The organism is Pseudoxanthomonas sp. F37, from assembly GCF_022965755.1.
Lineage (GTDB): Bacteria > Pseudomonadota > Gammaproteobacteria > Xanthomonadales > Xanthomonadaceae > Pseudoxanthomonas_A.
In genome coordinates this window covers 967,216-1,078,890 of the sequence record NZ_CP095187.1, presented here as the reverse complement: position 1 = coordinate 1,078,890, position 111,675 = coordinate 967,216, and the positions used below count along the sequence as shown (strand labels likewise).

Annotated in this window: 110 protein-coding genes, 3 pseudogenes and 1 riboswitch (2 of these 114 cut by a window edge); of the genes and pseudogenes, 67 read left to right on the top strand and 46 right to left on the bottom strand. The window is 68.3% G+C overall.

Features of this window, described 5'->3' with window-relative positions; translation table 11 throughout:
- Positions 1-503 carry the end of a sulfite reductase subunit alpha gene (locus MUU77_RS04975; RefSeq protein WP_245092244.1) on the top strand. It extends 1,144 nt beyond the left edge of the window, so 503 of the gene's 1,647 nt are visible here — the last part of the coding sequence; its start codon lies beyond the left edge, outside the window; the stop codon is at positions 501-503.
- Between the two features lie 10 nt (positions 504-513).
- Here MUU77_RS04975 and MUU77_RS04970 read toward each other — a convergent pair whose 3' ends face one another.
- On the bottom strand, positions 514-1,104 hold the full coding sequence (locus tag MUU77_RS04970; RefSeq protein WP_245092242.1) for a HutD family protein: 591 nt from the start codon (positions 1,102-1,104) through the stop codon (positions 514-516).
- A gap of 290 nt (positions 1,105-1,394) precedes the next feature.
- Positions 1,395-1,733, bottom strand: coding sequence for a helix-hairpin-helix domain-containing protein (locus MUU77_RS04965; RefSeq protein ID WP_245092240.1), 339 nt, complete (start codon positions 1,731-1,733; stop codon positions 1,395-1,397).
- A gap of 242 nt (positions 1,734-1,975) precedes the next feature.
- Between MUU77_RS04965 and MUU77_RS04960 the strand changes: the two genes are divergently transcribed.
- Complete coding sequence (locus MUU77_RS04960; protein WP_245092238.1) at positions 1,976-3,466, top strand: M20 family metallopeptidase; 1,491 nt, start codon at positions 1,976-1,978, stop codon at positions 3,464-3,466.
- A 169-nt stretch (positions 3,467-3,635) separates the two neighbouring features.
- Here MUU77_RS04960 and MUU77_RS04955 read toward each other — a convergent pair whose 3' ends face one another.
- Complete coding sequence (locus MUU77_RS04955; protein WP_245092236.1) at positions 3,636-3,908, bottom strand: hypothetical protein; 273 nt, start codon at positions 3,906-3,908, stop codon at positions 3,636-3,638.
- On the opposite strand from MUU77_RS04955, the gene MUU77_RS04950 reads away from it, so the two are divergent.
- Positions 3,907-5,049 (top strand): serine hydrolase, encoded by a 1,143-nt coding sequence (locus MUU77_RS04950; protein WP_245092234.1) that lies wholly within the window; start codon positions 3,907-3,909, stop codon positions 5,047-5,049. The genes MUU77_RS04955 and MUU77_RS04950 overlap by 2 nt on opposite strands.
- Here the strand turns inward: MUU77_RS04950 and MUU77_RS04945 are convergent.
- Both MUU77_RS04945 and MUU77_RS04940 read right to left on the bottom strand, forming a co-directional pair.
- A complete protein-coding gene (locus tag MUU77_RS04945) occupies positions 5,033-6,613 on the bottom strand; it encodes a winged helix-turn-helix domain-containing protein (RefSeq protein ID WP_245092232.1) in 1,581 nt (526 codons plus the stop codon). The two genes, MUU77_RS04950 and MUU77_RS04945, sit on opposite strands and share 17 nt — an antisense overlap.
- 13 nt (positions 6,614-6,626) lie before the next feature.
- Positions 6,627-8,033, bottom strand: coding sequence for a mannose-1-phosphate guanylyltransferase/mannose-6-phosphate isomerase (locus MUU77_RS04940; protein ID WP_245092229.1), 1,407 nt, complete (start codon positions 8,031-8,033; stop codon positions 6,627-6,629).
- Between the two features lie 72 nt (positions 8,034-8,105).
- On the opposite strand from MUU77_RS04940, the gene MUU77_RS04935 reads away from it, so the two are divergent.
- The 5 genes from MUU77_RS04935 to MUU77_RS04915 are packed head-to-tail and all read left to right on the top strand — an operon-like array spanning position 8,106 to position 11,697.
- Positions 8,106-9,122, top strand: a complete 1,017-nt coding sequence (locus MUU77_RS04935) for a phosphotransferase (protein WP_245092226.1) — start codon at positions 8,106-8,108, stop codon at positions 9,120-9,122.
- Positions 9,119-9,823, top strand: coding sequence for an N-acetylmuramate alpha-1-phosphate uridylyltransferase MurU (murU, locus tag MUU77_RS04930; protein ID WP_245092222.1), 705 nt, complete (start codon positions 9,119-9,121; stop codon positions 9,821-9,823). The genes MUU77_RS04935 and murU overlap by 4 nt, the downstream gene beginning before the upstream one ends.
- Before the next feature lie 48 nt (positions 9,824-9,871).
- Positions 9,872-10,432 (top strand): sigma-70 family RNA polymerase sigma factor, encoded by a 561-nt coding sequence (locus tag MUU77_RS04925; RefSeq protein ID WP_245092220.1) that lies wholly within the window; start codon positions 9,872-9,874, stop codon positions 10,430-10,432.
- The gene (locus tag MUU77_RS04920) at positions 10,422-10,811 is read left to right on the top strand and encodes a hypothetical protein (protein ID WP_245092218.1); all 390 of its coding nucleotides are present in this window, start codon (positions 10,422-10,424) and stop codon (positions 10,809-10,811) included. The genes MUU77_RS04925 and MUU77_RS04920 overlap by 11 nt, the downstream gene beginning before the upstream one ends.
- Positions 10,812-10,821: 10 nt before the next feature.
- Positions 10,822-11,697 (top strand): PDZ domain-containing protein, encoded by an 876-nt coding sequence (locus tag MUU77_RS04915; protein ID WP_245092216.1) that lies wholly within the window; start codon positions 10,822-10,824, stop codon positions 11,695-11,697.
- 12 nt (positions 11,698-11,709) lie between these two features.
- Here the strand turns inward: MUU77_RS04915 and hda are convergent, their stop codons facing one another.
- The 3 genes from hda to MUU77_RS04900 are packed head-to-tail and all read right to left on the bottom strand — an operon-like array spanning position 11,710 to position 14,689.
- Positions 11,710-12,405, bottom strand: coding sequence for a DnaA regulatory inactivator Hda (gene hda, locus MUU77_RS04910; RefSeq protein WP_245094244.1), 696 nt, complete (start codon positions 12,403-12,405; stop codon positions 11,710-11,712).
- Between the two features lie 23 nt (positions 12,406-12,428).
- Positions 12,429-13,592, bottom strand: a complete 1,164-nt coding sequence (locus tag MUU77_RS04905; protein WP_245092214.1) for an AI-2E family transporter — start codon at positions 13,590-13,592, stop codon at positions 12,429-12,431.
- 14 nt (positions 13,593-13,606) lie between these two features.
- The gene (locus MUU77_RS04900; protein WP_345779063.1) at positions 13,607-14,689 is read right to left on the bottom strand and encodes a DUF2066 domain-containing protein; all 1,083 of its coding nucleotides are present in this window, start codon (positions 14,687-14,689) and stop codon (positions 13,607-13,609) included.
- A 136-nt stretch (positions 14,690-14,825) separates the two neighbouring features.
- Here MUU77_RS04900 and purM point away from each other — a divergent pair, with 136 nt between their 5' ends.
- The 5 genes from purM to MUU77_RS04875 are packed head-to-tail and all read left to right on the top strand — an operon-like array spanning position 14,826 to position 18,570.
- A complete protein-coding gene (gene purM, locus MUU77_RS04895; protein WP_345779062.1) occupies positions 14,826-15,875 on the top strand; it encodes a phosphoribosylformylglycinamidine cyclo-ligase in 1,050 nt (349 codons plus the stop codon).
- 7 nt (positions 15,876-15,882) lie between these two features.
- The gene (locus MUU77_RS04890) at positions 15,883-16,503 is read left to right on the top strand and encodes a DUF2238 domain-containing protein (protein ID WP_245092212.1); all 621 of its coding nucleotides are present in this window, start codon (positions 15,883-15,885) and stop codon (positions 16,501-16,503) included.
- Entirely contained in the window at positions 16,500-17,153 is a 654-nt protein-coding gene (purN, locus tag MUU77_RS04885; protein ID WP_245092210.1) for a phosphoribosylglycinamide formyltransferase, read from the top strand. The genes MUU77_RS04890 and purN overlap by 4 nt, the downstream gene beginning before the upstream one ends.
- A gap of 8 nt (positions 17,154-17,161) precedes the next feature.
- Entirely contained in the window at positions 17,162-17,878 is a 717-nt protein-coding gene (locus tag MUU77_RS04880) for a DUF3108 domain-containing protein (RefSeq protein ID WP_245092208.1), read from the top strand.
- A 2-nt stretch (positions 17,879-17,880) separates the two neighbouring features.
- Entirely contained in the window at positions 17,881-18,570 is a 690-nt protein-coding gene (locus tag MUU77_RS04875) for a DUF3108 domain-containing protein (protein WP_245092206.1), read from the top strand.
- 48 nt (positions 18,571-18,618) lie between these two features.
- On the opposite strand, the gene MUU77_RS04870 is transcribed toward MUU77_RS04875, so the two are convergent.
- The 3 genes from MUU77_RS04870 to MUU77_RS04860 all read right to left on the bottom strand — a co-directional run bounded on the left by MUU77_RS04870 (position 18,619) and on the right by MUU77_RS04860 (position 20,617).
- Entirely contained in the window at positions 18,619-18,960 is a 342-nt protein-coding gene (locus MUU77_RS04870) for an EF-hand domain-containing protein (protein WP_245092204.1), read from the bottom strand.
- On the bottom strand, positions 18,957-20,228 hold the full coding sequence (gene murA, locus MUU77_RS04865; protein WP_245092202.1) for a UDP-N-acetylglucosamine 1-carboxyvinyltransferase: 1,272 nt from the start codon (positions 20,226-20,228) through the stop codon (positions 18,957-18,959). Before murA ends, MUU77_RS04870 begins: the two co-directional genes overlap by 4 nt.
- Positions 20,229-20,377: 149 nt before the next feature.
- Positions 20,378-20,617: a BolA family protein gene (locus MUU77_RS04860; protein WP_245092199.1), complete on the bottom strand. Its 240-nt coding sequence runs from the start codon at positions 20,615-20,617 to the stop codon at positions 20,378-20,380.
- A gap of 53 nt (positions 20,618-20,670) precedes the next feature.
- Here MUU77_RS04860 and MUU77_RS04855 point away from each other — a divergent pair, with 53 nt between their 5' ends.
- The 18 genes from MUU77_RS04855 (at position 20,671) to MUU77_RS04770 (ending at position 35,836) form a co-directional block, all read left to right on the top strand.
- The gene (locus MUU77_RS04855; RefSeq protein ID WP_245092197.1) at positions 20,671-21,675 is read left to right on the top strand and encodes a KpsF/GutQ family sugar-phosphate isomerase; all 1,005 of its coding nucleotides are present in this window, start codon (positions 20,671-20,673) and stop codon (positions 21,673-21,675) included.
- A gap of 60 nt (positions 21,676-21,735) precedes the next feature.
- Positions 21,736-22,281, top strand: a complete 546-nt coding sequence (locus tag MUU77_RS04850) for an HAD hydrolase family protein (protein ID WP_245092188.1) — start codon at positions 21,736-21,738, stop codon at positions 22,279-22,281.
- Positions 22,278-22,841: an LPS export ABC transporter periplasmic protein LptC gene (lptC, locus tag MUU77_RS04845; RefSeq protein ID WP_245092186.1), complete on the top strand. Its 564-nt coding sequence runs from the start codon at positions 22,278-22,280 to the stop codon at positions 22,839-22,841. The genes MUU77_RS04850 and lptC overlap by 4 nt, the downstream gene beginning before the upstream one ends.
- Positions 22,819-23,331 (top strand): lipopolysaccharide transport periplasmic protein LptA, encoded by a 513-nt coding sequence (gene lptA / locus MUU77_RS04840; RefSeq protein ID WP_245092184.1) that lies wholly within the window; start codon positions 22,819-22,821, stop codon positions 23,329-23,331. Before lptC ends, lptA begins: the two co-directional genes overlap by 23 nt.
- Positions 23,331-24,050, top strand: a complete 720-nt coding sequence (gene lptB / locus MUU77_RS04835) for an LPS export ABC transporter ATP-binding protein (RefSeq protein WP_245092182.1) — start codon at positions 23,331-23,333, stop codon at positions 24,048-24,050. The genes lptA and lptB overlap by 1 nt, the downstream gene beginning before the upstream one ends.
- Before the next feature lie 45 nt (positions 24,051-24,095).
- Entirely contained in the window at positions 24,096-25,562 is a 1,467-nt protein-coding gene (locus MUU77_RS04830; RefSeq protein ID WP_245092180.1) for an RNA polymerase factor sigma-54, read from the top strand.
- 273 nt (positions 25,563-25,835) lie between these two features.
- Positions 25,836-26,156 carry a ribosome-associated translation inhibitor RaiA gene (raiA, locus tag MUU77_RS04825; RefSeq protein ID WP_245092178.1) on the top strand — a complete coding sequence of 107 codons (321 nt, stop codon included), beginning with the start codon at positions 25,836-25,838 and terminating at the stop codon, positions 26,154-26,156.
- 150 nt (positions 26,157-26,306) lie between these two features.
- On the top strand, positions 26,307-27,257 hold the full coding sequence (hprK, locus tag MUU77_RS04820; RefSeq protein ID WP_245092176.1) for an HPr(Ser) kinase/phosphatase: 951 nt from the start codon (positions 26,307-26,309) through the stop codon (positions 27,255-27,257).
- Positions 27,254-28,174: an RNase adapter RapZ gene (gene rapZ / locus MUU77_RS04815; RefSeq protein WP_245092174.1), complete on the top strand. Its 921-nt coding sequence runs from the start codon at positions 27,254-27,256 to the stop codon at positions 28,172-28,174. Before hprK ends, rapZ begins: the two co-directional genes overlap by 4 nt.
- A 167-nt stretch (positions 28,175-28,341) precedes the next feature.
- The gene (locus MUU77_RS04810; protein ID WP_245092172.1) at positions 28,342-28,734 is read left to right on the top strand and encodes a PTS fructose IIA subunit family protein; all 393 of its coding nucleotides are present in this window, start codon (positions 28,342-28,344) and stop codon (positions 28,732-28,734) included.
- Positions 28,727-28,996, top strand: coding sequence for an HPr family phosphocarrier protein (locus MUU77_RS04805; RefSeq protein WP_245092170.1), 270 nt, complete (start codon positions 28,727-28,729; stop codon positions 28,994-28,996). The genes MUU77_RS04810 and MUU77_RS04805 overlap by 8 nt, the downstream gene beginning before the upstream one ends.
- Entirely contained in the window at positions 28,996-30,717 is a 1,722-nt protein-coding gene (gene ptsP / locus MUU77_RS04800) for a phosphoenolpyruvate--protein phosphotransferase (protein WP_245092168.1), read from the top strand. The genes MUU77_RS04805 and ptsP overlap by 1 nt, the downstream gene beginning before the upstream one ends.
- A gap of 216 nt (positions 30,718-30,933) precedes the next feature.
- The gene (mgtE, locus tag MUU77_RS04795) at positions 30,934-32,295 is read left to right on the top strand and encodes a magnesium transporter (RefSeq protein ID WP_245092166.1); all 1,362 of its coding nucleotides are present in this window, start codon (positions 30,934-30,936) and stop codon (positions 32,293-32,295) included.
- Between the two features lie 48 nt (positions 32,296-32,343).
- Positions 32,344-32,622: a hypothetical protein gene (locus tag MUU77_RS04790; RefSeq protein WP_245092164.1), complete on the top strand. Its 279-nt coding sequence runs from the start codon at positions 32,344-32,346 to the stop codon at positions 32,620-32,622.
- A 50-nt stretch (positions 32,623-32,672) separates the two neighbouring features.
- On the top strand, positions 32,673-32,993 hold the full coding sequence (locus MUU77_RS04785) for a DUF1294 domain-containing protein (protein WP_245092162.1): 321 nt from the start codon (positions 32,673-32,675) through the stop codon (positions 32,991-32,993).
- A 49-nt stretch (positions 32,994-33,042) separates the two neighbouring features.
- Positions 33,043-33,849, top strand: a complete 807-nt coding sequence (locus tag MUU77_RS04780; RefSeq protein WP_245092160.1) for a prolyl oligopeptidase family serine peptidase — start codon at positions 33,043-33,045, stop codon at positions 33,847-33,849.
- Position 33,850: 1 nt separating this feature from the next.
- Complete coding sequence (locus MUU77_RS04775; RefSeq protein ID WP_245092158.1) at positions 33,851-34,129, top strand: hypothetical protein; 279 nt, start codon at positions 33,851-33,853, stop codon at positions 34,127-34,129.
- 156 nt (positions 34,130-34,285) lie between these two features.
- The gene (locus MUU77_RS04770; protein ID WP_245094239.1) at positions 34,286-35,836 is read left to right on the top strand and encodes a GGDEF domain-containing protein; all 1,551 of its coding nucleotides are present in this window, start codon (positions 34,286-34,288) and stop codon (positions 35,834-35,836) included.
- Positions 35,837-35,974: 138 nt separating this feature from the next.
- Here the strand turns inward: MUU77_RS04770 and MUU77_RS04765 are convergent, their stop codons facing one another.
- The 3 genes from MUU77_RS04765 to MUU77_RS04755 form a co-directional block, all read right to left on the bottom strand.
- Positions 35,975-36,919 carry an aspartate carbamoyltransferase catalytic subunit gene (locus MUU77_RS04765; RefSeq protein ID WP_245092156.1) on the bottom strand — a complete coding sequence of 315 codons (945 nt, stop codon included), beginning with the start codon at positions 36,917-36,919 and terminating at the stop codon, positions 35,975-35,977.
- A 20-nt stretch (positions 36,920-36,939) separates the two neighbouring features.
- Entirely contained in the window at positions 36,940-37,389 is a 450-nt protein-coding gene (gene ruvX, locus MUU77_RS04760; RefSeq protein WP_245092154.1) for a Holliday junction resolvase RuvX, read from the bottom strand.
- 82 nt (positions 37,390-37,471) lie between these two features.
- Positions 37,472-38,038, bottom strand: a complete 567-nt coding sequence (locus MUU77_RS04755) for a YqgE/AlgH family protein (protein WP_245092152.1) — start codon at positions 38,036-38,038, stop codon at positions 37,472-37,474.
- A gap of 99 nt (positions 38,039-38,137) precedes the next feature.
- Between MUU77_RS04755 and MUU77_RS04750 the strand changes: the two genes are divergently transcribed.
- The gene (locus MUU77_RS04750; RefSeq protein ID WP_245092150.1) at positions 38,138-38,683 is read left to right on the top strand and encodes a DNA-3-methyladenine glycosylase I; all 546 of its coding nucleotides are present in this window, start codon (positions 38,138-38,140) and stop codon (positions 38,681-38,683) included.
- 93 nt (positions 38,684-38,776) lie between these two features.
- The gene (locus MUU77_RS04745; RefSeq protein WP_245092148.1) at positions 38,777-40,291 is read left to right on the top strand and encodes an acetyl-CoA hydrolase/transferase family protein; all 1,515 of its coding nucleotides are present in this window, start codon (positions 38,777-38,779) and stop codon (positions 40,289-40,291) included.
- A 115-nt stretch (positions 40,292-40,406) separates the two neighbouring features.
- Here MUU77_RS04745 and MUU77_RS04740 read toward each other — a convergent pair whose 3' ends face one another.
- From MUU77_RS04740 to MUU77_RS04730, 3 genes are all read right to left on the bottom strand, one after another.
- A complete protein-coding gene (locus MUU77_RS04740; protein WP_245092146.1) occupies positions 40,407-40,928 on the bottom strand; it encodes a hypothetical protein in 522 nt (173 codons plus the stop codon).
- 2 nt (positions 40,929-40,930) lie between these two features.
- Positions 40,931-41,374 (bottom strand): hypothetical protein, encoded by a 444-nt coding sequence (locus MUU77_RS04735; RefSeq protein ID WP_245092144.1) that lies wholly within the window; start codon positions 41,372-41,374, stop codon positions 40,931-40,933.
- Between the two features lie 628 nt (positions 41,375-42,002).
- Positions 42,003-42,146 (bottom strand): hypothetical protein, encoded by a 144-nt coding sequence (locus tag MUU77_RS04730; protein ID WP_245092142.1) that lies wholly within the window; start codon positions 42,144-42,146, stop codon positions 42,003-42,005.
- Between MUU77_RS04730 and MUU77_RS04725 the strand changes: the two genes are divergently transcribed.
- Positions 42,145-45,267, top strand: a complete 3,123-nt coding sequence (locus MUU77_RS04725; protein ID WP_245092140.1) for a TonB-dependent receptor — start codon at positions 42,145-42,147, stop codon at positions 45,265-45,267. The two genes, MUU77_RS04730 and MUU77_RS04725, sit on opposite strands and share 2 nt — an antisense overlap.
- Before the next feature lie 343 nt (positions 45,268-45,610).
- Here the strand turns inward: MUU77_RS04725 and MUU77_RS04720 are convergent, their stop codons facing one another.
- The gene (locus MUU77_RS04720) at positions 45,611-46,741 is read right to left on the bottom strand and encodes a PilT/PilU family type 4a pilus ATPase (protein ID WP_245092139.1); all 1,131 of its coding nucleotides are present in this window, start codon (positions 46,739-46,741) and stop codon (positions 45,611-45,613) included.
- A 131-nt stretch (positions 46,742-46,872) separates the two neighbouring features.
- Positions 46,873-47,910, bottom strand: a complete 1,038-nt coding sequence (locus MUU77_RS04715) for a type IV pilus twitching motility protein PilT (RefSeq protein ID WP_093490243.1) — start codon at positions 47,908-47,910, stop codon at positions 46,873-46,875.
- Between the two features lie 93 nt (positions 47,911-48,003).
- Between MUU77_RS04715 and MUU77_RS04710 the strand changes: the two genes are divergently transcribed.
- The 3 genes from MUU77_RS04710 to MUU77_RS04700 are packed head-to-tail and all read left to right on the top strand — an operon-like array spanning position 48,004 to position 50,082.
- The gene (locus MUU77_RS04710) at positions 48,004-48,687 is read left to right on the top strand and encodes a YggS family pyridoxal phosphate-dependent enzyme (RefSeq protein ID WP_245094236.1); all 684 of its coding nucleotides are present in this window, start codon (positions 48,004-48,006) and stop codon (positions 48,685-48,687) included.
- Positions 48,688-48,717: 30 nt separating this feature from the next.
- On the top strand, positions 48,718-49,560 hold the full coding sequence (gene proC / locus MUU77_RS04705) for a pyrroline-5-carboxylate reductase (RefSeq protein WP_245092137.1): 843 nt from the start codon (positions 48,718-48,720) through the stop codon (positions 49,558-49,560).
- A gap of 60 nt (positions 49,561-49,620) precedes the next feature.
- Positions 49,621-50,082, top strand: a complete 462-nt coding sequence (locus MUU77_RS04700) for a DUF4426 domain-containing protein (protein WP_245092125.1) — start codon at positions 49,621-49,623, stop codon at positions 50,080-50,082.
- 33 nt (positions 50,083-50,115) lie between these two features.
- On the opposite strand, the gene MUU77_RS04695 is transcribed toward MUU77_RS04700, so the two are convergent.
- The 4 genes from MUU77_RS04695 to pdxH form a co-directional block, all read right to left on the bottom strand.
- Positions 50,116-51,039 carry a transposase gene (locus MUU77_RS04695; protein ID WP_245087217.1) on the bottom strand — a complete coding sequence of 308 codons (924 nt, stop codon included), beginning with the start codon at positions 51,037-51,039 and terminating at the stop codon, positions 50,116-50,118.
- A 348-nt stretch (positions 51,040-51,387) separates the two neighbouring features.
- The gene (locus MUU77_RS04690; protein WP_245092123.1) at positions 51,388-52,182 is read right to left on the bottom strand and encodes a cobalamin-binding protein; all 795 of its coding nucleotides are present in this window, start codon (positions 52,180-52,182) and stop codon (positions 51,388-51,390) included.
- A 3-nt stretch (positions 52,183-52,185) separates the two neighbouring features.
- Positions 52,186-52,659, bottom strand: coding sequence for an aminoglycoside 6'-N-acetyltransferase (gene aac(6') / locus MUU77_RS04685; RefSeq protein ID WP_245092121.1), 474 nt, complete (start codon positions 52,657-52,659; stop codon positions 52,186-52,188).
- Positions 52,632-53,234, bottom strand: coding sequence for a pyridoxamine 5'-phosphate oxidase (gene pdxH / locus MUU77_RS04680; RefSeq protein ID WP_245094233.1), 603 nt, complete (start codon positions 53,232-53,234; stop codon positions 52,632-52,634). The genes aac(6') and pdxH overlap by 28 nt, the downstream gene beginning before the upstream one ends.
- Before the next feature lie 31 nt (positions 53,235-53,265).
- On the opposite strand from pdxH, the gene MUU77_RS04675 reads away from it, so the two are divergent.
- Complete coding sequence (locus MUU77_RS04675; RefSeq protein ID WP_245092118.1) at positions 53,266-54,102, top strand: kinase; 837 nt, start codon at positions 53,266-53,268, stop codon at positions 54,100-54,102.
- 14 nt (positions 54,103-54,116) lie between these two features.
- Here MUU77_RS04675 and MUU77_RS04670 read toward each other — a convergent pair whose 3' ends face one another.
- Positions 54,117-54,320, bottom strand: a complete 204-nt coding sequence (locus tag MUU77_RS04670; protein ID WP_162110435.1) for a dodecin family protein — start codon at positions 54,318-54,320, stop codon at positions 54,117-54,119.
- 108 nt (positions 54,321-54,428) lie between these two features.
- On the opposite strand from MUU77_RS04670, the gene MUU77_RS04665 reads away from it, so the two are divergent.
- From MUU77_RS04665 to MUU77_RS04645, 5 genes are all read left to right on the top strand, one after another.
- Positions 54,429-54,971, top strand: coding sequence for a shikimate kinase (locus tag MUU77_RS04665; protein ID WP_245092116.1), 543 nt, complete (start codon positions 54,429-54,431; stop codon positions 54,969-54,971).
- Positions 54,968-56,071, top strand: coding sequence for a 3-dehydroquinate synthase (gene aroB, locus MUU77_RS04660; protein WP_245092114.1), 1,104 nt, complete (start codon positions 54,968-54,970; stop codon positions 56,069-56,071). Before MUU77_RS04665 ends, aroB begins: the two co-directional genes overlap by 4 nt.
- Positions 56,072-56,080: 9 nt before the next feature.
- A complete protein-coding gene (locus tag MUU77_RS04655; RefSeq protein ID WP_093300856.1) occupies positions 56,081-56,335 on the top strand; it encodes a WGR domain-containing protein in 255 nt (84 codons plus the stop codon).
- Between the two features lie 19 nt (positions 56,336-56,354).
- On the top strand, positions 56,355-57,425 hold the full coding sequence (gene hemE, locus MUU77_RS04650; protein WP_245092112.1) for a uroporphyrinogen decarboxylase: 1,071 nt from the start codon (positions 56,355-56,357) through the stop codon (positions 57,423-57,425).
- A 234-nt stretch (positions 57,426-57,659) separates the two neighbouring features.
- Positions 57,660-58,142, top strand: a complete 483-nt coding sequence (locus MUU77_RS04645; RefSeq protein WP_245092110.1) for a hypothetical protein — start codon at positions 57,660-57,662, stop codon at positions 58,140-58,142.
- Between the two features lie 8 nt (positions 58,143-58,150).
- On the opposite strand, the gene MUU77_RS04640 is transcribed toward MUU77_RS04645, so the two are convergent.
- Both MUU77_RS04640 and MUU77_RS04635 read right to left on the bottom strand, forming a co-directional pair.
- On the bottom strand, positions 58,151-59,131 hold the full coding sequence (locus MUU77_RS04640; RefSeq protein ID WP_245092108.1) for a hypothetical protein: 981 nt from the start codon (positions 59,129-59,131) through the stop codon (positions 58,151-58,153).
- Positions 59,132-59,134: 3 nt separating this feature from the next.
- Positions 59,135-62,701: a hybrid sensor histidine kinase/response regulator gene (locus tag MUU77_RS04635; protein ID WP_245092106.1), complete on the bottom strand. Its 3,567-nt coding sequence runs from the start codon at positions 62,699-62,701 to the stop codon at positions 59,135-59,137.
- 108 nt (positions 62,702-62,809) lie between these two features.
- Here MUU77_RS04635 and MUU77_RS04630 point away from each other — a divergent pair.
- From MUU77_RS04630 to MUU77_RS04620, 3 genes and pseudogenes are all read left to right on the top strand, one after another.
- Positions 62,810-63,421 (top strand): annotated as a pseudogene (locus MUU77_RS04630) (YceI family protein); the annotation flags it as partial.
- A gap of 56 nt (positions 63,422-63,477) precedes the next feature.
- Positions 63,478-64,092 (top strand): cytochrome b, encoded by a 615-nt coding sequence (locus MUU77_RS04625; RefSeq protein ID WP_245092099.1) that lies wholly within the window; start codon positions 63,478-63,480, stop codon positions 64,090-64,092.
- A gap of 4 nt (positions 64,093-64,096) precedes the next feature.
- Positions 64,097-64,642 (top strand): YceI family protein, encoded by a 546-nt coding sequence (locus MUU77_RS04620; RefSeq protein ID WP_245094227.1) that lies wholly within the window; start codon positions 64,097-64,099, stop codon positions 64,640-64,642.
- Positions 64,643-64,654: 12 nt separating this feature from the next.
- Here MUU77_RS04620 and MUU77_RS04615 read toward each other — a convergent pair whose 3' ends face one another.
- Positions 64,655-65,131, bottom strand: a complete 477-nt coding sequence (locus tag MUU77_RS04615; RefSeq protein WP_245092097.1) for a hypothetical protein — start codon at positions 65,129-65,131, stop codon at positions 64,655-64,657.
- Positions 65,128-65,352 carry a glutaredoxin family protein gene (locus MUU77_RS04610; RefSeq protein ID WP_245092095.1) on the bottom strand — a complete coding sequence of 75 codons (225 nt, stop codon included), beginning with the start codon at positions 65,350-65,352 and terminating at the stop codon, positions 65,128-65,130. Before MUU77_RS04610 ends, MUU77_RS04615 begins: the two co-directional genes overlap by 4 nt.
- Before the next feature lie 72 nt (positions 65,353-65,424).
- Between MUU77_RS04610 and MUU77_RS04605 the strand changes: the two genes are divergently transcribed.
- Positions 65,425-66,807 carry an L-serine ammonia-lyase gene (locus tag MUU77_RS04605; RefSeq protein ID WP_245092093.1) on the top strand — a complete coding sequence of 461 codons (1,383 nt, stop codon included), beginning with the start codon at positions 65,425-65,427 and terminating at the stop codon, positions 66,805-66,807.
- A 10-nt stretch (positions 66,808-66,817) separates the two neighbouring features.
- Positions 66,818-67,159 carry a nucleotide pyrophosphohydrolase gene (locus tag MUU77_RS04600; protein WP_245092091.1) on the top strand — a complete coding sequence of 114 codons (342 nt, stop codon included), beginning with the start codon at positions 66,818-66,820 and terminating at the stop codon, positions 67,157-67,159.
- 266 nt (positions 67,160-67,425) lie between these two features.
- Here the strand turns inward: MUU77_RS04600 and MUU77_RS04595 are convergent, their stop codons facing one another.
- Positions 67,426-67,836, bottom strand: a complete 411-nt coding sequence (locus MUU77_RS04595; RefSeq protein ID WP_245092089.1) for a helix-turn-helix transcriptional regulator — start codon at positions 67,834-67,836, stop codon at positions 67,426-67,428.
- 276 nt (positions 67,837-68,112) lie between these two features.
- Between MUU77_RS04595 and MUU77_RS04590 the strand changes: the two genes are divergently transcribed.
- On the top strand, positions 68,113-71,148 hold the full coding sequence (locus tag MUU77_RS04590; RefSeq protein WP_245092081.1) for a ligand-binding sensor domain-containing diguanylate cyclase: 3,036 nt from the start codon (positions 68,113-68,115) through the stop codon (positions 71,146-71,148).
- 89 nt (positions 71,149-71,237) lie between these two features.
- Positions 71,238-72,207: pseudogene (locus tag MUU77_RS04585) on the top strand (alpha/beta hydrolase).
- A gap of 12 nt (positions 72,208-72,219) precedes the next feature.
- On the opposite strand, the gene MUU77_RS04580 reads toward MUU77_RS04585, so the two are convergent.
- The 3 genes from MUU77_RS04580 to MUU77_RS04570 are packed head-to-tail and all read right to left on the bottom strand — an operon-like array spanning position 72,220 to position 75,499.
- The gene (locus MUU77_RS04580) at positions 72,220-73,296 is read right to left on the bottom strand and encodes a homoserine dehydrogenase (RefSeq protein WP_245092079.1); all 1,077 of its coding nucleotides are present in this window, start codon (positions 73,294-73,296) and stop codon (positions 72,220-72,222) included.
- Positions 73,293-74,516, bottom strand: a complete 1,224-nt coding sequence (locus tag MUU77_RS04575; RefSeq protein WP_245092077.1) for an O-succinylhomoserine (thiol)-lyase — start codon at positions 74,514-74,516, stop codon at positions 73,293-73,295. Before MUU77_RS04575 ends, MUU77_RS04580 begins: the two co-directional genes overlap by 4 nt.
- Positions 74,513-75,499 carry a homoserine O-succinyltransferase gene (locus MUU77_RS04570; RefSeq protein WP_245094225.1) on the bottom strand — a complete coding sequence of 329 codons (987 nt, stop codon included), beginning with the start codon at positions 75,497-75,499 and terminating at the stop codon, positions 74,513-74,515. Before MUU77_RS04570 ends, MUU77_RS04575 begins: the two co-directional genes overlap by 4 nt.
- A gap of 150 nt (positions 75,500-75,649) precedes the next feature.
- Positions 75,650-75,765: riboswitch (SAM riboswitch) on the bottom strand.
- Between the two features lie 114 nt (positions 75,766-75,879).
- On the opposite strand from MUU77_RS04570, the gene MUU77_RS04565 reads away from it, so the two are divergent.
- The 6 genes from MUU77_RS04565 (at position 75,880) to MUU77_RS04540 (ending at position 82,801) form a co-directional block, all read left to right on the top strand.
- Entirely contained in the window at positions 75,880-76,971 is a 1,092-nt protein-coding gene (locus tag MUU77_RS04565) for a phytase (protein WP_245092075.1), read from the top strand.
- Positions 76,968-77,894, top strand: a complete 927-nt coding sequence (locus MUU77_RS04560; protein ID WP_245094222.1) for a M23 family metallopeptidase — start codon at positions 76,968-76,970, stop codon at positions 77,892-77,894. The genes MUU77_RS04565 and MUU77_RS04560 overlap by 4 nt, the downstream gene beginning before the upstream one ends.
- Before the next feature lie 73 nt (positions 77,895-77,967).
- A complete protein-coding gene (locus MUU77_RS04555) occupies positions 77,968-79,584 on the top strand; it encodes a peptide chain release factor 3 (RefSeq protein WP_245092073.1) in 1,617 nt (538 codons plus the stop codon).
- A gap of 141 nt (positions 79,585-79,725) precedes the next feature.
- On the top strand, positions 79,726-79,968 hold the full coding sequence (locus tag MUU77_RS04550; protein WP_245092071.1) for a hypothetical protein: 243 nt from the start codon (positions 79,726-79,728) through the stop codon (positions 79,966-79,968).
- 106 nt (positions 79,969-80,074) lie between these two features.
- Positions 80,075-80,770 (top strand): hemolysin III family protein, encoded by a 696-nt coding sequence (locus MUU77_RS04545; RefSeq protein ID WP_245092068.1) that lies wholly within the window; start codon positions 80,075-80,077, stop codon positions 80,768-80,770.
- Positions 80,771-80,857: 87 nt separating this feature from the next.
- Positions 80,858-82,801, top strand: coding sequence for an AsmA family protein (locus tag MUU77_RS04540; protein WP_245092066.1), 1,944 nt, complete (start codon positions 80,858-80,860; stop codon positions 82,799-82,801).
- A gap of 9 nt (positions 82,802-82,810) precedes the next feature.
- Here MUU77_RS04540 and MUU77_RS04535 read toward each other — a convergent pair whose 3' ends face one another.
- Genes MUU77_RS04535 through mtgA form a run of 3 tightly spaced genes read right to left on the bottom strand, consistent with a single transcriptional unit; the run spans position 82,811 to position 85,015 of the window.
- On the bottom strand, positions 82,811-83,239 hold the full coding sequence (locus tag MUU77_RS04535) for a CBS domain-containing protein (protein ID WP_245092064.1): 429 nt from the start codon (positions 83,237-83,239) through the stop codon (positions 82,811-82,813).
- The gene (locus MUU77_RS04530) at positions 83,199-84,239 is read right to left on the bottom strand and encodes a glycosyltransferase family 2 protein (protein ID WP_245092062.1); all 1,041 of its coding nucleotides are present in this window, start codon (positions 84,237-84,239) and stop codon (positions 83,199-83,201) included. The genes MUU77_RS04535 and MUU77_RS04530 overlap by 41 nt, the downstream gene beginning before the upstream one ends.
- Entirely contained in the window at positions 84,236-85,015 is a 780-nt protein-coding gene (mtgA, locus tag MUU77_RS04525; RefSeq protein ID WP_245092060.1) for a monofunctional biosynthetic peptidoglycan transglycosylase, read from the bottom strand. Before mtgA ends, MUU77_RS04530 begins: the two co-directional genes overlap by 4 nt.
- Before the next feature lie 84 nt (positions 85,016-85,099).
- On the opposite strand from mtgA, the gene MUU77_RS04520 reads away from it, so the two are divergent.
- The 4 genes and pseudogenes from MUU77_RS04520 (at position 85,100) to MUU77_RS04505 (ending at position 90,223) form a co-directional block, all read left to right on the top strand.
- Positions 85,100-86,389 carry an aspartyl/asparaginyl beta-hydroxylase domain-containing protein gene (locus MUU77_RS04520; protein ID WP_245092058.1) on the top strand — a complete coding sequence of 430 codons (1,290 nt, stop codon included), beginning with the start codon at positions 85,100-85,102 and terminating at the stop codon, positions 86,387-86,389.
- Positions 86,386-87,278: pseudogene (locus MUU77_RS04515) on the top strand (Hsp33 family molecular chaperone HslO). Before MUU77_RS04520 ends, MUU77_RS04515 begins: the two are co-directional and overlap by 4 nt.
- Positions 87,279-87,396: 118 nt before the next feature.
- Positions 87,397-88,260, top strand: a complete 864-nt coding sequence (locus MUU77_RS04510) for a hypothetical protein (protein WP_245094219.1) — start codon at positions 87,397-87,399, stop codon at positions 88,258-88,260.
- Positions 88,261-88,369: 109 nt separating this feature from the next.
- Positions 88,370-90,223, top strand: coding sequence for a tetratricopeptide repeat-containing sulfotransferase family protein (locus MUU77_RS04505; RefSeq protein ID WP_245092055.1), 1,854 nt, complete (start codon positions 88,370-88,372; stop codon positions 90,221-90,223).
- On the opposite strand, the gene MUU77_RS04500 is transcribed toward MUU77_RS04505, so the two are convergent.
- The 7 genes from MUU77_RS04500 to sucC form a co-directional block, all read right to left on the bottom strand.
- Positions 90,154-91,134, bottom strand: a complete 981-nt coding sequence (locus MUU77_RS04500) for a class I SAM-dependent methyltransferase (RefSeq protein WP_245092053.1) — start codon at positions 91,132-91,134, stop codon at positions 90,154-90,156. The genes MUU77_RS04505 and MUU77_RS04500 overlap by 70 nt on opposite strands.
- Positions 91,135-91,257: 123 nt before the next feature.
- Positions 91,258-93,858 (bottom strand): TonB-dependent receptor, encoded by a 2,601-nt coding sequence (locus MUU77_RS04495; protein WP_245092051.1) that lies wholly within the window; start codon positions 93,856-93,858, stop codon positions 91,258-91,260.
- 316 nt (positions 93,859-94,174) lie between these two features.
- The gene (locus MUU77_RS04490; RefSeq protein ID WP_245092049.1) at positions 94,175-95,068 is read right to left on the bottom strand and encodes a DUF4097 family beta strand repeat-containing protein; all 894 of its coding nucleotides are present in this window, start codon (positions 95,066-95,068) and stop codon (positions 94,175-94,177) included.
- Positions 95,069-95,078: 10 nt separating this feature from the next.
- Entirely contained in the window at positions 95,079-95,561 is a 483-nt protein-coding gene (locus MUU77_RS04485) for a hypothetical protein (protein WP_245092047.1), read from the bottom strand.
- Positions 95,558-96,133: a sigma-70 family RNA polymerase sigma factor gene (locus MUU77_RS04480; protein ID WP_245092045.1), complete on the bottom strand. Its 576-nt coding sequence runs from the start codon at positions 96,131-96,133 to the stop codon at positions 95,558-95,560. The genes MUU77_RS04485 and MUU77_RS04480 overlap by 4 nt, the downstream gene beginning before the upstream one ends.
- Positions 96,134-96,255: 122 nt before the next feature.
- Positions 96,256-97,134: a succinate--CoA ligase subunit alpha gene (sucD, locus tag MUU77_RS04475; RefSeq protein ID WP_245092043.1), complete on the bottom strand. Its 879-nt coding sequence runs from the start codon at positions 97,132-97,134 to the stop codon at positions 96,256-96,258.
- Positions 97,135-97,314: 180 nt separating this feature from the next.
- Positions 97,315-98,484: an ADP-forming succinate--CoA ligase subunit beta gene (gene sucC / locus MUU77_RS04470; protein ID WP_245092041.1), complete on the bottom strand. Its 1,170-nt coding sequence runs from the start codon at positions 98,482-98,484 to the stop codon at positions 97,315-97,317.
- A gap of 200 nt (positions 98,485-98,684) precedes the next feature.
- Here sucC and MUU77_RS04465 point away from each other — a divergent pair, with 200 nt between their 5' ends.
- The 4 genes from MUU77_RS04465 to MUU77_RS04450 all read left to right on the top strand — a co-directional run bounded on the left by MUU77_RS04465 (position 98,685) and on the right by MUU77_RS04450 (position 104,861).
- On the top strand, positions 98,685-100,304 hold the full coding sequence (locus tag MUU77_RS04465; protein WP_245092039.1) for an ATP-binding protein: 1,620 nt from the start codon (positions 98,685-98,687) through the stop codon (positions 100,302-100,304).
- Between the two features lie 231 nt (positions 100,305-100,535).
- Positions 100,536-101,936 (top strand): sigma-54 dependent transcriptional regulator, encoded by a 1,401-nt coding sequence (locus MUU77_RS04460; RefSeq protein WP_245092037.1) that lies wholly within the window; start codon positions 100,536-100,538, stop codon positions 101,934-101,936.
- Positions 101,937-102,393: 457 nt separating this feature from the next.
- Positions 102,394-102,807: a pilin gene (locus tag MUU77_RS04455; protein WP_280640360.1), complete on the top strand. Its 414-nt coding sequence runs from the start codon at positions 102,394-102,396 to the stop codon at positions 102,805-102,807.
- Positions 102,808-102,926: 119 nt separating this feature from the next.
- Positions 102,927-104,861: a hypothetical protein gene (locus MUU77_RS04450; protein WP_245092035.1), complete on the top strand. Its 1,935-nt coding sequence runs from the start codon at positions 102,927-102,929 to the stop codon at positions 104,859-104,861.
- Positions 104,862-104,917: 56 nt separating this feature from the next.
- Here MUU77_RS04450 and MUU77_RS04445 read toward each other — a convergent pair whose 3' ends face one another.
- On the bottom strand, positions 104,918-106,012 hold the full coding sequence (locus MUU77_RS04445) for a glycosyltransferase family 4 protein (protein ID WP_245092033.1): 1,095 nt from the start codon (positions 106,010-106,012) through the stop codon (positions 104,918-104,920).
- Positions 106,013-106,114: 102 nt separating this feature from the next.
- Between MUU77_RS04445 and MUU77_RS04440 the strand changes: the two genes are divergently transcribed.
- The 3 genes from MUU77_RS04440 to MUU77_RS04430 are packed head-to-tail and all read left to right on the top strand — an operon-like array spanning position 106,115 to position 108,903.
- Positions 106,115-106,900 carry a class I SAM-dependent methyltransferase gene (locus MUU77_RS04440; RefSeq protein ID WP_245092031.1) on the top strand — a complete coding sequence of 262 codons (786 nt, stop codon included), beginning with the start codon at positions 106,115-106,117 and terminating at the stop codon, positions 106,898-106,900.
- Positions 106,897-107,766, top strand: a complete 870-nt coding sequence (locus MUU77_RS04435) for an FkbM family methyltransferase (protein ID WP_245092029.1) — start codon at positions 106,897-106,899, stop codon at positions 107,764-107,766. The genes MUU77_RS04440 and MUU77_RS04435 overlap by 4 nt, the downstream gene beginning before the upstream one ends.
- Before the next feature lie 6 nt (positions 107,767-107,772).
- A complete protein-coding gene (locus tag MUU77_RS04430) occupies positions 107,773-108,903 on the top strand; it encodes a glycosyltransferase (protein ID WP_245092027.1) in 1,131 nt (376 codons plus the stop codon).
- Here MUU77_RS04430 and MUU77_RS04425 read toward each other — a convergent pair.
- The 3 genes in view from MUU77_RS04425 to MUU77_RS04415 are tightly spaced (at most 39 nt apart) and all read right to left on the bottom strand, a layout consistent with a single transcriptional unit that may run on beyond the window.
- On the bottom strand, positions 108,884-110,074 hold the full coding sequence (locus MUU77_RS04425; RefSeq protein WP_245092025.1) for an oligosaccharide flippase family protein: 1,191 nt from the start codon (positions 110,072-110,074) through the stop codon (positions 108,884-108,886). The two genes, MUU77_RS04430 and MUU77_RS04425, sit on opposite strands and share 20 nt — an antisense overlap.
- Before the next feature lie 39 nt (positions 110,075-110,113).
- Positions 110,114-111,343, bottom strand: a complete 1,230-nt coding sequence (locus MUU77_RS04420; protein ID WP_245092023.1) for a glycosyltransferase family 4 protein — start codon at positions 111,341-111,343, stop codon at positions 110,114-110,116.
- A 14-nt stretch (positions 111,344-111,357) separates the two neighbouring features.
- On the bottom strand, positions 111,358-111,675 hold the final stretch of the coding sequence (locus MUU77_RS04415; RefSeq protein WP_245092019.1) for a glycosyltransferase family 2 protein. 531 nt of this gene lie beyond the right edge of the window; only the last 318 of its 849 coding nucleotides appear in the window; its start codon lies off the right edge, out of view; its stop codon occupies positions 111,358-111,360.

Below are 111,675 nucleotides of genomic sequence, written 5' to 3'. Positions count from 1 at the left end.
GCAGTGGTTGGCTGTGCCGGCATGCGCAACCGGGGGACGCCATCGCCCTGCGCATCCGCCGCAATCCGAATTTCCATCCGCCCGCTAACGACGTGCCGATGATCCTGATCGGCAACGGCACGGGCCTGGCGGGCCTGCGCGCCCACCTGAAGGCGCGGGCGCTGGCCGGCGCAACACGCAACTGGCTGCTGTTCGGCGAGCGCCAGCGCGCGCACGACGTCTTCTTCGCCGACGAGCTGGCGGCATGGCAGGCGCGAGGCGTACTGCCACATCTCGACCTGACCTTCTCGCGCGATGGCAGCGCCCAGCGCTACGTCCAGCATGCCCTGCAGGCGCATGCGGACCGGCTGCGGCAGTGGGTCGAAGAAGGCGCCGCGGTCTACGTCTGCGGGAGCCTGGCCGGCATGGCGCCCGACGTGGACGCCACGCTGCGGCGCATCCTGGGCCAGGACAAGGTCGAGGATCTGCGGATTGCCGGGCGCTATCGCCGCGACGTGTACTGACCCGCCGTCCTCAACGGTCTTCGGCCTGGATGCGGATGGCCAGCAGCTCGCCACCGCCGTGCAAGGCATGCCGCGCGCGCGCATTGCCGCCCACCAGGACGGCGGTATCGCCGGTGCACAGATCGCCCAGGCCGTTGGCCGCGTCGAACGCCGCCTGTCCGGCAATCAGGTGGACCACCCAGTGCACGCCCGGCTCGGTGAAGAACAGCATCGGACCCACCAGCGGACGATGCAGCAGTTCGGTGCGGACCCGACCCCGCCGCCACATCAGGTTGAAATCGTGCGTCGTGCCATCGACCAGTTCGCCGGTCACCACGTCCTCGCCCGCGAACCGGCACCGGTCGTGCGGCGGCATCAGATCGACCGTGCGCCCGTCTTCGAACCTCAGGCGCACGCCATTCCCGCGCAACAGCACCAGTTCGCGATCGATGCCGGGGAACGATGAGAACGCCGCATCGCGTTCGATCTCGGCGATCGACAGCCGCCAGTCCCAGTCGTCGTCGTCCGGGACCCGCACGATTTCACGGGTCCAGCCCAATCCGTTCTTCCAACGTACCCGCCGGTACTCGTTGGCGGGAATGACGCGCGATGATTCCGGCATGAGGTTCCCCGGCAGTCCGTGGCGTGATTCTAGCCGGCACCCGGCCCCTCCTACGCACCCACCACCTCTCTCCAGCAAACGGCAACGCCCGGACGTGCGTCCTGCGCGTCCGGGCGTTGCCGACGTCCCTGTGGCCTGTCGCCGGCGAATCAGGCTTCAGCCTGCTGCCGGCATGCGCTTCGTGCGCGGTATGGATACGTCCCTGTCGGCATCCAGCCTGTTTCCCCCTGGCTTCCTGCCCCTGTGCCCGGCGCCCCACATCCTGTGGAGCCGCCCGGCCTGGGAATCGATCAGCGTCGCGCGACCGGCTTGGCGGGCGCCGCTGTCGCGGCAGCCGGCTTGCGCGCCGGGGTGGCGCCCGTGCGCAGCTCGATGCGGTCGCGGTTCTGCTCGACGGTGCTCAGGCCGATGCCCTTCACCATGGCGAGCTCCTCGGCGCTCTTGAACGGCCCGTTGGCCTTGCGGTACTCGACGATCGCGGCCGCCTTCGACGGGCCGACCCCGACCAGCACGCGATCCAGCGCGGCCGCATCGGCGGTGTTGATGTTGACTTTCTCGGTCGCCAGCGCCTGCGCGGCGATCAGCAGCGACAGGACGGTGGCGAACACGGTGTGGACGAACGACTTCATGGCGACTCTCCTTGTGGCATTGGACTGTCCGTGCATGCCGGATGCGTCAGGGCATCCGGCATGTTTCCGCCGGTGGCCCGAGGCCTGCGGCGGTAGGGAAAGCGTCCAATTCCGACAGTTGCCACGGTATCGCCCTTGCACGGGCGAATCTGCCCGTAAATGCCGCAGCCAGTCGTAGGAAAAGTCCTACCCCGGGTCAGGGCGTAGAATGGCGGCCTGCCTTTCAGTACCCCGGAGTTGCCATGGACACCGCCAAAGTCGACCGCTACGTAGCCGAGAAATGGGACGACGACATCGTCCCGCAGCTGGTCGAATACATCCGCATCCCCAACAAGTCGCCGATGTTCGATAAGGACTGGGTGGCCAACGGGTACATGGAGCAGGCGGTCCAGCTGATGGAGCGCTGGGCGAAGGCGCAACCGGTGCCCGGCATGCAGGTGGACGTGGTGCGCCTTGAAGGCCGCACGCCGCTGATCTTCATCGAGATTCCCGCCAGCGGTCCCGAAACCGGCGCCGACACCGTGCTGCTGTACGGCCACCTGGACAAGCAGCCGGAGATGACCGGCTGGGACGACGACCTGGGCCCGTGGGTGCCGGTGATCAAGGGCGACAAACTGTACGGCCGCGGCGGCGCCGACGACGGCTACGCGATCTTCGGCTCGCTGGCCGCCATCCAGGCCTTGCAGCAGCAGGGCGTGCCGCATGCGCGCTGCGTGGTGCTGATCGAAGCCTGCGAGGAGTCGGGCAGCTACGACCTGCCGGCCTACGTCGACCACCTCGCCGACCGCATCGGCAAGCCGTCGCTGGTGGTCTGCCTGGACTCCGGATGCGGCAACTACGAGCAACTCTGGTGCACCACCTCGCTGCGCGGCCTGGCCGGCGGCAACTTCACCGTCAAGGTGCTGGAAGAAGGCGTGCATTCCGGCGATGCATCGGGCGTGGTGCCCTCCAGCTTCCGCCTGCTGCGCCAACTGCTGTCGCGACTGGAAGACGAACGGACCGGCCGCATCCTGCCGCAGGGCCTGCAGGTCGAGATTCCGGCGGACCGGCTCGCGCAGGCGCAGGAGGCCGCGCGCGTGCTGGACACGGCGTTGTTCGACAAGTTCCCCTTCCTGCCCGGCATGACCCCGATGGCCGAAGACCTGGCCGAACTGGTGCTCAACCGCACCTGGCGCCCGGCGTTGTCGGTCACCGGTGTCGACGGCATGCCGCCGCTCTCGTCCGCCGGCAACGTGCTGCGCCCCCATACCTCGGTGAAGCTGTCGCTGCGCCTGCCGCCCACGCTGGACGGCAAGCAGGCCGGCCAGTTGCTGAAGGACCTGCTGGAGAAGGATGCGCCCAACGGTGCGCAGGTCAGCCTGGAGCTGGAGAAGGCCAGCACCGGCTGGAATGCGCCCGCGATGTCGCCCTGGCTGGAACAGGCGATCGACGCTTCCAGCCGCGAGTTCTTCGGCAAGCCGGCGATGTACATGGGCGAAGGCGGCACGATTCCCTTCATGGGCATGCTGGGCGAGAAATTCCCCGGCGCGCAGTTCATGATCACCGGCGTACTGGGCCCGCATTCCAATGCGCATGGGCCGAACGAGTTCCTGCACATCCCGATGGGCAAGAAAGTCACCGCGTGCGTGGCGCGCGTGATCGCCGGACACCACGCGGCCAGCGTCCGCGGCGAGACCACCGGCGTGGCGGCGGTGGCCGGCGGCGAACAGCACGGCGACCACGGCTGCTGCTGATCCCGTCCGCACATGCAGCACGAGCGGGCCGGGGCAACCCGGCCTGCTCGTTTTCCGAGCTTGCGGCTTGTGGGAGCGGGGTGAGTCGCGATGGACCTTCCCGGGACGGCCAAGCCGGGCCTGTTCATGACCATGCAGCTGGGCATCGCCGGTGCGTTGCCGGCATGCTTCAGCGGGGGGCGCTGGGCGGGTGCAGCCCCGCCGGACCGACAGGCTTCATCGCCTCCGTCATCGGTGCCAGCGTGCTGCTGTCCATCTGGGCCATGGTGACGAAGGAGGCCTGAGCCGCCGGGGCTACAGGACCGTGCGAGAGCCCCGCCATGCGGGGCTTCTTCTTGCCCGCGCGCCGCGGGCGAGCGCTTTCATAAATCTTCATCCCGCTGTCAGGCGCTTCATTGAGGCCCGCGCTGGAATGCTGCTCCCTTCCAAGGAGTCCTGCCATGCGTCGTTTCCTGCTGTTGCTGTCCCTCGTCATGTCGCCCGTGGCCCACGCAACGGAACCCACCGGCGCCCCCAGCATCCCGTCCGAAGCTTATCGCCCGCCCGTGCCGATGCAGGATGGCTGGCAGGTCGCCGACGCCCGTCGCGGCGGCTGGCAGATCGATCGCCTGCATGCGCTGGAGGCGGCCATCGCCCAGGGGGAGTACCCGGGGGTCACCAGCATCATCATCGCCCACCAGGGCAGACTGGTGTACGAGCGCTACTTCAACGGCGGCGGCGCGGACGTGCTCAACGACACGCGTTCGGCCACCAAGAGTGTCACCGCCCTGCTGCTGGGGGCGGCGATCGACCGGGGACTCATCCCGGGCGCGCAGGCGCCGGTGTATGCCTATTTCGCCGACAGGCAACCCTGGAAGAACCCCAGTCCGCGCAAGCAGCGGATGACGCTGGAGGACCTGCTGACGATGAGCTCGGCCTGGGAATGCGACGACGAAAACCCGTTCTCCACCGGCAATGAGGAACGCATGTACCTGAGCGAGGACTGGACCCGGTTCGCCCTGGACCTGCCGATGCGCGGCTTCGCGCCATGGGTGACGCGCCCCGAAGACAGCCCCCATGGCCGGGCCTTTTCGTACTGCACGGCGGGCAGTTTCCTGCTGGGTGCGGTGATCGAACGGGCAACCGGCAAGCCGCTGGCCAGCTTCGCTGCCGAGGCACTGGAACACCCGTTGGGTATCCGGCAGGTGCAGTGGAACAGGTCGTCGGAGGGGGTGGGCATGGGCGGCGGTGGCACGCGCTACCGCAGTCGCGACCTGGCCAAACTCGGGCAACTGGTGGCCGATGGCGGCCGCTGGCGGGGCCGGCAGATCATCTCCACGCCCTGGATCAACACGGCGCTGACGGTGCATGCGCAGGCGCGCGAGGACGCGGACTACGGCTACCAGTTCTGGCGGTTCCGGTTTCCGGGCCGGCAAGGAGAGCAGGCGGCGTGGGCGATGTCGGGCAATGGCGGCAACTACGTCTTCATCGTGCCCGAACGGCAGCTGGTGGCGGTGATCACGCGGACCTCGTTCAACCAGCGCAACGTACACCCGCAGTCGCAACAGATGTTCGGCGACTACGTGCTCAAGGCGATGCCGTAAGGCGTTCCAGCAACGCGCCGGGCACCTTGCGGTGCTCGAGCGCGACGCGACGGTTCAGCGCATCCACACTACGGGCGAAGGCCGGCTCGGCCGCCAATGTCCTGAACAGCGGCGACACCCGCAGGTAGGCCGCATCGCTGTAACCCGCGTCCACTGCGCGCTGCAGCGATGCGAGCGCCGCCGCACGATCGCCGGCAGCCTCGCGCAGCACCACGACTTCAAGCCAGTCGGAGGGGTAGCCCGCACCGCTTTCCAGGTCGCGGACGAGGCGATCGGCGCGCGCATCGGCCCATGCCGGATCTACCGCGCCAGCATGAAGCCGGGCCAGCGTCGCGGGCAGGCTGGCCTGCGGGCGCAACGCCTCGGCCTGCCGGTAGGCCTTCAGGGCAGCTGCGGCATCGCCCCGCAGCTGCGCCAACTCGGCCGCCAGCAGAAACAGGTCGGCATGCTCGGTGCCCCGGCGCAGGGCCTGGTCCAGCGCGGCCTGCGCTTCGGTCGTGCGCCCATGCCGGAACAGGAAACGCGGCCACGCGATGTTGGAGAAGACGTTGTCGGGATACAGGGCGAAGCTGCGGCGATAGCGCGCTTCCGCTGCCTGTGGGTAGCCCAGCAGGTCCAGGATGCCTGCGATCTGCACCTGCAGGTAGCGCACGCGCGACGGATCGCCGCGCAGCGACGTGTTCGCGAGCAGCGCTCGGGCAAGCCGTCCTTTGCGGTCGTAGAGGTAGGCCGCGGACGCGCGGCTACTGTCCGCGGCGGGGTCCAGGGCGAGCGCGCGTTCGTACCCGGCAAGCGCATCGTCGATACGGCCGCGACAGTCGTGCGAATACCCCAGCGCGGCGTGGGCGGTCGCACGCGCGGGCTGCGCACGGATGCCCTGCTCGGCCAGCGCCTGCGCGCGTGCGGCCCACACAGGGGGGAAATTGAACAGGCAGACGCGGGCGCTGTACGCGCGGCTCAATCCGACCAGCGCATCCACATTGCCGGGCTGCTCCCGCAGCACCTGCCCGAACAGTTCGATGGCGCGTTCGTTGTCATCCCGCTGGCCGATGCCCGCGTAGTAGGCGGCACGCTGCAGCAACGAAGGTTGCTCCAGCGCGGGGGCTGACGCGGGCGCATCCATGCGGTCGGCGTGCCGCTTCCACGCCCACAGACCCATGCACGCCGCGACCGCCACTAAACCTGCCACGGCCGCCATCACCACGCGCGACCGTTGCGGACCCGGTGTCGGCGGCGTCGCAGCCCCAGTGGCGGGCAGGAGCTGCGGACGAACGCACAACTGGTAACCCTGTCCACGCACCGAACGCAGGTAGCGCGGGCTGCGTCCGTCGTCTCCCAGGGCCTGGCGCAGCAGTTTGACGCGTTGGGTGACGGTCTCCTCGCCGACCACCGCCGGCGCCCACACGCGCTGGATGAGCTCGTCGAAACCGACGACGCGATCGCCCTGCTCCACCAGGTGCCGCAGCAGCTGGAAGCTGAGCCCCGCCACGGCAAGCGGCTCGCCGTCGCGTTCGACGCGCTGGCGCTCCAGGTCGATCACCAGATCATCCAGACGGTAACGCACGACGCTCAAACCCTCACTGGCTGCGGCCGTAGACATCCTCGAAACGCACGATGTCGTCCTCGCCCAGGTAGCTGCCGGACTGCACTTCGATCAGTTCCAGCGGCACCTTGCCCGGATTCTCCAGGCGATGCTTCACGCCCAGCGGGATATAGGTGCTTTCGTTTTCCGACAGCAGCAGGGTTTCGTCGCCGCGCGTCACCTTCGCGGTGCCGCTGACCACGATCCAGTGCTCGGCGCGGTGATGGTGCATCTGCAGGCTGAGCGCCGCGCCCGGCTTGACCTTGATGCGCTTGACCTGGTGGCGGCCTCCGTTGTCGACCGAGTCGTAGCTGCCCCACGGGCGGTGCACTTCACGGTGCAGCACGGCCTGGCTGCGCTGCTCCTGCTTGAGCCGCGCGACCACCTGCTTGACCTCCTGCACCTTGTCCTTGCGCGCGACCAGCACGGCGTCGTCCGTCTCCACCACCACGATGTCGTCCACGCCCACCAGCGCCACCAGGCGCTGCGCGTAGGCGTAGCTATTGCGGCTGTCGACGGCGATGACGTCACCATGATGCGCGTTGCCGTGCGCGTCGCGTTCGGCCACGTCCCACAGCGCGGACCAGCTGCCGACATCGTTCCAGCCGATGTCCACCGGCAGCACCATCGCGTCGGCGGTCTTCTCCATCACCGCGTAGTCGATCGAGTCCGACGGACAGGCGCTGAAGGCGTCCTTGTCCAGGCGCACGAAATCGCCGTCGTGCCGGGCCGCCGCATGCGCCGCGCGCACGGCGTCGACGATGTCGGGACGGAAACGCGCGAGTTCCTCCAGATAGCGGCTGGCGCGGAACAGGAACATGCCGCTGTTCCAGTAGTAGCTTCCGGCGTCGAGGTAGGACTGGGCCGTGGCGGCATCGGGCTTCTCGACGAAGCGCGACACTTTGCGCAGGCCGTCGCCGGCCTGCGCCTGGATGTAGCCGAACCCGGTCTCCGGCGCATCGGGCACGATGCCGAAGGTCACCAGCGCGCCCGCTTCCGCGGCAGCCGACGCCGCGCGCACGGCGCGCTGGAAGCCGGCGACGTCGCGGACCACATGGTCCGACGGCAGCACCAGCAGCAGCGGGTCGGCACCGCCCGCCATCGCCTGCAGGGCCGCGGCGGCAATCGCAGGTGCGGTATTGCGGCCCGCCGGCTCCAGCAGGATCGCCGGGGCCGGCGCCCCGATCTGCCGCAACTGTTCGGCGACCAGGAAGCGATGCTCCTCGTTCGCCACCACGATCGGTGCCAGATCGGCCAGCGCCTCCACGCGGCGCCACGTGGCCTGCACCATGGTGTCGTCGCCGGCCAGCGGCAGGAACTGCTTGGGATAGGCCTCGCGCGAGAGCGGCCACAGACGCGTGCCGGAGCCGCCGGACAGCAGCACGGGTTGGAGTTGGGCCATGCAAGCCTCGCAAGTCGGTAGGGCGCCAGTTTACCCTGTAGCCCTTTGACGCCTGTGCCCGCACCCGACCGCATGAACCCTACGATTCAGGACCCTTCCGGGCGTGGCGCCCAACGCCTGGAGTGGGCGCGCGGCGCGCTGGGCGACCCCTACGCACAACTGGAACGCGCGTCGATGGACGCCGGCTTCCGCAGCTACTGGCGCAGCCTGGGCGACGGTCCCGGGCGCATCGTGATGGACTCGCCTCCCGGGCTGGAGGATGTCCGTCCCTGGCTGGCCATGCGCGAACTGCTGGTGGCCGGCGATGTGCGCGTGCCGGAGGTGCTGGCCATCGACATCGAACACGGCTTCCTGCTGCTGGAGGACCTGGGCGGCCCGACGCTGGCGCACGTGATCAGCGAGGACAATGCCGACACCTGGTTCGACGCCGCGCTTGAACAGCTGCTGCGGCTGCAGGCGATCGCCCCGCCCGGGGACATGGGGGAATTCGGCGAGGCGCTGCTGCAGCGCGATGCCGGCCTGTTCGACGAATGGTTCCTGCGTCGCCATCTGGGACTGGTGCTGGACTGCGGCGAGAGCGAGGGCCTGCAGCTGGCCCAACGCCGGCTGATGGACAACGCGCTGAACCAGGCGCGCGTGCTGACCCACCGGGATTTCATGCCGCGCAACCTCATGCCGGTGACGCCGGGACCGGCGGTGCTGGATTTCCAGGACTGCGTGCGCGGTCCGATCGCCTACGACGCGATGAGCCTGTTCAAGGATGCGTTCCTGAGCTGGCCGCTGGAACGCGTGGACGGCTGGCTGGCCCGCTATCACGCCCGTGCGACGCGCGCCGGGCTGCCGGTGCCGGAACTGAAGGTGTTCCTGCGCGACGCCGACTGGATGGGCATCCAGCGCCACCTGAAGATCCTCGGCATCTTCTCGCGTCTGCACTACCGCGACGGCAAGACGCGCTACCTGCCCGACGTGCCGCGCTTCATCCGCTACCTGGACGAGGTGCTGCCGCGCTATCCGGAACTGGACGGCCTGCGGACGCTGCTCGATGCGCGCATCAAGCCGGTGCTGCAGGCGCGGGGCGAGATCGCATGAAGGCGCTCATCTTCGCCGCCGGCCTGGGTGAGCGCATGCGCCCCCTGACCGACCACACGCCCAAACCGCTGATCGAAGCCGGCGGCAAGCCGCTGATCGTCTGGCACCTGGAGAAGCTGGCCGCCATGGGTGTGCAGGAGGTGGTGATCAACACCAGCTGGCTGGCCGATCGCTTCCCGGCGGCGCTGGGCGATGGCGCGCGCTGGGGCCTGCGCATCCATTATCTCTACGAAGGCGGCACGCCCCTGGAAACCGGCGGCGGCATGCTCAATGCCCTGGCACTGCTGGGCGAAGCACCGTTCCTGCTGGTCAATGGCGACATCTGGAGCGATTTCGATTTCAACCGGCTGCCGCGCGAGCCGCGGGGTCTCGCGCATCTTGTGATGATCGATCCGCCCGGCTACGCCACCCATGGCGATTTCGCTCTGGACCCTGCCGGGCATGTCCGCGGCGACGGCGAGCGCCGCCTCACCTACGCCGGTATCGGCGTCTACCGCCCGGCCTTGCTGGACGGTTGGGCTCAGCACGTGGACGACCACGCCAGCATCGCCGGGAACGGAAAGCCGCGCTTCCGCCTGGCACCGATCCTGCGCGCGCACATGCCTGCGGGTCGGATCCATGGCGAACATCACGCTGGCCGCTGGACCGATGTCGGCACGCCGGAGCGCCTGGCCGACCTGAACCGCGCGCTGTCGCGCTGACGTTGCGGCCTGCGACGGAAGACCACGGCGGCGCGTACTGTGGGGGCCATGGATGCTCCCGCCCACGCCCCTGACCCCGACGCGGAAGCCGAACGGCTGCGCCGCGCGCGCCGGGGCGATGCGGTCGCGTTCGAAGCGCTGTACCGCGACCATGCGCGTGCGGTGCATGCGCTGGCGTTCCGGCTGACGGGCAACGCGGCAGAAGCCGAGGACATCGTGCAGGAAACCTTCCTGCGCATGTTCGGCTTCCTGTCCGGCTTGCGCGAAGACACGCCACTGCGGCCGTGGCTGAAGCGCGTGGCCGCCAACCTGGCCATCGATCGCCTGCGCCGCCAGCAGCGCCCCGGCACCGAGAGGGCGCTCGCCGCCCTGGCCGATCCTGCCTCCGCATCGGCGGCCGACGCCGCCGACGCCGACATCCTGCTGCGACGCTTGCCGCCCCTCGCCCGTACTGTCGTATGGCTGCACGAGATGGAAGGCTGGTCGCATGAAGACCTGGGCCGCCGCTTCGGACGCACGGCCAGCTGGTCCAAGTCGCTGATGTCGCGCGCGCTGGCGCGCTTGCGCCAGGACCTCGATTCCGATGGAGACGCTTCCCATGACGCCTGAAACCCTCCATGCGCGCCTGGCCGCACTTCCCGAACCGGAGCTGCCGCCCACGTTGTGGCCGCGCGTCCAGCGCGCACGCACGCGACAACGCGAACGCCGCAGGCGCCTGGCCGTCGGCGCGGTCGCGGTGCTGGCGCTGGCGGCCCTGCCGCTGGTCTACACCCACCTCCCGCCGCCCGCGGCACCCGTCTCCGAGCGCCTGGCGGTCGTTCCGCGCGCGCCGCTGCACGAGGAGCCGCTGCGCGCCGTCGACCGCGAGCTGCAGCAGGCCTACGCGCGCGGCGCCAGCGAGCAGGAACTGCAGTGGCTGTGGCAGCGGCGCCAGGCACTGGCGCGCAGCAGCGCCGCCCCTTCCCTTCCCCAACCGCTCGAAATCTGAGGACGCTGCCGTGAATACCCTCCGCTTCCTTACCCAGGCCCTTATCGCCGCGGCATGGGCGACCGGCCTTGCGACAAGTGCGCAGGCGCAGTCGACGCGGGAGCTGGACGCCGCCCTGCTGCAGATGTCCGAACGCGGCGATCTCAAGGACACCGGCGCTCCGCAGGTGATCCAGAAGCCCGCCCAGGTCCGCTACGAACTGGGCGCGGTCGTCGACGCGCGCGCGGCGCAGCGCACCGGCCTTCCCGTACTGGCGCTGACACCCGACGGACCCGCCACGCGCCTGGGACTGAAGGTGGGCGACCGGCTGGTGGCGCTGAACGGGATACGCCTGGACGGCACCGCCCCGCCGGCCCCCCTGCTGGAGCAGGCGATGCAGCGCGGCGGCGGCCGGGTGCGGGCCGAGATCCTGCGCGGCAGCACGCCGCTGAAGCTCGAGGGGGCGGCCGGCGTGGTGGCCGTGCCCGCCTACCGCATCGAGATAGGCCCGGAACAACGGGGCGCCTGTGGATTCGTCACTGCGCATGCCGGCACCGTCCCCAAGAGCCAGGGCATCTTCCGCGCCGACATCACCACCATCGACGGACGCAGCACGCCGCTGCAACCGGTGAACCGGCATCGGCTGCCCGTCGGCCGCCACGTCCTGGTGGTGCGCGAACTCATCGACCGGCACCGCCTGAATTCAGCGCAACTGCTGCAGATCGACAAGATGAAGCGCTTCGCGATGGCCAAGGCCTACAAGCCGCTGGTGGTCGAGGTGAAGCCCGACACCAGCTACCGCATCGGCGCGCGCCTGCTGCGGGACAGGCTGGACACCCAGAGCCTGCGCGACAACGCCTACTGGGAGCCGGTGGTGTGGGAAGAAGTCCCGGAAACCTGCCCCTGATGCCGCCAGGCCTCAGCCCGCGGCGCCAAGCGTCTGCCGCAGGAAGGGCACGGTGATCCGGCGCTGCGCCGCCAGCGAGGCGCGGTCCAGCCGGTCCAGCAGTGCCACCAACGCGCCCAGGTCGCGGTCGGTGCGCGTGAGCAGCCAGTCCAGCGCGGCCTCTTCCAGTATCAACCCGCGCCGCTGAGCGCGGTCGCGCAGCACGTCGCGACGCCCTGCGTCGTCGAGCGGATGCAGCATGAAACGCAGGCATTGCTGCAGGCGCGAACGCAGGTCCGGCAGCACCAGGCCGATGTCGTCGGGGATGCTGCGCGCGGTGTAGAGCACGTTCAGTCCCGATCCGCGCGCCCGGTTGTGGAAGTCGAACAGCGCGACTTCGTCTTCCCGCACGCCGGCGATCGCGTCCAGGCCGTCCAGCGCCACCACGTCATGGCCCTCCAGGGCATCCAGCGCGTCGCGCAGTCGCCCTGCCGCCGCCATGGCCGGCAGGTAGGCCGCCCGCCGGCCCTGCTGCTCGGCGGCCGCGCACACGGCCAGCGCCAGGTGGGTCTTGCCGGTCCGCGACGCGCCGGCCAGGTACACCCAGTCCGCGCCCGTCCCCGCGGCCAGCAGCGACAGGGCCGCCAACGCGCCGTCCGGCGGCGCGATGAAGCTTTCCAAGCGCTGGTCCGGCGGATACCGCAGCGCGAGCGGCAGTTGCGGCCCCAGCCCGGCGCCCGGCGTGTCGCGGCTCACGGCGTTTGGTTGTCCCGCGGTGCGGCCTGCTCCACGCTGCCCGTGTCGATGTACGAATCCAGCACGATGGACGGCCGGTCGCCGGCATACAGGCGGCTCTGCGTATAGCGTTCGTGCGCAAAGCGCAGCAGCACGTTGGCGATCGCGGCTACCGGCAGCGCCAGCAACATGCCCAGGAAGCCGAACAGCTGGCCGCCGGCCATGATGGCGAAGATCACCGCTACCGGGTGCAGGCCGATGCGGTCGCCGACGATGCGCGGGGTCAGCACGTAGCCTTCCAGCATCTGGCCCACCACGAACACGCCCAGCACCATCGCCACCAGCGACCAGTCGCCGCCGGACTGCACCATCGCGGCGATCACACCCAGCACGATGCCGGTGGCGGTGCCCAGATAGGGCACGAAACTGATCAGGCCGGCGATGATGCCCACCAGCAGCCCCACCTTCAGGCCCACCACCGACAGGCCGATGGCATAGATCGCGCCCAGGGCCAGCATCACCAGGAACTGGCCGCGCAGGAAGGCGCCCAGCACCTCGTTGGATTCCAGTGCCAGCCGGGTGACCGTGGCGATATGGTCGCGCGGCACCAGCGCGGCGATGCGTTCGACCAGCAGGTCCCAGTCGCGCAGGAAGTAGAAGGTCAGGATGGGCAGCAGCACCAGGTTGGCGATCCATGCCATCACCGCGAAGCCCGAACGCGAGAAGTAGCCGAACAGCGTGGCCGCCACGCCACCGGCCTGCTGCCAGTGGCCGCGCACCCATTCGGTCAGGCGGTCCACGTCCAGCCAGGCGACCAGTTCCAGCCCGGTGCGCTGCTCCACCCACGGCAGCGCCGTCTGCATGAACCAGTCCCGGTATGCCGGAAGCGATTCGATCACCGTGACCACCTGCCGCTCGATCATCGGCACCAGGATCAACAACGCCAGCACCAGCAACAGCAGCATCAGGGTGAAGACCAGCACCACGGCGGTGGTGCGCGAACGCCCCGAGCGTTCCAGCCGGTCCACCCACGGATCGCCCAGCCAGCCCAGCAGCGCCGCGCAGACGAAGGGCGTCAGCACCGGCGCCAGCAACCAGATCAGCCAGCCCACGATCAGGGCGATCAACAGCCATTGCCAGCGACGGGCCAGCGTGCCTGCCGGCGTGGAAGAGAGATCCATGCAGCGTCCCTGTGTCAGCGCATCTGATAGGCGGGCGGCTCGCCTTCGCCGCCGGTGAACGGAGCCTCGTCGCCCATCGTGCGGCGGAAGCCTGCCAGGCCGGAAACGAGTTCGAGATCGAGTTCCAGGGTGTCGCCGCTGGCGCGCACCGGCGTGATGCGGCGGACCACGGCCATCTTCTGCAGGTGGCCGGTCAGGCGCAGGTAGTCGTCGGTGCTGCGGATGCCGGTGAACAGCACGCGGTAGGTGCCGGCGGGCCCGGCGCTGCCCCGCTTGCCATAGCGCTTCACCAGTGCGTCGGCCGTGCCGTCGGCGCCGGACGCCATCGCGCGGCGCGCGTCGGCATCGCTGACCGACCATTTCGCCAGCACCTTGCCGGCGTCGACGAACACCCAGTCGGCGGTCCAGCCGCCCTTGTCGCGGTACAGCTTGCCCACCAGTTGCATGGGCGGGCTGTAGCGCGCCGATGCGCGCGCCACCGCCGCCGTGTCCTGGCGCCAGATGGCGCCGACCAGCGCCTGCTCGGCGGCGCCGCCTGCCGGCAGGCCCAGGCTGTAGCCGCGCTCGATGGCGCGATTGAGCAGCGGCCGGGCGGCGTTGGCGTGCTGCAGTCCCATCAGGCGCGGCCCGCTGCCGTCGTTGATGGCCAGCCAGACCACCGGCTTGGGGCGGGGCTGCGGCCAGACCGGCAGGCCCAGTGCACCGGCCAGGCCGTTGACCTGCTCTTCGTCGAAGCGCACCACCAGCGTGGTGCGGAAGGTCGGCGCGCCGGTGGGCGACGTGCCCTGGTCCTGGCGGTAGTCGTAACCCTCCACGTAGTCCCGGGCATTGCGCAGCTCGGCGCCCACGCCCGGGCGCGACATCGCCGAACGGTCGCCGCTGAGCTTGGCCAGCACGCTGCCGAGTGCGCGCGCGAAGCCGCCCTGGCGCTCCTCTTCGCCCTGTCCGTTGACGGGGACCTCCGCCTGGTACAGACCGCGCGCGGAGACCGCATCGCCCTCCGTGCGCAGCCCGGACTGCGCCAGCGCGGCGGCGCTCAAGGTCATGGCCGCCAGCAGCAGGGCGGCGGCGAGGGCGATAGCGGAGGTGCGGCGCATCGAGCGTCCTTGGGCTCTACAGACCCCTCGAATTGTTGCGCGAATGGGCCTTGCCCGCCAACGTCACCCGTTCAGGACGGCCGCGCGACCACCCGATTCCTTTAAAATCCCACCTCTCGCCCACCGACGACCGCCCGTGACCCAGCCCACGCCCCCTGCCTCCACCCCGATGACCTATCGCGACGCGGGTGTCGACATCGACGCCGGCAACGAGCTGGTCGAGCGCATCAAGCCGCTGGTCAAGCGCAGCTTCCGCCCGGAGGTGATGGGCGGCCTGGGCGGCTTCGGCGCGCTGTTCGACCTGTCCGGCAAGTACCGCGAGCCGGTGCTGGTTTCGGGCACCGACGGGGTGGGCACCAAGCTGAAGCTGGCGCAGCAGCTGGGCCGTCACGACACCATCGGCATCGACCTGGTCGCCATGTGCGTGAACGACGTGCTGGTGCAGGGCGCCGAGCCGCTGTTCTTCCTCGACTACTTCGCCACCGGCAAGCTCGATGTGGATACCACGGTCGCCGTGGTCGGCGGCATCGCGCGCGGCTGCGAACTGTCCGGCTGCGCGCTGATCGGCGGCGAGACCGCCGAGATGCCCGACATGTACGGCCCGGGCGAATACGACCTGGCCGGCTTCTGCGTGGCGGCGGTGGAGAAGTCGCGCCTGCTGGACGGCGCCAAGGTGCGTGCCGGCGACGTGCTCATCGGCATCGCCTCCAGCGGTCCGCATTCCAACGGCTATTCGCTGGTACGGCGCATCTACGACCGCGCCGGACGACCCGCCGACCTCGATGTGGGCGGCGTGAAACTGGCCGATGCGCTGATGGCGCCGACCACCCTGTACGTGAAGCCGATCCTGGAGCTGCTGCAGGCGCACGACCTGCATGGCATGGCGCACATCACCGGCGGCGGACTGACCGAGAACATCATCCGCGTCATCCCCGATGGCCTGGGCCTGGACATCGACGCCAGCGCCTGGACGCTGCCGCCGGTGTTCGACTGGCTGCAGCGCGAAGGCGCGGTGGAAAACACCGAGATGTGGCGCACCTTCAACTGCGGCATCGGCTTCGTGCTGGTGGTGGCGCCGGACCAGCTGGCCGCGGTGCAGGCCGATCTGGCGCGCCTGCAGCTGGCGCACTGGCAGATCGGCGAAGTCGTCACCGCCCCGGGCGGCGAACGCGTCCGCATCGGCTGATCGCGGCATGCCGCGCAGCAAGGCGATCGCCTTCGGGCTGACGCTGGCGGTGTTCGCCGCCAGTTGGATCGCGCCGCGCTGGCCGCTGGAACAGGGCATGCACAGCAGCCTGACGGTCCTGGGCCTGGGCTGGCTGTGGTGGCACGACCGCCGCTGGCCGCTGCGTCCGGCGCACTTCGCGCTGATCTGCGCCTTCATCGTGGCGCATTGCATCGGCGCGCGCTGGCTGTATTCCTACGTGCCCTACGACGCCTGGCTGCAGGCGGCCACCGGCTGGTCGCCGGCGCAGGCCTTCGGCTGGCACCGCAACCACTTCGACCGGTTCATCCACCTGATCTACGGGCTGTGCTTCACGCCCGCGGTCTGGCACTGGCTGCGCCAGCGCTGGCCGTCGCTGGCGGTGGGACATGCCTTCGCGGTGACGGTGATGCTGATCATGTGCACGAGCCTGCTGTACGAATGGCTGGAATGGGGCATCGCGCTGACGATGTCGCCGGAAGCCGCGGAGTCCTACAACGGCCAGCAGGGCGATGTATGGGACGCGCATGCGGACATGCTGCTGGCCACCCTCGGCGCCCTGCTGGTGTGGCCCCTGGCGCGCGCAGAGCGCCGCGGGAGCACGGCATGACCGCGCGCCTGGCCGTGCTGGCCTCGGGCAGGGGCAGCAACCTGCAGGCGATCCTGCGCGCCATCGGGGCCGGCGCGCTGCAGGCGGACGTGGTGGGGGTGTTCTCGGACAGGCCGGCCGCGCCCGCCCTGCAACAAGTCCCGCCCGAAAAGCGCTGGAGCGCCCGGCCTGCCGCCTTTTCCGAGCGCGCCGCCTATGAAGCCGCACTGGCGGACGCGGTGGCCGCCACCCGGCCCGACTGGGTGGTGTGCGCGGGCTACATGCGCATCCTGGGGGACGCGTTCATCGCGCGGTTCCGCGGCCGCCTGCTGAATATCCACCCGTCGCTGCTGCCGAAATACCGCGGCCTGCACACCCACGCACGCGCCCTGGAGGCCGGCGACCGTGAGCACGGCGCCAGCGTCCACTTCGTCATTCCTGAACTGGATGCGGGCACCGTGGTGGCCCAGGTCCGGGTGCCCGTCCTGGCCGGCGACACGCCCGAGACACTGGCGGCACGGCTGCTTCCACGCGAGCACGCCCTGCTGGTCGCCGTCCTGGGGCTGGCGGCGTCGGGCGCGCTGGCTGAACAGGGCGACATCACGCTTTGTCACGGTCAGCCGCTATTAAATCCCCTGTCCCTAGATTCGGCCGACCGATTGGTTTCCTGACCCCCCGGATGTTCTTCCCTCTCCGTTCCCTGCTGCTCGGCCTCGCTCTGGCCGGTTCCGCCGCGCCCACCCGGGCGCTGGAGCCGTTCGTGGCCAGCTATCAGGCCTACAACGAGGGCAAGCTGGCCGGCAACGCCAGCATGAAGGTGACTCCGCGCGCGGGCGACCAATGGCAGATCGACCTCAACGTCAAGGGCACGCGCGGCTTCGCGCGCCTGGCGGGACTGAACATCGAGCAGAGCACGGTGTTCGACACCCGCGACGGGCAGTTCCGCCCGCTCAGCCAGGCCACCGTCCGTCACGCCCTGCTGATGGGCAGGAAGATGGTCGGCACCTACGACTGGAGGAGCGGCACCGCCCGGTGGCAGGGCGACATCAAGAAGGACCGGCGGGCGCCGTTGCCCTTGCAGGCCGGCGACATGAGCGCCCTGCTGATGAACCTGGCGGTGATCCGCGACGCCGCCCCCGGCAGGCAACTGGCCTACCGCGTGGTCGACAACGGCCGCGTGCGCGACTACCAGTACGTGGTCTCGCCCGAGCCCGAAAACATCACGATCGAGGACCTGAGTTACAGTGCCCTGCGTGTGAGCCGGTCCAACGGCGGCAACGACGAGACCATCTTCTGGGTCGCCGATGGCGTACCCACCCCCGTGCGCATCCTGCAGCGGGAAGACGGCCAGGACGGCGTGGATCTGCGCCTGGTCGAATATCAGGGAGTACCGTGAACATGCTGAAGAACACCCTTGCCATGCCCCGCACGCTGCTGGCCGCCGCCCTGCTGGCCGCCACCAGCGCACCCGCGCTGGCCGTCGAAGCCTTCACCGCCCAGTACAACGCCAGTGCGCTGGGCATGGTGGGCGAAGGCCAGATGTCCGTCTCGCCGCAGCCCGGCGATCGCTGGCAGTACACGCTGAGCGTGCGCAACCAGGCCGTGGACCTCAGCCAGAAGACCGTGTTCGACGTGCAGGATGGACGCATGCGGCCGCTCAGCAGCAGCGACACCTCGCGCCTGCTGATCAAGAAGAAGAACGTCAACACGGTCTACGACTGGTCCAAGGCCCAGGCCACGTGGAGCGGCGACGTGAAGCCCGACCGCGCCGGCCCGGTGAAGCTGGCCGCCGGCGACATGGATGCGCTGCTGGTCAACCTGGCCATCGTGCGCGACGTGGCCGCCGGCAGGCCGCTGACTTATCGCATGGTGGAGAACGGCCGCGCCAAGCCCATGACCTATCAGGTGGCCGGAAAAGAGCGCATCACGGTCGCAGGCAAGCCACAGGAGGCCACCAAGGTCGTGCGCACCGATGGCGACAAGCAGACCATCGTCTGGGTGGTGGCCGATGCCCCGGTGCCCGCGCGCATCCTGCAGCGCGAAAACGGCCAGGACACCATCGACCTGACGCTGAAATCCTGGCGCTGAGTCATCCCGGCGCCGCCGTAAAAAAAGCCCGGCGATGCCGGGCTTTTCTTATTCCTTGCCCGGCGTGGCCTCGGCCTGGAACACGGTCTTGCAGTCCATCCTGATGGTGCCCGCGCCGCTTCGCCATGCAAAGGTGTTGCACTGGCGCCGGCCGTCCTGCTTCTGTTCGACCACCACCGAGAAGACCGCCTGCGCGATCTCGCCCTGGGTCACCGTACCATCGCCGTTCCAGTCCATGTCCTGGGTGGTGATGCCGTGCGTGGCGGCGGCGCCGGTGTAGTGCAGCCAGGCGACCAGCGCCAGCAGCGCGAGGACGATGCCCAGCAGGATCTTGCGCCGCAACGGAAACCGCGGCCGGAGGCCTGACAGCTTCGGGTCGTGCCGGCTCACGACACGCGCCTGATCTGCGCGCCCAGGCCGCCCAGCTTCTCTTCGATGTTCTCGTAGCCGCGGTCCAGGTGGTAGATGCGATCGATGGTGGTTTCGCCCTCGGCCACCAGGCCGGCCAGGATCAGCGAGGCGGAGGCGCGCAGATCGGTCGCCATCACCGGTGCGCCACCCAGCTTCTCCACGCCACGCACGATGGCGGTGTGGCCTTCGACGCGGATGTCCGCGCCCAGGCGCAGCAGTTCGTTGACGTGCATGAAGCGGTTTTCGAAGATCGTCTCGTTGATCACGCCCACTCCGTCGGCCACGCAGTTCAACGCCATGAACTGGGCCTGCATGTCGGTGGGGAACGCCGGGTACGGCGCGGTGGTCAGGCCGACCGCCTTCGGGCGCTTGCCCTGCATGTCCAGGGTGATGCTGTCGGCCGTGGTCTCGATCCTGGCGCCTGCTTCGGTGAGCTTGTCGAGCACGGCTTCCAGCGTGTCGGGGCGCGCATTGCGCGCGGTGACCTTGCCGCCTGTCATCGCCGCGGCGACCAGGAAGGTGCCCGTCTCGATGCGATCCGGCACCACCGAATGGCGTCCGCCGCCCAGGCGCTCGACGCCGTGGATGACGATGCGCGACGTACCGGCGCCTTCGATCTTCGCGCCCAGTGCGTTGAGGCATTCGGCCAGGTCGGTGACTTCAGGCTCCATCGCGGCGTTTTCCAGCACCGTGGTGCCTTCGGCCAGCGTGGCGGCGGCCATCACGTTCTCGGTACCGGTCACGGTGACCATGTCGAACACGAAGCGCGCGCCCTTCAGGCGCGCCGCACGCGCCTTGATGTAGCCGTTCTCGACGGTGATCTCGGCACCCAGCGCCTGCAGGCCCTTGATGTGCTGGTCGACAGGGCGCGAACCGATCGCGCAGCCGCCGGGCAGCGACACCACCGCGGCGCCGTGGCGGGCAACCAGCGGGCCCAGCACCAGGATGGAGGCGCGCATGGTCTTGACCAGTTCGTACGGCGCGACGAAGCGGCTGACGGTGGTCGGGTCGACGGTGATGCCGCGTCCCTTCGCCAGCGTGCCCTCATCGATGGTGATGCCGGCGCCCAGTTCGCCCAGCAGCTTCACGGTGGTCACCACGTCGTGCAGGTGCGGCACGTTGGTGATCTCCACCGGCGCATCCGCCAGCAGGGTCGCGCACAGGATGGGCAGCACGGCGTTCTTGGCGCCGGAGATGGTGACTTCGCCGTTGAGCGTGTTGCCACCGGTGACGATGATTTTCTGCATGAGGGCCGGGAATGGGGATACGGGAATGGGGATACGGGAATGGGGATACGGGAATGGGGATACGGGAATGGGGATTCGAAGGAGCGGATTCCGGGACAGGGCGAGGATCGGGGAAAGCGCCGTTGCCGCCGCGCCCCGAACCCGATTCCCTAGCCCCGTCCCCCGGCTTCATCGGGGGTGACGGTCTTGAGCTGCAGCGCATGGATCGCGCCGCCCATCAGGTCGCCCAGCGTGGCGTAGACCATGCGGTGGCGGGCCAGCGGCAGCTTGCCGCGGAAGGCCTCGGCCACCACCGTGGCCTCGAAGTGCACCCCGTCGTCGCCCTGCACGTCCGCGCGGGCGCCCGGCAGGCCGGATTCGATCAGTTTACGGATGGTTTCGGCGTCCAACGGGCTTTCCTAATAAAATACCCGGCCATTCTACCCGTCGGCGTCCCGCCCGCATGCCCCAGCCCTCCTCCCTGACCCTGCCCGTCTCGCCCGCCAGCCTGGCGGCCAGCGGCCGTCGGGTCATCGAGATCGAGGCGCGTGCGCTGGAGGCGCTGGCTGCCCGCCTCGACGGTTCGTTCTCGGCCGCCTGCCAGGCCATCCTCGCCGGCCAGGGCCGCGTGGTCTGCACCGGCATGGGCAAGTCCGGCCATGTCGCCCGCAAGATCGCGGCGACACTGGCATCGACGGGAACACCCGCCTTCTACGTCCATCCGGGCGAGGCCGGCCACGGCGACCTGGGCATGATCACCGATGCGGACGTGGTGCTGGCGCTCTCGTACTCCGGCGAATCGGACGAAGTGCTGATGCTGCTGCCGGTGCTCAAGCGCCAGGGCAACACCGTCATCGCCATGACCGGCCGACCGCAGTCGACGCTGGCGCGCGAAAGCGACTTCCACCTGGATGTCAGCGTGCCGGCCGAGGCCTGCCCGCTCGACCTGGCGCCCACCAGCAGCACCACCGCCTCACTGGCGATGGGCGATGCGCTGGCCGTGGCCTTGCTGGACGCGCGCGGCTTCACTGCCGACGATTTCGCCCGCTCGCACCCCGCCGGCAGCCTCGGCCGCCGCCTGCTGCTGCACATCACCGACGTGATGCATGCCGGCGACGACGTGCCGCGCGTGGACGCGGGCGCGACCCTCAGCCAGGCCCTGGTGGAGATGAGCCGCAAACGCCTGGGCATGACCGCCGTCGTCGATGCCGAAGGTCGCCTGGCCGGTCTTTTCACCGACGGCGACCTGCGCCGCACGCTCGACAATCCGGCGCTGGACGTGCGCACGGCGCGCATCGCCGACGTGATGACGCGTCAGCCCAGGACCATCGGCGCCGACCAGCTGGCCGTGGAGGCCGCGCGCCTGATGGAAACCCACAAGATCAGCGGCCTGATCGTGGTGGACGATGAACAGCGCCCGGTCGGCGCCCTCAACATTCACGACCTGTTGCGTGCCCGCGTGGTGTAACCGCCGGGCTCGCCGCCCCGCATCCTTGCCGTTCCTCCTTCCGCCGCCCATCCTGTCCCCATGCCCCTGAGCCACCTCCACGACCTGACCGACGACGTGCTGGCCCGTGCCGCGTGCATCCGGCTGGCGTGCTTCGACGTGGACGGCACGCTGACCGACGGGCGCCTCTACCTGGACAGCGAAGGACGCGAACAGAAGACCTTCCACGTGCAGGACGGCCAGGGCCTGGTGCTGCTGAAGCGCGCCGGCATCGAGGTGGCCTTCATCACCGCGCGTGGCGGCACCGTGGCGGTGGCGCGCGGCCGCGAACTGGGCGTCCAGGTGTTCACCGGCGTCAAGGACAAGCTGGGCAAGGTGCGCGAGCTGTGCGCGACGCTGGCGATCGGGCTGGACGAGGTGGCCTTCATGGGCGACGACCTGCCGGACGTGCCGCCGTTCGATGCGGTGGGACTGGCCATCGCGCCGGCGGATGCGCATCCCTGGACCGCCCGGCGCGCGCACTGGCGGACCCGCCGGCCCGCCGGCCTGGGCGCCGCCCGCGAGGCCTGCGACCTGCTGCTGGGCGCACAGGGCCACGCACCGGTCTTCGAAGGGGGCGTGGCATGAGCTGGCGCGCCATCCTCGGTCTGGTCCTCCTGCTGGCCGCGATCGTCAGCGGCTGGTCGGCCTGGAAGAACCGCGACATCCCGTCGCCGGACCGCGTGCTGGTGGACCGCTCCGACTACGTGATGCGCGACTTCGAGATGATCGCGCTCAACAGCCAGGGCAAGGAGGCGGTGGCGGTACGCGCCCCGCTGATGGAACGCAATCCCCAGGACCAGACCTACACCATCACCACCCCGCTGTTCCTGCTGCCGGAAGAGCAGGGCCGCTCGTGGGAACTGCGCTCCAAGACCGGCTGGCTGAGCGCCAAGGGCGAGGAAATGCGCCTGCGTGGCGATGTCCATGGCATACCGCCCCAGGGCGGCGCACAGCAGATCCACTTCAGGACCCAGTCGCTGAACGTCTATCCCGACCGCGACCTCGCCACCAGCGACGAGCGGGTGACCCTCACCCAGCCAGGCTCTAGACTGAGCGGCATTGGTTTCGAGACGAACCTCAAGACCAAGGACTACATTTTCAAATCCCAGGTGAAATCGACCTATGAACCGCGCACTGCTCGTTAGCATCGCCCTGCTGCTGGCCCTGGCGCCCGCCACGGTCGCCTTTGCCAAGTCCAGCGACCGCAACCAGGCCACCACCATCGATGCCGGCCACTCCAACGGCAACCTGCAGGGCAATGGCAAGACGGTGCTCTCCCAAGGCGTGGTCATCACCCAGGGCAGCCTGCAGATCCAGTCCGCTGCCGCCGATGTCTACATGGCGGACGGCGAGATCGCGCGGGCGGTGTTCACGGGCAAGCAGGTCAAGTTGCGGCAGCAGCTGGATGACGGCACCTGGATGGACGCCACCGCCGATACGGTCGACTACGACCTGCGCAAGGAAACGCTGACCATGACCGGCAACTACACCGTCAAGACAGCGCGCGGCTCCAACAGCGGTCAGCGCATGACCTACAACCTGAAGTCCGGCAACGTGGAAAGCGGCGGCGACGGATCGCGCGTGCGCACCGTCATTCCGCCCAAGTCCGCGCAGCCGGCACAGGGCAAGAACTGATGCTGACCGCGAAGGGACTGCGCAAGCGCTACAAGCAGCGCGAGGTCGTCGCCGACTTCGGCCTGAGCCTGCAGCCGGGCGAAGTGGTCGGCCTGCTGGGCCCCAACGGCGCCGGCAAGACCACCTGCTTCTACATGATCGTCGGCCTGGTGGCCGCCGACGCGGGCACGATCGAGCTGGACGGCCAGGACATCACCGCCCAGCCGATGTACCAGCGCGCCAAGCTCGGCGTGGGTTACCTGCCGCAGGAGCCCTCGGTGTTCCGCAAGCTCAGCGTGGCCGACAACATCCGCCTGGTGCTGGAACTGCGCGAGGACCTGGACAGCGCCGGCATCGAGCGCGAGCTGGCCTCGCTGCTGGACGAACTGCAGGTCACCCACGTGGCCGACCAACTGGGCGCCAGCCTGTCCGGCGGCGAGCGCCGGCGCGTGGAGATCGCCCGCGCCCTCGCCGCCCGCCCGCGCCTGATGCTGCTGGACGAACCCTTCGCCGGCGTCGATCCGATCTCGGTCGGCGAGATCCAGCGCATCGTGAAACACCTCAAGGATCGCGGCATCGGCGTGCTGATCACCGACCACAACGTGCGCGAAACCTTGGGAATCTGCGACCGGGCGTATATCCTCAATGCCGGTAGCGTTCTGGCGCAGGGGGCCCCGGACGCGTTGCTGGCCAATCCGGACGTACGCCGGGTGTATCTGGGCGAAACCTTCCGCCTGTGATCCCCGTCGGCGGCATTGGCCGCCTACGGGTTTCCAAGGTCGGGAATGAAGCCACGCCTGCAGACATCGCTGGGACAGCATCTGGTCATGACGCCGCAGCTGCGTCAGGCCATCCGGCTGCTGCAGATGTCCACCGCCGAACTCGAGATCGAGCTGACCGAGGCGGTGGAAACCAATCCCCTGCTGGACTGGAGCGAACCCGGCCAGGATGCGGGCCCGCAGCGCGGTGCCGACGACGAGCGCCCTCCGGGAGACGAACCGCGTGAGGAACGGACGCAGGCCCAGGACGAACGGGACCACGAACGGGTCGCCGCCGGCGAACCCGACGACTGGTCGCCGGACGACGGCCCGTGGACATCCTCCGGCAGTGGAGGATCGTTCGACGACGAAGACGGCGGCAGCCCCGCCGAGCGCGTCGCCGAAGCCGATACGCTGCACGGCCACCTGCTGTGGCAGCTGCACCTGTCGCACCTGTCGGCGCGCGACCGCCGCATAGGCGCCGCGCTGATCGACGCGCTGGAAGACGACGGCTACCTGCGCGAACCGCTGTCCGGGATAGCCCAGGCCCTGCGGCCGGAGATCGAAGCCGCGGAAGAGGACATCCTGGTCGTGCTGCACCAGGTACAGCGCTTCGATCCGGTCGGCGTGGCCGCACGTTCGCTGGGCGAATGCCTGCAGCTGCAATTGTCCGTACTCGGCGAGGACACGCCGGGCAGGTCGCTGGCGCTGAAGATCGCCGGGACGGCGCTGGAGCGTCTTCCCCGCAGCGGCGTGGACGGCATCGCCCAGGAACTGAAACGGCCCGTCGCCGAAGTGGAAGAAGCCGTGCACCTGCTGCGCACGCTCGACCCCAAGCCCGGCGCACAGGTCGGCGATCTCTCGCACGACACCTACGTGGTGCCCGACTGCGTGGTCTGGCGCCAGCGCGGCGTGTGGCGCGCGGCGCTGGCCGGCAACACCCTGCCCCGCATCACCATCCATCGCGGCTACGAGCAGATGATCCGCCAGTGCGGCGACAGCGATGCCGGCTACCTCAGGGCCCAGTTGCAGGAAGCCCGCTGGCTGCTCAAGAGCGTCGAGGCGCGCGGCGAGACGCTGCTCAAGGTGATGCGCTGCCTGCTGCACCAGCAGGCCGGGTTCCTCGAGTTCGGCGAACAGGCGCTGCGTCCGCTCACGCTGCGGGATGTCGCCGAGGAGGTCGGCCTGCACGAATCGACGGTCTCGCGCGCCATCGCGCGCAAGTACGTCAGGACACCGCGGGGCACCCTGCCCATGCGCGCCTTCTTCGCCTCGGGCATCGACACCGAAGGCGGCGGCGAAGCCTCCAGTACCGCCATCCAGGCCATGATCCGGCGGCTGGTGGAAAACGAGAACCCGCGCAAGCCGTTGTCCGACGCGAAACTGGCCGACCTGCTGAAGGCCTCCGGCATCCCGGTGGCACGGCGCACCGTGGCCAAGTACCGCGAGGCGCTGAACATCCTGTCTTCGCACGAACGCGTACGGATCGCCTGAACGCCCGGCCTGCACAGCAACGCGACGGGACGCGAAGCGTGACCACGTTCCATGTGCGCAGAACGCTTTCCTAACACCTCCGCGCCACCGCGTTAAAAAGACGCGTGCGCCGGTTGATAGTTGCCGCGCCCGGGTCCATCTTTGTCATGCAGCACCCGTCTGCCATCGCCACCGGCACAAGGAGCACTCCGGAACCCAGACCCCTGCCGCGTTGTCATTACTGGCACGCTTTCCGCGCGAATGCGCGGTTCTACCGACCCGAAGGAGGCACACATGCGTATCGAGACTTACGGCCACGAAATCGAAGTCACCCCCGCCCTGCGCGAATACGTCGAAACCAAGCTGAAGCGGCTGGAACGCCACTTCGACCAACCCTTCGAGGTCCGTACGCAGCTGGGTACCCGCAAGCCCGACTACCTGGCCGAAGCCACGATCAATGTCGCCGGCCGCACCCTTCATGCCGATGCTGGCGCGCCCACCATGTATGCCGCCATCGACGTCCTGGCCGACAAGCTCGACCGCCTGCTGGTCAAGCACAAGGAAAAGCGCACCGACGTGCAGCGCACAGGCGCGCGCGGAGAACTCATCGGCTGATACCGCCGGGCGTACCCGCCAGGCCGCTCCGCACCGCGGGGCGGCCCCACGGCCGGGATGCATGCCTCGCGCGGCCGCGAACGGGCCATTACACTGGCCTGTGCCGCCTTCCGGGCCGGCATCTCCCTTCCCGCCGGCCGCTTCCGCATGATGAACACCAGCATCACCGCCCGTGAACTGTTCGACCAGCAGAAGGACAAGCTGGCCCTGCGCTGGCTGGCGGGACAGAAGGGCGAGAGGCGCGTGCTGGAATCCGGCGATACCGTGTCGCGGCGTCCGTCCCTGGCCGGCTACCTCAATGCCGTCTATCCCAACAAGGTGCAGATCCTCGGGACCGAGGAACTGACCTGGCTGGACTCGCTGGACTCGCGCCAGCGCTGGGAAACCATCGAGAAGATCGTGCAGGCCAAGCCGCTGGCGCTGGTGATCAGCAAGAACCAGTCGTGCCCCGAAGACCTGCGCGAAGCCGCCAACGAGAACGATACCCCGCTGTGGGCATCACCCAAGCGCGGCCACGAACTGCTCAACCACCTCTCCTACCACCTCGCGCGCACGCTGGCGCCGCGGGTGACGCTGCACGGCGTCTTCATGGAGATCTACTCGATCGGCGTGCTGATCACCGGCGAGGCCGGGTCCGGCAAGAGCGAACTGGCGCTGGAGCTGCTGAGCCGCGGCCACCGCCTGGTCGCCGACGACGCGCCCGAGTTCACCCAGATCGCGCCCGACGTGCTGGACGGCACCTGTCCCGAACTGCTGCAGGACCTGCTGGAAGTGCGCGGGCTGGGCGTATTGAATGTGCGCGAGATGTTCGGCGACACCGCGGTGAAGAAGAACAAGTACCTGCGCCTGATCGTGCACCTGACCCGGCCGATGACCGAACCCAATCCGCACGGCTACGAGCGGCTGACCGGCGATTCGGGCACCCGCCACGTGCTGGACCTGGATGTGCCGCTGATCACCCTGCCGGTGATGCCCGGCCGCAACCTGGCCGTGCTGACCGAGGCCGCCACCCGCCTGCACATCCTGCGCACCAAGGGCATCGATCCGGCCGCGATGTTCATCGCACGCCACAGCAACCTGCTCGAGCGCAGCGCGCCATGATCGGTCCGACCGCCCCGCAGGTCACAGACGAGGACAACGGCACGCCGGCCCCGCCCGCACCCACGGTCGTCATCGTCAGCGGCCTGTCCGGCTCGGGCAAGTCGGTGGCCCTGAAGACCTTCGAGGACCTGGACTATTACTGCGTCGACAACCTGCCGGTGGATCTGCTGCCCTCGTTCGTGCGCAGCCTGATGCGCGAGGACGAACTGCCGCCCAAGATCGCCGTGGGCATCGACGTGCGCAGCCGCCACAGCGACCTGTCCAAGCTGGCGCAGTGGCGCGCGGCGCTGGCCCAGCTCGGGCTGGAAGGCCGGCTGATCTTCTTCGATGCCAGCGACGAGGTATTGCTGCGGCGCTATTCCGACACCCGCCGGCGCCACCCGCTGGGCCATGGCGGACTGTCGCTGCAGGAGGCCATCCGGCAGGAACGCGCCATCATCGCGCCGCTGCGCGCGGAAGCCGACGTCGTCATCGACACCAGCCAGCTCAACGTGCACCAGCTGCGGCGCCGGATCATCGCCGAGTTCGCCTTCAACAAGGGCACCCAGCTGTCGCTGCTGTTCGAATCCTTCGCCTACAAGCGCGGTGTGCCGGCGGATGCCGACTTCGTGTTCGACGCCCGGGTGCTGCCCAACCCGCACTGGAACCCGGAGTTGCGTCCCTACGCCGGCCGCGACCCGAAGGTGCGTGCCTTCCTCGACGCCCAGCCGGAGGTCGCCGAGTACGTCGGCCAGGTCAGCGGCTTCCTGGACACCTGGCTGCCGCGGCTGCGCGGCGAGACCCGCAGTTACGTGACCATCGCCTTCGGCTGCACCGGCGGCAAGCACCGCTCCGTGTACCTGGCGGAAACCCTGGCCCGGCACGCGCGCGAACAGGGCTGGGAAGAAGTCGCCACCTTCCATCGGGAATTGGACTGACCCCGGCTTCGTCGAGCCGGGCCTGCCCGGCTGATGCTGTCCGGAGCCCCGGCAGACAAGCAGCGCAGCACGCTCCGCTCCCCGGGGCCGGGCAGGGCCGCCGGCCACCCTGACCGTTCCACTCACGCCGCTTCCAGCGCGTCATGCCGGTCTGTTAACGTTCCGGCATGGCCTGTGGCATTCTTCTTGTGACTCATCCCGGCGTGGGTGCGGCGATCCTCGCCGTCGCCACGGCACTGCTGCGGCAACTGCCCCTGAAGGCGGAGGCCTTCGAGGTGCCGTTCGACGCCGACCTGGAGGCGCTGCTGCCGCAGGCTTCGGCCGCGCTGCGGCGCGTGGATGGCGGCGATGGCGTGCTGGTGCTGACCGACCTGTACGGCGCCAGCCCCAGCAATCTGGCGGGCAGGCTGGCCCGTCTGGGCACGCCGGTGCGGCGCGTGTCGGCGCTGAGCCTGCCGATGCTGCTGCGGGTGATGAACTATTCGGAACAGGGACTGGACGAACTGCCGGCGACCGCCGCCGCCGGCGCACGCAATGGAGTCATTCACGACGATGCTTGAGCGCGAACTCACCATTTCCAACCGCCTGGGCCTGCATGCGCGCGCCACCGCCAAGCTGGTGCAGACGCTGTCCGGTTTCCGCTGCAACGCCACGCTGGCGGCCAAGGGCCGCGAGGTGAACGCCAAGAGCATCATGGGCGTCATGCTGCTGGCGGCCGGACAGGGCACGCCGGTGATCGTCCGCATCGAGGGCGAGGACGAAGCCGCGGCGATGCAGGAAGTCGCCTCGCTGTTCGAGCGACGATTCGACGAGGACGCCTGATGCGGGCGCTGCTGCCGGGCCACGGGGCATCGCGCGGCAGCGCGCTGGGACGTGCCCGGGTGCGGCTGCCGCATGTCCTGGATGTTGCCGAACAGCGCATCCGCCAGGACCAGATCGACGACGAACTGGCCCGGCTGCACGACGCCGTCGACGCCACCCGCCGCGAGATGCACAGCCTGCGCGCCCGCCTGCATGGCGCGTTGGCCAAGGAAGTCGGTGAATTCCTCGACCTGCATGCCCTGCTGCTGGACGACCCCGAACTGCTGCACGGCCTGGATGAGCTGATCCGCGCCGGCCGCTACACCGCCGACTACGCCCTCAGGCTGCAGCGCGATCGTCTGGCCGCGGTGTTCGACGGCATGGACGATGCCTACCTCAAGAGCCGCATGGACGACCTGGACCATGTGATCGGGCGGATCCATGCGCACCTGCACCAGCGTGCGGAAGGCACCCCGGGCGTGGCCGGCGAGATCCTGGTCAGCGACAACGTGGCGCCCTCCGAACTGGCGGAACTCCAGCAACAGGGCGTCGTCGCCGTGGTCACCGCCGCCGGCAGCGCCCTCTCGCACAGCGCCATCCTGGCGCGCAGCCTGCACCTGCCGCTGGTGGTGGGCAACGCGCAGGCCCTGCAGCGCGTCAACGACGGCGACGTGTTGCTGGTGGACGGCAGCACCGGCGAGGTCGTGGTCAACCCCGATCCGGCCGATCTTCGCCGCTACCGCGAGCGCCTGCGCGATGCCGCGCGCGAGGCGCGCGAACTGGGCCGCCTGCGCTCCAAACCCAGCCGCACCCGCGACGGGGTCGACGTGGCGCTGTGGGCCAATGCCGAGTCGCTGGAGGATGTGGCCAAGGCCCATGCCCTGGGCGCGGCGGGCGTGGGCCTGTACCGCACGGAATTCCTGTTCCTGCAGCGGCGCGAGCTGCCGGGCGAGGACGAGCAGTTCCAGGTCTACCGCGACCTGGCGCTGGGCATGAGCGGGCGGCCGGTGACGATCCGCACGCTGGACCTGGGCGCGGACAAGGCCGACCGCACCGGCCTGGCCATCGGTGACGAGGACAATCCTGCGCTGGGCGTGCGCGGCGTGCGCCTGTCGCTGGCGCATGCCGACGTCTTCGACACCCAGCTGCGCGCCATCCTGCGGGCCTCGGCCTACGGCCCCGTGCGCATCCTGGTGCCGATGGTCAGCGGCCGCGAGGAACTGCTGGAAGTGCGCCGCCGCCTGCGCCGTGCGGGGCTGCAGCTGCGCAAGCAGGGCCACGAGATCGCCGGGCATGTCCAACTGGGCGCGATGATCGAAGTGCCCGCGGCCGCGATCGCCTTCCACGGCTTCGTGGACGTGGTGGACTTCGTGTCCATCGGCACCAACGACCTGGTGCAGTACCTGCTGGCGGCGGACCGCAACAACGAGGCGCTGGGCGAACTCTATTCGCCGTTGCACCCCGGCGTGCTGCGCCTGCTCCGCCATGTCATCGGCATCGGCGCCGAGCACAAGGTGCCGGTGGCGATGTGCGGCGAGATGGCCGGCGATGCCACCCTCGCGCCGATGCTGCTGGCGCTGGGCCTGCGCGAGTTCAGCCTGCACCCGGCGACCCTGCTGGAACTGCGCAGGGCGATCCGCGACAGCGACCTGTCGGACCTGCAGGCCCGTGCGGCGAAACTGCTGCAGGCGCGCGACCGTGCAGGCATCGAGCGCTGGCTCAAGGCCGCCACACCCATCTGACCCTCTCTGCAGGAGCGCCCCATGGGCGCGATGCTGTTGCTTCGGATTTTTTGCGAAAAGCATCGCGCCCATGGGGCGCTCCTACAAACGCGCGGGATCTCGTACGGCGGCGGTACGGGGTGTCCATAAATCGCAGCCCGGGCGATAATGGCGGCATGAACGCCTGATGCCCCGGTCGCATCCGCCTGACGGATCGGCCCCATTCCGGAGTACCGAATGGTCGAGACCATCCGCCACGACAAGACCGCACGCCAGCTGCGCCTGCTCTCCGACGCGCTCGACAGCGGTCGGCTGGGGCCCGTGCGCCGGCTGGTCAACACCTTGTCGCCCGCGGAGATCGGCAACCTGCTGGAATCGCTGCCGCCGGGCAAGCGCGAAGTCGTCTGGGGCCTGGTCGATCCCGAGGACGACGGCGAAGTGCTGGTGCACGTCGGCGACGAGGTGCGCGAAAGCCTGCTGGCGGACATGGACACCGACGAGATCGTCGCCGCCGTCGAAGACCTGGACATCGACGACCTGGCCGACCTGGTGGAGGACCTGCCCGACACCGTCATCGACGAAGTCCTCAAGTCGATGGACCGCGAGAACCGCGAGCGCCTGGAGCAGGTGCTCTCGTACCCGGAGGACACCGCCGGCCGCCTGATGAATCCGGACGTGGTCACCGTGCGCGCCGACGTCAACGTCGACGTGGTGCTGCGCTACCTGCGCCTGCGCGGCGAACTGCCGGACCACACCGACCACCTGTACGTGGTCAGCCGCCGCCACCAGTACCTGGGCCGCGTGCCGCTGGCCGCGCTGGTCACGCACGAGGACACCACGCCCATCAACCGGCTGATCGACGACGAGCAGCCGGCCATCGACGTGGGCGAGAGCGCGCAGGAAGTGGCGCGCCAGTTCTCCGACCACGACTGGGTCTCCGCGCCCGTGGTGGACGACAACAACATCCTGCTAGGCCGCATCACCATCGACGACGTGGTGGACATCATCCGCGAGCAGGCCGAGCACCAGGCGCTGGGCGCCGCCGGCCTGGACGAGGACGAGGACCTGTTCTCGCCGGTCAAGCGCGCCGTGCGCGGCCGCGTGGTGTGGCTGGGCATCAACCTGTTCACCGCGTTCATGGCGGCCAGCGTGATCGGCCAGTTCGAAGTGACGCTGGAGAAGATCGTCGCCCTGGCCGTGCTGATGCCCATCGTGGCCGGCATCGGCGGCAACGCGGCGGTGCAGGTGCTGACGCTGATGGTGCGCGGCCTGGCCCTGGGCCAGGTGGGGTCGAGTAACGCCGGCATCCTGTGGTGGAAGGAACTGCGCGTGGCGCTGATCAACGGCGTGCTGATCGGCGGCATCGTCGGCGTGATCGCGTTCGTCTGGTTCCGCAGTCCCATGCTGTCGCTGGTCATCGCGATGGCGCTGGTGCTGAACTTCTGCGCCGCCGCCACCGCCGGCGTGCTGCTGCCGCTGCTGCTCAAGCGCATGAACATCGACCCCGCCGTCGCCGGCACCGTCGTGGTCACCGCGGTGACCGACGTGATGGGCTTCTTCTGCTTCCTGGGTCTGGCCACGCTGATCCTGCTGCACTGACCGCTGCGCTTCACCTCTGCCCACCACGATTCAAGGAAGGCTTCGCCCATGCAACTGAACCTGCACCTGATCCTGATCTGCAGCGCCATCTTCCTGCTGCTCACCGGCTGGGTCTGGCTGCTGCGCAACGCATTCCGTACCCATGTGTTGTGGGGCTTCGCCGGACTTTTCATGCCGCCCACCCTGATCCTGTTCGGAGTGCTCCATCTGCGGGGAAGCAGGACCGCCCTGCTGACCTATGTGGCCGGGATGATCGTGTTGGGGTTCGGATTGGCGCGACCGATCACGGTCAACCTCCCGACCGAGCCCTACCCGCTTCCGTCTTGAAACACGGGCGCGCGCACAATTCCGCATCTCCAGTGGCGGGCGCGGCGGCGATGATCGCCTATGGGCTGCTCCTCTCCTGGGCCGTCCGCACCGAGCGGCTCCCGCTGCAAGCGGCATTCGTGCCGCTGGTCCTGTCGGTGATCACCTTCGTCGCCTATGCGCTGGACAAGCATGCGGCGCAGACCGGTCGCCGGCGCACGCGCGAATCCACCCTGCACCTGCTGGAACTTGCGGGCGGCTGGCCCGGCGCCTGGATCGCGCAGCAGCGGCTCCGTCACAAGTCGCGCAAGCCGGCCTACCGCAGGGCGTTCCGGGCGATGGCGATGCTGCACTGCACGGCGCTGGCGGCGTGGTGGTGGACACGCGGGTGAGCGCAAGGCGGTATCCTGCCCGCGTCGTCGTCACCGGATGCCTGTCGCCATGCGCTTTCCCCTTCGCCTCGCTTTCGTGTCCCTGCTGCTGATCCTGATGACCGCCTGCACCACGACACCCACGATGAACCCGACCGGCGAATTCGTCCCGCGCGAGGTCGTGCTGGAAGGCAAGACCTACCGTTACCAGGTATTCGTTCCCGCCGCGCGCTTCCGCCGCGGCAGACCGCCGGTGGTGCTGTTCCTCAACGGTTCCGGCGAGCGCGGCAGCGATGGCGTGAAGCAGACGATGGCGGGCCTGGGCCCGTACCTGCGCCGGCACGCCGACACATTCCCGGGGCTGGTGGTGTTTCCACAGGCGCCGGAAGACACCGAATGGACGCAGACCGCCGGCCCCATCGCCTTCGCCACGCTGGATGCCGCGCTGCGCGAATTCGATGGCGATCCGGACCGCGTGTCGCTGACCGGCATGTCGATGGGCGGCTATGGCACGTGGGAACTGGCGCTGCAGCAGCCCAGCCGCTTCGCCGCGCTGGTGCCGGTGTGCGGGGGCATCACCGTGGACTGGGGGCGCGAGCGTTCCAGCATGAACGTGCACAGCGTCGCCGGTGCCGCCGATCCCTTCGCCGCGGCCGCGCAGCGCCTGAAGGACGTGCCGGTGTGGATCTTCCATGGCGGCAAGGACGATGTGGTGCCGCCATCCCAGTCGCGCCGCATGGACGCCGCGCTGAAGGCGGCCGGCGCACGCGACGCGCGCTACACCGAGTTCCCCGACGCCAACCACAACAGCTGGGACGCCACCTACGCCTACGCCCCGATGTGGGACTGGCTGTTCGCCCAGCGCCGGGACCGCTGACGTGGCGGAACTGGTCGCCGACTACTTCGCCGCGGACTGGCGCGAGCGGACGCTGTCGTGCCCCTGCGGCTGGCAGGGCGACAGCCGCACCATGGCCATGGAGCTGCACGACGCGGTCACCGACTACGCCTGCAGCCAGTGCGGCAACCTGCTGCTGATCGTGTCCCATCCGACGCTGGAACAGGTCCGCGCCGCCGCCGGGGCCGGCCACCAGGAGGCCCAAGCCCACCTGGCCATCCTCGAGGAAGCCCGGGTCCGCTTTCCTCCCGCGACGGACTGATCCGGCGCCGGCACGTGCTGCGCTGCGCATCCGGCATTGTCCGGCCTGCGCACGCCAATGCCCCTCAACCCGCGCCTCCTGCGGCCGATAACCCGGCATCCCCTGGTGGCCGGTGGGCACCCGCCCATGGCCGTGCGAGCGACTGGTATGGCTGACGTGGCCGACGACAACTCCGGTATTCCTGGCGGCCTGCGCCGGTTCTGGTCGCGTCGGCGCGAGGCCGCCGCGTCCACCTCGCGCGACCTGGCCACGACCAGCGGCGCCCGCTCGCGGCCGGCGATCAGCGGCGCGCAGCTGCAGGCCCTGTTCGCGCACGCGGAGGAACCCGGCCCCCTGCTGTCCGCGTTCGCGGACGGCATAGCAGGCCTGCCCGGCGAGCTGCAGGGCATGGGCGAGCGCCTGCAATCGGCCCATGCCGACGGCGACTGGCCGCGCTATGGCCGTGCCCTGCGGCAACTGATCGACAAGTACATCCGCACGATCCAGGACGAACCGCTGTCCGGCGAGGCCGAGCAGCTGCGCGACCTGCTGCACCACGTGCTGGCCGGCGGCATCGAACACCTGCTGCGCGACGACGCCATCCTGCTGCCGCAGGCCCATGCGCTGGCCGACCGCGTGCGCCAGTGGCAGCCGGCGCAGCCGCTGGACGGGCTGGGTGGCGACCTCAAGGAGCTCTGCCGCCTCGTCGGCCTGCGCACGCACGAGGTGAACGATGCGCAGGAACTGATGCGCAGCCTGTTCGACCTGCTGCTGGAGAACGTGGGTGAGCTGATCGAGGATGGCAGCTGGCTGCAGGACCAGATCGGCGCGGTGCGGCAGCTGCTGGCCGGCCCCTTGGACCGCACGGCGCTGGAACAGACCCGCGCCGGACTGCGCGAGGTGATCTACAAGCAGGGCCTGCTGAAGCAGGGCCTGGCCGAATCCAAGGCCTCGATGAAGGAGATGATGGTGACCTTCGTGGAGCGGCTGGACGGCATGGCCAGCAGCACCGGCCAATACCACGACCGCATCAGCTTCCATGCCCAGGCCGTGCGTGAAAGCCGCAGCATCGCCGAGCTGGGCAAGCGGATGGAGGACATCCTGGACGACACCGCGCGGGTGCAGGCGCAGGCCCTGCGCGCGCGCGACAGCCTGCTGGAGGCCCGGCGCGAGGTGGAAGCCGCCGAGCGGCGCGTCGCCAACCTCGAGGAAGAACTGCAGTCGGTCTCGGCACTGGTGCGCGTGGACCAGCTGACCGAAGCGCTGAACCGGCGCGGCTTCGACGATCTGTTCAAGCGCGAATCGGTCCGCGCGCTGCGCAGCGGCCAGACCCTGAGCCTGGCGCTGCTGGACCTGGACGACTTCCGCCACATCAACGCCGCGCACGGCCACCTGGGCGGCGATGCCGCGCTGTGCCACGTGGTGGCCATGGCGCGCGCCACCCTGCGCGCCAGCGATGCCGTCGCGCGCTTCGGCGGCGAGGAATTCGTGCTGCTGCTGCCGGACACCAGCTTCCTGGAGGCGACCGGCACGCTGGAACGCCTGCGCGCGCGCCTGGCCCATTCGCCGCTGCTGCACGAGGGCCGGGGCATCCTGGTGACCTTCAGTGCGGGCGTGGCGCGCTGGTTGCCGGGCGAATCGCAGGACGAGCTGCTGGCGCGCGCCGACCGGGCCATGTACCAGGCCAAGCAGGCCGGCAAGAACCGGGTGGTGGCGGCGCCGGAGTGAGCATCAGGCGGGGATGCGCACAGGCAGGCGTGGGTTGCCGCTTCGCCCTCGGCCCCGGCACCGTCATTCCGGGGTTTCCCTGGCACGGGTGCGGGAGTGCGCGGCCGGATCGCGAAAAGCCGCCGCGAACACCCGGGCTCAGCCCAGCAGCATCTCCAGCACCGCCATGCGGATGGCGACGCCGTTGCTGACCTGGCGCAGCACCAGCGACTGCGGACCGTCGGCCACCTCGTCGGTGATCTCCACGCCGCGGTTGATCGGACCCGGGTGCAGCACCACCGCATCCTTCGCCGCGCGCGCCAGGCGCGCCGTGGTCAGCCCGTAGCCGCGGTGGTATTCCTCCAGCGACGCGATCAGACCTTCTTCCATGCGCTCGCGCTGCAGGCGCAGCATCATCACCACGTCGACACCGTCGAGCATCGCGTCGAAGTCCTGTCCAAGCTCGCACCCCGACAGCGTGCCGTCGTCGGGCAGCAGCGACTGCGGCCCGCACACGCGGATCACGCCCGCGCCCAGGGTGCGCAGCGCATGCAGGTCCGAGCGCGCCACGCGCGAGTGCTTCACGTCGCCGACCATCAGGATCTTCAGCCGCGAGAAATCCGCGCCCTTGGCCTGGCGGATGGTCATCATGTCCAGCAGGCCCTGCGTCGGGTGCGCACTGCGGCCATCGCCGGCATTGACCAGCGCGGTGCCCTCGCCCGCTTCGGCCGCCAGCGCGGCGACGGCGCCGTCCTCGGCGTGGCGGACGATGAAGCCGCGCACGCCCATCGCCTCCAGGTTGCGCAGCGTGTCGCGCGCCGTCTCGCCCTTGCGCGTGGACGAGGTGGACGCGTCGAAGTTCAGCACGTCCGCCCCCAGCCGCTGCGCGGCGATGTGGAACGAGCTGCGGGTGCGCGTGGACGGCTCGAAGAACAGCGTGCACACGGTGGTGCCGTCCAGCGCCTGCCGCCGTGGCGTGCGGCCCAGTGCGGCGTCGCGGATCTGGCCGGCGCGGTCGATCAGGCGGCACAGGGTCTCGCGCGGCAGCCCGTCGAGGGTCAGCAGGTGGCGCAGGCGTCCATCGGAATCGAGTTGTGGGGTCATGGAGTGAGGTCAGGGAGGAGTCAGGTCAGCTGGGTCGCGTCCTGCGGTGCGGCCAGCCAGCGTTCGATGATGACGGCGGCCGCCACGGCATCCAGTGCGGCCGCATCGCGGCGGCGCTTGCGCCCTTCCGCGCGATCCAGGGCGAAGCGTTGCGCCGCCTCGACCGAGCTGGTGCGTTCGTCCACCAGCACCACCGGCAGGTGGTAGCGCGCGCGCAGTTCGCGGGCGAAGGCGTGGGCGCGCTTGCGGATCGGCTGGTCGCCGCCCTCGAGCGTCATCGGGTCGCCCACCACCAGGCCGTCGGGCTTCCATTCGGCGTGCAGCCTGTCGATGGCGGGCCAGTCCGGCCCATGGCCATGCACGTCGACGACGGCCAGCGCGCGTGCGCCGGTGCCGAACGCGCTGCCCACGGCCACGCCGATGCGGCGGGCGCCCACGTCGAATCCCAGTACGGTGCCGTCCAGCTTCATGCCTGCTGCCTCCGTTCGATCCCGTGCACGCCATGTTCCGCCGACGGCCGTGGAAACCACGTCTGCGGGCGGCGGGGCGCGCTCATGCGTGGCCGCTGTAATCCGTCAGGCGGGTCATGTCCACGCCGATCCGCTGGCCGGCGGCCTGCCAGCGCTGTTCCAGCGGCACCGCGAACAGCAGTTCGGCATCGGCCGGCGCGGTCAGCCAGCTGTTTTCGCCCAGTTCGTATTCCAGCTGGCCGGCGCCCCAGCCGGCGCAACCCAGGGCCACCACGGCATGCGCGGGGCCTTCGCCTGCGGCCATCGCCTCCAGGATGTCGCGCGAGGTGGTCAGGAACAGGCCCTCGGCGACTTCCAGCGTGGACTCCCACGCATGCGCGCTGTCGTGCAGCACGAAACCGCGCTCCGGATGCACCGGACCGCCGGCCAGCACCACCTGCTCCTGCAGGCGCGGGTCGTGCGAAGCCAGGTTCATCTGCCGCAGCACTTCGCCCAGCGTGTATTCCGACGCGCGATTGACGACCACGCCCATGGCGCCGTCGTCGTCGTGCTGGCAGATCAGGGTGACGCTGCGCGAGAAATTGGGATCGGACAGCGCCGGCGAGGCGATCAGCAGCTGGTTGGCCAGGGGGGTGGCGGCGTCTTGCATGCCGCCATTCTAGCCCGTGCCCGCGCGGCCCGCGCCGGTGAGGGCACACGCTGTCCGCAACCGGCCCTAGAATCGCGCGACCTCCCCTCGGCACGCCCCATGTCTGGCTATTGCGACATCGCCCCCGGCCATCCGCTGCATGGCCCCTACCACGACCACGAGTACGGCTTCCCCCAGCGCGAGGAGGCGGCCCTGTTCGAGCGCCTGCTGCTGGAAATCAACCAGGCCGGCCTGAGCTGGGAAACCATGCTGCGCAAGCGCGAAGGGTTCCGCGCCGCCTACAGCGGCTTCGACGTGGACCGCGTGGCCCGCTACGGCGAGCGGGACCGCGCCCGCCTGCTGGCCGACCCCGGCATCATCCGCAACCGCCTGAAGGTGGAGGCGGCCATCCACAACGCCGGGGTCATCCGGCAGCTGCGCGCGAGCCACGGCGGCTTCTCGGCCTGGCTGGACGCGCACCACCCCTTGCCGAAGACGGAGTGGGTGAAGCTGTTCAAGAAGACCTTCCGCTTCACCGGTGGCGAGATCACCGGCGAGTTCCTGATGAGCCTGGGCTATCTGCCCGGCGCGCACCGCCAGGACTGCCCGGCCTACCGCCGCGCCGCGCGGCAGCGTCCGCCGTGGATGGCCGCCGCCGGGCATTGATCCGGCGCAATCGCCGGGTGCCACGATGGTCGTATCCTGCGACACCGTCGCCGCGCGCGATAATTGCCGTTTCGTTTGCCGGAAGCCCCTGCCATGCAAGAAGACCGAATCCGCCACGCCGGCCTGCGCGACCGCGTGGTCGATGCCGACCACGCCGCCGCCCTGATCCAGCCCGGCGAGACGGTGGCCATGAGCGGCTTCACCGGTTCCGGTTACCCCAAGGCGGTGCCGCTGGCCCTGGCCGCGCGCATCGAGCAGGCGCATGGCGCGGGCCAGCCGTTCCAGATCAAGCTGATGACCGGCGCCTCCACCGCGCCGGAGCTGGATGGCGCCCTGGCCAAGGCCGACGCCATCGCCCTGCGCATGCCGTTCCAGAGCGATCCGGACGCACGCAAGCGCATCAACGACGGCACGCTGGACTACATCGACATCCACCTGAGCCACGTGGCACAACACGTGTGGTTCGGCTTCTACGGCCCCATCGACACCGCGGTGGTGGAAGTCTCCGCCATCCGCGAGGACGGCACGCTGGTGCCCTCCACTTCGATCGGCAACAACAAGACCTGGCTGGACCTGGCGAGCAAGGTCATCGTGGAGGTCAACGACTGGCAGCCCGCCGGCATGGAGGGCATGCACGACATCTACTACGGCACCGCGCTGCCGCCGCACCGCCGCCCCATCCCGATGGAGCACGTGCACGACCGCATCGGCGACACCACCCTGCGCTGCGATCCGGACAAGATCGTCGCCGTGGTGCGCACGCATGGGCCGGACCGCAACAGCCCGTTCACGCCCATCGACGCCACCAGCGAGCGCATCGCCGGCCATCTGATCGAATTCCTCAAGCACGAAGTCGCCCTCGGCCGCCTGCCGCCCACCCTGTTGCCGCTGCAGTCCGGCGTGGGCAACATTCCCAATGCCGTGCTGGCGGGACTGGCCAAGAGCGGTTTCCGCGGCCTGACCGCATTCACCGAGGTCATCCAGGACGGCATGCTCGACCTGCTGCGCGAAGGCGTGCTGGACGTCGCGTCCTGCACCGGCTTCGCACTCAGCCCGGCCGCCAACGAGGCGTTCAAGCGCGACATCGCCTTCTACCGCGAGCGCATCATCATGCGCACGCAGGAAATGTCGAACCATCCGGAACTGGTGCGCCGGCTCGGCTGCATCGGCATGAACGGCATGATCGAGGCCGATCTGTACGGCAACGTCAATTCCACCCACGTGATGGGCAGCCGCATCCAGAACGGTATCGGCGGCTCGGGCGACTTCGCCCGCAACGGCTTCATGTCGGTGTTCCTCAGCCCCAGCACCGCCAAGGGCGGCAGCATCTCGGCGCTGGTGCCGATGGTCAGCCATGTGGACCACACCGAGCACGACGTGTCGGTGATCGTCACCGAACAGGGCCTGGCCGACCTGCGCGGCCTGACGCCCAAGCAACGCGCGCACACGCTGATCGCCAACTGCGTCCATCCCGACTATCGCGACGCGCTGCAGGACTATTTCGACCGCGCCCTGCAGCACAGCTACGGCAAGCACACCCCGCACCTGCTGCCGAAAGCGTTGTCGTGGCATCAGCGGTGGTTGGATACAGGCAGCATGAAGGGCTGAGTCGCCCGCCTGCCCTGGCCATTCAACACTCGGCGTGATCGCCATAACGTACGGCGTGGGGGATGGCTAGTGAACCCGGGGCGATTCAACCCATTTCGCTGGCGACTTTCGGCCATCAACCAGAAGTTCGGCGTAACAAGCTGTTCAAGTACCCCTTGAGACCCACAGAGTCGGACTCATCAGGCGAGAAGTCAGATTCCATCAGACTAAGGACCCTTTCAGCCCCCCCCAAGTCGATCAACACATGGCTGACGAAAGATTGCTCGCCGGTGAACAGCGTCACATCCTGATCAAGCCTAACGATCCAAGCCCCAGATTCCGAGAAGACATAGTGATCATTCAGAAAGTTGTTATTGGACCTCCAGAATTCACGCAGAGAATCCAAACTCGGACTCAAGCTGTGCACCTCTGAATCACGTGCGATCTCGCGTTCAAGAACAACCTCTATCGAAGCATTCCCTGGAAAAAGATCAATATGACGCTTTAGCCATGCCTCCCAGACAGCCTGAGGCGCGAAGAGTTCATAAAGATTTCTATCGAATGCCATGCCAATCCAATCTCTTCTGAGAAGCGGATTGGCCGGAGGCAGGGATGGAGAGAGATTGCTGCGAATGAAGTTTTCTACGCGCGCCGTCACAACTAGTTCCTTTCCGGATAGCGAATGGTGGTAGATGGGACATTGCTGTCTTTCGGATAGTGCTTGATGGTGTCAGTTCCGGCTGGAGGACCATCACTATAAGGCCTGGTACTCGTATGCCTGTTGGCGGTACTGCCGTCCGGAAGCTTGATGTTGTTGGGACCATTTGCCTCCGCGCCCGGGATGTTGTTTAGAGTTTCCCAGTCAGCATCCCCCGCCCCTGCGTCTCCTTGCAGCTCACCTCTTTCGCCGGCCTTCCCAGCTACCGGCGACTTTCCTTCTCTGATCCCGTCGACAGCCCCTTTGACAGCCTCTTCGGGTGTCGACTGCTGATTTGCCTGGTAGATCTCGTAGCCAATTTCACCGGCCGTATAGACCAGAATGCCGATGCCGATGACGTCTCCAACGAACGGCTCCGCCCACGCCCTAACTAGTAGCTGGCGCATGGATTGACCCCACCATCACATCGCAACCATCGCACGATGCACTTGCGGGAGTCTCATCTTCTCCGCTGAGCCGCACCAACTGAAACTGCAAAGTCCGTTAACCACGAGAACGGACATGTCGACGGGCCGCTTCACTATCGACAGATCATCGCGCCCTTCAACAGGTCGACACCGGCATGGCCGCTTCGACCTCACGCAGGAAGCCTATCATCCGCTCTTTGGAAGCATTTCTTCGCGCCCGATCTCCGTCTCGTTGGAAATTGGACTCCAAGTCGCCGTGTTACTCAAAACCGCGGAACGTCGAGCCTGCTTGAATTCTCGAACTGCAGATGCAGCACTTCAGCGGACACTCGACTGCCAATGGCCGCGCGCTGACCAACGACCCCCATATCCAGGCCGGCGTGCCCGCCACGATGTCGGAATCGTCGTTGAGGAACATCCGCATCGCATCAGCGGCGGTCTGCACGCGATAGCCATGCGTGGACGTCGCACTTCCACTCCAAGGCTCCGTCCTCGACTCACATATGTCGGCGCTGACATGGACTGACATGGAACACTTCGTCAGCGCCATATTGCGCCCGAAACCCCATGTTAGGAATTGGATAAGGCTCGCCGCATGAGCACGTACTCATGCGAGCAGCCGGGTCCAGCCATCGTCAACATTTGGGGGTAACGACGTAATGTCATTTTTGCGAATCCATATCAGCGGCTCCGGCATCCCGGCGTCGCGATCGAAGCGTGGCCTGAAGCGCAAGTTGCTGGCGGCCGTCATGGGGACGTGCCTCCTGCACGGAACGGTCCAGGCGCAAAGCACCACGGGCAACATCTACGGCACCGCTCCGGCCGGCACCACGGTCGTCGTTTCGAACAAGAGCGGCCTCAGCCGCACGATTACCGCGGACGCGTCCGGCCGCTACAACGTCAGTTCGTTGCCGGTGGGCGTTTACACGGTCGAAGCGCAGGGGGTAGGCAAGCGCGACATCACCGTCACCGTGGGCACGGGCGCCTACGTTCCGTTCGGCAGCGATCCCACCGAACTGGAAACGGTCACGGTGATGGGGGCAGGCGTGCAGGTCATCGACGTGAAGGCGACCGATACGCGCACCGTGGTGACGGCCGAACAACTGCAGCGCCTGCCGATGGCCCGGTCGGCCGAAGCCATCGCCCTGCTCGCGCCCGGCGCCGTCACCGGCAATGGCAGCTACTTCGGCAAACAGGTCTCCTTCGGCGGCTCCAGCGTCGCCGAGAATGCCTACTACCTGAATGGTTTCTTCTCCGGCAACCCGATGACCAATATCGGCGGTTTCTCCCTGCCGTACGGGTCCATCGAACAGCAGGAAACCTACACGGGCGGCTATGGCGCCAAGTATGGTCGCTCCAGCGGTGGCGTCATCAGCCAGATCGGCAAGAGCGGCAGCAACGAGTGGCACTTCGGCGGCCAGGTGATATGGACGCCGAAGCGCCTCACCGAAGAACGCCCGGACCGCTACTACATCTCGGGCGCCCTACCGGATGGCTATCAGTACGCCAACCCGGATCTGGCCGGGGCCAAGTACGACAGCGGCAAGGACCGCGTGTCGTGGAGCAACGTCTACAGCGGGTACCTGGGCGGCCCGATCATCAAGGACAGGCTGTTCCTGTTCCTGTCGGCCGAGACCACCGAGGAAGAAAGCACCAGCCCGGGCGGCAATCCGGAGGTCGGTTTTGCGACCACCGGCAGCAAGGGCGAATCGAGCGATCCCAAGCTCTACGCCAAGTTGAACTGGAACATCACCGACAACCACTTGCTGGAATACACCTATGTGGCCGAGAAGTACGAGTCGAGCAGGGACGACTACCGTTATGACTGGGACTCGTACGCCTTCGGCGAATACCTGCAGCCGGGCACGGCGACCCGCAACAACACCGAGTTCTCGGTCCTCAAGTACACCGGCTACCTGACCGACACCCTGACCCTCAGCGGCACCTACGGCAGGTCGCGCAACCGCTACGACACCGACCCCTACTTGACCGGCTCCCCCAGCCTCGGTGGCACCGGCAGCCAGAACCCCGCCATCACCGGGGGCAGCCCGATCACCAACACGCAATCGACGTACCGCGCCACCAACGAAACCAGCGACTACACCGACGGCCTGCGCCTGGAGCTGGAATGGGTACTGGGCGACCACACGCTGACCGCCGGCATCGACAACACCGAGCTGGAAGGGAAGAACGAGGGGACCAGCCAGGTCGCGGACCGTTGGGTCTATGGCAAGGCGAGCAGCAACGTGGCCAACGCCAGCAGCGCACTGGGGGTCGGCTCCACCGGGACCGTGGAAAGGGCCTGCAACGGCACCCCCAACCAGGCCAATGCGAATGGCTCCTCCACCAACTGCGGCTACTACGTGTATCAGATGAAGTACTTCGATACCACCAGCATGAGGAACGAGCAGAAAGCCATGTACCTGGAAGACAAGTGGCAGCTCACCGACAACTTCCTGGTGTCGCTGGGCCTGCGCGCCGACACGTTCAAGAACTTCAGCGATACCGGGCAGAAGTTCGTGGACAGCGGCACCCAGTGGCAACCGCGCCTGGGTTTCGCCTGGGACGTGAACGGCGACTCCAGCTTCAAGGTGTTCGGCAACGCCGGCCGTTACTTCCTCAACATGCCGAACGCCGTAGCCATCCGGGGCGTCGGCGCTTCGACCTATACGCGCGAGTACTACACCTATACCGGCATTGCCGAGGACGGCACGCCGACCGGCCTGACCGCGATCAATGGCATCGGTTCGGACGTAGCGGCCGGACCGGTGTCGTCCAACGGCGAGCTCGGCACGCCGAAGGATCCGCTGACCTACGTTCCCGAAGACATCGAGTCCCAGTACCAGGACGAATTCTCGCTGGGCTTCGAGTCCAGGATAGGCGAAAGCTGGACGATGGGCGCCAAGCTGACCCGGCGCGAACTCAAGTCGGCGATCGACGACGTCTGCGATCCGTACACCATGCTGGAGGCCGCTGGCATGGAAGTCCAGGACTACGACTACAGCCGCGCCGCCTTCATCAGCTCGGACTCCGGTGGCAATCTCTACAGCTCTTCCTACTGCTACATGTTCAATCCCGGTAGCAGCAACACCTACGCCTTCCAGCAGGTGACGGACAATGGCGACGGCACCTACTCGAACGTCGATGGGGCGTACAAGAAGGTCACGATCTCCTCGGCCGCTCTGGGCATGGGCAGCCTGAAGCGCAACTACTCGTCGCTGGACCTGTTCCTGGAGCGGCCGTGGGATGGCAAGTGGGAAGCCCGCTTCGACTACACCTGGAGCAAGTCGCACGGCAACTCGGAAGGTCCGGCCAACTCGGATACCGGCCAAGGCTCCAACGCGCACGACAACGGCGTGGCCACCAGCCAGAACTTCGATGCATGGCAGATCATGCAGTATGCCGACGGCTACCTGGCCAACGACCGCAAGCACCAGTTCAAGGCGCGTCTCTCCTACGCCATCACCCCGGAGTGGCTGCTCAGCGCCAACGTGAGCATCGCTTCCGGCGCACCGCTCAGCTGCTTCGGTTACTACAATCCGGACGGCAGCATCGACGAGACTTCGTCAGAGGCCGACCCGATCGGTTACGGCGGCAGCTACCACACCTGCTTCGGCGAGGCGTACCGGTCGGGCAAGGCGCGCACGCCGTGGACCCATCGCTACGACGTGGCGGTGACCTACAGGCCGGCCTTCCTGGACAAGAAGCTGGCTGTCAGCATGCAGGTGTTCAATCTGTTCAACGAGGTTGTGCCGACGTCGTACTACTCGTACAGCGAAAGCGACCCTTACGTGGTGGACAACGCCTACATGCTGCCGCAAAGCTATACCTCTCCGCGGTACGTGCAGCTGTCCGCGAGATACGACTGGTAAGCCGCACGTCTGGCTGGACCGGCATCCGAACCGGCCTTCGCAAGAAGGCCGGTTCTTTATCGGCCAGGAGGAAGGTGGAAACACCGCGTCGCGCAAGTCATAGCGTTACCAACTTCGCGATGGAAAGCGGTGAGCCTCAAATCTCCACGGCGGGCTTCGGGCAAGCCCGCGTCAACGGCTTTGCTTCGGCGCGGCTGCGCAAGCATCCCCGGTTCAGCCGCTTGTCCGCCAGCCTGCCGGTAAAGCGCATGGCCAGTGTAGAACCAGAAAAGAGCCCAGGCCTTGCCCCCAACGAAAAAGGGGCGGTCGCCCGCCCCTTTCCGTGTGACTCCTCGCGCGCAAGTCAGCGGACTTCCGCGATCTCCACGCCATCCAGGCCCTGCGCCAGCGTGCGGGCATCGCCACCCTGGGCCAGTTTGATGCGCAGGCGCACCTCGTTCTGCGAGTCGGCATAGCGCAGCGCGTCCTCGTAGCTGATCTCGCCGGCCTGGTACAGCTCGAACAGGCTCTGGTCGAAGGTCTTCATGCCCAGGTTGGTGGACTCCTTCATCACTTCCTTCAGCTTGTGGATCTCGCCGTCGCGGATGTAGTCCTGCACCAGCGGCGTGCCCAGCATGATCTCCATCGCCACGCGGCGCCCCTTGCCGTCCGGCGTGGGGATCAGCTGCTGCGCCACCACGCCCTTCAGGTTGAGCGACAGGTCCATCAGCAGCTGGGTGCGGCGGTCTTCCGGGAAGAAGTTGATGATGCGGTCCATCGCCTGGTTGGCGTTGTTGGCGTGCAGCGTGCACAGCACCAGGTGGCCGGTTTCGGCGAAGGCGATGGCGTGGTCCATGCCCTCGCGGGTACGCACCTCGCCGATCATGATCACGTCCGGCGCCTGGCGCAGGGTGTTCTTCAGCGCCGCTTCCCAGCTGTCGGTGTCGATGCCGACTTCACGCTGGGTGATGATGCAGCCCTCGTGCTTGTGCACGAACTCGATGGGGTCTTCGATGGTGATGATGTGGCCGGTCGAGTTCTGGTTGCGGTAGCCGATCATCGCCGCCAGCGACGTGGACTTGCCGGTGCCGGTGGCGCCCACGAAGATGATGATGCCGCGCTTGGTCATGGCCAGCGTCTTGATGACCGGCGGCAGGTTCAGCTCTTCGATGGTCGGGATGCGCGTCTCGATGCGGCGCAGCACCATGCCCACCTGGTTGCGCTGGTAGAAGCAGCTCACGCGGAAGCGGCCCACGCCGGCCACGCCGATGGCGAAGTTGCATTCGTGGGTCTTTTCGAATTCCTCGCGCTGCGCCGGCGTCATCACGTTCAGCACCAGGTCGCGCGACTGCTGCGCCGTCAGCGGAGTCTGGGTGATCGGCGAAATCTTGCCGTGCACCTTGATGGACGGCGGCATGCCGGACGTGATGAACAGGTCCGACGCCTTCTGGTGCGCCATCAGCTTGAGGAAGGAGGTGAAGTCGATGGTGCTCATGGGTGGCTCCTGTGGAGCCGGGAATGGGAAATGGGGAATGGGGAATCGTGCCGCCGATCCGTTCCAGCCTTTCCGAGTCCCAGCGTTGAACTATTCCCGATTCTCTATTCCCGAATCCCGCGTCTCTTCGATCATTCGAACAGACGCTTGTCCTTCGCGTATTCCTTGGCCTGCTGGCGGGTGATCAGCGCGCGCTTCACCAGGTCCTGCAGGTGCTGGTCCAGGGTCATCATGCCGCTCTGCTGGCCGGTCTGGATGGCCGAGTACATCTGCGCCACCTTGTCCTCGCGGATCAGGTTGCGGATGGCCGGGGTGCCCACCATGATTTCCCACGCCGCGGTACGGCCACCGCCGATCTTCTTCAGCAGCGCCTGCGAGATCACCGCGCGCAGCGATTCGGACAGCATGGAGCGCACCATCGGCTTCTCGCCGGCGGGGAACACGTCGATCACGCGGTCGATGGTCTTGGCCGCCGAGCTGGTGTGCAGGGTGGCGAACACCAGGTGGCCCGTTTCCGCGGCGGTCAGCGCCAGGCGGATGGTTTCCAGGTCGCGCAACTCGCCGACCAGGATGTAGTCCGGGTCTTCGCGCAGCGCCGAACGCAGCGCCTCGTTGAAGCCGTGCGTGTCGCGGTGCACTTCGCGCTGGTTGATCAGGCACTTCTGCGAGGTGTGCACGAACTCGATCGGGTCCTCGACGCTGAGGATGTGCCCGTACTCGTTCTTGTTGATATGGTCGATCATCGCCGCCAGCGTGGTCGACTTGCCCGAACCGGTCGGGCCGGTGACCAGGATCAGGCCCTGCGGCTGCTGGATCAGCTCGCGGAACAGCGGCGGGCAGCCCAGGTCTTCCAGGGTCAGCACTTCCGAAGGAATCGTGCGGAAGACGGCGCCGGCGCCACGGTTCTGGTTGAACGCGTTGACGCGGAAGCGCGCCAGCGACGGGATCTCGAACGAGAAGTCGACTTCCAGGAACTCCTCGAAGTCGCGCCGCTGCTTGTCCGACATGATGTCGTACACCAGCGCATGCACCTGCTTGTGGTCCAGCGCCGGGATGTTGATGCGGCGCACGTCGCCGTCCACCCGGATCATCGGCGGCAGGCCGGCCGAGAGGTGGAGGTCGGAGGCCTTGTTCTTTACCGAGAACGCCAGAAGTTCGGCGATATCCATGACGCTGCTTCCCCAAGTTGCTGCGAACTGGAACGTTGATTCCCCGAAGGGCAGTATAGCGCCCTTGCCGTCCCCGCCAATGGTTGGATGAACATGCTCGCCGACACCCTCAGCGAGACCCTGCAACACCTTGAAAACGCAGCCAAAGCGGCGCATCGGCCAACGCCCGCGCTGCTGGCCGTGTCCAAGCTGCAACCGGCCTCGGCCGTGGCCGAACTGGCGCGCGCCGGACAGCGCGCCTTCGGCGAAAACTACGTGCAGGAGGCCCAGGCGAAGATCGGCGAACTGGCCGGGATGGACCTGGAATGGCACCTCATCGGCCACCTGCAGTCGAACAAGGCCGAACTCGCGGCGCAGCTGTTCGACTGGGTGCAGACGGTAGACCGTCACAAATTGATTGGCGCTCTGTCACGCTATCGGCGCGCGGACCGCGCGCCGCTCAACGTGCTGGTGCAGGTGAACATCGATGACGAAGCCAGCAAGCACGGCTGCCGGCCCGACGAGGTCGCCGGCCTGGCCGAGGCGATCGCGGCCGAACCGCGCCTGTGCCTGCGAGGGCTGATGGCCATTCCCGCGCCCCACCCCGACACGGCCCGGCGCGTCGAGGCCTTCCGCCGCATGCAGGCGCTGCAGGAAGCGCTGGCGGCGAAGCATCCCGGGGTGGACACCCTGTCGATGGGCATGAGCGAGGACTACCCGCTGGCCGTCGCACACGGGGCCACGATGGTCCGCATCGGCACCGCCCTGTTCGGCGCGCGTCCGGCCCGAACCGCCTGACTCCTTTCGACTTTCAAGAGGCCTGACGCCATGACCCCTTCCACGTCGCGCGTGCTGACGCATCCCCTGGCCTTCATCGGCGGCGGCAACATGGCGCGCAGCCTGATCGGCGGCCTGCTCAAGCGCGGCGCCGACCCCTCGCGCATCCGCGTGGCGGAGCCCAACGAGCCCCTGCGTGCCGGGCTGGCGGCCGACTTCGGCGTGCAGGTCTTCGCCGAGGCGGGCGAAGCGGCCTACGGCGCGGACACCTGGCTGTTCGCGGTGAAGCCGCAGGTCATGCGCACGGTATGCGGATCGCTGGCAGCGATGGCACAGGCGCAGCGCCCCCTGGCCGTCTCCATCGCCGCCGGCATCACGGTGGCGCAGATGCAGCGCTGGCTGGGCGGCGGCCTGCCGGTGGTGCGCAGCATGCCGAACACACCGGCGCTGCTGGGTGCCGGCGTCACCGGCCTGCATGCCAGCGAAGAAGTCGATGCCGCCGGCCGTGAACGCGCGGAACAGCTGCTCTCCGCGGCCGGCCCGACGGTATGGATCGAGGCCGAAGCGAACATGGACGCCGTCACCGGCGTCTCCGGCAGCGGCCCGGCCTATGTGTTCCTGTTGGCAGAAGCCATGGAATCGGCCGCCCTCGCCGAAGGCCTGTCGGCCGACGCCGCCCGCACACTGGTGCTGCAGACCGTGCTGGGCGCCGCACGCATGCTGACCGAAAGCGGGGAAACGCCGGCGGAACTGCGCCGCCGCGTGACCTCCCCCAACGGCACCACCCAGGCCGCCATCGAAACCTTCCAGGCCGGCGGTTTCGAAGCGCTGGTCGCCCGGGCCGTGCATGCGGCCACCGTACGCGGTGGCGAACTGTCCGCGGCGAACGACTGATCCCGCATCGCTTCCGCCCCGCACCCCGTACAACGCAGCCTCCACGACGAGTCTTTTTCCATGAAGCGCCTCCTTGCCCCCTCCGCCCTCATCCTGTCGGCCCTGCTCACCGCCTGCTCCGGCGGCCAGGCGCCGCGCACGGCGGAATTCGTGCCGCCGGCACCTGCCGAAACCGACTTCGGCACACTGCGCGTGCGCTACAACGCCCTGCCCTCGCTGTCGCTGAGCCAGGCCGTTGCGAAGCAGTACGGCGTGCAGCGCGACGCGGGCACCGCGCTGGTCCTGGTCGCCCTGCGCGAGGTGAAGGGCAGCGACGAGATCGATGCCGACGGCGAGGTCAGCGTGACCGCGCACGACCTCTCCGGCACGCGCCAGACCATCGAACTGCGCAAAGTCGACGCCGGTGGCTACACCGACCTGATCGGTACCGCCCGCGTCTCGCCGCGCAACTCCTATCGTTTCGAGGTGGTGGTGACCGCAGGCGGTCGCACGGAGACGGTGACGTTCCAGCGGAATTTCTGAGGCGTCCATGACCTCTGTAGGAGTCAACTGTGTCTAGGCCGTCGACGTAGCAGGCGCCCATGGCGCTTGATCGCGCGCCATGGCGTTGAGCATGGTCAGGTACTTGCGCATGCAGGCGGTCACTGCGAGCTTCTTGGGTTTACCTGCGGCTACCAGCCGCTGGTAGGTCTGCGCCAGGGGTGAGCGTGCCCGGATGGCGGCCCAGGTCGCCATGTAGAGCACGCGTCGCACATCGGCCCTTCCGCCTCCGATGCAGCGCTGACCACGCCAGCGTCCACTGTCGCGGTTGTAGGGCGCCAGACCGACCAGGGAGGCGATCTGCCGCCGGTCCAGCTGGCCCAGTTCCGGCAGGCGGGCGGCCAGGGTGGCACGCAGGATCGGGCCCAGTCCCGGCGCGGCGCCGATCTGGACGGGACAGCGTTCAAGGGCGCAGCGTAGTTGCTGCTCGACCTGGGCAATTCGCTGTTGCAGGCTGTCGATGACCGAGCGCAGGAAGGTCTGCACAGAGGCTTGGCGCACCTGCTGGATCCGTCGGCGATGATTGTCGCGCTCCTGCACCAGGGCCGTGCGCAGTTGCAACCACTCGCGCAGGTTCTGCATCGGAGCGGTCGCAGGGGGCGTGGTAGTGGCCGGCAGCATCTGCGCGGCCAGGGCCAGCACGCGGGCATCCAGGGCATCGGTCTTGGCCTTCAAGCCCAACGCTCTGGCCAGATCGCGTGGACGCCGGGCCGGCAAACGCACGGCCGCCACACCGGCCTGGTGCAGTCCATCCAACAGATCGCGTTCATAGCCGCCGCTGGCCTCGAAGGCAACCCGGCAGCCTTCCAGTTCCAGCAGCCAGCCGACCAGTCCGACTAGACCCTGAGCGGTGTTGGGAAACACGCGGTCCTGCTGGGCGGGCAGGACATGGACGACCAGTTCGTCCTTGGAGACATCGATGCCGACGTACGAATTCATGCGCACTCCGTAGTAGCCTAGGGGCGAGAGCACTCCCATCGATCCCTGGCTTGTACTGCGGACTGCCATCCGTGCAACTGTTCGGGCTTGAGATGGGAGTACGGAGTGCGGCGCCCCGGACTCCTACACGTGCTAACGCACAGCGACATATCGGGCTGCCGCACTCCGCTCTCACAACGCAATCTACCCAATCGATAGACACAAGCGACGTCAGTCGCGACCGCACGCCTTCCCGACCATGGAGTCCGATGGCGGACACGGCTACCACGGCAGGCTGGCCCGATGGAGGGATAGGGTCACATCATTTCCACGGTCGCGACTGACGTCGCTCCCACAGAGAAGCCAGCATCACCCGTGACGCCCCGCCCACCGCCGGATGATCGCCGCGATGGCCCGCACGCCGTCGGTCAGCGCCGCCGGTCCGGGCTGCAGGATCAGCGGGGACTTGATCTCGTGCAGTTCGCCGTCGCGCACGGCGGGGATCGTCTCCCATCCGGCGCGCGCGGCCACCCGGTCGGGGCGGAACTTCTTGCCGCACCACGAGCCCAGGATGATGTCGGGCGCGCGCCGCACCACGTCGCTGCCGTCGGCGAGGATGCGGTGCCTGGCCAGCGGCTCGCGCGCCATCTCGGGAAACACGTCGTCGCCGCCGGCGATGCCGATCAGCTCCGACACCCAGCCGATGCCGGTGATCTGCGGTTCGTCCCACTCCTCGAAATAGACCGTCGGCCGGCGCGGCAGCCTGGCCGCCTGCGCGCGAACGTCGTCCAGGCCGCGCTGCAGCGCATCGGCATAGTCGTTGCCGCGGGCGGCCGCGCCCACCAGCGCGCCCAGCCGCCGCACGTAGTCGACGATGCCGTCCACGCTGCGGTGGTTGCTGATCCAGACCTCCACGCCCTGCCGCACCAGTTCGGCCGCGATGTCGGCCTGGATGTCGGAGAAGCCGATGGCGAGATCGGGGCGCAGCTTCAGGATCTGGTCGATCTTCGCGCTGGTGAACGCGCTGACCTTGGGCTTCTCCCTGCGTGCCTGCGGTGGACGCACGGTGAAACCGCTGATGCCCACGATGCGGTCCTGCTCGCCCAGCGCGTACAGCGTCTCGGTCGGCTCTTCGGTCAGGCAGACGATGCGGCGCGGGCCCATGGGTCAGCCCTGCAATGGCTTGCGGAAGTAGACCACGCGCTCGGTTTCCTCGAAACCGCACGCCGCGTGCGCGGCATGGCTGGCGGTGTTGTCGAGCAGCGCATCGGACGCCAGCTCGCTGCACCCCTGCGCGCGCGTCCAATCCTCGACCGCGGCCATCAGCGCACGGCCGACGCCGCGACCGCGATGGCCCGGATCCACGTACCAGGCTTCGAGGAAGCCGACGGGCGAGCTTTCGGTGCCGTTGACATAGTCGCGACGCAGGCTGGCCTCGGCCAGGCCGATGGCCCGGTCGCCGGCGTCGACGGCGATCAGCGCGATGCCGTTGCCGGTATCCCAGGCCAGCGCCTCGGCCCGGAGCTCGCCGGCCTCGGCATCGGGCCACAGCGCCTGGCGCATCGCGACCCACGCATCGATGTCGGCAGCGGTCGCCGCCCGGATAGGCACGGTCAAGGAAACAGCATCCGCTTGCTCCATACGCCGGCGGCATCGCATTCGTAGCGCCAGCGCTCGTGCAGGCGGAACTGTGCGCCATACCAGAACTCGATGGCGTCGGGCGCCACGCGGTAGCCGCTCCAGCCCTCGGGCCGCGGCACCTCGCGGTCGGCGAAGCGCGCCTCCACCTCGGCCATGCGGGTGTCGAATGCCTCGCGCGAATCCAGCGTCTCGGACTGCATGGACGCCCAGGCGCCCAACTGGCTCTGGCGCGGACGGGATGCGAAGTAGGCATCGGCTTCGGCGTCGCTGACCGGGGTCACCGCACCCTCCACCCGTACCTGGATGCCGGCCTCGCGCAGGCTGCGCCACAGGAACAACAGGGCGGCGCGCGGGTTGTCGTGCAGTTCGCGCCCCTTCTGGCTGTGCGTGTGGGTGTAGAAGACGAAGCCCGACGCGTCGAAGGCCTTCAGCAGCACAGTGCGGGCGGAAGGCCGGCCATCCGTGGTCGCGGTGGCCAGCATCATCGCATTGGGCTCGACTTCGGTGCCCGCGGCCTTGGCTTCGCCGAACAGCGTGGTGAAGGTGGACAGGGCTTCGGCGTACAGGTCGGTCATGGCGTTGGGGGGTGGCGCCCGCGTGCCGGGCATGCGCTATTGTCGCGCGATGGCGGCATTCCCGCACCTTGACGGCTTCCCCGACCGGCTGGTCGCCGACGCACTGGCGGCCGCACGCGCGCTGCCGGCGCCCACGCCGGTGCTGGCGATCGCCGGGCTGCAGGGGAGCGGCAAATCGACCCTGGCGGCGCAGGTGGCGGCCCGCGCACGCAGCGAAGGGCTGCGCGTGGCGGTGCTGTCGCTGGACGACCTGTACCTGACGCGCGCGCAACGACAGCGGCTGGCGTTGGACGTGCACCCGCTGCTGGCCACCCGCGGACCGCCCGGCACCCACGACGCGGCGCTCGGCTGCCAGTTGCTGGATGCGCTGCGGAAAGGCGAGGACGTGGTGCTGCCGCGCTTCGACAAGCTGGCAGACGATCGCGCGCATGAACACGCCTGGACGCAGGTTGCAGGCCGCGTGGACCTGGTGCTGTTCGAAGGCTGGTGCCTGAAGGCCCGACCCGAGGACGATGCCGCGCTGGCCACGCCGCTCAATGCGCTCGAACGCGAGGACGACGCGGACGGCCGCTGGCGCCGGTACTGCAACGATGCGCTGCGGCGCGACTATCCCGCGCTGTGGTCGCGCATCGATGCGTTGTGGTTCCTGCAGCCGCCGGGGTTCGAGGTGGTGCGCACGTGGCGATGGCAGCAGGAGCAGGCGATGGCCGCACGCCACCCCTCACGCACCGGCATGGACCGCGCGCAGCTGGACCGCTTCATCCAGCACTACGAACGCACCAGCCGGCACCTGCTGGCGACGCTGCCGGCGGTGGCCGAGCGCGTGGTCAGGCTGGACGAGCAGCGCAGACCCATCACCGCGCAGTAGTCCAGCCGCCCGGCTCACGCCACCACGAAGCTGATCCGCAGATTGACCCGCCATTCGGTGACGTTGCCACCGTCGTCGGTGACGACCTTGATCTCGTTCACCCAGGCGCCCTTGATGTTCTTCACGGTCTCGGAGGTCTTCTTCAGGCCGACCTTCACGGCGTCTTCCATGCTGGTCTTGGACGCGGCGTTGACCTCGATGATCTTGGCGACGGACATGGTGCGTTCCTCCACGGTGGCCGGCCCAGTGCCGGGTGGCCACCGTAGTCCCCGCCGCGTTAAGGCCGCGCCACGCCATGCGCGGTGCGGTGCTAGCATCTGCGCATCATGAATCCGGCCCCCAACCTGATCCTCGTCGGCCCCACGGGCGCGGGCAAGACCTCCATCGGCAAGCGCGTGGCCGAGCGCTTCGGGCTGGCGTTCGTCGATGCGGACCAGGCCATCGTGGAGCGCACGGGGGCGAGCATCGCGACGCTGTTCGAGCACGTGGGCGAAGCCGGCTTCCGCGAACGCGAGAAAGCCGTCCTGCGCGAACTCGTGGCCGGCTGCGGCCAGTTGATATCCACCGGCGGCGGCGCGGTGCTCGATGCCGACAACCGGTTGCTGATGAAACAACGCGGCTACGTGGTCTATCTGCAGGTCGGCGTCGAGGCGCAGCTCAAGCGCCTGGGCCGCTGCAGCAACCGCCCGCTGCTGCAGCGCGCCGACCGCGAGCAGGTGCTGCACGAGATGGCGCTGACGCGCGAGCCGCTGTACCGCGAGATCGCGGACCTGACCGTGGACACCGACGGCCTGACGCCACCGGAAGCCACCGCCCGCCTGACCCAGCTGCTGGCGCACCGCTGGCAGCCCATCGAAGAGAACGCATGAACCACACACGTACCGTCGATGTCGGCGGCGAGACCCCCTACACCATCGCCATCGGGCCGGGCCTGCTGGGCGACGGCAGCGCGCTGGCGCAGCACATCCGCGGCCGGCACGTGCTGCTGGTCAGCGATTCGGTGGTCGCGCCGCTGTACGCCGGCACGGTGCGCGAGGCGCTGCATGCCGCCCGTCCGGACCTGGCCATCGGCACGTTCATCCTGCCCGCGGGCGAGGAGTCGAAGACGCTGACGCACTTCGGCCATGCCATCGAGGCGCTCGCCACCCTGGGCGCCACCCGCGACGCCTGCGTGGTGGCGCTGGGTGGCGGGGTGGTCGGCGACCTGGCCGGATTCGCGGCCGCCTGCTGGATGCGCGGCGTGGACTGCGTGCAGGTGCCCACCACGCTGCTGTCGATGGTGGATTCGTCGGTGGGCGGCAAGACCGCGGTCGACATCCCGCAGGGCAAGAACCTGGTGGGCGCCTTCCATCCGCCGCGCGCCGTGTTCGCCGACACCGATGCGCTGGCGACGCTGCCCCCGCGGGAACTGCGCGCCGGCCTGGCGGAAGTGATCAAGTACGGCGCCATCCGCGATGCGCGTTTCTTCCAGTGGCTGGAACAGGAACGCCAGGCGCTGCTGGCGATGGACGGCGAGGCGTTGGCGCTGGCCATCGCCGCCAGTTGCGAGCACAAGGCCGAGATCGTGGCCCGCGACCCGCTGGAGAAGGGCGAGCGCGCGCTGCTGAACTTCGGCCACACCTTCGGCCACGCCATCGAGACCGAACAGGGCTACGGCGGCCTGGGCAACGACAACCTCAACCACGGCGAGGCCGTGGCCGTGGGCATGGTGCTGGCCGCGCGCCTGTCCGCCGACCTGGGCATGGCGCCGCGCGGCGACGCAGAGCGCCTGGAGACGGCCCTGCGCGACTACGGCCTGCCTACCGGCATTCCCGCCGGACTGGCCCCCGACAGCCTGCTGGCCCGGATGCGCCTGGACAAGAAGAACCTGGCCGGCCGCCTGCGGCTGGTGCTGTGGCGCGGCCTGGGCCAGGCCGAGGTGGTGCCCGGGGTGGACGAAAGCCGCGTGCTGGCCGTGCTGTCCGGCTAAAATGCCGCCATGCGCGTCTTCCTCCAGCAACGCCCCGACGCGGGCGAAGCGCCCCGCTACGTCCAGCTGACCTTGCAGCCCGACCTGTTCGGGGGCTGGGAGCTGTTGCGCGAAACCGGCCAGATCGGTGGCCGCGCGACGCTCAAGCGCGAGCAGTACCTGCTGCAGGACGAGGCGAACGCCGCGTTCGAGAAGGCCCGCGACAGCCACCTCAAGCGCGGCTTCCAGCTGATGTTCGCCCGCGGTGCCGACGCGCCCAAGTAACCCCTCCCCCGGATATCCGATGACTGCCCTGAAGAACGATCGATTCCTGCGCGCCCTGCGCCGCGAACCCGTGGACCGCACGCCGGTGTGGCTGATGCGCCAGGCCGGCCGCTACCTGCCGGAGTACCGGGCCACGCGCAAGCAGGCCGGCAGCTTCCTGGGCATGGCGAAGAATCCGGAGGTGGCCTGCGAGGTGACGCTGCAGCCGCTGCGCCGCTTCGACCTGGACGCCGCCATCCTGTTCTCCGACATCCTGACCATCCCCGATGCGATGGGGCTGGGCCTGTACTTCGTCGAAGGCGAAGGCCCCAAGTTCGAGCGCACCGTGCGCAGCGCCGCCGACGCGGCGAAGCTGGGCGTGCCCGACATGGAGACCGAGCTGCGCTACGTCATGGACGCGGTGCGGGTGATACGGCGCGAACTGGAAGGCAAGGTGCCGCTGATCGGCTTTTCCGGCAGCCCGTGGACGCTGGCGTGCTACATGGTGGAAGGCGGCGGCAGCAAGGACTTCGCCCGCATCAAGGCGATGGCGCTGAACGAACCGGCCGCCCTGCACCGCCTGCTGTCGGTCAACACCGATGCCGTGATCGCCTACCTGGCCGCCCAGCGCGCGGCCGGCGCGCAGGCGCTGCAGGTGTTCGACACCTGGGGCGGCGTGCTGAGCCCGGCGATGTACCGCGAGTTCTCCCTGCCCTACCTGCAGCGCATCGCGCAGGAACTCGATCGTGGGGAGGGCGCCGAACGCACGCCGCTGATCCTGTTCGGCAAGGGCACCGCCGCCTACCTGGAAGACCTGGCGGCCAGCGGTGCCGAAGGCGTGGGCGTGGACTGGCTGGTCGAGCTGGGCGACGCCGCGCGCCGCACGCAGGGCAAGGTCGCGCTGCAGGGCAACCTGGATCCGGCCACCCTGTACGGCTCGCCCGAGGCGATCCGCCGCGAAGCGCGCCGCGCGCTGGACAGCTACCGCGACGGCAACGGCGGTTCGCGCGAGGGCCACGTGTTCAATCTGGGCCACGGCATGTCGCCGGACATGAACCCCGACCACGTGGCCGTGCTGGTGGACGAAGTGCACGCCTACAGCGCACGCTGAGCGCGCCTTTTCCGCCTGAGCGACGCAATGGAATGCCGCCACCCGCCTGTGCCCACCGGCGCCGGCCTGTTGCCGGTGGCCGGCGCGCGCGTGCATGCGGGGGAACCGCCACGCCAGCCCCCCTGCAGGTGGCGGGCGGCGACTTCCCCGGCGACACCTCCGGCCAATGGATCCACGCCGATCCGGACCCTGCCGGCCAAACCCTGTATATCGAAGCCTGGGCGGACTGAACCGATGCGTGGATACCTTCTGCTGCTCCTGTGTGCGCTGCCGTGCATCGCACGTACCGGCGAACCGGCTGCCTTCGCCGGTGACTACGGCCACACGGCGACCGCGTCGGCGGACGACGTGGTCTGGCGGGTGGAGCAAGCCGGCAGCCACTGGCGCGTCATCCTGGTCGCGGCGGACGAGGCGCACGAGGCCCATCGCCTGCAGGCACGCGGCCGCGACGCATTCTGGTCGCGGATGGACTGGCCCCTGGACAGCAGCGCGCAGGCCGAGTGCCTGACCTGGGGCGACAAGCCCGGCTCGCTGCAGGACCTGCTGGCGGACGCTCCGCCCGCGCCGTCCGCACCCGGCGAGGACTACGGCCATGCCGTGCTCTGCCACGTTCCGCCCGCCGCGCGCGCGCGCATCGGCTGGATCGCCGACAACGCCAGCGACTGGTTCTACTACGACCCGCTGCTCGGGGTGATCGAAGCCCACGCCATCCACTGACGCGCAGCTCACCCCACGCCGGTGCGCTGCCCGCGCAGGCGGGGCGCGCTGCCGTCGGAACGTTCCGGGGGCAGGCGGTACTCGAAGCGGATCTCGCGCATGCCGTCGGGGACGGCCACGTCCATCGCCTCGGGGGCCACGCAATGGCCACGCAGTACGTCGCGGATCGCCTGCGCCTCGTCCCGCAACCTGGCCGCCTGCGCCTGGCGCTCGATGACCTCGCCGCGCAGGTAGACCGCCTCGTCGGTGATCCACATTTCGTCTTCGCGCCCGTCGTTGGTGCTGGCCAGCAGGGCCCCGGGCCGCGCCTGCCCCTGCCGGATGGCGCGCACCTGCAGGACCTGCCGGCAATGCCCGGTGTTTAGCAGGCGCACGCTGGCCACGAAGCCGGCCAGCAGGGTTTCCGCCTCGCCCTGCACGTCGGCGTCCGCGGCACTGTCGGCCTGCACGCTGTAGCGGACCTTGATGAAGTAGAGATCGCGCACGGTCATGGCCAGCGCGGAGCGGTAGCGCGCATCGCCCAGCGGCATGTCCAGGGCGAACGAGCGCGCCTTCACGGCCAGCTCGCCCAGCAAGCCGGCACCGGCGGCCGGCACCGTGGCGAACACGCGCGCCTGACCTGCCTGCACGTCGCCGGCACGCCGGCTCCGCGCGATCTGCACGATCTCGTCCACGCTCTGCTGGAAGACCTGCTCGAACACGGGGTCGAACATCACCCCGGCCGGATAGAGGTACAGGTCCATCCAGCGATCCGGGCGGCGGCTGTCCTGGTAGCGCACGGACACGCCCAGTTCCTGCTGCTCGTAGCGCTTCTCGCCCGCGGCTTCCCAGTCGCCCACGCGCAGCGGATACAGCGCGCGGGAGCCGGTGATGTAGTGCCCCAGCAACGGGGGCGGTGCATCCGCCTCGGCCGCCATCGCGCCGGCAACCGCGGTCGCGGCCCACGCCAGGGTGAAGATCGCGACCGTCCGACGGATGAGAGCCTTCACGGGTCAGTCCTCCGCCACCCGCACGCCGCGCGCGGGCAGCGATGCGATCACCGCCGCCAGCATGTCGCCGGTGACCGGTTTGCGGACGAAATCGTCGAAGCCGGCCGCGCGCGCATGCGGCTCGGCTTCGGCATCGGTGCGTGCGGTCAGCGCGACCAGCGGGGTATCCACGCCGCGCTGGCGCATCTGCTGCGCCAGCGCCATGCCGTCCAGGCCGGGCAGGTCCAGGTCGAGGAAGGCAAGGTCGAACGGGGTCGCCGCGATCTCGGTGAGGGCGGCCAGTCCGTGCGGCGCATGCACCACCCGGTGACCGCGCGCGCGCAGCAGGCCCGCCACCACGTCCGCCACGGTCGTATCGTCCTCGACCAGCAGGATATCCAGCGCACCGACCGGCCGGGCCGGTGCAACGGGCGTCGCATCCGTCGCGGCTGCGGCCTGGGCGTCGGCGGTGGCGCGCAGTGCGGGCAGGTCCACGGAAAAGCGGGTGCCCCTGCCTGGCGCGCTGTCCACCCCGATGCGTCCGTCCATCGCCATCGCCAGCTCCTGGCAGATCGCCAGACCCAATCCACTGCCGCCATAGCGCGCCGTGGTCTGCGCCCCTTCGGCCTGTTCGAAGCGGCGGAACAGCCGCGCCTGCTGTTCGGCGTTGATACCCGGCCCGCTGTCGCCCACGGTCAGCCGCACGCCCTGCGGCGCCAGCGGCACGGCATGCAGCGACACATGGCCGGCCTCGGTGAACTTGATCGCATTGCCCAGCAGGTTCAGCAGGATCTGCCGCAGCCGCAGCGGATCGCCGCGCACCCTGCGCGGGACGCCCGCGGCGATGCCGTGGTGGAACGCCAGCCCGCGCTTGCCCGCCACCGGCCCCATCAGGGCGGCGACATCGCCCAGCAGCGCATGCAGGTCGAACTCGACCTGTTGCAACTCCAGTTTGCCGGCTTCGATCTTGGCCAGGTCCAGCGCATCGTTCACAAGGCGCAGCAGATGCGTGCCGGCACGCTGGATGGCGTCGGTGTAGCCCTTCTGCCGCTCGTCCAGCGGCGTGGCCTGCAGCAGTTCGGTCATGCCCAGCACGCCGGTCATGGGCGTGCGGATCTCGTGGCCCAGCGTGGCCAGGAAACGGGTCTTGGCCAACGAGGCCTGCTCGGCGACTTCGCGCTTGTGTTCGGCCAATTGCCAGGCACTGCGCCGGCGCACGCGCCGGCGGTACGCGGCGCCGGCCATCGCCAGGGCCAGCAGGCCGAGCACGGCGAACAGCAGCAGCCCCCCTGGACTGCGCCACCACGGCGGCAGCACGTGTACCCGCAGGACCTGTTCACGCGAGGCATTGCCCGCCGCATCGAAGGCCTGCATCCGCAGGCGGTAGCGGCCGGGGCCGAGGGCGGAGAACACCCGCTCGCCGCTCGCGCCCTGGTCGACCCAGCCGCCATCGAATCCTTCCAGCAGCGACCGGTAGCGATTGCCCAGCGGATTCTCGTAGCTGAGCAGGCGCGCGCTGACCAGCAACTCGTGATCGTCCGGCTGCAGCTGCAGCGGCTGGTCCACGCGCATGGGCACCAGGCTGTCGCCGCGGCTCACCTGCAGGCTGTCCACCACCAGGCTGGGCGTCACCGGTCTGGGGTCCGGCAGGTGGGTGTCGAGCAGCGCCACCGAGCCGTCCGCCGCCGTCGTCGCCAGCAGGCCGTCGGCCGTCATCAGCAAGCCGCGGTCGTTCAGCTCCTGGCTCAACAGGCCTTCGCGCACACCGAAGTTGCGCAGCAGCGCGCGGGAGCCGCGCAGGTTCGGATCGATGCGGAAAAGCCCGCGCCGGGTACCCAGCCACACCCGGCGCTGCGGATCCACGGCCAGCCCGGTCGACTCGACGGCCGGCAAGCCCTCGTCGGCACCGACCCGGCGTTCGCGCACCCAGCCGGCCGCATCGCGGCGCCACGCCTCCACGCCGGACATGCGGTGCAGCCAGAGGCGGTCGGCGTGTTCGAAGGCGAACGCATATACCCGGTCGCTGCCCATGGCGGGCACGGGAACGAAGCGCGCGGCGGCCCCGTCCCACACCCGCATGCCTTCGGCACCGCCCAGCCAGAGGCGGCCGTCGGGCGCGGCCGCGATGCCTTCGATGTCGGGCAGGCCGTGGCCGGCGTCGTCCTTGGCGATCGTGCGCAGCACGCGCCCGCTGCGGGCGTCGCGCTGCTGCACGCTGCCCATCTGCGTGACCAGCCACACGGTGTCGTCCGCCGCTTCCACCAGCCAGTCGATCGAGGTGTTGTCGGGCACGGCGTGACTGCCCTGCTGCGTCCACTGCACCATCGCGCCGGTGCGGGGATCGGTGCGGATCAGGCCGTTGCGGTGGCCGATCCACAGCTGACCATGGCGGTCCTGCAGGACCGAGGTGAGCCGCAGTTCGCCCAGCATGGCCGCGTGGTGGGACAGCGGGGTGACGTGGCCGCGGCGGGTGTCCAGCCGCTCCACCTTGCCGGTGCTGCTGGCGATCCAGATGCCGTCCGCCCCGGCCTGCGAGATGCCGCGGTAGAGTCCGCCGCCCAGGCCCTGTGCCGGCGAGAACGCGGCGATGCGCCGCCAGTCCGAACGCAGGTAGGCCAGTCCGCGCGTCGGCACCGGTACCCACAGCCCGCCGTCCGGCAGTGCCAGCACGGTCTGCAGGACGCGGCCGATGCCCACGTTCTGCGCATCGTAGTTGACCGGTGCGGGCGCCAGGTCGCCATCGGTGCGCCACAGCCCGCCCTGGCTGGCGAGCCAGTACTCCCCCTGGCCGTCACTGGCCATCGCGATCAGCGCGTTGGGCCGGGCGAACATCGGCGACCAGGGAGGCGACACCCACCGCTGCTCCGGCGACCACCGGTACACGCCATCGGATGCGCCGACCCATACCGCATTGCCGTCCGCGGTCACCGAATAGATGATCGCATCCTGGCCATCCGGCAATGCGAAGCGGCGCACCTCGCGCCCGTCGTAGCGGGCAAGCCCGCCCATGGTGCCGATCCACAGCACGCCACGCGCATCGAAGGCCAGCGACAGCACGTTGTCCGACGGCAGGCCGTCCCCGCCGTCGGCCGCTGCGGCGAACCGCGTGATGCGGCCGTCGGCGGACAGCCGGTGCAATCCACCGCCGAACGTGCCGAACCACACGTCGGCGCCGCGGCTGGTGATGGCGAACACATCGTCGCTGCCCATCTGCGGATGCTCCGCCTGGCGGAAATGGCGGAATCCGCCACGGTCGGCCTCCATCACGCTGAGGCCGCCGTTCTCGGTGCCGACCCACACGCGGTCGGCGGCGTCGATGTGCAGCGCCTGCACCACGTTGCCGGGCAGCGAGGCCGGATCGGCCGGATCGTGGCGCCATACCTTGAAGCCCACGCCGTCGTAGCGTGCCAGGCCATCCCAGGTGGCCATCCACAGATAGCCGGAGCGGTCGCGCGCGAGCGCCGGGATGGTGGTCGAGGGCAGGCCGTCGCCGGCCCCCAGCAGGCGGAAGCGGGGGATCTCGGGCACCGTCGCCTGCACGGACGCGCAGACCAGCCACACCAGCAACAGCCACCCCGCACGCCTCGCCATTCCCGCCCGCCCCTCGTTCCCTGGTGACCCCTTCCGGCATCGTCGCAACGGACCGTTGCACGCGCAAGCGGGGTATCTTCAGCGGCCGCCCCCCTAGAATCCGACCCCATGCCCGGATCCTTCCTCCGCCACCTGCTGCTGCGCACCGGCTGCCTGCTGGCGCTGCTGCCCGCCGTGGCCGGCGCCCGCGACACGCTGGCGGAGTACGGCCTGGACCCGGTGCACACGCGCGTGATGTTCGCCATCTCGCATGCCGGGTTCTCCCGCGCCATCGGCACCGTATCGGGCAGCACCGGCACGCTGGCCTTCGATCCCGGCGACTGGACCCGCGCGAAGGTCGACGTGCGCGTGCCGATCGTGCGCGTGGACCTGGGCGATGCCGACTGGAACAAGGCCACGCTGGCGAAGTCCCTGCTCGATGCGGAAAGCCACCCCGAAGCGCGCTTCGTCTCCACGCGGGTCGAACCGGTCGATGCCACGCATGCGCGCGTGCATGGCGACCTCACCCTGCGCGGCGTGACGCGCGAAGTCGTCCTCGATGTCGTCCTGAATGCCGCCAAGCGCCACCCGCTGCCGCCGTTCCGCCGCACGGTGGGGTTTTCCGCCACCGCCACGCTGAGCCGGGCCGACTTCGGCATCACGGCCTGGAAGTCGGTGATCGGCGACCCGGTGGAGCTGCGCATCGAGGCCGAGGCCACCTACGACGGCAAGGCCGATGACGACGTGCCGTCCGCCGACACCCCGCCTTCCCCACCACCACCGCCGGAGCCGACGCCATGACCCTGAAGAACACCGACGCGCGCTGGGGTGCGGTCAGCCAGCTGTTCCACTGGGTCATCGTGGTGCTGATCCTGGTGATGGCGTATATCGGCCTGACCATGGGCGACCTGCCCAACGGACCGCGCAAGATCAACATCTACGCGCTGCACAAGTCGATCGGCCTGACCATCCTGGCGCTGGTCGTGCTGCGCGTGCTGTGGCGCGTATACGCCGGTGCGCCGGCGCCGGTGCCCGGGACGCCCACCTGGCAGCAGCGCATCGCATCGGCGACCCACTTCCTGCTGTACGCACTGCTGTTCGCCATCCCGCTGTCGGGCTGGGTGCTGAACTCCTCCGCCGGCTATCCCCTGCAGTGGTTCAAGCTGTTCAACCTGCCGGCCATCACCGGCCGCAGCGACAGCGTGCACGAAGCCGCCGAAGGCGCGCACGAACTGCTGTTCTGGGTACTGGTGGTGCTGGTGCTGGCGCATGCCGGCGCAGCGCTGTACCACCACGTCTTCCAGGGCGACGCCACGCTCGCCCGCATGCTGCCGGGACGCCGCAAGGCGCTCGCGTCGGCGCCCGCTCCCGCTTCCCCCACCCCGCAGGATTCCCCCGATGAAAACCCCTGACCGCATGCGCCTGGCGCTCGCCACCCTGTTGCTGGCCACCGCCGGCCAGGCCGCTGCCGCCGACTACGTGCAGGCCTCCGGCTCGACGCTCGTGTTCGCCAGCAACTATCAGGGCGAAACCTTCACCGGCAGGTTCGGCGGCTTCACCACCACCATGAGCTTCGACCCGAAGCAGCTGACGGCCAGCAAGCTGGACGTCGCCATCCAGCTGGCCGGCACGCAGACCGGCAACAAGGACCGCGACGACACGCTGGTGTCGGCCGACTTCTTCAACGTGGGCAAGTTCGCGCAGGCGCGCTACACGGCGACGAAGTTCCGCGCGCTGGGCGGCAACCAGTACGCGGCCGATGGCACGCTCACGCTGCGCGGCGCCAGCAAGCCGGTGACGCTGACCTTCACCTGGACGCCCGGCGCGCAGCCCGTGCTGGCCGGCAAGGCGACGGTGAAACGGCTGGACTTCGGCGTGGGCGGCGGCGACTGGGCCGACACCTCGACCATCCCCAACGAGGTGGCGATCAGCACGAAGGTGGTATTGAAGCCCAAGCCCTGAGGCCCGGCGGCTTCAGCCGCCTGGTGCCGGAGGAATGCCGAAACATCCGCGCCGTCCTCTTTCATCGGCAAGACAGGCGCGATGGCCACCGGCCATATGTTCGGTCTCGTCATCGGCACGGACGACCAGGCCGAACACCCCGCCGGTCCTGGTCAGCAGCACGGCTTCCCAGATCGTGTCGTGGCCGCCCCATTGCAGGAGGGCGCGGGCATCGTCGTCCGCGCGGTGTAGCGGCGCGTGCGCGGCATCGCCCAGCATGCGGCGCAGATTGCGCAGGTCGAGCGAAGCGGGCGCACTGGTCACCGCCTTCAGCAGCACGATGCGTTCGATGTCGTCCACCGGCAGCACCTGCGACAGCGTCTGCCCTTCCCAGGCGAACCCGCCGGCCGGGCCGGTGCCCCCCTTCGCCAGGTCCACGTCAGCCGCCGCCGCGCTTCCCGACACCATGCCGAGCAGCGCCATCCAGCGGGAAGCGCTGCCCACGGTCACGACAGCCAGGCCGTCACGCGTTCGGCGCTGAACGGCCAGTCCAGTTCCTCGCCGGTGTCGCTGCGCTGCAGCACGGGAACGCGGGTGCCGTAACGCACTTCCATCGCTTCGTCCTGGTCGATGAACACGCTCTCGAACTCGGGAACCCGCGCCTGCGCGAGCACGTCGAGCGCCAGGTCGCACAGGTGGCAGTCGTCGCGTTGGTAGAGGATCAGGGGCATGGCGGCAGGGGGATGAAAGGCGTCGGGCGCGTACGTGCTTAGAATAGCGGCCTTTCCGCGGCGGTTCGCAGCATGGCAGTCAGTACGTTCGACCTGTTCAAGATCGGCATCGGTCCCAGTTCATCGCATACGGTGGGTCCGATGCGCGCGGCCGCGCGCTTCGTCGCGCGCTGGCTGGTCGACGGCGGGCGCCTGCAGGACGTGGCGCGCATCCGCGCCGAAGTCTTCGGTTCGCTCGCCCTGACCGGCCGTGGGCACGGCACCGACAAGGCGGTGCTGATGGGCCTGGAAGGCCACTACCCCAACGAGATCGACCCCGACATCATCCCGCCCGCGCTGGAGCGCATCCGCGCCGGCAAGCGCATCCTGCTGAGCGGCACCCACCCGGTCGCGTTCGACGAGAAGCGCGACCTGCTGATGAACAAGCGGCAGAAGCTGCCGTACCACACCAACGGCATGCGCTTCACCGCGTACGACGCCAACGACGAGGTGATCGCCACGCGCGATTACTACTCGGTCGGCGGCGGCTTCGTGGTCAACCAGGACGACGCGGCGGTGGACCGCATCGTCGCCGACGAGACGCCGCTGCCGTATCCGTTCAAGAGCGGCGACGAGTTGCTGGCGCAGTGCCAGCGCAGTGGATTGAGCATCGCGGCGCTGATGTTCGAGAACGAGAAGGCCTGGCGCAGCGAGGACGGGATCCGCGACGGCCTGCGCGCGATCTGGAACGCCATGCAGTCGTGCATGGCGCGCGGCATCCGCGAGGAAGGCACCCTGCCCGGCGGCCTGCACGTCGCCCGCCGCGCGCCCGCGCTGCATCGCGAACTGTCCAGCAAGCCGGAGGCCGCCATGCGCGATCCGCTGACGGTGCTGGACTGGGTGAACCTGTACGCGCTGGCGGTGAACGAGGAGAACGCCGCCGGCGGCCGCGTGGTCACCGCGCCCACCAACGGCGCGGCCGGCATCATTCCGGCGGTGCTGCACTACTACGACCGCTTCTGCCCCGGCAACAGCGAGCAGCGCGTGTTCGACTTCCTGCTGACCGCAGCGGCCATCGGGATCCTCTACAAGGAGAACGCCAGCATCAGCGGCGCCGAGGTCGGCTGCCAGGGCGAGGTGGGTGTGGCGTGTTCGATGGCCGCCGGCGGACTGGTCGCGGCGCTGGGCGGCACGCCGAGCCAGATCGAGAACGCGGCCGAGATCGGGATGGAACACAACCTGGGCCTGACCTGCGACCCGATCGGCGGCCTGGTGCAGATCCCGTGCATCGAGCGCAACGCGATGGGCGCGGTGAAGGCCATCAACGCCAGCCGCATGGCGATGCGCGGCGACGGCAAGCACAAGGTCTCGTTGGACAAGGTCATCAAGACCATGCGCGACACCGGCCGCGACATGCAGGACAAGTACAAGGAAACCAGCCGGGGTGGGTTGGCTGTCAATGTGATCGAGTGCTAGGCGGCACGACATGAATCTTCACGACCTTGAGAAGTTGGCCCTGCGCCTGAACGAGCTCTATGAGCAGCTTGAGATCAAACGTTATGGTCGCGTCTGGAGTACGGAGGAACTCGCACTCGGGTTCGTGGGAGATGTAGGCGATCTGGCGAAGCTGATCCAGGCGAATGCCGGCGTCCGGCATATCGATGACTGCAAAGGCAAGCTGGGCCACGAGCTGTCGGACTGCCTGTGGTCGATCATCGTTCTGGCGCACAAGTGCGGCATCGACTTGCAGGCCGAGTTCGTCAGGAATCTCACCGACCTGTCCGAGCACGTCTCCCGCGAACTGGGTGCAGATGCAGGTGCCACCTGACAGGTTCACCCAAACCTGATCTTCATTTTCCGGCAGGCCTGATGCTGTCCCCGGGATACGGCCTCCGGCCACACGCGGGCCACGCGGCAACGACAGCCTGTTAAGGCGCACCCCGACATTCCGTTCGTGGCGAGCCCAGGTAGAGCGCAGCGAAACCAGCATCCGATCTGCCGACACACCCACGGGAGCGTGACCCGGGGCACTATCGGGCTACGCGGCTAACGTGACAGCGACCGATCCGATCACTCCGTTCCTCGAGATCGGCGTTATCGAGCGCCAGCATCGCGGTGGGACGGCTCGCACACCGAACCGTCCCGATTACAGTCAGCTGTCGCCCGGTTGTCACGCTCGGCCATGTCCTTGCCGATGGAGTACCCGAACCAGACCACCATGCACAGAAGCAGCGCTGCGGGCGTGAGCCATGAAGACATGGCCCTCGGCGACTTGTCCAGCGCGGGCCCGGCAGAGACGTCGGCGGGCGGCTGAACTCCGGCGATAAGACTCAACGGCACCTCCAAAGCTGTCGCCAAGGCCAGACACGTTTCCGGAGATGCCGCCGAACCGCCTTCGATACGTTGCAGGGTGCGAGCACTCAGCCCGGCGACCGTCGCCAGATGTTCCTGCGACCACGCGCGCTGTTCCCTCAGGGTTCGGATCCGTTCGGCATTCAGTTTCATGTCCATCGTCGTTGCAGGCCCATGCCCGTCTAGGTTAGCCGGAAGCCTCCACTATGGACGGGCGACGGCGCCACGACAGGAACCCGACGCCGGGCCGACATCCCCTGCGCCGATGCGGCGCTTTGGCCCTTTAGACGCCGACATGAGCGCCGATACGGTATAGGTAAACAGACTTACCGGAGACGCGCCCTGTCCGAGCCCGGGGACACGACCCGCCGCGCCCGCCCGTCCTGGCGGCGCCGACTGGCGGCCTGGTGCCTGCCCCTGCTGGGCGGAATGGCGATGCTTTGCCCGCCGGCGCAGGCACTGGACCCCTCCAAGTCGTTCCACCACTACGTGCGCAACCACTGGAGCCTGGAGCAGGGCCTGCCCCAGCTCAGCGTACTGGCCATCGCACAGGACCGGCCCGGCTACCTCTGGTTCGGCACACAGGCCGGCCTGAGCCGCTTCGACGGCGTGCGCTTCACCAACTTCGACCTGGACAACACGCCCGGACTGCCCAGCACCTGGATCCAGGCCCTGCACACCGACCGTGCCGGTCGCCTGTGGATCGGCACGCCCCAGGGCCTGGCGGTGCGCGAGGGCCACCGCGTGCGGACGCTACCGGTGGCACCGGGCGAGCGCGACGTGGTCGAGGTGCTGGCCCTGACCGCGGATGCCGCAGGCCGGCTGCTGGTGGCGACACGCCGCGGCGTGATGGTGGTCGCCAACGACCGGCTGGAGATGCTGCACGCCCTCCCGGAGGGCGGCGCCCTGGCGCTGCACGTGGATCGGGGCGGCACGCTCTGGGTGGGCGGCCGGGGCCGCGTGCACGCCTTCGATGCCAGCGGCGAACGCGTGCTGGCGTTGCCTGCGGGCGCGACGACCGCCCACGTGGTGGCGCTGGCGCAGCACGATGGACGGGTGTGGGCGGGCACCGAGGCGGGGCTGTTCGTGCTGTCGGGGCGCCAGTGGCAGCGCCATGGCGAAGTGGCGGCGGCCAGCGGGGGCATCCTCGCCCTGCGCGAGGATCGCGACGGCGTCCTGTGGGCCAGCACCCGCGATGCGCTCTACCGCTTCCGCAGCGGCCGGCTGCTCGAACGGATCCGCGGCGAGGGTCCGTTGGCCGAGATCCGCGCCTTCTACGAAGACCGCGAATCCAACCTGTGGCTGGGCAGCAACAACGAAGGCGTCAGCCGTGCCTGGAACGGCTGGACGCGGCGCTACAGCCGCGCGGAGGGACTGCTGCAGCCCTTGCTCTGGTCCACCGCACAGGGCTCCGACGGCCGCGTGTGGGCGGGCAGCGACGACGGCGTCAGCGTGCTGGAGAACGGCCGCTTCCGCCTGGTCGTGCCCGGCCCGGCGTTGCCGCATCCGGCCGCCTACAGCCTGCTGCCGGAGCACGGGCAGACATGGATCGGCACGCGCGATGGCGCCGCGCTCTATCGCGGTGGCCGCGTGCAGCACCCGCGCATGCTGGATGCGCTGGACGCCGCGCAGGTGAACGGCATCGTGCGCGACCGCAGCGGCCGGCTGTGGTTCGCCGCCAGCACAGGACTGTACCGCTGGGACGGCGGCGAGCGGCTGCGCCGCTATGGCACGGAAGCCGGCCTGCGCGACGTGCGCGTGCGCGTGCTGCTGGAGACCCGCGACGGCCGCTTGCTGGTGGGCACGCAGAGCGGCCTTTACGAATTCACCGACGAGCGCCTGGTCGCCATCCCGCTGACCGGCACCGGACTGGATGCGCCCCACATCGTCGCCCTGCACGAACTGGCCGGCGGCCAATGGGTGGTGGGTGCGTTGTCCGAGGAACTGATGCTGGTGTTCGATGGGCAGCGCTGGACGCGGCTGGACAAGACGCGCGGCATACCGGCCAACGCACCGTTCTTCTTCGCCGAGGACGGCAACGACTTCCTCTGGGTCGCCGGGCTGCGCGGCATCTACCGGGTGCGGATCACCGACCTGCTGGCCGCCACCGGGGACCCTGCCGTGCGCGTCCCCGCACGCACGCTGCTGAACGAGCGGGGCGACCGCCATGGCGGGCAGAAGGGCGACTGCTGCAACGGCGCCGGCAACAGCCGCGGCTTCATGGCCGACAACGCACTGTGGCTGCCCACGCGCGATGGCCTGGTGGTGATGGCGACCGACCAGCCCCTGGCCAACGACTACGTGCCCGAATCGGTGATCGAACGGGTGCAGGTACGCGGCCAATGGCGGGCCGCCGATCCGGCCGCGGCCTGGTCGCTGCCGCGCGACACGCGCGATCTGCGCTTCGAGTTCACCACGCTCAGCTTCCAGGCCTCCGACCATATCGACATCCGTTACCGCCTGAAGGGCTACGACGAAGACTGGAAGCTGCTGGACGACCCGCACCAGCGCAGCGCCACCTACACCAACCTGCCGGCCGGCCGTTACGTGTTCGAAGTGCTCGGCACCAACAACAGCGGCGTCTCCGGGCGCGCGCCGGCCACCCAGGCGTTCACCATCGCGCCCTACTTCTACGAAAGCGCCTGGTTCTACCTGCTGCTGGCGATGGCGCTGGGGGTGCTGGTGCTGCTGTCCAACCGCTGGGTGCTGCGCCGCCACCACAACCGCCGGCTGGCGCTGGAGCGCCTGGTGCAGCAGCGCACGCGGGACCTGCAGCAGGCCAACCGCCAGCTGGAAGCGATCAGCCTGACCGATCCGCTGACCAGCCTGCACAACCGCCGCTACCTCGCGCGCCAGTTGCCGGCGGACATCGCCTACTACCTGCGCACGCCCAAGTTCGCCGCCGGCGTGGACGTGCTGGCCTTCGTGCTGCTGGACATCGATCACTTCAAGTCGATCAACGACGGCCATGGCCACCAGGCCGGCGACCACGTGCTGCAGACCGTCGCGCACCGCCTGCGCATGCTCTCGCGCGAGGGCGACTACGTGGTCCGCTGGGGCGGCGAGGAATTCCTGATGGTGTTCCGGCCCATGCCGCGGCACGAACTGCACGCCCTGGGCCGCCGCATCTGCACCGCCATCGCCAGCGAGCCGGTGGAGGTGGCCGGCGCGCGCCTGCAGGTGACGGCTTCGCTGGGCCTGGTGGGCTATCCGCCGTTCGCCGAGGTGCCCGACCTGCTGGGCTGGGAGCAACTGGTATCGCTGGCGGACCGCGCCCTGTACGAGGTCAAGGCGCAGGGCCGCAACGGCTGGGCGCTGTACGAAGCCGTACCGTCGGCCCCGCCGCTGCCCGATGACGAGCACGTGCGCCGCGACCCCGGCGAACTGGTCCGCCGCGGCCACCTGGCATTGCGCGGCCCCTACCATCCGCCAGCGCCTTTGCCGAGCCCGCCGGGTTCCGGTTGACGGCCTCGCGACGCGTCCGCGGTACGCCGGCACGCCACGCCGCGGATTCCCCCATGAAGTTGCTGCCCCCGATGCTCGCCCTCGTGGCGATGTCCATCTCCAGCGCGACCGTTGCGCAGACGGTGTCGACCCTCGCTATGGCGCACGGCTCGAAGGCTTCGCGTATCCGCACCCGGTGCGGACATTCGCGTTCCAATCGCAGGACCAGCGGCTGGAGATGGCCTATCTGGATGTTGCCGCCCCGCCGCACACAACGGGCGTACCGTCGTGCTGCTGCATGGCAAGAACTTCTGTGCCGCCACCTGGGAGTCCGCCATCACGGCGCTGACGGGCGCCGGTTATCGGGTCATCGCACCGGACCAGATCGGCTTCTGCAAGTCGAGCAAGCCGCCCCGTTACCAGTACTCGTTCGCCCAGCTGGCCGGCAACACCCGGGACCTGCTGAAGCACCTCGGCATCGATCGCGCGGCGATCGTCGGCCATTCGATGGGCGGCATGCTGGCGGCGCGCTTCGCGCTGCAGTACCCGCAGGCGACGGAGCGCCTGGTGCTGGTCAATCCGATCGGACTGGAAGACTGGAGGGCCGAAGGCGTGCCATGGCGGAGCGTCGACGCGTGGCATGCGCGCGAACGCAAGACCAGCTTCGACAACATCCGCGACTACCAGCGCACCGTGTACTACGGCGGCGACTGGAAGCCGGCCTACGAACGCTGGGTGCGGATGCTCGGCGGCATGTACGCCGGCGAGGGCGGCCAGGCCGTGGCATGGAGCCAGGCGCTGACCTCGGACATGGTGTTCAACCAGCCGGTGGTCCACGAACTGCCCCGCATCACGGCAGCGACCACGCTGCTGATCGGCCAGAAGGACCGCACCGCGATCGGCAAGGACCTGGCACCGCCGGAGGTCGCCCAGCGGCTGGGCGACTATCCGGCGCTGGGCAGGCGCACCGCCGCGGCGATTCCCGGCGCAAAGCTGGTGGAATTCGCCGACCTGGGCCACTCGCCGCAGGTGGAGGCGCCGGAACGCTTCAACGCAGCCCTGCTGTCCGCGCTGGAGTAGCCGTGCCGGCGATCAGCGCGCGGATGCGATCGCCAGCACGTCGTCCAGCAACGCCGCAGCGGTGACGTCGGCGCCGGCACCCGGCCCCTGCACGACCAGCGGCTGCTCGTCGTAACGGTCGCTGTAGATGGCCACGCGGTTGTCGGTGCCGCTGCCGCTGCACAAGGCATGGTCTTCGGGCAACACCTGCAGGCCCACGCTGGCGCGATCACGGTCGAACCGGCCGACGAAGCGCAAGCGGCCGCCATTGCGGTACGCATCCTTGAAGCGCGCCGCCAATGGCGCATCCAGCTGCGCGAGTGCGCCGTCGACGCCGTCCAGCGGCAGTGCCGCCAGTTCGACCGGCACCAGCGACTCCACGCGCACATCGGCCTGTTCCAACGGGAAACCCGCGGCGCGCGCCAGGATCAGCAGCTTGCGGCGCACGTCCTCGCCGGACAGGTCGATGCGCGGGTCGGGCTCGGTATAGCCGGCCTGGCGCGCCTGGCGGACGAAACCGGAAAACGGACGCATGCCGTCGTAGTGGTTGAACAGCCACGCCAGCGAGCCGGACAGCACGCCCTCCACGCGGTGGATGCGGTCGCCGCCGGCCACCAGCGCGCGCAGGCTGCTCAGCAGCGGCAGGCCGGCGCCGACGGTGGCCGCTTCGCCGTAGCGCGCGCCGGACCCCGCGCAGGCCAGCGCGATCGCCTGCGCGCGCGACCATCCACTGCCCGCACCCAGCTTGTTGGCCGTCACCACGTGCACGCCGCGCGCCAGCCATTCGGCATGCCAGCCGGCGACCGCGTCGCTGGCGGTGGCGTCGATCACGATATCGCCGGCATGCAGCGCCTCGGCCTCCGCCCACGGCGGAAGATCGTCGCGGCGCGCAGCGGCCCGGTGGGCCTGCTCCAGTGCGCGTTGCGGTGCGCCCGCGCAATCGTGCAGCGCGCGCGAGTTCGCCAGCCACGCCAGCGGCGGCAACGGCAGTCCGGCCGACTGCAGGCGCTGGTAGCGCGCCACCAGGGCGCTGCCCACCACGCCCGTGCCCAACAGCGCGAGCCGGGGCACGCGACGCGCGGCGGTACGCAGCGGAACGACCGTGCTCATGCGTCGGCGAGCCTGCGTTTGGACTCGGCCACCACCGCCTCGGCCCGCGACAGCGCCGCGCCGAGGTCGGCCAGCAGGTCGTCGGTCGCCTCGATGCCGACCGACAGCCGCAGCAGGCCGTCGGAGATGCCGGCCTTGGCGCGCGCTTCCGGCGTCATCGCCGCATGCGTCATCGTGGCCGGATGCGCGACCAGGCTTTCCACGCCGCCCAGCGATTCGGCCAGGGTGAAGTAGCGCAGCCCTTCGACGAAGGCGCGCACCGCTTCTTCGCCGCCTTCCAGTTCCAGGCTCAGCATCGCGCCGAAGCCCTTCTGCTGGCGTGCGGCCACCGCGTGGCCCGGATGCGTGGCCAGTCCGGGGAAATAGACCTTCGACACCACCGGATGCGTGTCCAGCAACGCGGCGATGGCGTTCGCGTTCTCCTGGTGCGCGCGCAGGCGCGCATCCAGCGTGCGCAGGCCGCGCAGGGTCAGGAAACTGTCGAACGGCGAACCGGTCAGTCCCAGCGCATTGGCCCACCACACCAGCTGCTGGTGGGTTTCCGCATCGCGCGCCACCACCGCGCCGCCCACCACATCGCTGTGGCCGTTGATGTACTTGGTGGTGGAATGCAGCACCACATCGGCGCCGAAGGCGATCGGGGTCTGCAGCGCCGGCGACAGGAAGGTGTTGTCCACCACCGCGCGCGCGCCGGCCTTGTGCGCGGCCTCGATCACGAAGCGCAGGTCGGTGATGCGCAGCAGCGGATTGGACGGCGTTTCGATCAGCACCAGCTTGGGCGACTGCGCCAGCGCATCGGCCAGCGAGCGCGGATCGGTCAGGTCGGCGGTGATAAGGTCGAAGTGGCCCTTCTTCGCCAGCGCGTTGAACAGGCGCCAGCTGCCGCCGTACGCGTCGTGCGGCACCACCAGACGGTCGCCCGGCTCCAGCAGCGCGTTCAGCACCAGCGTGATGGCACCCATGCCGGTGGCGGTGACGACGGCGCCGGCGCCGCCTTCGAGTTCGGCCAGCGCCTCGGCCAGCAGGTCGCGCGTGGGGTTGCCGCTGCGGGTGTAGTCGTATTCGCGCTTCTGCGCGAAGCCGGCGAAGCTGAAGTTCGACGACAGCACGATCGGCGGGGTCACCGCGCCGTAGGCGGTATCGCGGTCGATGCCGGCGCGCACGGCGGCGGTGGCGGGACGACAGGGCGCGTCGGCGTCGGTGGGGCTGTAGCTGCTCATGCGAGGTCTCCGGCGGCGCGCAGGGCCGAGGTGAGGATGGAATCGATGCGGTCGGTTTCTTTCAGGAAGGCGTCGTGGCCGTAGGGCGAGCGCAGCACGCGCAACTGGCCCAGCGTGCCCAGGCCTTCGACCAGGGCCACCGAATCGGGCAGCGGCACCAGGCGGTCGCCTTCCACCGCGACCACCAGCGTGGGCACGCGGATGTCGGCGGGATCGACGCGGTGCAGGTCGATGGATTCGGACAGGCGCACGTAGGCGGTGACCGGCGTGCGCGCGACATACTGCGCGCCGGCCGCATCCAGGTAGTCTTCGGCGGCCACGCGCACGCGGCCGTTGACGATTTCCGGCGCGGCGTCGAAGCGCTCGCCGAATTCTTCCGGCGTGCGGTAGCTCAGCATGGCGAACTGGCGCGCCAGCGACAGGCCCTGCGCATCGGCGCACTGCAGCTGGCCCAGGGTCACCGCACGCCGCTGCAGCGCACGCCAGGCGGCGGCATAGGGGTGGGCGCGATGCGCGCCGCTGACCGCGACCAGCTGCTCCACGCGCGCGGGGTGGCGGATGGCGAACTGCAGGCCCACCAGCGCCCCGTACGAGTAGCCCACGAAGGCCTGCAGGCGGGCGATCTTCAATGCGGACAGCAACTGGGCGATGGCGTCGGCCTGGTCCGCGGTGTCGATGGGGGCATCGAGGCGGCCATCGGCGCCGACGAAGTCGAACGCGAGCAATCGGCGGTGCGCCGGATCCAGCGCGCGGCCGGCGCCGACCAGGTCGTTCAGCCAGCCGTTTTCGGGGAAGACGCCGCACGCGGCCAGATGGCGGTGCGCGGAGATGCCGCCGGCCACGAACACCACCGGCGCACCGGCCGGCCCGTGCAGTTCGTAGCGCAGCGTCAGTGCGCGCGTGCCGGCATGGCGCATCGACAGCTCGACCACCACCTCGCCCCGCACGGCACGCGGCGCGTCATCCTGGAACGGGGGAGCCACGACGCCGTCGAGGGTCGACGGTTCGGCAAGGCGGTTCAGCGCGGGACTGGCGTAACTCATGGCGGCATCCGGTGGGCGTGGTCCCTGGCGGGACGGGACTGCACCACCGAGCTTCGCGGAGCTCGCGTTCGCCGTGCGAAGGCACGGTACGAACCATCTTTCGGCGGACGCTGGGTCCCCGCAGGATTTGGCACCTACACGGCGCTTGCGCGTCGCTGGCTGCCCCGGCTTCTTCGGGCCTGTCCCTCTGCCGGTCTCGATGGTGAGGCTACTGTGCCGCGTGCCTTTCCGGATGTCAATCGCTTTATTCGGATGAAGCGATGAAATTTTGACGCCCATCTCGCTGCCGGTCGGGGCAGCGATAACGCATAATTCACATCATGATCCGGAACAGCCTCCTCGGCGGTCTCTGCGTGGCCCTGCTGGCCGCCTGCTCCACCGCCCCCCTGCACACCTCCACACCGCCCGCCCCGGCCCCGAAAACCGCCGCGGACGCCATCCTGCAGGAGGCCTGGGTCTCCCAGCCGGTCCCCGGCGACGAACTGGACTCGCTGGTCGCGTGGCCGACCGAAGACGGCCGCGTCTGGCTGATCGCCACCGCCAAGGCCACCCACCATCTGGCCCTGTACGACGCCGATAGCGGGCAGCGCCTGCGCACGGTCGGCGGCCCGGGCACGGCCGTGGGCCAGTTCAACCGCCCCAACGGCATTGCGGTGTTCGGCGACCTGCTGTTCGTGGCCGAGCGCGACAACCACCGTGTGCAGGCCTTCCGCCTGCCGGAATTCGCGCCGCTGGGCGCCTTCGGCGCCGACGTGCTGCGCTCGCCCTACGGGCTGTGGGTGCACGAGCCCGCGCCCGGCGAACTGGAACTGTTCGTCACCGACAGCTTCATGGCCGATTTCCGCACCATGACCCTGCCGCCGATGGCGGAACTGGCGGGCCGGGTGAAGCGCTTCCAGGTCCGCATCGAAGACGGCGGCAAGCTGGAAACGAGGCTGCTGGGCCAGTTCGGCGACACCGGCGCGGCCGGGGCGCTGCGCATGGTCGAATCCATCGCCGGCGACCCGGCGCATGGGCGCCTGCTGATCGCCGAGGAAGACCGCCGCGTGGGCTCCACGCTGCGCGACTACACGCTGGCCGGCCACTACAACCAACACAGCCTGGCCACGTTCGATGCCGACGCCGAAGGCATCGCGCTGTGGGCCTGCAGCGCCGAGGACGGGTACTGGGTGGCGGTGGACCAGCTGACGCCCACCCGCTTCCGCGTGTTCGACCGCGCCACCCTGGCCCCGGCCGGCGTGTTCTCCGGCAAGGTCACCTCCAACACCGATGGCGAAACCGTGTACGCGATGCCCACGCCGCGCTTCCCGGCCGGCGCCCTGTTCGCGCTGCACAACGACGTGTCGCTGGCCGCGTTCGACCTGCGCGACATCGCCCGCGCGCTCGACCTGAAGGGCGATTGCCCGCGGTGAACGCGCGCGCGCTGGCCCTGGCCTGCGGCGTCGCCGTGCTGCTCGGCAGCCTGGGCGAGGTGGCCGCGGCCCGGCTGTATCGCTGGAAGGACAAGCAGGGCTACACCCAGTACGGCGACCAGCCGCCGCCGCCCGAGCAGTTGGCCGGCAGCAGCCTGGACGTCATGCGCTTCCGCAATCCGCCCAGCGCGCAGGTGCGCCTGCGCCTGGAGAAGCAGGGCCTGCGGTACCAGGCCTGGGCCGACAACCTGATGCACGGGCCCGTGGAGGTTCAACTGGGCTTCCGCCGCCAGCGCGACGTGCGCAGCGCCCCCACGCTGCCGGCACGCGCGGTGGTGCCGGCGCGCAGCAGCGTGCTGGTGGCCGACATCAGCGTCACCGACCCGCTGCGCGGGGGCGACTTCGAGCTGACCCTGGACGGCATGCCGGGCGACCCGGCCAGCAAGCCGCAGGACTACGAATACCGGCTGCCGTTCGATTACGGGCGCGTGCGCGTGGACCAGGGCCCGGGTGGCCGCTTCAGCCACAGCGATGCGCAGAACCTGCACGCGGTGGACTTCGCGGTGCCGGAGGGCACGCGCATCGTGGCCGCGCGCGAGGGGCTGGTGATGCAGGTCGAATCCGACTTCGACAAGGCCGGCCTGAACCGCGAAAAGTACGGCGGGCGCGCCAATTTCATCCGCATCCTGCACAGCGACGGCAGCATGGCGCTGTACGCGCACCTGAAGGCGGAGGGCGCGCAGGTGCGCGTGGGCCAGTACGTGCGCAAGGGCCAGTACATCGGCCTGTCGGGCAATACCGGCTTCTCCACCGCGCCCCACCTGCACTTCGTGGTGCAGGCCAACCGCGGCATGCGGCTGGAATCGGTGCCGTTCCGGATGTTCGGCCCGCTGGGCCAGCTGCAGTTCCCGTCGGCGCGGTGACCGGCGCCCTCGGCGGCAGCCGGTATAATCGCGCCCTTCCCGCTTCTGCCGCGCCCGCCCGGGCGCCCGCCCCATGTCCGATCCGAACAGCGCCGTGGCCCGCGAGGCCAGCCGCCGCCGCACCTTCGCCATCATCTCCCACCCCGACGCCGGCAAGACCACGCTGACGGAAAAGCTGCTGCTGTTCGGCGGCGCCATCCAGATGGCCGGCTCGGTGAAGGGCCGCAAGGCCGCGCGCCATGCCACGTCCGACTGGATGGCGCTGGAGAAGGAGCGCGGCATCTCGGTCACCTCGTCGGTGATGCAGTTCCCGTACGAGGGCAAGATCGTCAACCTGCTGGACACCCCGGGCCACGCCGACTTCGGCGAGGACACCTACCGCGTGCTGACCGCGGTGGACAGCGCGCTGATGGTCATCGACGTGGCCAAGGGCGTGGAAGAGCGCACCATCAAGCTGATGGAGGTCTGCCGCCTGCGCGCCACGCCCATCATGACCTTCATCAACAAGCTGGACCGCGAGGGCAAGGACCCGATCGAGCTGCTGGACGAAGTGGAAAGCGTGCTGGGCATCCAGTGCGCGCCGGTCACCTGGCCGATCGGCATGGGCCAGCGCCTGAAGGGCGTGGTGCACCTGATCAGCGGCGAAGTGCACCTGTACGAGCCGGGCCGCAATTTCACCCGCCAGGACTCGACGATCTTCCCGTCGCTCGACGCGCCCGGCCTTGCCGACAAGATCGGCGCCGAGATGCTGGCGCAGCTGCGCGACGAACTGGAACTGGTGCAGGGCGCCAGCCATCCGTTCGACAAGCAGGCCTACCTGGAAGGCAGGCAGACGCCGGTGTTCTTCGGCTCGGGCGTCAACAACTTCGGCGTGCAGCCGCTGCTGGATTTCTTCGTCGAACACGCTCCGTCGCCGCAGCCGCGCGAGACCACCGGCCGCAAGGTGCAGCCCGACGAGGGCAGGCTGACCGGTTTCGTCTTCAAGATCCAGGCCAACATGGACCCGCAGCACCGCGACCGCGTGGCGTTCATGCGCGTGTGCTCGGGCCGCTTCGAGGCCGGCATGAAGACCTTCCACGTGCGTAGCGGCAAGGAGATGAAGCTGGCCAACGCGCTGACCTTCATGGCCAGCGACCGCGAGATCGCCGCCGAGGCCTATCCGGGCGACGTGATCGGCATCCACAACCACGGCACCATCTCCATCGGCGATACCTTCACCGAAGGCGAGGCACTGTCGTTCACCGGCATTCCCAACTTCGCGCCGGAACTGTTCCGCCGCGCGCGCCTGCGCGACCCGCTCAAGCTCAAGCAGTTGCAGAAGGGCCTGGCGCAGCTGTCCGAGGAAGGCGCCACCCAGTTCTTCCGTCCCTTGATGAGCAACGACCTGATCCTGGGCGCGGTGGGCGTGCTGCAGTTCGACGTGGTGGCCTACCGCCTGAAGGACGAGTACGGCGTGGACGCCTCGTTCGAGAACGTCAGCGTGGCCACGGCACGCTGGATCCGCTGCGACAACGCGAAGAAGCTGGAAGAGTTCCGCGACAAGAACGCCATGAACCTGGCGCTGGACGCCGCCGGCCAGCTGGTCTACCTGGCGCCGACGCGGGTGAACCTGCAACTGGCGCAGGAGCGCGCCCCGGACGTGCAGTTCCTGGCCACCCGCGAGCATGCGCACAGCGTCGATCTGGGCTGACCATGCCGCCGGGGGGCGGACCGGCGGCCCGTGTCTTGCGGGTTACGTTCCACCCGTCCGGCCTCGCGCGACATTCCGTCGGCCCGGGTGATCCGATAGGCTTCCCGGGCCGCCATCCGGCGGCTTCTAGGGGAGAAGTCCATGTATTTTCTGGGGGCGGTACTGTTGCTGGCGGGCGCGATCTGGATGACGGTGAACGCGGCGAGGAAGGACGGCGCGCTGGCAGCCATCTTCTGTTTCATCTGCGGTTTCTACACCCTCTATTACGGCATCAAGAACTTCGCCGAGAACAAGGTCCCGCTGATCCTGTTCGTGGCGGGCCTGGTGCTGTGCCTGGTGTTCCGCCCCGACATGGCGGCCCTGAGCGGCGGCGTCACGGTCTGATCGCGGCAAGCGGTGGCGGGCTGCCGGGTACCCCGCAGCCCGCTGTCGGCTGACCGGCCGGCGTACGGCCGATGCACGGCGTGCTGCATTGCGGTAACGTGGTGGCATGAGTGAGCAGACCTCTTTCGAAGCCCTGCGCGCCCGCAAGCGGGCCGACCACCTGATCGACCTGCGCGACGAGATCGCCAGCGCATTGACGCACGGCCTGGGCGCCGTCGCCGCGCTGGCCGGCGGCGCCGTCCTGATCACCCTCGCGGCGATCTATGGCGACGGCTGGCAGCTGGGCGCGTCCATCGTGTTCGGCGTGACCCTGCTGCTGCTGTACACGGCCTCCACGCTCTACCACGCCATCCAGCATCCGGTCGCGAAAGGGCGGCTGAAGGTCTTCGACCACTGCGCCATCTACCTGCTCATCGCCGGCACGTACACGCCGTTCACCCTGATCGGGCTGCGCGGGCCCTGGGGCTGGGGCCTGTTCACGGCCATCTGGACGCTGGCCATCGCCGGCGTGGTCTTCAAGCTGTTCTACACCGGCCGCTTCAAGGTGCTTTCCACCGCCATCTACATCGCGATGGGCTGGCTGGTGATCGTGGCGGTCAAGCCGCTGCTGAACGCCGTCGACCTCGTGACGCTGGGCTGGATGCTGGCTGGCGGCCTGTTCTACACGCTGGGCACGTTCTTCTATCACCGCGAATCGATCCGCTATTCGCACGCCATCTGGCACCTGTTTGTGATCGCCGGCAGCGTCTGCCATTTCGTGGCGGTGACCCAGCAGATCCTGACGCCGCGGCTGGCGTCGTAGACGCCCCCTGCACGTTCGTGTCCCGCACGTGAACCACTGAGGCCGCACTTCGCGGGGCCTGAACACCGCGCGTCCAACCATGCACGCATGGACGACGCGCACCGCTCCCGCCGCCGCTCTGTCTTGCGTCCGCTGACGCGGACGCGCGCCATCGTCCTGGGCGCGCTGGCCGCACTGGTGGTGGCGCTGGTCGTGCTGTTCCAGTGGAACTGGTTGCGTGGCCCCGTCGAGCGCATCGTGGCGTCGCAGACCGGACGCAGCTTCGACATCGCCGGCGATCTGGATGTCGACCTTGGACGCGTGACGACGATCCGTGCCGATGCGCTGCGCTTCGGCAACGCGGACTGGTCCCCGTCACCGACGATGGCGTCCGCCGACCGCGCGGAGGTGGACGTGCGCCTGTGGCCGCTGCTCGTCGGCGAGGTCAGGCTGATCGCGATCCGCCTGACGCGGCCGCGGCTGCGCCTGGAGTTCGGGCCCGACGGAGGCGGCAACTGGATCTTCGGCGAGCGCAAAGGCGAAAGCCGGTTCCGTTACGCCGGCCTGTGGATCGACGACGGACGCCTGGTGTTCCTCGATCCACGCCGGCGCACCCACCTGGACATCGCCCTGGACAGCATCGGCAGCAGCGACGCCTCGGCCGCGCCCGTCGAACTGGAGGGCAAAGGCCGATGGGCCGGCAATGCCTTCAGCGTCGCCGGCCGGGTGGAATCGCCGCTGGCACTGCGCCAGACCGACAAGCCGTACCGCATCGACCTGCGCGCGACCGCGGGCCCCACCCGCGCGCATGCGCGCGGCACCCTGCTCGATCCGTTCCGCCTGCGCGACTTCGACCTGCGCCTGCGGCTGGCCGGCCAGGACCTGGAAGACCTGTTCCCGCTGATCGGCATCGCGACGCCTTCCACGCCGCCCTACCGCCTGGATGGGCGCTTCACCCGCGACGGCGATACGTGGCGCTACGACGATTTCACCGGCATCGTCGGCGACAGCGACCTTGGCGGCTCGGCCGCGGTCACCGTGGGCCGCGAGCGCCCCCTGCTCAAGGCCGATCTCGTTTCGAAGCGGCTGGATTTCGACGATCTTGCCGGTTTCGTGGGCGCACCGCCGCAGACGGGCGGTGAGGAAGCGGCCACGGCGGAACAGCGTGCGGAAGCCGCCGCGCTTGCGGCGGACGCACGCGTGCTGCCCGACACGCCGTACGACCTGACCAAGCTGCGTGCGATGGATGCCGACGTGCGCTGGAAGGCGCACCGCATCAACGCGCCCCGGCTGCCCATCGAGGACATGGACGCGCACCTGCTGCTGGAAGCCGGGCTGCTGCGGCTCGAACCGCTAAACTTCGGCGTCGCCGAAGGCGACATCCGCTCGACGATCCGCATGGATGCGCGCAGCGAGGTCATCCGTACGAAGGCCGACGTCGCGGTGCGCGGCCTCGACCTGGGTGAGCTGTTCCCCAGCGCGCAGCTGACGCAGAGCGCCATCGGACGTATCGGCGGCAACGCGTCGCTGGCCGGCACGGGCAATTCGGTGGCCGGCATCCTGGGGACCGCCGACGGCGAGGTGATGCTGGGAATGGGACGCGGCCAGGTCAGCAATCTGCTGATGGAACTGGCCGGCCTGGACGTGGCCGAGGCGCTGAAGTTCCTGTTGACCCAGGACCGCACCGTGGCCGTGCGCTGCGCGTTCGGCGACTTCGCGGTGGAGGGCGGCGTGATGCGCACGCGCGCACTGGCCTTCGACACCTCCGACACCATCATCCTGGGCAAGGGCGAGGTCAGCCTGAAGGAGGAAATACTGGACCTGGAACTGAGGCCGCGCCCGAAGGATCGCAGCATCCTGGCGCTGCGCTCGCCGCTGGTCGTGGATGGCACCTTCAAGGACCCTTCGTTCCGCCCGGACTTCAAGCGACTCGGCCTGCGCGGCGCCACGGCGCTGGCGCTGGGCAGCATCGCGCCGCCGGCCGCCCTGCTGGCCACGATAGAGCCGGGACCCGGCCAGGACAGCGCCTGTGGCGGCCAGTACGCGAAATGACGAATGGCGTCAGCTGGCGATGTAGCGCTGCAGCTGGTCCAGTTCGACCTTCTGGTCCTCGATGACCGCCTTCACCAGGTCGCCGATGGAGATGACGCCGATGATGGTGTCGCCCTCGGCCACGGGCAGGTGGCGGATGCGGTGTTCGGTGACGACCTGCATGCAGTGGTCCACGCTGTCGTCGGGCCCCACCGTGACGACTTTCGCGGTCATGATGTCGCGCACCGGCGTGTTGGACGACGAACGCCCCTGCAACACCACCTTGCGGGCGTAGTCGCGCTCGGACACGATGCCGCACAGCCGCGCGCCCTGCATGGCCAGGACGGCGCCCACGCCCTTTTCGGCCATCAGCTTGATGGCGTCCAGGACGGAGGCATCGGGGGAGACGGCGAAGATCTCAGGAGTCTTGGACCCCAGCAACTGACGAACCGTGCGCATGGCGATCTCCGGGATGGGGAACGGGTCGGTCTGGCGAGGACAAGGATACTCCTGCCGTTGCGGGATGCCAGGTATCCACCAGGTACAGCGGCCGCTGCTTGGACTCTTCGTACAGCCGTCCCAGGTACTCGCCGATCAGGCCCAGCGCCACCAGCTGCACACCCCCCAGGAACAGGATGACCGTCATCATCGTCGGCCAGCCCGCCACCGGATCGCCGAACAGCAAGGCCTTGCCGACCACGTAAAGGGCGAAGGCGAACGCCAGCAGCGCCGTGATCACGCCCAGATAGGTCGCCACGCGCAATGGCGCCGTGGTGAAACTGGTGATGCCTTCCAGCGCGAAGTTCCACAGCTTCCAGAAGCCGAAGCTGCTGTTGCCCGCGACCCGCGCCTGGCGATGGTAGGGCAACGCCTTCTGGTTGAATCCCACCCAGCCGAACAGCCCCTTCATGAAGCGATGCCGCTCGCGCAACTCGCGCAGCGCCGCCAGCGCGCGGGGCGACAACAGGCGGAAGTCGCCGGTATCGGCGGGGATGGGCGTCTTCGACAGGCGCCCGATCACCCGGTAGAACGCGTGTGCGGTGGCCCGCTTCAGCCAGCCCTCGCCGTCGCGGGCGATGCGCGTGCCATGCACGTTGTCGTAGCCGGCCTGCCATTGGCGCACGAACTCGCCGATCAGCTCCGGCGGGTCCTGCCCATCGGCGTCCAGGATGATGGCCGCGCCGGCGTCCACGCGGTCCAGGCCCGCGGTCAGGGCCGCCTCCTTGCCGAAGTTGCGCGACAACCGCAGCACCGACACGCGCGGGTCGTTCGCCGCCAGCGTACGCAACACGCTCCATGTGGCGTCGCGGCTGCCATCGTCCACGTACAGCACGCGGCCCTGCACATCCTCCATCGCGTCCAGCGCGGCGATGATGCGCGGATGCAGCACCGGCAACGCCTGTGCTTCGTTGTAGGCGGCGACCACCACGGTGACCTGCCATGGACCGGCGCCGCTCACCGCAGGGCCTCCAGGTAGGCGGTGCCGCCGATCTGCGCCACCTGCCGCTGGATGCGCTTGGCCCGTCGCTGCACGTAGGGGCCGGGGTTGGCGGCACTGTAGCGGCGCGGCGACGGAAGCACCGCCGCCAGGCGTGCGCTTTCGGCCGGGGTCAGGCGCGCGGCGTCCTTGCCCCAGTAGCGGCGCGCGGCCGCCTGCCCGCCATACACGCCGTCGCCGAACTCGGCGATGTTCGCGTACACCTCCAGGATGCGCGACTTCGGCCAGAGCGCTTCGATCAGCACGGTGTACCAGGCCTCCAGGCCCTTGCGCGCCCAGCGCGAGAGGCGATGGCTGCCCTGCCAGAGGAACAGATTCTTGGCGACCTGCTGGCTGATGGTGCTGGCGCCGCGCAGGCGCGTGACCGGCCTGCCCCGCTTTTCGGCCCGCTCGACCATCTTCCGGTTGTGGATGCGCGCCTTCTCGATCGCGTCCAGGTCGAAGCCGTGATGGGTGGCGAAGTTCTGGTCTTCCGCCGCCACCATCGACAGCGGCAGGCTGGGCGCCATCCTGTCCAGGTCGCGCCAGTCGTAGGCCACGCGGAAGCCGAAATCGCCGCTCCCCCAGGCCTCCAGCACCCGGGCCGCCATGAAGGCACTGAACGGCGGGTCCACGAAGCGGAGCACGGCGACCTGCAGGACGCTGGCGGCCGCGAACAGGAACGGCAGGGCGAGCAGCCAGCGGAACCAGCGGCGTGCACGGCGGGGCTTGTTCGACGGCTCGCTCTCGTAATTCAAGTTACCGACACCAAGTGTTCAGTTCCCGTTATTCTGGGACCACTTCCCCCTTCTTGTCTCGCCAGCATGACGACCCCGCAGCCCGTGGCTCTCTCCGATGCCCTGAAAGCGCTGCTGGAACAGGCGAGTACATGGTCCCGACAGAACCAGCCCGAGCGCGCCGCCGATTGCTGGCGCCGCGTGCTGGAGCACTCCCCGGACGTCGCGCCGGCACTCAATGGCCTGGGCAGCTACTACCTCAGCCGCGGAGAACTGGCCGAGGCGCAGCGGCTCCTGCTTCGCGCCGCCGCGGTCTCCGACCAGCCCGCCATGGCCTACGCCAACCTCTCGCGCGTGCATTCGGCGCGTGGCGACCTGCCCCAGGCCTTGGAGGCGATCAAGCAGGCCATCCAGGCAGAGCCTGCGGCATGGGGAGCGCACGCCGAGAAGGCGCGCCTGCTGCAGCAGTTGGGGCGCGAGCGCGAAGCCGCGACGGCGTGGTCTGCCGCGATGGCCTACATGCCGCCCGCCTTCGTCCAGGCGCCGCACATGCAGGCGCTGGTCAACGAGGCGAAGGCTTCCATCGCCGCCAACCAGGCGCAGTTGCGGGAGTTCATGCTGGACCATCTGCAGGGCGCGCTGGAAGGCGGCTCACGGCGCGAACTGGAGCGGTTCGATCACTGCCTGGATATCCTCACCGGGCGGCGCAACTTCGTCACCGCGCGGCCGTTGATGCTGCCGTTCCCGCGCCTGCCGGCGATCCCGTTCTTCCATCGCGAGGACTACGACTGGGTGCCGCGCCTGGAAGCCGCCTTCCCGGACATCCTGGCCGAACTGGATGCCCTGCTGGCGCAACAGCGCGCCTTCGAGCCCTACGTGCAGACGCCTGCCGGCGAGCCGATGGGACAGTTCGCCGCACTGGACCGGAAGCTGGACTGGGGCGCCTACTTCCTGTGGCGGAATGGCCAGCGTATCGATCGGCAGGCAGACCTGTGCCCGCGCACCGAGGCGGCCCTGTTCGCGCATGCGCCCCTCAACCGGGTGCCCAAGCGCGCACCGGTGGCGTTCTTCTCGGCACTCAAGCCGGGCACGCACATTCCTCCGCACAATGGCGCCACCAATACCCGGCTGACGGTCCACCTGCCGCTGATCATCCCCCCGGACTGCGGACTGCGCGTGGGCGGCGAGACGCATGTGTGGAAGCCGGGCGAACTCGTGCTGTTCGACGACACCATCCAGCATGAGGCGTGGAATTTCAGCGACCAGCTACGCGTGGTCCTGATCTTCGACATCTGGCACCCGATGCTGACCGACTTGGAAAAGGACCTGGTGGCCCATACGGTGGAGGGCATCATGGCCTATTACGGCGAAGGCGCCGACCTTGGAGAACTGTGAGCAGTGATGCCCCCGACACCCTGACCCGATTCCTGCTGCCCGCCGCCGGCGTGCGCGGCGTGGCCGTGCGACTGGACGCCACATGGAATACCGTCGCCGGTCGCGGGGACTACCCCCCTGCGGCACGCGAACTGCTGGGAGAGGCCACTGCGGCGGCCGTGCTGTTCACCGGGCACACCAAGGTGGACGGGCGCCTGTCCATCCAGATCCGGGGCGAGCAGGGATTGCGCACGCTCTTTGCCGAATGCACCGCCGCCGGCACCGTGCGCGGCATCGTCCAGCTGGCGGGGGGCAGGACGCCCCGCGCGACCTGCGCGAGCTCGGCCGCGACGCCCTGCTGGCCATCACCATCGAGAACCCCGGCCTGGACCCGCGCGAGCCGCAGCGCTACCAGAGCCTGGTGGGGCTGGAGGCCAGCCGGCTGGCCGAGGCCTTCGAGGACTACTTCCGCCAGTCCGAGCAATTGCCGACCCGCCTGCTGCTGGCGGCCGACGGCGAGCGGGCCTGTGGCCTGATGCTGCAGAAGCTCCCCGGCGACGAAGGCGATGACGACGGCTGGAACCGGGCCGGTGCCCTGTTCGACACCCTGGGCGAGGCGGAGTTGCTGGCCATGCCCGTCCCCATCCTGCTGCACCGCCTGTTCCATGAGGAAGCGCCCCAAGTATTGACCGAGCGCCCAGTTCGCTTCGGCTGCTCTTGTTCCCGGGAACGGGTTGCGAGCATGCTGCAGTCGCTGGGGCAGGAGGAGGCGACGGCCGCCTTGGCCGACGGCGTGGCCGAAGTCCGTTGCGAGTTCTGTGGGCAGCAGTACCGGTTCAACCCGGCCCAGATCGCGGAACTTTTCGACCATCCGGCGGTCGACATGGAGGCACCCGCCCGCCTGCAGTGATCCGGCGGTCGGAAAGTCGCCCCGGGGACTTGTTAAAGAATCATAAACGGCATAGCATCGGTTCCCCTTCGGGAGGGGAACTCCAGGGTGTCCCAGGAGTCTGAAGCCAGCCATGAACCTGCGTAGCCTTTCACTGTCGCTTGCCCTGCTGCTCGCCACCGGCGTGGCGGCGGACGCGCATGCCCAGAAAAGCGCACGCAAGCCGGCGGCGGATCCGCAGGCCACCGCCCTGCCCATCTGGAACAACGACGGCAAGGTCGAGGCGGTTCTGCTGCTGGAGCCCACGGGCCAGGCCGAGGCCGGCGCCCGCTGGCGGCTGGGGCGCAATTCGCTGACCACTGCTTTCGGACTGGAAACGGGCGACGCGCTCGGACTGGTCTGCAACCGCAAGGCCGGCGTGGTGGGCAATATCGGCAACCTGGCCAGCCACTGCATGCTGGCGACCCTGGGCGATGACGACGACGACACGGCCAGCCAGCGGGTAAGCGCTTCGGCCGTGCTGAGCCGACCGGGCGGCAAGCTCGGCCTCTCGGCCGGAACCGGCCGCGACACGCTGCCGGCCTGGCTGTCCTCGGGTCGCGGCACCGGGCGCGTCGAACAGAACGATCTGGCGGTGTTCGGCCAGAAGAACATCGGCCGCGAAGGGTTCGTTTCGATCGGTGGCGCCGTGGCCAAGGCCACCCTGGTGCCCGCCTCCGACCTGCCCGCCCTGGCCGACCGCTGGAACAGCCGCAGCCTGAGCGTCGGCGGCGGCTATGGGCCCTTCAGCGCCAACATCGTCGGGCGCGTCATCGATGTGCCCGGCCAGCCCGGCAAGTTCGAAGGCCTGGGCCTGGGCCTGACCTGGCGCACGCCCTGGAGCGGACAGCTCACCGTCGGCGCCGAGAACGTCATCACCCGCGGCAAGAACCCCTTCTCGCTGACCAACGAGAACGCCGACGAAGGCACCGTGCCTTACGTGCGGTACGAGCAGGATCTCTGATCCAACATAACGGCTGCGTCATCCAGTCGGGAAGCGCGTAGATCTCTTCCGCGCACCCGGGACGCCGCCATGCGGCGATAATGGGTCTTTCCGTCCTTACCGATATTCCATGGCACTGAATGCGCCGGCAGCCGATGCGCTGGACAAGGCGAACTCGCATGAGCGTGCCGGCAACCCCGCGGGCGCGCTGCACTGGCTTCGGATTGCCGCCCAACAAGCGCATCGGGACGCCTCCCTTCATTTGCGAGTGGCGCAGGCGGCCATGCGCATGGGCCAGCCCGCACTGGCGCTCGCATCCATGGACAACGCGGTGCGGCTGGCTCCCGGCGACACGGCCCTGCGCTTCCAGTATGCGTGCCTGCTGGCGCACGAGGGCATGCATGCCGCCGCCCTGGAGCATTTCCACGCCTCGGTGCCATCCCAGCCCCACAATCCGCACGCCTGGCGCCTGCTGGGCGTAACCCTGCAGCGCCTGGGACGACACGCCGAAGCACTCCTGCCTCTTCGGCGCGCCAGGGAGTTCGCGCCCGACAACGAACGCGTCCTGGAAACGCTCGCCGAGTCCGAGTTCCATGCCGGCTATCCGGATGATGCGCTGCCGCTGCTGCAGGCGCTACGTGAACTCCGGCCACGCGACCCCCTGATCGCACTCCGTCTCGCCGAAACATTCAACCGGCTCGGCCAGCACCAGCAAGCATTCGATCTCCTCACCTCGATGGCACGCACAGCCGAGCAGCCCGGAGATCTGCTGGTTGCGCTTGCGCAGACCGCCGAGGACCGGGGCGACCGGGATGCTGCGCGAGACGCCTATCTGGCGGCCCTGCAGGCACGGCCCGACTGGGCGTTCCCCCTCAGCGGGCTGTTGGGCCTGGATCGCGCGAAAGCCGATGACGCCACCGTCGATCGAGCCATCGTGATGCTGCGCGATACGACATTGCCCGACGCGGACCGCGCCCTGCTGGGTTACGAACTGGGCAAGGTGTTCGACGGACGCAAGCGTTACGCGGACGCCATGAACGCTTGGAATGAAGCCAACAGCGCCAGAAGGCGGTTGATCGGGCCCGCCAACCTGGAAGGCACCCGCCACCAGATCGAGGTGATGATCCGGACCATGACGCGCGAACGCCTCGAGCAACGACGCCGGCGATGGGGCGGCAACCCGGACCCACGCCCGTTGTTCATCGTCGGCATGCCACGCAGCGGCACCACGCTGACCGAGCAGATCCTCGCCGCACATCCCTCCGGTTTCGGCTGCGGCGAGTTGCCGGACATAGGCCTTATCGTACGCAACCTTCCCTTGAGCGCCGGTCCCGGCGCCAGCTGGCCTTCCAGCATCGATCAGATCGACGACACCGCATTGCGCGATGCGGCTGACCGCTACCTCCGGGCGGCAACCCGGGGCGCCCCTGCGGATGCATTGCGCCTGATCGACAAGGCGCCGCTCAATTTCAACGAACTGGGACTGATCGCACTGCTGTTCCCGCAGGCACGCGTCATCTGGTGCCGCCGTGATCCCCGCGACATCGCCGTGTCGGTCTACGGCGAGAATTTCGCGCTGGACGAGCGTCTTGCCAACGATCTGGGCGACATTGGCCACTACATCAATTTCCAGACGCGGCTCATGCGTCACTGGCAGGCGACGCTGTCCTTGCCGGTACTCGAGCTGGTGTACGAAGAGCTTGCGACCTGCCCGGAGCCGCAGGCGCGCCGGATCATCGACTTCGCAGGCCTACCCTGGCATCCCGACTGCCTGGAGTTCCACAAGAACGAGCGCGGTGTGCAGACACCGAGCCGATGGCAGGTCAAACAGCCCATCTACACGCGCTCGATCGGGCGCTGGAAGCATTACCAGGAGCATCTGGCGCCGCTGCTGCACGTGCTGGAGCCCGACACCTATCCCGTCTGGTCGGCAGTGGACGCGGCGCCGGCCACCCACGACCAGGCAACGACCCCTTCGGCCTGACGCAATTCGGCGGACGCTACGCGCATGCCCGGCCTCAGTCGTTGACATGCTTCGGTCAGGCTGTGGAGTTCGGAAACCGTCAGCGCGTGGTCGACCATCTCGCGGGTACGCACCCGGCTTCCTTCCAGATCCCGGATGTAACGTCCAAGCACCGCCGTCGCCGAAGACGCATCCTGGCCCGTGGCCGCGATGATCCGATGCACGTGTTCACGCGTTTCCAGCAACAGGTCGGGGGCCTTCGAAACGGAAGCCCGCCTGGCCAGTTCGTCCATGGCGCGGTTGTACCGCTCCTTGGCCGCGAATGCGGCTGACGAAGGTGCACTTCCCGCCCTGATCGCGGCCAGACAGGGCACGATGGCCAGCGCGGCCGGCAGCAACCCTGCGTCGGAGCCCAGCCACGCATGGTGCTCAAGCTCTTCGCGGCCGACATTGACCAGCACCGATTCCGCATGGTGCATCACGAAAGCGAGCCGCGCCCCCGGCGCGGCGACCCGCAACGCTTCCGACAGGGCTCGCGGACGGTCCGCATACTCGAACCCGAACTGGCTGACCACTTCGTCGAACATGGCATCTTCGAAAGGAAGTTCCTCCATCCCGATGCCTGCGTGAAACCGGATTTCCGTGTGCCTGGCCGGCTCGTACCAGGCGGGCGACAGAGCGGCCAGATCGATGGCATCCACTCGGGCGCGACCCTCCAGCGTACGATGCACCCGCAACGGCAGCGCCCCGTTGCCGGTCGCCAGATCGAGGATGCGCGCACCGTTGCGCGTGGCCGCGAAGAACCCATCCCAGAAATCGCCGACAGCACCCTCGTAATTGCGATCAGGCGTGTTCGTGCAGGAATGCAGACGCCCGCTGGCCCAGTACGCTCCCCACACCTGCCGGCGCGCCGCATGATTTTCGCTGACCATTGACCACTCCTGCATCCGCATGGCGCGGTGCCGACCCGACCGCGCACGCAGACCTTAACCCGGCCGGACCTCAAAAAGGAAAGGCCCCGTTTCCGGGGCCTTCCTCGTCACATCATGCCGCTATCAGAACGTCTGCGTGTAACGGAAGTACACGGTACGGCCATAGGCGTCGTACAGGTAGAAGTTCCACGGACGGCCGTCGAAGCTGACCAGTTCCGGATAACGGTCACCGACGTTGGTGGCGCCAACGGCGATCTTCGCGTTCCACGGGGCGCTCCAGGTCAGCTGGACATCGTTAGTGGCATAGCCACCCACCTGCAACTGAGTGGAACTACCGGTCTGCTGGCCATCGATGTAGTTGATGTTCCAGGCCACGCCGAAGTCACCCCAGGTCCAGTCGTTGGCGAGGGTGGCACGCAGGTCCGGATAGCCCAGGATGCCGTCGTACGACACCTTGTTGCCACCGCCATCGGTGATGTCGTACTTGCTGATGTACGACACGGTGAGGCGGTTCTGCAGGCGGCCGGCGTTGCCGAAATCGAAGTCCGTGTTGGCACGGAAGTCGAAGCCGGTGGTTTCCAGCGTGCCCACGTTGGCATAGCCAGCGGTGATCTCGAGGATGCGACCGTTGACCGGATCACGCGTGATGCTCAGGCCGGCCGGGATCGCACCGTAGGTCTCGGGCTCCAGGTCCATGTTGATGATGTCCTGGGCCGAGATCTGCGAGATGTTGTCCTCGATCTCGATGTTGTAGTAATCCAGGCTCAGGTCCAGCCAGTCGGTCGGATCGTAGACAACGCCCAGGCTCCACTGCGTCGACTGTTCCGACTTGAGGGTCGGGTTGGCGATGAAGTAGGTATCCACCTGCACCTGGTCCGGATCGCCGTTCGCGTCGAGGCACTCGGTGCCCAGGTCATTGAAGTCACAGGTGGCCGGATCCTGCACCGGCTCCGCCGAGAACGAGCGGGCCTGGGTCAGGATGTCGAGGCCCGGGGCGCGGAAGCCCTGGCCATACGAACCGCGGAAGGTCAGGTTGTCCAGCGGCTGCCAGCGGGCGGCGATCTTCGGCGAGAAGTCGTTGCCGTAGTCGCTGTACTTGTCGTAGCGGCCGGCCAGCGTGATGTCGAACGAGCTGGTGAACGGCAGCAGCCATTCGAAGTAGGCCGACGAAACTTCGCGGCCACCGCCGGAAGCGCCACCCGACGAACCCAGCACCACGCCCGCCTGCGACAGCGAGTCGTACACGTCCGCGAACTCCTCTTCACGGTACTCGGCGCCGACGACGGCGTTGGAGATGCCGCCGCCCATTTCGAACAGGTCGAAATTGACGTTGGCGTACCACTCCTTGCTCTTGAAGTAGGAGTTGCGGCCGATGGTCGCGGTGAAGCTGTTCAGCACTTCCTGGCTTGCGCCGTAGGGATCGGTCAGCAGGTAGTTGCCGGCATCGATCTGCTGGTTGGCCAGGCTCTGGATGATGTAGCCGTAACCGTTCTCGTCGTACTGGTAGTTGGTGCGGCGCGCACCGAAGTCCACCGAGATGGAGTCGGTCAGCTGGCCCTGGAAGCCCACCAGGAAGTCGGAGTTGTTGGTCGTGGTGTAGTTGTCGCGGTTACCGGCCGCAGCGAAGCGGTGGTAGTAGTACGTCGGCCGACCGTCACCCACATACAGATCCTGCGAGGTGCCTTCCGACGCCCAGACCACGCCCGGAACCGGCGCATAGCGACCGAAGGTCTCGACCTTCGTGGTGGTCGCCGTCATGTAGACGTTCCACTTGTCGTTGATCTGGTAGTCGCCGCGGACGAACACCGAGGTGTTGTCGACGGAGGCCTCGTTGGCCGCGACCGAGTTGAAGTCGAACGAGCAGCGGCCATTCGGCTGCGACCAGAAGGCGCCCGTGCAGTCGAAGCCCGGGACGGCTTCCACGCGGCCCGGCGGACGGGGTTCGCCGGTTTCCGGATCGATGCCGTTGTCGTAGGTCGGGTTCCAGTGGTTGTTGCCGTAGATCGACACGCCCAGGCCCTGACCGCCGATCTGGTCACGGGTGAAGACCATGCCGCGGCTGGACTTGGACGCGCCACCGATCAGCTGGCCACGGTCGGACGAGACGCCGAACACGGCCGACGCGTCTTCCAGGTCGCCGCCCTTGATCTTGGTCTGGCCCTTGCCGTAACGCAGCTCGGCGCCGTTGAAGTCCTTGCGCAGGATGACGTTGACCACGCCACCGATCGCGTCGGAGCCGTACACGGCCGAGGCGCCATCGGACAGGATCTCGATGCGCTCCACAGCCGCCAGCGGAATGGCGTTGAGGTCGGCGCCCGAGGAGGCCGACATCGGGTTGGTCGGGGCGCGGCGGCCGTCGATCAGCACCAGCGTACGGCCCGAACCCAGGCCACGCAGGTCGACCGAAGCCAGCGACTGGGCGGAGCTGCCCGACTGCGGCTTGAAGTTGCCGAAGGACGCAAAGGTGCTGTCGCGCAGCACGTCGGCGACGGACACGTCACCGGTGGCGTCGATCGAAGCGCGGTCGATCACGATGACCGGCACGGCGCCTTCGATGTCGGCGCGCTTCAGGCGGGAGCCGGTGACCTCGATGCGATCCAGGGTCTTGGCTTCGGTATCGGTGCTTTCGGCTTCCTGGGCGAAGGCATTGCCGGTGGCCAGCGAGGCGGCGCTGGCGAACAACGCAAACTTGATCGCGTTGGGCAGCTTCTTGAGGTTAGTCATTAGAGGCTCTCTCTCCAAATGTTCACAGAAAAGCCTAAGCCTCGCGGCCTGGGCCAATGGTTCAGACGCATGAATGCTTCGCGACTGGTGCCCAGAGCATAACGTAAATTTTACGGCGATGAAAAGAACCCGATGATTTATTGGAAGAATTCCGTTTTTTTCAGTCCTATCAGTTACTTGCGAAACCTTTTTTCGTCAGGCATTCGACCATCCGTCGGATTCCGGCGCAAACACGAAGGGCGCCAGACGGCGCCCTCCCTGTTCATAATTCGGGGCCGAGACGGGCCCATGTGACGTCATGCGTGCGGACGGCAACCTACTCCACGCGCACCTCCGCACTGCCCGAGAACGTCTCCACCGTGACGCGACCACTGCCGCTGCCATAGCGCGTGGAGAAGCTGCTGCCGGGGCCGCGGTGCTTCTCGATGGTCACGCCCGTGGCTTTGAGACGGCCACTGAAGCTCTCACCGCTCACCTGGGCCGAGACGTCCGCCGGCAGGCGCAGCACCAGGTCGCCGCTGACGGACTCCATGCTGATTTCTCCGCCCGGCGCCAGCGCCGTGCTGACCTCCACGCGACCGCTGACGGTGCTGGCGCTGAGGTCGCGCACCTTCTCGCCGTTGACGGCCACCTCGATGCGCCCGGACACGGTTTCCGCATCGATCTCGCCGGCCATGCGGCCGCGCAGCTGGATGGCGCCGCTTACCGTGGCCACACCCACGTCGTCGCTGTTGAGGGTGAGGGTGGCGTTGCCGCTGACGGTCTCCACGTCCGCCTTGCGCGGTGCGGCGGCGGCCACCACGCTCCCGCTGACGGTATTGACGGAAAGCTCGCCCGACGCCAGGCCGGTGACATGCACGTCGGCGGCGACCGATTCGATGTCCAGGTCGGCGCGCAGGGGCACCATCACCGTCAGTTCGGTGGGACCGCTACGCTCGCCCCCCCAGCCGCCCTTGGGATAGCGCACCTCGATGCTCACCTGCGGTCCGGAGCCTTCCACGTCCAGGCGCTCCACGCCCTTGCCCAGGGTGCCGGTGACCTGGACTTCGTTGCGTTCCCAGCCCCGCACCTCGATGCGGCCCTTGAGGTTGCTGATGTCCACGCGTCCGCGGGCATCCAGCGGGCGCGTCTGGTTGATGGCCGTCTGCGCCAGCGCGGCCGGCGCCAGCAGGGCGGTGGTCAGCAGCAGGGGGAGGATGGAGGTACGCATGGGGAACTCCTCAGGTCATGGCCGCGCGCTGGGTCAGTTCCAGGCGGCGGGCGTAGGTACGGCGCAACTGGTCCAACAGGAAGTGCGCGTTGGGTTCGGTGGCGATGGCGCGGCGGATCTGCGCGGCGCTTTCGTCCAGCGTATGCAGGGCCGGCGCGATCTCCGGCGGGGCGGCCACCTGGCGGTCGAGCTGGGCCAGCGCGCCGGCGTAGTCGCGCGTCAGCGCGGCGGCTTCGCGCTGGATCAGCGGGTCGCCGGCCGGCGCCTGCTGCAGCTGCCAGGTCACGGTCACGGCCAGCAGCACCGAAGCGGCCAGCGCGAACGGCGTCCAGGGCCGGTGCGGGCGCACGGGCGCTTGCGGCTGCGGCGCCGCCGCCAGCCGCGCGGCGATGCCGGGCCACAGGTCGCGCGCCGGCGGCGTGTCCTGGCGCAGCGCGCGCAGTTGCCAGCGCAGGGCCTGGTCGGCGGGGGTAAGGGGATCACGGGGGGTCATGCCTGTACTCCTAGGCGCTCGCGCAGCAGGTGCCGCGCGCGATGCAACTGGGCTTTCGAACTGCCTACCGCCATGCCCAGCTCGGCGGCGATCTCTTCGTGCTTCCACCCCTCGACGTCGTACAGCACCAGCACGGCGCGGGCGCGCGGCGGCAGGGTGGCGACGGCCCGCTCCAGGTCCATCGACAAGGCCGTGGCCTGCCCGGCACTGTCGGCCAGGCCGATCCCGTCCAGCGCGTCCTCGTCGTCATCGAAGCGGGGACCGTTGCGCCGGCTGCGCAATTCCATCAAAGCGGTATTCACCGCCAGCCGGTGCAGCCAGGTGCCGAAGGCGCTTTCGAACCGGAAGGCCGGCAGCGCCTGCCAGGCCCGCACGAAGGCTTCCTGGGTGAGGTCTTCGGCACGTACGCCATGGAAGCCCACCAGGCGCTGGATGACGCCATGCACGCGGCCGGCGTGGCGGCGGTAGAGCGCCTCGAAGGCCTGCACGTCGCCGCCGGCGGCGGATCGCGCCAAGGCGCTGTCCACGGCGGCGGCCGCATCCGGGGAGGTGCTGTCGGCGATCGGTTCCATGACGGTGGCATTCAGCATACTGAGTACGATGCCGCCGCGGGAGGAAAGGTTTAGACGGCCCTGCCCCGAAACGCGGAAAGCCGCCCGGGGGCGGCTTTCCATCAGGCCGGTGACGGCTGGCCTTACTTCTTCAGGCGCGCCGCGATGGCAGCGCCCAGGTCGCCCGGCGAACGGACGGTGGTGACGCCCGCGGCTTCCATCGCCGCGAACTTGCCCTCCGCCGTGCCCTTGCCGCCGCTGGCGATGGCACCGGCGTGGCCCATGCGCTTGCCGGCCGGGGCCGAGGCGCCGGCGATGAAGCCGACGACCGGCTTCTTGACGTGCTGCTTGATGTACTCGGCGCCGGCTTCTTCGGCGTCGCCGCCGATTTCGCCGACCATGATGATGCCTTCGGTCTGCGGATCCTCATTGAACAGCTTCAGGCAGTCGACGAAGTTCAGGCCGTTGATCGGGTCGCCGCCGATGCCGATGCAGGTCGACTGGCCCAGGCCCACTTCGGTGGTCTGCTTGACCGCTTCATAGGTCAGGGTGCCGGAGCGCGACACGATGCCGATCTTGCCCGGCATGTGGATATGGCCCGGCATGATGCCGATCTTGCACTCGCCCGGGGTGATCACGCCGGGGCAGTTGGGGCCGACCAGCACGGTGTCGGGGTGGGCGCGGGTCAGCACGTTCTTGACGCGCAGCATATCCAGCACCGGGATGCCTTCGGTGATGCAGACGATGACCTTGATGCCGGCCGCAGCCGCTTCGAGGATCGCATCGGCCGCGAACGGCGGCGGCACGTAGATGACGGAGGCGTCGGCGCCGGTGCTCTTCACGGCATCGGCGACGGTGTCGAACACCGGCAGGTCGATGTGGGTGGTGCCGCCCTTGCCCGGGGTCACGCCGCCGACCACCTGGGTGCCGTACTCGATCATCTGGGTGGCATGGAAGGTGCCCTGCTGGCCGGTGAAGCCCTGCACGATCACCTTGGTGTTCTTGTTGATCAAAACGGACATTCGTTTGAGTCCTCTGAATGGCTTGCTGTTTATCGGCTCCGGAGCCGCGCGATGTCCCGCTGCGCGGGACATCGCTCAGGCGCCTTGCCACATCCCCGGTATCGCCGCTTCGCGTCGATGCCGCCCCCTTGACTCAAGGGGGCTGTGGAAGCAGCCGGCTGACCGGATTCCTGGAATGGGTTAGGCAGCGGCCTTGACCGCTTCAACGACCTTCTTGGCGCCGTCGTTGATGTTGTCGGCCGGGATGATGGCCATGCCGCTGTCGCGCAGCAGCTGCTTGCCTTCCTCCACGTTGGTGCCTTCCAGGCGCACGACCACCGGCACCTTGACGCCCACTTCCTTCACCGCGGCGATGATGCCCTCGGCGATCATGTCGCAGCGCACGATGCCGCCGAAGATGTTCACGAAGATGCCCTCGACCTTGTCCGACGACAGGATCAGCTTGAACGCCTCGATCACGCGCTGCTTGTTGGCGCCGCCGCCCACGTCCAGGAAGTTCGCCGGCTCGCCGCCGTTGAGCTTGATGACGTCCATGGTGGCCATGGCCAGGCCGGCGCCGTTGACCATGCAGCCGATGTTGCCGTCCATGGTCACGTAGTTGATGTCCAGCTCGGAAGCCAGCACTTCGGTTTCGTCTTCCTGGCTCTTGTCGCGCATGGCCACCAGGTCCTTGTGGCGGAAGCTGGCGTTGTCGTCGCTGTTGAACTTGCCGTCCAGCGCGTACAGGTTGCCGTCGTCCAGGATCGCCAGCGGGTTGATCTCCACCAGCGCCAGGTCCTTCTCGTTGAAGATGCGGTACAGGTTGACCATGATGTTGGCGAACTGGCCCGCCTGCTTGGCGGTCAGGCCCATCTTGAAGCCGAACTCGCGGCCCTGGTACGGCTGCACGCCTTCGACGAAATCGACGTTGAGCGTGTGGATCTTGTCCGGCGTCTCGGCCGCGACCTGCTCGATCTCCACGCCGCCCTCGGACGAGGCGATGTAGGTGATGGTGCGGGTGCCACGGTCGACCAGCACCGACAGGTACAGCTCCTTGACGATCTCGCCGGCGGTGGTCACCAGCACCAGGTTGACCGGCAGCTCGACGCCGGCGGTCTGGTAGGTGGCCATCTTGGTGCCCAGCATCTTGGCGGCGGCCGCCTTCACGTCATCGACGGTCTTGCAGAACTTGACGCCGCCGGCCTTGCCGCGACCGCCCGCGTGGATCTGGGCCTTGACCATCCAGGGGCCGTTGCCGAGGGACTGCGCGGCCGCGACCGCTTCGTCCGCCGTGGCGGCGACTTTGCCGGCCGGGACCGGGATGCCGTACTCGGCCAGCAGCTGCTTGGCCTGATATTCGTGGAAATTCATGCGTCACCGTGGGTAGGGAACAGAAGACACCGCCCGGGCCGGGGCCACGGAGGCGGCGGCTGGGCGAGCCCCCTATTGTCGCCGACCCGGCCGGGGGGCGCAAAACCCGGGGCGTAAGTCTTTGGTGGAAAAGGCCGGGATGGCCTGGAGGGAGTGTGAAATGCCTATACTGTGGGCCTCGCTTACGGGGAAATAAGCGTTTGCGCCAGGCCCAGTCGCTCCTGTCCCGCATCGAATCGGTGCCGCGCCGCGAACTGTATTTCTTCGCGCTGTACCGCCTGCTGGAAGCCGGCATCCTGGCGGCGCTGATGTTCAGCCCGCTGGGCGAGGTGCTGGGGGAACCCCGGCACCCCGAGCTGGGCACGGCGGTCACCATCGGCTACCTGAGCCTGGCCCTGGTGCTGTTCTTCATCGGCCGCAGCGTGCGCTGGCTGACCTGGATCGTGTTCGCCAGCGTGTGCATCGACGTGGCCGCGGCCGCCCTCGCCACCCACGCCCTGCCCGGCGCCACGGCCGGCATCGCGATGATGCTGCTGTTCAATGTCTCCGCCGCGGCGCTGCTGCTGCCCTCCACGCGGATGGCGCTGGCGGTGGCGCTGCTGGCCATCCTGGCGCTGTTCGGCGAGTACTTCTTCACCACTTTCCACGACCAGGCCAGCCGTTCGGTGGCCGAAGTCATCATGTTCGCGGTCAGCTACCTGGCGCTGGCCTATCTGGCGCACCAGGCGGGCCTGAAGGCGCGGGCCAGCCAGGCGCTGGCGGACAAGCGCGGCGAGGAAGTCGCCAACCTGTTCGAGGTCAACGAGCTGATCATCCGCCGCATGCGCACCGGCGTGCTGGTGGTGGATGCCGACAACCACATCAAGCTGGCCAACGAAGCCGCCAGCCTGCTGCTGGGCGACGGCGCGGATGGCCAGGGCGCCGATGGCAAGGGCGTATCGCTGCTGCATGCGGCACCCGAACTGGCCCGCCGCCTGCAGCGCTGGCGCAACGGCTGGCAGACCGACGAGACGCCGCTGCAGCTGTCGCCCGAGCAGCCCGAGGTGCAGCCGCGCTTCGCCCGTCTGCTGGCCGACAGCGAGACCTCGCTGATCTTCCTGGACGACGCCACCGTAGTGTCGCGGCGCGCGGAGTCGCTGACGCTGGCCGCCCTGGGCCGGTTCTCGGCCAGCCTGGCGCACGAGATCCGCAACCCGCTGGCGGCGATCAACTACGCGGTGCAGCTGCTGGAGGAATCCCAGCAGATCACCGATGGCGACCGCCGCCTGCTGCAGATCATCCACCAGCAATGCCAGCGCACCAACGGCATCGTCGAGAGCGTGCTGGGGCTGGCCCGGCGCGAACGCGCCACGCCCGAACACGTGGACCTCAACACCTTCGCGCGCCGCTTCGTCGACGAATACCAGCAGACGCTGTCCATCGAGACCGACACGCTGGAACCCATCATCGGCGCCAAGCCCGTACCGGCCCTGGTCGACCCGCGGCACCTGCAGCAGATCGTGACGGTGCTGGTGCAGAACGCGCTGAACTACGGCCGCCTGCCCGGCGAATCCGCGCGCGTCCGCGTGCGGGTGTTCAATGCCGAAGGGCGGCCCACCGTCGACGTGATGGACCGGGGCCCCGGCATTCCCGAGGCGGTGGCCGCGCAGTTGTTCCGGCCGTTCTTCACCACCTCCGAGCATGGCACCGGACTGGGCCTGTACATCGCCCGCGAGCTGTGCCGCGCCAACCAGGCCACGCTGGAGTACGTGCCGGTCCCCGGCGGCGGCAGCTGCTTCCGCATCACCCTGCCCGGCCCGAGCGCCCTGCTGCCCGCATAGCCGTGCACACGCGGTTTTTGTAGGAGCGCCCATGGGCGCGATGCTTTTGCCGGGAGGCCGTCCGGGAAAAGCATCGCGGGCATGGCCCGCTCCTACAGGTGCTCCGGCAATGTCATGGACAATGGCCCGCTCCTACAGGCGCTCCGGCAAGGTCATGGACACCGGCCCCTCGCCTACCATGTTTCACATTCACTCGGTACACTGCCGGCACAGGGGCATGAGGGGGAATGCATGAATCAAAGCCGTAGCGCCCTGATCGTCGACGACGAACGCGACATCCGAGAACTGCTGACGCTGACGCTGGGCCGCATGGGCCTGCGCATCGACACCGCCGCCAACCTGGGCGAAGCCCGCGAGCTGTTGGCCCGCAATACCTACGACCTCTGCTTCACCGACATGCGCCTGCCCGACGGCAACGGCATCGACCTGGTCGGGGAGATAGCGCGCAACTATCCGGACACCCCGGTGGCCATGATCACCGCGTTCGGCAACATCGAACTGGCGGTGGAGGCGCTGAAGGCCGGCGCTTTCGATTTCGTCAGCAAGCCGGTGGACCTGGCCGTGCTGCGCGGCCTGGTGAAGCACGCGCTGGAACTGAACAACACCGAGCGCGCACCGCCGCCGCCCCCGCCGCCGGAACAGGCCAGCCGCCTGCTGGGCAGTTCGGCGGCGATGGATGCACTGCGCGAGACCATCGGCAAGGTGGCCCGCAGCCAGGCACCGGTCTACATCATGGGCGAGTCCGGCACCGGCAAGGAGCTGGTGGCCCGCACCATCCACGAACAGGGCGCGCGCGCGTCCGGCCCCTTCGTGCCGGTCAACTGCGGCGCCATTCCCGCCGAACTGATGGAAAGCGAGTTCTTCGGCCACAAGAAGGGCAGCTTCACCGGCGCGCATGCGGACAAGCAGGGCCTGTTCCAGGCGGCCAACGGCGGCACCCTGTTCCTGGACGAGGTGGCCGAGCTGCCGCTGCCCATGCAGGTGAAGCTGCTGCGCGCCATCCAGGAGAAGGCGGTGCGCCCGGTCGGCGCATCCGGCGAGGTGCAGGTGGACGTGCGCATCCTCTCGGCCACGCACAAGGACCTGGGCGAGCTGGCGGCCGATGGCCGGTTCCGCCACGACCTGTACTACCGCATCAACGTCATCGAGCTGCGCGTGCCGCCGCTGCGCGAGCGCACGGGCGATCTGGCGCAGCTGACCACCGCCATCCTGGAGCGGCTGGCCGCCCAGCACGGGCGGATGGCGCCGTCGGTGTCGCCTGAGGCGATGGAGGCGCTGGGCCGCTATCCGTTCCCGGGCAACGTGCGCGAGCTGGAGAACATTCTGGAGCGCGCACTGGCCATGTCCGAGGGCCACAGCATCGAGATCGACGACCTGTACCTGCCGCAGGCGCCGGCCGGCAGGAAGTTCGGCGGCGATTTCAGCCCGGGCGAAGTGGTGCGCGACGCGCCCGGCGCCGTCGACGTGGACCCGGCCGCGGGCGCCCTGCCCGACTACATCGAGCAGCTGGAGCGCGCGGCCATCCAGAAGGCGCTGGAAGAGAACCGCTGGAACAAGACCAAGGCGGCGGCCCAGCTGGGCATCACCTTCCGGGCCTTGCGCTACAAGTTGAAGAAGTTGGGGATGGAGTAAACGCAGGTCCGCCGGCCCGCGTCGAAGAACCGTCGCGCGTCCCTCCGCACTGGCCCTGGACGATAGCCCGGAATGGCTTACACCCCTTGCCCTACGGTCGCCTTGCCCCTCCGCGTCACAATGTGACATTAAACGTCACATTGCCGTTTTCGCGTCAGTCCTTTGACGCAACCAGCGGCCGCCGACGTGTTGTCAAATCTGTGATCGCGCCCCGGAATGGCCGCCTTTCCCGATACACAACGTCTTCGAATGATGCGATAGTCGCCCCCGACTTCGGCGTCTGGGTTCCATTCCGGGGAAGGTTTGGGGGAACCGTCGGAGGCACTGAAAGTTGGCACACATCCTGCTCCATTACCTAGCCACGTGCAGCCGTCAACGCGGCGCCCACGGTCCACGCTAGGGACACGGGGCATGTGTGTCCCTACCATCCAAGCCACATCCTGAAAGGGGAATTGTTATGAAGAAGAACATGCAGGGCTTCACCCTGATCGAACTGATGATCGTCATCGCCATCCTGGGCATCCTGCTGGCCATCGCGATTCCGGCCTATCAGGATTACACCGTCCGCGCCAAGGTCTCGGAAGGTCTGAACCTGGCAGCCTCGCCGAAGCTGGCCGTCGCCGAGTACGCGATTTCCAACAACGCGTGGCCGACCGAAGCTCAGTCGGGCTACACCTTCGCCGCCACCTCGATCGTCAACGACATTTCGATCGGCGCCAATGGCCAGATCGTCATCACCTATCAAACTGCGGAAGTCCCGGGCGGCGGCACCATCAACCTGACGCCGGACACCACCGTGGCTGGCGTGACCTGGGTCTGCGCGGCTGGCAGCCTGCCGACCAAGTACACCCCGTCCAGCTGCCGCAACTAAGCAGCACCGCAAGGCATGCATAGCGCGCCTATGCAAGTGCAGCATCCGGATCCCGCCGAAAGGCGGGATCCTTTTTTACCCTCCGGGGCGCCGGGCTGGCGCTTCTTGTGCTGGGAATATTGACCGCACTGAGTTACTGGCCCGGTCTGCATGGACCCTGGCTGTTCGACGACGCCGCGAACCTCAACGTTGTTGAGCGCTGGCAGGCGGGCCTGATCGGGTGGCGCGAAGTCATCCTCACCAACCATTCCGGCCCCGGCGGTCGCCCCCTGGCGATGGCCAGCTTCGTTCTGAGCGCGGCGCTGGGCGGCTACACGCCGTTCGCCTTCAAGCTGGGCAACCTGGCGCTGCACCTGACCAACGGCATCCTCGTCTTCCTGGTGCTCCGACACCTTGCCCGCCGGGACACTCTGTTGTCGGCCTGGCCGCTCTCTGCCCCCCTAGCCGTCACCGCACTGTGGATGCTTCATCCACTACTCGTCAGCACCACGCTGTATGCAGTGCAGCGAATGGCGATGCTCAGCGCCACGTTCGTGTTACTGGCACTGCTGGCTTATCTGCATGGAAGGGATCACCTGGAGAACGGCCACCTCCGGAAAGCGGCACTATGGATGTTCGCCGGCATGCCATTGGCCACCTTGGCCGCCTTTTTCTCCAAGGAAACCGGCCTGCTAGCGCCGCTCATGTGCGGCGTGCTGGAGCTGGTCTACTTCTCCCCACGCGCCGGCGTTTCCCGCGCGCTGCCGGCGCGCGCCTTCCTGTGGCTGGGGATCGCCCTGCCCTGCGGCATCGCACTGGTGCTATTGGCGGTAAAGCCCGAGTACGTTGTTGGGGGCTATGCCAACCGGTCGTTCACGCTGCAGGAGCGGGCCTTCACCGAACTGCGTGTCCTTTGGGACTACGTAGGCAGCATCCTCGCCCCCTGGGGTCCTCGACTGAGCCTCTTTCGGGACGACTACCCACTCTCCACCAGCCTTCTAGCACCTGCGAGCACCGCTGCGGCATTGCTGGGATGGCTGGCGGCGATCGCCATGGCGATCGCATGGCGGCACCGGATACCAGCGATCGCCGCCGGTGTCGGCCTGTTCCTTGTGGGTCACCTGCTGGAATCCACCGTTTTTCCGCTGCTGATTTACTTCGAACACCGCAACTACCTGCCCGCTGTCGGCATCTTGTGGGCCGTCGCGGGGTTGGCGGCATGGGCGGGGAAGCGCGCCGCCAGCCACATGCATCGGCCGCGCCAGGTGTTCGGCGCCGCCATCCTACTGCTGGTCTTCGCGATGGCGGTCGCAACGCACGCCCGTGCCCTAGTCTGGCAGGATCTGGGCAACATGCTTGCCCTGTCGCTGCGCCACCATCCGCACTCGGACTGGCTGCGCCTAAACATCGCGCAGTTTGCTATGGAGCATCGCCCGCCACGTCCCGACATCGCCCGGCAACACTTGCTGCACCTCCTGCGCAGCCCCCGGACCGGTGCCAGGCAGATGGGCATGATGAATCTCACCGCCTTGGATTGCACGGTCGCGCGTCGGGTACCCGGCGACAGGGCTGACGCCCTCTTCGCATTCCCGTCGCAACCCATTGAAGCCGACCTCGCGAAAGCGATCGACAATGCTTCTACCGTGGTCCGCACGACGACCTGCGCGGGCCTGTCACCCGCGCAGATGGCGCGGTCTCTGGATCGGTGGCTGGACCAGTCCACGCTGCCTGAAGGCAACGTCGCCAAGAGCCGGCTGCGCTACGTGGCTTCCACGTTGTTCGCCGCAGCGGGACTTCCGAGGGAATCACTGGAACAGGCGGAGATCGCATGGCGGTCCGGCCGTACGGAACTTCCCGTGGGCGGGCTGCGCGTTGCCGCGCTGATCGCCTTGAAGGAAGACCAGCAAGCACTGGATCTGCTGGACGAACTGGATGCCCGCCCTGAAGCCGCAGGCGTGCAAGCGCGAGAGTTCCTCCAAGGATATCGCGCACTGCTCGACGAGGCGCCAGACATCCACACGTCCGCCCCGGCGGAAGTTTCCGAACAAGCGGAGACGCAAACCGAAACAAGATGACATGCTCCAAGGCGGTCGCGGCGCGTTCCATGCGACGCCGAACTCTGCAATGCCGTTCAGGTCTTTTCTACGGACCCTAGCACGGCTTCCAGTACGGCTGCGCTGTCGCTCCAATCGGGTACCGGGATTACCGGAGCATGAGGCGTGACCAGTTGCTGCTCCAACCGATCGGCCAGCGCCACGACATCCCCCGCCGGGTACAAGCAGGCCGGGTGTGCAGACAACAGCGCCTCCACATCACCTAAAGCGGCCGCCACGACCGGTATCCCTACCCCAAGCATTTCGTGCAGCTTCAAGGGGAAGCAGTATCGGCCAAACGCCGTATCCCGGTTGCACACGACACCCACGTCGAGGGCTGCCAGCAGCGTTGGTATTCGCGTTTGCGGCAAAGTGCCGAAATCGACCATTCTTGGGTGGCCCAGATGGCGCGACGCGGCATCCCGAGCGCCCGCCACGGCGAGCAGCGCATCGCCCCGTTGGCTCGCGATGAGGGAAAAGGCTTCAAAGAGATCGGCAATGCCACGGTCCTGAGCCAGTGCACCCGCTGTTCCAATGATCGGGACGCCCTGGGGGAGGCCGAGCATGGCACGCGCCTCCATACGGGATTGTGGACGGAACAGTTCGCGAGGGACGCCGTTGACGACTGCATGGACACCGCCTGCCGGTCGGTACGCCCGCGCCACATATTCCCCCAGCGCGCGACCGACAACGGTCAGAGCGCTGGCCTGCCGGCATGCCCCCATAAATCGATGCCGCAGCCCCGGCCATCTGGAAAGGCCGAAACTCTCATAGTTGTCATACAGGTCTGCAACGTAAGGAATACTCCGGGGGCTAGCCCATCGGGAAGTCACCAGCACGCACCACATGTCGGAACTGGCCCATACAATGTCCGGCCGCCAAGCCCCGCACACCTTGTCCAGCCATCCATCCAGGCCCCAATGTACCAAGGGCCGTGCGTCGCGGGAGTGCCATCGAACACCTGCATCGGAAACAAAGCGCGCTGGCCCGCGCGGCCGATAGCTCAATGTGGCCGCCACAACTTCATGGCCGAGACGAGCTAGGCCTTCGGGCAACTCGAAGAGCCTGCCGTACCTATCGTCAAGGACGTCCTTGTTGGTGTATTGACGCTTGCATAAGACCAGGATCTTCACGAACAGCCGCCCCTTTGCCTTGCCCCTGGCCACCGCCTAGTACATGGAGCCCTTCGGCGCTAGATTATCCAGATTCGCGTCCAGCGCACAGCCAGCCATGCCATGCCCAACGAACGCCACCTGAGGAACATCGAAGTCCTGCGAGCGCATGAGCTGGCGCAGGCGATGGCGTTCTTTCCCAGTATTGAGGCCCTAACCAAACCGCACGTACTGGAACTCGGCGCGGGGACCGGCCAGCAAGCCAGGATGCTGGCCGACGCGGGCTACCAGGTCACCGCGGTGGATCTTCCCAGCAGTCACTACGCTGGCGTGCGCATACATCCAGTCATCGAATACGACGGGGTAAACCTTCCTTTTGAGCACGGAACCTTCGACGTGGTCTTCTCGTCCAACGTGCTGGAACATGTAGCCGAGATTGATCGCGTCCTTAAGGAAACACACCGCGTGCTGAAGTCTGGGGGCATTGCCATCCACCTCATCCCGAGCAGCGCGTGCCGGCTATGGACCCTCCCCGCACATTATCTGTGGCTCTTCCGAAGGTTGGCGGACAAATTCACGGCGGGCGAGAGGGGCGCCATCCCGACACAGGATGTTTCCCCCAGAACCCCGGAAGGCCTAAGCGAATGGCTGGCAACGCTTTTCCCCACCCGGCACGGCGAGCGAGGCAACGCACTTACTGAGATCTACTACCTTTCCACCCGATGGTGGAGCTCCGCATTTGCACGCAATGGGTTCAAGGTACGAATGATCGATAGTAACCAGCTCTTCTACACGATGAGCAATTCAGCCGGACCTTGGCTCTCTGTAGATACCCGGGTTCGCTTGGCCCGCTGGCTGCGCCCGTCATGCAATCTGTACGTACTCGACCGTTGCGGGGCCGGAGCATGAGCAGGAGCGCACGGCATGTGCGAGCGTTGGCCAATGCGCTTTCTTTCAGCGGCCGCTTCCCGTGGCCGCGTTCGCTGGCCAGGCGGCTGTACCGACACGCCAGAGGCATCGAACGCATCGATGACTTCGACGGCGACCTGTCGATGGATCTGTCGCTGTCGGAGCATATGCAGCGGCGTATTTTCTGGATGGGCTACTACAGCCAAGACGTGATCCAGGTGATCAAGCAATGGCTGCGTCCCGGCATGACGTTTGTGGACGTAGGCGCAAATATAGGGGAAATCTCCCTGATTGCGGCGAAAATCGTGGGTCCGCAAGGCCGTGTCCTGGCGTTTGAGCCCATCGATGCCTTGGCGGACCGGCTGCAGGAGCATGTGGATCGCAACGGTCTGCGGCACGTGCGCGTTGTACGGATGGGCCTGTCGGACCAAGACGGCACCGCCCTCATCTACGACTCGTGCGGACAGGGTGAGGCCCACGATGAACATCAAGGCCTGGGTAGCCTGTTCGGCGAACCTTCGAGAAACGCCGCGTTGCAGACCATACAGCTCGGGCGTCTGGACGCACTCCTGTCGGGATCGGAGTTTGAGCGTGTCGACTTCATCAAGATCGATATTGAAGGCGGCGAGCTGGCCTGCCTGCGCGGAGCTGAATCCTTACTCCGCCAGCATCGGCCCGTCCTCATCGTCGAAGTCCAATCTGTGTCCGCGCGACGAGCGGGATACCGGCCGGAGGATATCCTCGACTTGCTGTCGGCGCTGGGTTACGAGTTCTACACAATAGCAGCACAAGGCCATCTGCGCCCCTTGACGGTCGCCACCTTGAAGCCTTTCCAGAACGTACTCTGCCTTGCGCCCCGACACTGAACGCCGATGAAGGTCTGGCTTCTGCTAAGCCGCTTTGCCAATGGGGGATTGGAGCGTGTCCAGATCAACCTGGCCAACTCTCTGAAGCTTCTTGGGGTGGATATCGAGTTCGTCATCGGGCGGTTGGAACTCGACCCTCGCCCACAGCTGCTGGAGGGCATCCCCGTGACCGAGCTTGCCGCGGGGACAAAGCTGTTCTTTCCCTTGACCCTCCGCCGACAGTGGAGCAAGCGGGCGCCTGATGTCATCATCACGTCGGCCAACGATGTCGCATGCCTGACCCTGCTTCTCCGCGACATGGGCCTAGGACGCACCCGCGTCGTTGCGAGCCAGCATCTATCGCTGTCGGCGCCCCGGCTTGCGGCTGCAGGGCCCACCAGACTGAAGCTTGAGCTTCTTCGCGCTGGAATGCGCCGACTGCTTCCCAAGGCCGATGCGGTCATTGCGGTCTCCGCAGCGCTCTCGAAGGACATGCAGACGGAGCTTGGCCTATTGCCCAGTCAGATCGATGTCATCCACAACCCCATTGTGTTGCCGGAACTGGACGCTCTGATCAACGAGCACGCCGAATGGCCATGGCCGGACAACAATGCGCCGACGCTAGTGTTCGCCGGGCGATTGGCCCCCGAGAAGCGACCCGACCTGCTGCTGGAGGCCTTTCAGCGAATGCCTGACCGTTCGACCCGCCTGCTCATTGTGGGCGACGGGCCATGCACGGCGGAAGTCCACTCGCGGGTCCGGGAACATGGCCTTGAAGCCCGCGTGCGGCTTGTGGGGCACGTATCGAACGTCTATCCATTCATCAGCCGCAGCAAGGCCCTTGTGTTGTGCTCCGATTTCGAGGGCTTCGGCAATGTGCTTGTGGAAGCAATGGCCTGCGGCGTGCAGGTAATCGCTACCGATTGCCCGAATGGGCCGGCGGAGATCCTGGACGGCGGCGCCTATGGACGACTTGTCCCGTGCGGAGATGCGTCTGCGCTCGCACAGGCGATGGAGGAAGCCATTTCGGGATGGCCGCGCGTGGACCCCAACCGGCTGCGCGCACGAGCACGCGACTTCACTCTGGAGAAGGCCATGGCGGCCTATATGCACATATTGAATCGGGTGGCGCCTGCGCTCACTTCCGCCCGCGGGTGACGATCAGGCGGGTGGCGAACAGCGCGACCACGAGGTACTCCGCTGTCGTCAAAGCATACACCGCCCCCAAGATATGGTGTTCGGGCAATAGGAGAAGCATGCCCGACATCATCAGCCCCAGACCTACGCATTCCATTGCGATCCGCCAGCGCACGTCTCCGTGCGCCAGCAGCCAGTGGGCAAGTAACGCCTTCAGGCAACTCGCGGGGACACAGAGCGCCAACCAGCGCACTGCCAGACTGGCCTCGGCGAAATCCGGGCCGAGCAGCCAGGGAATGGCGTCACTAAGTAGATACACCGCGGCAGCAGAGACGGCCCCGTACGCGATTGCCGCACATAGCAGCGCTGGCATCATCCCTGGATGCTCATCGCTACCCGCTCCGCGTCGGAACATGCGGGGCAGTGCCGAAGCCACCAGTGCCTCCATGGGTAGCGTCGCCAGCCCAGTGAAACGCTGCGCAGCAGTAAAATTGCCGGCGATGTTATCGCCGCCCCAACGCAAGGCGAATGTCTTGTCCAAGTTATTCCAAGCCATTGCGCTCATCCATACGGTCGACAACCCCAGCCCCGAACGGATGCTGCCCCACCCCAACCCGGTTTGCGGCCGGGAAGGCCTGAAACAGCGCTTGCATGTCCGCACCAGGATGAGCGTCGCAAGGCCCAGTGCGCAGGCGTGGAACAATGCGTAGGTATTGAGGTCCTGTCCAGGCGCAAGGAACAGAAAGCAAGCGACCGCACAGACCCGACTGGCCGAGCCGACGACAGGTACGGCCGCGGCGGTGGAGACGCGTGAATATGCGGCGTATGCGAATGCGACCTGTGCAATCCAGGGTGAGAACGCCAGTTCGGCCATTCCAATGAGCACAAGGCTGATCCATCCCTGCAGGGGGAACATCGCCTTGCCGATGGCCACGAAAAGGAGCGCGACGGGTACGATGCTGAGTAACCAGCCACGCGACGCCTCGTGCCAACGCAACGCGAACAGCTCGGGCGCCCGGGCAACATCCTGATACAGCCGTAGTCCCAGGCCAAATCCCACCAGCCCACTCAAAGCGATCGCAAGTCCCGCTATGCCCGAGTATGTCCCATAGCCAGCTGCCCCAAGCGCGCGAGCCAACAGGAGCACCCAAGCCAATTGGCACAGCACCCTCAGACTGTGCCAGAAGGTCACGCGCAATGTATTGGTGGCAAGCCAGCCCAGCCGCACGCGTCAGCCGGTCCCTGCGACGGGACGCAGACTGGCATCGCGGGCAATCAGCCGAGCGACCAACGCCACGTAAGCGTCGGCTCTGGCCTGCCAGTTGAAACAGGCGATATCGCTCCGTTTGACGGCGGGCGGTGCGTCCAGCATTTCCAGCACCTTCTCGGCGAGGCTGCGGGGGTCTCCTGGCGCGACCAAGCGGAGACCCTCGGTGCGCGTGGCTAGTTGGCTCGTGGCCGGCATATCGGAGGCGAGCACGGGACAGCCGCACCCCAGCGCCTCCACCAGTACCAGGCCGAGACCGTCCTGGTCGCCGCCTCGCGCCTCAACGAATGGGGCGACGAACAAAGTGGCGCGCTGGTAGAACGCGGGAAGGTCGGCCTGGACTCGCGCGCCCAAGAACTGGACCACGTTGTTCAACCCAAGGGCTTGCACTTGCGCCAGCCGCTCCTCCATCTCAGGGCCGAAACCGATCACCGTCAGCCTTGCATCGGGCCGCGCCGAGATGATGGCGGGCATCGCATTGATCAGATGACCAAGGCCCTTCTTCTCCACCAGCCGCCCAACGAACAGGAGGTCGGCGGATGATCGGGGTACCGCTGGGTCGGGAACGAAAAGGCCGTCCAGATCCACGCCCATCGATTCGACCAAAACACGGGAGCTGTCCACGCCAAGCCGGCCGACCTCATCCAGCATGCCCTCGCTGACGACGGCGGCCGCGCCTGCTTGCCGCAGCACGTAGCGCTTGAGCAGACGCCATGGCCACGCCTTCAAAGAAAACAGATCCCCCCCATGGGAAGTGACCAGGAAAGGGGGCTTACGGCCACTTAGTCTGGTAGCGATGGCGACCAGTAGCCCCTGCGGCAATAGCCAATGAGCATGTACCGCATCGTAGCTGCGCCGTCGAAGCAGGCGCCAGCACGCCCAGAACTGCGCCAAGAGGAATGGCGGAACCAGCAGTAGCTTGCTTCTATCACGCCGCAGGTTGGTGACGATGCCGCCGTCATTGACCAGATTCTGCCAGCGCGCCGGCGCATACCGATAACGGATGACCTCCACGCCATCCATCCATTCAGACCTTGCGGCGCCCTCTGCGTGAGGACATAGGACGGTGACGCGGTACGCGGCCGTCATCCGACGCGCGAGTTGATGTACGAAACCCGGCTCAGGATCGCCGGACCACCGGGGATATGTGGATGCTATGACCAACAGTGCGGGCAAGTCTTGAGTCGGGTTCATCGCTCTGGCGCCATTCACTCACGCCGATACGTCAGCGCAGTGATCTGCTCCGATACCAGTCCGATCAGGAAAATGATGACTGATGCACTGAAAAGCAGAACGCTCATGTTGGTGAAGCGCCCCTGGGTGGCGAACGTCCATCCGTAGTAGATCAGCCCGATCAGGAAAAATCCGACCGCCGTGGGCACGAACAGCTTCAGCGGAGAATACAAGGTAGCGATCTTGAAGATGATCAACAGGAAGCGCACCCCGTCCCGCAGCGGCCGGATGTGGCTGCGACCGATGCGCTTCGCCACCGGAATGGGGACATAGGCGACCGGATAGGCACTGCG

What these genes read in the sequence shown, in the direction of transcription:
- MUU77_RS04970 (WP_245092242.1), bottom strand. Translation starts at nt 1,104, where the DNA reads ATGCCGGAATCATCGCGCGTCATTCCCGCCAACGAGTACCGGCGGGTA.
- MUU77_RS04965 (WP_245092240.1), bottom strand. Translation starts at nt 1,733, where the DNA reads ATGAAGTCGTTCGTCCACACCGTGTTCGCCACCGTCCTGTCGCTGCTG.
- MUU77_RS04960 (WP_245092238.1), top strand. Translation starts at nt 1,976, where the DNA reads ATGGACACCGCCAAAGTCGACCGCTACGTAGCCGAGAAATGGGACGAC.
- MUU77_RS04950 (WP_245092234.1), top strand. Translation starts at nt 3,907, where the DNA reads ATGCGTCGTTTCCTGCTGTTGCTGTCCCTCGTCATGTCGCCCGTGGCC.
- MUU77_RS04955 (WP_245092236.1), bottom strand. Translation starts at nt 3,908, where the DNA reads ATGGCAGGACTCCTTGGAAGGGAGCAGCATTCCAGCGCGGGCCTCAAT.
- MUU77_RS04940 (WP_245092229.1), bottom strand. Translation starts at nt 8,033, where the DNA reads ATGGCCCAACTCCAACCCGTGCTGCTGTCCGGCGGCTCCGGCACGCGT.
- MUU77_RS04935 (WP_245092226.1), top strand. Translation starts at nt 8,106, where the DNA reads ATGAACCCTACGATTCAGGACCCTTCCGGGCGTGGCGCCCAACGCCTG.
- murU (WP_245092222.1), top strand. Translation starts at nt 9,119, where the DNA reads ATGAAGGCGCTCATCTTCGCCGCCGGCCTGGGTGAGCGCATGCGCCCC.
- MUU77_RS04925 (WP_245092220.1), top strand. Translation starts at nt 9,872, where the DNA reads ATGGATGCTCCCGCCCACGCCCCTGACCCCGACGCGGAAGCCGAACGG.
- MUU77_RS04920 (WP_245092218.1), top strand. Translation starts at nt 10,422, where the DNA reads ATGACGCCTGAAACCCTCCATGCGCGCCTGGCCGCACTTCCCGAACCG.
- MUU77_RS04905 (WP_245092214.1), bottom strand. Translation starts at nt 13,592, where the DNA reads ATGGATCTCTCTTCCACGCCGGCAGGCACGCTGGCCCGTCGCTGGCAA.
- MUU77_RS04900 (WP_345779063.1), bottom strand. Translation starts at nt 14,689, where the DNA reads ATGCGCCGCACCTCCGCTATCGCCCTCGCCGCCGCCCTGCTGCTGGCG.
- MUU77_RS04890 (WP_245092212.1), top strand. Translation starts at nt 15,883, where the DNA reads ATGCCGCGCAGCAAGGCGATCGCCTTCGGGCTGACGCTGGCGGTGTTC.
- purN (WP_245092210.1), top strand. Translation starts at nt 16,500, where the DNA reads ATGACCGCGCGCCTGGCCGTGCTGGCCTCGGGCAGGGGCAGCAACCTG.
- MUU77_RS04880 (WP_245092208.1), top strand. Translation starts at nt 17,162, where the DNA reads ATGTTCTTCCCTCTCCGTTCCCTGCTGCTCGGCCTCGCTCTGGCCGGT.
- MUU77_RS04875 (WP_245092206.1), top strand. Translation starts at nt 17,881, where the DNA reads ATGCTGAAGAACACCCTTGCCATGCCCCGCACGCTGCTGGCCGCCGCC.
- murA (WP_245092202.1), bottom strand. Translation starts at nt 20,228, where the DNA reads ATGCAGAAAATCATCGTCACCGGTGGCAACACGCTCAACGGCGAAGTC.
- MUU77_RS04855 (WP_245092197.1), top strand. Translation starts at nt 20,671, where the DNA reads ATGCCCCAGCCCTCCTCCCTGACCCTGCCCGTCTCGCCCGCCAGCCTG.
- MUU77_RS04850 (WP_245092188.1), top strand. Translation starts at nt 21,736, where the DNA reads ATGCCCCTGAGCCACCTCCACGACCTGACCGACGACGTGCTGGCCCGT.
- lptC (WP_245092186.1), top strand. Translation starts at nt 22,278, where the DNA reads ATGAGCTGGCGCGCCATCCTCGGTCTGGTCCTCCTGCTGGCCGCGATC.
- lptA (WP_245092184.1), top strand. Translation starts at nt 22,819, where the DNA reads ATGAACCGCGCACTGCTCGTTAGCATCGCCCTGCTGCTGGCCCTGGCG.
- lptB (WP_245092182.1), top strand. Translation starts at nt 23,331, where the DNA reads ATGCTGACCGCGAAGGGACTGCGCAAGCGCTACAAGCAGCGCGAGGTC.
- MUU77_RS04830 (WP_245092180.1), top strand. Translation starts at nt 24,096, where the DNA reads ATGAAGCCACGCCTGCAGACATCGCTGGGACAGCATCTGGTCATGACG.
- raiA (WP_245092178.1), top strand. Translation starts at nt 25,836, where the DNA reads ATGCGTATCGAGACTTACGGCCACGAAATCGAAGTCACCCCCGCCCTG.
- hprK (WP_245092176.1), top strand. Translation starts at nt 26,307, where the DNA reads ATGAACACCAGCATCACCGCCCGTGAACTGTTCGACCAGCAGAAGGAC.
- rapZ (WP_245092174.1), top strand. Translation starts at nt 27,254, where the DNA reads ATGATCGGTCCGACCGCCCCGCAGGTCACAGACGAGGACAACGGCACG.
- MUU77_RS04810 (WP_245092172.1), top strand. Translation starts at nt 28,342, where the DNA reads ATGGCCTGTGGCATTCTTCTTGTGACTCATCCCGGCGTGGGTGCGGCG.
- MUU77_RS04805 (WP_245092170.1), top strand. Translation starts at nt 28,727, where the DNA reads ATGCTTGAGCGCGAACTCACCATTTCCAACCGCCTGGGCCTGCATGCG.
- ptsP (WP_245092168.1), top strand. Translation starts at nt 28,996, where the DNA reads ATGCGGGCGCTGCTGCCGGGCCACGGGGCATCGCGCGGCAGCGCGCTG.
- mgtE (WP_245092166.1), top strand. Translation starts at nt 30,934, where the DNA reads ATGGTCGAGACCATCCGCCACGACAAGACCGCACGCCAGCTGCGCCTG.
- MUU77_RS04790 (WP_245092164.1), top strand. Translation starts at nt 32,344, where the DNA reads ATGCAACTGAACCTGCACCTGATCCTGATCTGCAGCGCCATCTTCCTG.
- MUU77_RS04785 (WP_245092162.1), top strand. Translation starts at nt 32,673, where the DNA reads ATGATCGCCTATGGGCTGCTCCTCTCCTGGGCCGTCCGCACCGAGCGG.
- MUU77_RS04780 (WP_245092160.1), top strand. Translation starts at nt 33,043, where the DNA reads ATGCGCTTTCCCCTTCGCCTCGCTTTCGTGTCCCTGCTGCTGATCCTG.
- MUU77_RS04765 (WP_245092156.1), bottom strand. Translation starts at nt 36,919, where the DNA reads ATGACCCCACAACTCGATTCCGATGGACGCCTGCGCCACCTGCTGACC.
- ruvX (WP_245092154.1), bottom strand. Translation starts at nt 37,389, where the DNA reads ATGAAGCTGGACGGCACCGTACTGGGATTCGACGTGGGCGCCCGCCGC.
- MUU77_RS04755 (WP_245092152.1), bottom strand. Translation starts at nt 38,038, where the DNA reads ATGCAAGACGCCGCCACCCCCCTGGCCAACCAGCTGCTGATCGCCTCG.
- MUU77_RS04750 (WP_245092150.1), top strand. Translation starts at nt 38,138, where the DNA reads ATGTCTGGCTATTGCGACATCGCCCCCGGCCATCCGCTGCATGGCCCC.
- MUU77_RS04745 (WP_245092148.1), top strand. Translation starts at nt 38,777, where the DNA reads ATGCAAGAAGACCGAATCCGCCACGCCGGCCTGCGCGACCGCGTGGTC.
- MUU77_RS04735 (WP_245092144.1), bottom strand. Translation starts at nt 41,374, where the DNA reads ATGCGCCAGCTACTAGTTAGGGCGTGGGCGGAGCCGTTCGTTGGAGAC.
- MUU77_RS04725 (WP_245092140.1), top strand. Translation starts at nt 42,145, where the DNA reads ATGGGGACGTGCCTCCTGCACGGAACGGTCCAGGCGCAAAGCACCACG.
- MUU77_RS04730 (WP_245092142.1), bottom strand. Translation starts at nt 42,146, where the DNA reads ATGACGGCCGCCAGCAACTTGCGCTTCAGGCCACGCTTCGATCGCGAC.
- MUU77_RS04720 (WP_245092139.1), bottom strand. Translation starts at nt 46,741, where the DNA reads ATGAGCACCATCGACTTCACCTCCTTCCTCAAGCTGATGGCGCACCAG.
- MUU77_RS04715 (WP_093490243.1), bottom strand. Translation starts at nt 47,910, where the DNA reads ATGGATATCGCCGAACTTCTGGCGTTCTCGGTAAAGAACAAGGCCTCC.
- MUU77_RS04710 (WP_245094236.1), top strand. Translation starts at nt 48,004, where the DNA reads ATGCTCGCCGACACCCTCAGCGAGACCCTGCAACACCTTGAAAACGCA.
- proC (WP_245092137.1), top strand. Translation starts at nt 48,718, where the DNA reads ATGACCCCTTCCACGTCGCGCGTGCTGACGCATCCCCTGGCCTTCATC.
- MUU77_RS04700 (WP_245092125.1), top strand. Translation starts at nt 49,621, where the DNA reads ATGAAGCGCCTCCTTGCCCCCTCCGCCCTCATCCTGTCGGCCCTGCTC.
- MUU77_RS04695 (WP_245087217.1), bottom strand. Translation starts at nt 51,039, where the DNA reads ATGAATTCGTACGTCGGCATCGATGTCTCCAAGGACGAACTGGTCGTC.
- MUU77_RS04690 (WP_245092123.1), bottom strand. Translation starts at nt 52,182, where the DNA reads ATGGGCCCGCGCCGCATCGTCTGCCTGACCGAAGAGCCGACCGAGACG.
- pdxH (WP_245094233.1), bottom strand. Translation starts at nt 53,234, where the DNA reads ATGACCGACCTGTACGCCGAAGCCCTGTCCACCTTCACCACGCTGTTC.
- MUU77_RS04675 (WP_245092118.1), top strand. Translation starts at nt 53,266, where the DNA reads ATGCGCTATTGTCGCGCGATGGCGGCATTCCCGCACCTTGACGGCTTC.
- MUU77_RS04670 (WP_162110435.1), bottom strand. Translation starts at nt 54,320, where the DNA reads ATGTCCGTCGCCAAGATCATCGAGGTCAACGCCGCGTCCAAGACCAGC.
- MUU77_RS04665 (WP_245092116.1), top strand. Translation starts at nt 54,429, where the DNA reads ATGAATCCGGCCCCCAACCTGATCCTCGTCGGCCCCACGGGCGCGGGC.
- aroB (WP_245092114.1), top strand. Translation starts at nt 54,968, where the DNA reads ATGAACCACACACGTACCGTCGATGTCGGCGGCGAGACCCCCTACACC.
- MUU77_RS04655 (WP_093300856.1), top strand. Translation starts at nt 56,081, where the DNA reads ATGCGCGTCTTCCTCCAGCAACGCCCCGACGCGGGCGAAGCGCCCCGC.
- hemE (WP_245092112.1), top strand. Translation starts at nt 56,355, where the DNA reads ATGACTGCCCTGAAGAACGATCGATTCCTGCGCGCCCTGCGCCGCGAA.
- MUU77_RS04645 (WP_245092110.1), top strand. Translation starts at nt 57,660, where the DNA reads ATGCGTGGATACCTTCTGCTGCTCCTGTGTGCGCTGCCGTGCATCGCA.
- MUU77_RS04635 (WP_245092106.1), bottom strand. Translation starts at nt 62,701, where the DNA reads ATGGCGAGGCGTGCGGGGTGGCTGTTGCTGGTGTGGCTGGTCTGCGCG.
- MUU77_RS04625 (WP_245092099.1), top strand. Translation starts at nt 63,478, where the DNA reads ATGACCCTGAAGAACACCGACGCGCGCTGGGGTGCGGTCAGCCAGCTG.
- MUU77_RS04620 (WP_245094227.1), top strand. Translation starts at nt 64,097, where the DNA reads ATGCGCCTGGCGCTCGCCACCCTGTTGCTGGCCACCGCCGGCCAGGCC.
- MUU77_RS04610 (WP_245092095.1), bottom strand. Translation starts at nt 65,352, where the DNA reads ATGCCCCTGATCCTCTACCAACGCGACGACTGCCACCTGTGCGACCTG.
- MUU77_RS04605 (WP_245092093.1), top strand. Translation starts at nt 65,425, where the DNA reads ATGGCAGTCAGTACGTTCGACCTGTTCAAGATCGGCATCGGTCCCAGT.
- MUU77_RS04600 (WP_245092091.1), top strand. Translation starts at nt 66,818, where the DNA reads ATGAATCTTCACGACCTTGAGAAGTTGGCCCTGCGCCTGAACGAGCTC.
- MUU77_RS04595 (WP_245092089.1), bottom strand. Translation starts at nt 67,836, where the DNA reads ATGAAACTGAATGCCGAACGGATCCGAACCCTGAGGGAACAGCGCGCG.
- MUU77_RS04590 (WP_245092081.1), top strand. Translation starts at nt 68,113, where the DNA reads ATGGCGATGCTTTGCCCGCCGGCGCAGGCACTGGACCCCTCCAAGTCG.
- MUU77_RS04580 (WP_245092079.1), bottom strand. Translation starts at nt 73,296, where the DNA reads ATGAGCACGGTCGTTCCGCTGCGTACCGCCGCGCGTCGCGTGCCCCGG.
- MUU77_RS04575 (WP_245092077.1), bottom strand. Translation starts at nt 74,516, where the DNA reads ATGAGCAGCTACAGCCCCACCGACGCCGACGCGCCCTGTCGTCCCGCC.
- MUU77_RS04565 (WP_245092075.1), top strand. Translation starts at nt 75,880, where the DNA reads ATGATCCGGAACAGCCTCCTCGGCGGTCTCTGCGTGGCCCTGCTGGCC.
- MUU77_RS04555 (WP_245092073.1), top strand. Translation starts at nt 77,968, where the DNA reads ATGTCCGATCCGAACAGCGCCGTGGCCCGCGAGGCCAGCCGCCGCCGC.
- MUU77_RS04550 (WP_245092071.1), top strand. Translation starts at nt 79,726, where the DNA reads ATGTATTTTCTGGGGGCGGTACTGTTGCTGGCGGGCGCGATCTGGATG.
- MUU77_RS04545 (WP_245092068.1), top strand. Translation starts at nt 80,075, where the DNA reads ATGAGTGAGCAGACCTCTTTCGAAGCCCTGCGCGCCCGCAAGCGGGCC.
- MUU77_RS04540 (WP_245092066.1), top strand. Translation starts at nt 80,858, where the DNA reads ATGGACGACGCGCACCGCTCCCGCCGCCGCTCTGTCTTGCGTCCGCTG.
- MUU77_RS04535 (WP_245092064.1), bottom strand. Translation starts at nt 83,239, where the DNA reads ATGCGCACGGTTCGTCAGTTGCTGGGGTCCAAGACTCCTGAGATCTTC.
- MUU77_RS04505 (WP_245092055.1), top strand. Translation starts at nt 88,370, where the DNA reads ATGGCACTGAATGCGCCGGCAGCCGATGCGCTGGACAAGGCGAACTCG.
- MUU77_RS04500 (WP_245092053.1), bottom strand. Translation starts at nt 91,134, where the DNA reads ATGGTCAGCGAAAATCATGCGGCGCGCCGGCAGGTGTGGGGAGCGTAC.
- MUU77_RS04495 (WP_245092051.1), bottom strand. Translation starts at nt 93,858, where the DNA reads ATGACTAACCTCAAGAAGCTGCCCAACGCGATCAAGTTTGCGTTGTTC.
- MUU77_RS04490 (WP_245092049.1), bottom strand. Translation starts at nt 95,068, where the DNA reads ATGCGTACCTCCATCCTCCCCCTGCTGCTGACCACCGCCCTGCTGGCG.
- MUU77_RS04485 (WP_245092047.1), bottom strand. Translation starts at nt 95,561, where the DNA reads ATGACCCCCCGTGATCCCCTTACCCCCGCCGACCAGGCCCTGCGCTGG.
- MUU77_RS04480 (WP_245092045.1), bottom strand. Translation starts at nt 96,133, where the DNA reads ATGGAACCGATCGCCGACAGCACCTCCCCGGATGCGGCCGCCGCCGTG.
- sucD (WP_245092043.1), bottom strand. Translation starts at nt 97,134, where the DNA reads ATGTCCGTTTTGATCAACAAGAACACCAAGGTGATCGTGCAGGGCTTC.
- sucC (WP_245092041.1), bottom strand. Translation starts at nt 98,484, where the DNA reads ATGAATTTCCACGAATATCAGGCCAAGCAGCTGCTGGCCGAGTACGGC.
- MUU77_RS04460 (WP_245092037.1), top strand. Translation starts at nt 100,536, where the DNA reads ATGAATCAAAGCCGTAGCGCCCTGATCGTCGACGACGAACGCGACATC.
- MUU77_RS04455 (WP_280640360.1), top strand. Translation starts at nt 102,394, where the DNA reads ATGAAGAAGAACATGCAGGGCTTCACCCTGATCGAACTGATGATCGTC.
- MUU77_RS04440 (WP_245092031.1), top strand. Translation starts at nt 106,115, where the DNA reads ATGCCCAACGAACGCCACCTGAGGAACATCGAAGTCCTGCGAGCGCAT.
- MUU77_RS04435 (WP_245092029.1), top strand. Translation starts at nt 106,897, where the DNA reads ATGAGCAGGAGCGCACGGCATGTGCGAGCGTTGGCCAATGCGCTTTCT.
- MUU77_RS04430 (WP_245092027.1), top strand. Translation starts at nt 107,773, where the DNA reads ATGAAGGTCTGGCTTCTGCTAAGCCGCTTTGCCAATGGGGGATTGGAG.
- MUU77_RS04420 (WP_245092023.1), bottom strand. Translation starts at nt 111,343, where the DNA reads ATGAACCCGACTCAAGACTTGCCCGCACTGTTGGTCATAGCATCCACA.